This is a genomic window from Sediminibacter sp. Hel_I_10 (genome assembly GCF_000688335.1).
Lineage (GTDB): Bacteria > Bacteroidota > Bacteroidia > Flavobacteriales > Flavobacteriaceae > Psychroserpens.
In genome coordinates this window covers 1,384,117-1,499,459 of the sequence record NZ_JHZX01000001.1, presented here as the reverse complement: position 1 = coordinate 1,499,459, position 115,343 = coordinate 1,384,117, and the positions used below count along the sequence as shown (strand labels likewise).

Annotated in this window: 103 protein-coding genes, 1 pseudogene and 1 riboswitch (2 of these 105 only partly in view); of the genes and pseudogenes, 77 read left to right on the top strand and 27 right to left on the bottom strand. The window is 38.0% G+C overall.

From position 1 onward, the window contains the following. The 17 genes from gltB to argH all read left to right on the top strand — a co-directional run. Window positions 1-3,636, top strand: the 3' portion of a protein-coding gene (gltB, locus tag P176_RS0106740) for a glutamate synthase large subunit (RefSeq protein WP_026753986.1). Its footprint begins 870 nt before the window's first position; the window shows 3,636 of its 4,506 coding nt (coding positions 871-4,506); the start codon falls outside the window, past its left edge; the stop codon is at window positions 3,634-3,636. Window positions 3,637-3,669: 33 nt separating this feature from the next. Beyond that, entirely contained in the window at window positions 3,670-5,136 is a 1,467-nt protein-coding gene (locus P176_RS0106735) for a glutamate synthase subunit beta (protein ID WP_026753985.1), read from the top strand. Window positions 5,137-5,328: 192 nt separating this feature from the next. Beyond that, a complete protein-coding gene (locus P176_RS0106730) occupies window positions 5,329-5,895 on the top strand; it encodes a PAS domain-containing protein (protein ID WP_026753984.1) in 567 nt (188 codons plus the stop codon). Window positions 5,896-6,314: 419 nt separating this feature from the next. Continuing rightward, a complete protein-coding gene (gene ilvD, locus P176_RS0106725) occupies window positions 6,315-7,994 on the top strand; it encodes a dihydroxy-acid dehydratase (protein WP_026753983.1) in 1,680 nt (559 codons plus the stop codon). A gap of 93 nt (window positions 7,995-8,087) precedes the next feature. Next, a complete protein-coding gene (gene ilvB, locus P176_RS0106720) occupies window positions 8,088-9,824 on the top strand; it encodes a biosynthetic-type acetolactate synthase large subunit (protein ID WP_026753982.1) in 1,737 nt (578 codons plus the stop codon). A 50-nt stretch (window positions 9,825-9,874) separates the two neighbouring features. Then, window positions 9,875-10,411: an acetolactate synthase small subunit gene (gene ilvN / locus P176_RS0106715; RefSeq protein WP_026753981.1), complete on the top strand. Its 537-nt coding sequence runs from the start codon at window positions 9,875-9,877 to the stop codon at window positions 10,409-10,411. A 92-nt stretch (window positions 10,412-10,503) separates the two neighbouring features. Next, window positions 10,504-12,009, top strand: coding sequence for a ketol-acid reductoisomerase (ilvC, locus tag P176_RS0106710; RefSeq protein ID WP_026753980.1), 1,506 nt, complete (start codon window positions 10,504-10,506; stop codon window positions 12,007-12,009). 70 nt (window positions 12,010-12,079) lie between these two features. After that, window positions 12,080-13,345 carry a threonine ammonia-lyase IlvA gene (ilvA, locus tag P176_RS0106705; RefSeq protein ID WP_026753979.1) on the top strand — a complete coding sequence of 422 codons (1,266 nt, stop codon included), beginning with the start codon at window positions 12,080-12,082 and terminating at the stop codon, window positions 13,343-13,345. 445 nt (window positions 13,346-13,790) lie between these two features. Further along, window positions 13,791-14,414, top strand: coding sequence for a GNAT family N-acetyltransferase (locus P176_RS0106700; protein WP_026753978.1), 624 nt, complete (start codon window positions 13,791-13,793; stop codon window positions 14,412-14,414). After that, entirely contained in the window at window positions 14,411-15,595 is a 1,185-nt protein-coding gene (locus P176_RS0106695) for an argininosuccinate synthase (RefSeq protein WP_026753977.1), read from the top strand. Before P176_RS0106700 ends, P176_RS0106695 begins: the two co-directional genes overlap by 4 nt. Further along, window positions 15,592-16,569, top strand: a complete 978-nt coding sequence (gene argC / locus P176_RS0106690; protein ID WP_026753976.1) for an N-acetyl-gamma-glutamyl-phosphate reductase — start codon at window positions 15,592-15,594, stop codon at window positions 16,567-16,569. The genes P176_RS0106695 and argC overlap by 4 nt, the downstream gene beginning before the upstream one ends. Before the next feature lie 81 nt (window positions 16,570-16,650). Continuing rightward, entirely contained in the window at window positions 16,651-17,451 is an 801-nt protein-coding gene (gene proC, locus P176_RS0106685) for a pyrroline-5-carboxylate reductase (RefSeq protein ID WP_026753975.1), read from the top strand. 62 nt (window positions 17,452-17,513) lie between these two features. Continuing rightward, window positions 17,514-18,647: an aspartate aminotransferase family protein gene (locus tag P176_RS0106680; RefSeq protein ID WP_026753974.1), complete on the top strand. Its 1,134-nt coding sequence runs from the start codon at window positions 17,514-17,516 to the stop codon at window positions 18,645-18,647. A 36-nt stretch (window positions 18,648-18,683) separates the two neighbouring features. Then, window positions 18,684-19,628, top strand: coding sequence for an acetylornithine carbamoyltransferase (locus P176_RS0106675; protein WP_026753973.1), 945 nt, complete (start codon window positions 18,684-18,686; stop codon window positions 19,626-19,628). A gap of 25 nt (window positions 19,629-19,653) precedes the next feature. Beyond that, window positions 19,654-20,430 carry an acetylglutamate kinase gene (argB, locus tag P176_RS0106670; protein ID WP_026753972.1) on the top strand — a complete coding sequence of 259 codons (777 nt, stop codon included), beginning with the start codon at window positions 19,654-19,656 and terminating at the stop codon, window positions 20,428-20,430. Next, window positions 20,427-21,488 carry a M20 family metallo-hydrolase gene (locus tag P176_RS0106665; protein ID WP_026753971.1) on the top strand — a complete coding sequence of 354 codons (1,062 nt, stop codon included), beginning with the start codon at window positions 20,427-20,429 and terminating at the stop codon, window positions 21,486-21,488. Before argB ends, P176_RS0106665 begins: the two co-directional genes overlap by 4 nt. Before the next feature lie 67 nt (window positions 21,489-21,555). Continuing rightward, entirely contained in the window at window positions 21,556-22,833 is a 1,278-nt protein-coding gene (argH, locus tag P176_RS0106660; RefSeq protein WP_026753970.1) for an argininosuccinate lyase, read from the top strand. Between the two features lie 92 nt (window positions 22,834-22,925). Here the strand turns inward: argH and P176_RS0106655 are convergent, their stop codons facing one another. From P176_RS0106655 to P176_RS19085, 8 genes are all read right to left on the bottom strand, one after another. Further along, a complete protein-coding gene (locus P176_RS0106655) occupies window positions 22,926-24,218 on the bottom strand; it encodes a DUF3570 domain-containing protein (RefSeq protein WP_197022191.1) in 1,293 nt (430 codons plus the stop codon). Between the two features lie 80 nt (window positions 24,219-24,298). After that, window positions 24,299-24,511 (bottom strand): DUF4266 domain-containing protein, encoded by a 213-nt coding sequence (locus P176_RS0106650; protein WP_026753968.1) that lies wholly within the window; start codon window positions 24,509-24,511, stop codon window positions 24,299-24,301. Beyond that, window positions 24,508-25,509 carry an FAD:protein FMN transferase gene (locus P176_RS0106645; RefSeq protein ID WP_051605417.1) on the bottom strand — a complete coding sequence of 334 codons (1,002 nt, stop codon included), beginning with the start codon at window positions 25,507-25,509 and terminating at the stop codon, window positions 24,508-24,510. Before P176_RS0106645 ends, P176_RS0106650 begins: the two co-directional genes overlap by 4 nt. Next, window positions 25,493-25,933: a thioredoxin family protein gene (locus P176_RS0106640; RefSeq protein ID WP_026753966.1), complete on the bottom strand. Its 441-nt coding sequence runs from the start codon at window positions 25,931-25,933 to the stop codon at window positions 25,493-25,495. The genes P176_RS0106645 and P176_RS0106640 overlap by 17 nt, the downstream gene beginning before the upstream one ends. 150 nt (window positions 25,934-26,083) lie before the next feature. Continuing rightward, window positions 26,084-27,202 (bottom strand): 3-isopropylmalate dehydrogenase, encoded by a 1,119-nt coding sequence (gene leuB, locus P176_RS0106635; RefSeq protein WP_026753965.1) that lies wholly within the window; start codon window positions 27,200-27,202, stop codon window positions 26,084-26,086. Between the two features lie 82 nt (window positions 27,203-27,284). Next, window positions 27,285-27,872, bottom strand: coding sequence for a 3-isopropylmalate dehydratase small subunit (gene leuD / locus P176_RS0106630; protein ID WP_026753964.1), 588 nt, complete (start codon window positions 27,870-27,872; stop codon window positions 27,285-27,287). A gap of 15 nt (window positions 27,873-27,887) precedes the next feature. Then, window positions 27,888-29,270: a 3-isopropylmalate dehydratase large subunit gene (gene leuC, locus P176_RS0106625; RefSeq protein WP_026753963.1), complete on the bottom strand. Its 1,383-nt coding sequence runs from the start codon at window positions 29,268-29,270 to the stop codon at window positions 27,888-27,890. Window positions 29,271-29,303: 33 nt separating this feature from the next. Continuing rightward, window positions 29,304-30,479 carry a 2-isopropylmalate synthase gene (locus P176_RS19085; RefSeq protein ID WP_081820685.1) on the bottom strand — a complete coding sequence of 392 codons (1,176 nt, stop codon included), beginning with the start codon at window positions 30,477-30,479 and terminating at the stop codon, window positions 29,304-29,306. A 146-nt stretch (window positions 30,480-30,625) separates the two neighbouring features. Between P176_RS19085 and P176_RS0106615 the strand changes: the two genes are divergently transcribed. The 14 genes from P176_RS0106615 (at window position 30,626) to P176_RS0106550 (ending at window position 48,118) form a co-directional block, all read left to right on the top strand. Then, window positions 30,626-32,176 (top strand): hypothetical protein, encoded by a 1,551-nt coding sequence (locus tag P176_RS0106615; RefSeq protein ID WP_026753962.1) that lies wholly within the window; start codon window positions 30,626-30,628, stop codon window positions 32,174-32,176. Window positions 32,177-32,194: 18 nt separating this feature from the next. Beyond that, entirely contained in the window at window positions 32,195-34,114 is a 1,920-nt protein-coding gene (locus P176_RS0106610) for a hypothetical protein (protein ID WP_026753961.1), read from the top strand. Continuing rightward, a complete protein-coding gene (locus P176_RS20675) occupies window positions 34,098-34,265 on the top strand; it encodes a DUF5989 family protein (RefSeq protein ID WP_369793762.1) in 168 nt (55 codons plus the stop codon). Before P176_RS0106610 ends, P176_RS20675 begins: the two co-directional genes overlap by 17 nt. Continuing rightward, window positions 34,266-34,652 (top strand): SxtJ family membrane protein, encoded by a 387-nt coding sequence (locus P176_RS19980; RefSeq protein WP_026753960.1) that lies wholly within the window; start codon window positions 34,266-34,268, stop codon window positions 34,650-34,652. It begins immediately after the preceding gene. A 2-nt stretch (window positions 34,653-34,654) separates the two neighbouring features. Then, on the top strand, window positions 34,655-36,463 hold the full coding sequence (locus P176_RS19075) for a carbamoyltransferase (protein ID WP_037348767.1): 1,809 nt from the start codon (window positions 34,655-34,657) through the stop codon (window positions 36,461-36,463). Window positions 36,464-36,561: 98 nt separating this feature from the next. Then, a riboswitch (SAM riboswitch) is annotated at window positions 36,562-36,688 on the top strand. Window positions 36,689-36,806: 118 nt separating this feature from the next. Then, window positions 36,807-38,102: an O-acetylhomoserine aminocarboxypropyltransferase/cysteine synthase family protein gene (locus tag P176_RS0106590; protein WP_026753959.1), complete on the top strand. Its 1,296-nt coding sequence runs from the start codon at window positions 36,807-36,809 to the stop codon at window positions 38,100-38,102. Between the two features lie 85 nt (window positions 38,103-38,187). Next, complete coding sequence (locus tag P176_RS0106585; protein ID WP_026753958.1) at window positions 38,188-39,210, top strand: alpha/beta fold hydrolase; 1,023 nt, start codon at window positions 38,188-38,190, stop codon at window positions 39,208-39,210. Next, complete coding sequence (locus P176_RS0106580) at window positions 39,173-40,237, top strand: aspartate kinase (RefSeq protein WP_026753957.1); 1,065 nt, start codon at window positions 39,173-39,175, stop codon at window positions 40,235-40,237. The genes P176_RS0106585 and P176_RS0106580 overlap by 38 nt, the downstream gene beginning before the upstream one ends. A 15-nt stretch (window positions 40,238-40,252) precedes the next feature. Continuing rightward, the gene (locus P176_RS0106575; RefSeq protein ID WP_026753956.1) at window positions 40,253-41,416 is read left to right on the top strand and encodes a PLP-dependent aspartate aminotransferase family protein; all 1,164 of its coding nucleotides are present in this window, start codon (window positions 40,253-40,255) and stop codon (window positions 41,414-41,416) included. Beyond that, window positions 41,416-42,420: a homocysteine S-methyltransferase family protein gene (locus P176_RS0106570; protein ID WP_026753955.1), complete on the top strand. Its 1,005-nt coding sequence runs from the start codon at window positions 41,416-41,418 to the stop codon at window positions 42,418-42,420. Before P176_RS0106575 ends, P176_RS0106570 begins: the two co-directional genes overlap by 1 nt. Beyond that, window positions 42,417-45,134, top strand: a complete 2,718-nt coding sequence (gene metH, locus P176_RS0106565) for a methionine synthase (protein WP_026753954.1) — start codon at window positions 42,417-42,419, stop codon at window positions 45,132-45,134. The genes P176_RS0106570 and metH overlap by 4 nt, the downstream gene beginning before the upstream one ends. Before the next feature lie 146 nt (window positions 45,135-45,280). Next, a complete protein-coding gene (gene metF, locus P176_RS0106560; RefSeq protein ID WP_026753953.1) occupies window positions 45,281-46,237 on the top strand; it encodes a methylenetetrahydrofolate reductase [NAD(P)H] in 957 nt (318 codons plus the stop codon). A 34-nt stretch (window positions 46,238-46,271) separates the two neighbouring features. Continuing rightward, window positions 46,272-47,369 (top strand): acyloxyacyl hydrolase, encoded by a 1,098-nt coding sequence (locus P176_RS0106555; RefSeq protein ID WP_026753952.1) that lies wholly within the window; start codon window positions 46,272-46,274, stop codon window positions 47,367-47,369. Then, complete coding sequence (locus P176_RS0106550) at window positions 47,366-48,118, top strand: head GIN domain-containing protein (RefSeq protein WP_026753951.1); 753 nt, start codon at window positions 47,366-47,368, stop codon at window positions 48,116-48,118. The genes P176_RS0106555 and P176_RS0106550 overlap by 4 nt, the downstream gene beginning before the upstream one ends. A 13-nt stretch (window positions 48,119-48,131) precedes the next feature. Here the strand turns inward: P176_RS0106550 and gldA are convergent, their stop codons facing one another. Continuing rightward, window positions 48,132-49,058 carry a gliding motility-associated ABC transporter ATP-binding subunit GldA gene (gldA, locus tag P176_RS0106545; RefSeq protein ID WP_026753950.1) on the bottom strand — a complete coding sequence of 309 codons (927 nt, stop codon included), beginning with the start codon at window positions 49,056-49,058 and terminating at the stop codon, window positions 48,132-48,134. 357 nt (window positions 49,059-49,415) lie between these two features. Here gldA and P176_RS0106540 point away from each other — a divergent pair, with 357 nt between their 5' ends. From P176_RS0106540 to P176_RS0106520, 5 genes are all read left to right on the top strand, one after another. After that, on the top strand, window positions 49,416-50,243 hold the full coding sequence (locus P176_RS0106540; RefSeq protein WP_026753949.1) for a prephenate dehydratase: 828 nt from the start codon (window positions 49,416-49,418) through the stop codon (window positions 50,241-50,243). Then, a complete protein-coding gene (locus tag P176_RS0106535) occupies window positions 50,240-51,385 on the top strand; it encodes a pyridoxal phosphate-dependent aminotransferase (RefSeq protein ID WP_026753948.1) in 1,146 nt (381 codons plus the stop codon). The genes P176_RS0106540 and P176_RS0106535 overlap by 4 nt, the downstream gene beginning before the upstream one ends. A gap of 44 nt (window positions 51,386-51,429) precedes the next feature. Next, window positions 51,430-52,281: a prephenate dehydrogenase gene (locus P176_RS0106530; RefSeq protein ID WP_026753947.1), complete on the top strand. Its 852-nt coding sequence runs from the start codon at window positions 51,430-51,432 to the stop codon at window positions 52,279-52,281. Window positions 52,282-52,368: 87 nt separating this feature from the next. Next, window positions 52,369-53,451 carry a bifunctional 3-deoxy-7-phosphoheptulonate synthase/chorismate mutase type II gene (locus P176_RS0106525; RefSeq protein WP_026753946.1) on the top strand — a complete coding sequence of 361 codons (1,083 nt, stop codon included), beginning with the start codon at window positions 52,369-52,371 and terminating at the stop codon, window positions 53,449-53,451. A gap of 128 nt (window positions 53,452-53,579) precedes the next feature. Beyond that, window positions 53,580-54,227, top strand: a complete 648-nt coding sequence (locus P176_RS0106520; protein WP_026753945.1) for a carboxypeptidase-like regulatory domain-containing protein — start codon at window positions 53,580-53,582, stop codon at window positions 54,225-54,227. Here the strand turns inward: P176_RS0106520 and P176_RS20670 are convergent. Further along, window positions 54,224-54,612 (bottom strand): annotated as a pseudogene (locus P176_RS20670) (hypothetical protein). The gene P176_RS0106520 and the pseudogene P176_RS20670 overlap by 4 nt on opposite strands. A gap of 140 nt (window positions 54,613-54,752) precedes the next feature. Between P176_RS20670 and rsgA the strand changes: the two are divergent. From rsgA to P176_RS0106450, 13 genes are all read left to right on the top strand, one after another. Next, entirely contained in the window at window positions 54,753-55,703 is a 951-nt protein-coding gene (rsgA, locus tag P176_RS0106510) for a ribosome small subunit-dependent GTPase A (protein ID WP_026753944.1), read from the top strand. 87 nt (window positions 55,704-55,790) lie between these two features. Further along, a complete protein-coding gene (dtd, locus tag P176_RS0106505; protein WP_026753943.1) occupies window positions 55,791-56,243 on the top strand; it encodes a D-aminoacyl-tRNA deacylase in 453 nt (150 codons plus the stop codon). Window positions 56,244-56,392: 149 nt separating this feature from the next. Next, window positions 56,393-58,306: a DUF3857 domain-containing protein gene (locus P176_RS0106500; protein ID WP_026753942.1), complete on the top strand. Its 1,914-nt coding sequence runs from the start codon at window positions 56,393-56,395 to the stop codon at window positions 58,304-58,306. Window position 58,307: 1 nt separating this feature from the next. Continuing rightward, complete coding sequence (locus P176_RS0106495; RefSeq protein ID WP_026753941.1) at window positions 58,308-60,254, top strand: DUF3857 and transglutaminase domain-containing protein; 1,947 nt, start codon at window positions 58,308-58,310, stop codon at window positions 60,252-60,254. 3 nt (window positions 60,255-60,257) lie between these two features. Then, window positions 60,258-60,584: a nucleotide pyrophosphohydrolase gene (locus P176_RS0106490; protein WP_026753940.1), complete on the top strand. Its 327-nt coding sequence runs from the start codon at window positions 60,258-60,260 to the stop codon at window positions 60,582-60,584. Between the two features lie 38 nt (window positions 60,585-60,622). Then, on the top strand, window positions 60,623-61,849 hold the full coding sequence (locus P176_RS0106485; RefSeq protein WP_026753939.1) for a 3-phosphoshikimate 1-carboxyvinyltransferase: 1,227 nt from the start codon (window positions 60,623-60,625) through the stop codon (window positions 61,847-61,849). 73 nt (window positions 61,850-61,922) lie between these two features. Beyond that, window positions 61,923-62,972, top strand: coding sequence for a tRNA preQ1(34) S-adenosylmethionine ribosyltransferase-isomerase QueA (gene queA / locus P176_RS0106480; RefSeq protein WP_026753938.1), 1,050 nt, complete (start codon window positions 61,923-61,925; stop codon window positions 62,970-62,972). Window positions 62,973-63,099: 127 nt separating this feature from the next. Then, window positions 63,100-64,140, top strand: a complete 1,041-nt coding sequence (gene rlmN, locus P176_RS0106475) for a 23S rRNA (adenine(2503)-C(2))-methyltransferase RlmN (protein ID WP_026753937.1) — start codon at window positions 63,100-63,102, stop codon at window positions 64,138-64,140. 69 nt (window positions 64,141-64,209) lie between these two features. After that, entirely contained in the window at window positions 64,210-65,244 is a 1,035-nt protein-coding gene (locus P176_RS0106470) for a T9SS type A sorting domain-containing protein (RefSeq protein WP_026753936.1), read from the top strand. Between the two features lie 471 nt (window positions 65,245-65,715). After that, window positions 65,716-66,693 carry a polyprenyl synthetase family protein gene (locus tag P176_RS0106465; protein WP_026753935.1) on the top strand — a complete coding sequence of 326 codons (978 nt, stop codon included), beginning with the start codon at window positions 65,716-65,718 and terminating at the stop codon, window positions 66,691-66,693. A gap of 152 nt (window positions 66,694-66,845) precedes the next feature. After that, window positions 66,846-67,409, top strand: coding sequence for an RNA polymerase sigma factor (locus tag P176_RS0106460; protein ID WP_026753934.1), 564 nt, complete (start codon window positions 66,846-66,848; stop codon window positions 67,407-67,409). Next, complete coding sequence (locus P176_RS0106455) at window positions 67,396-68,169, top strand: hypothetical protein (RefSeq protein WP_026753933.1); 774 nt, start codon at window positions 67,396-67,398, stop codon at window positions 68,167-68,169. The genes P176_RS0106460 and P176_RS0106455 overlap by 14 nt, the downstream gene beginning before the upstream one ends. A gap of 69 nt (window positions 68,170-68,238) precedes the next feature. After that, window positions 68,239-69,321, top strand: coding sequence for a hypothetical protein (locus P176_RS0106450; protein WP_026753932.1), 1,083 nt, complete (start codon window positions 68,239-68,241; stop codon window positions 69,319-69,321). 58 nt (window positions 69,322-69,379) lie between these two features. Here the strand turns inward: P176_RS0106450 and P176_RS0106445 are convergent, their stop codons facing one another. Further along, window positions 69,380-70,663: an aryl-sulfate sulfotransferase gene (locus P176_RS0106445; protein WP_026753931.1), complete on the bottom strand. Its 1,284-nt coding sequence runs from the start codon at window positions 70,661-70,663 to the stop codon at window positions 69,380-69,382. Between the two features lie 267 nt (window positions 70,664-70,930). Between P176_RS0106445 and dnaG the strand changes: the two genes are divergently transcribed. Further along, window positions 70,931-72,895, top strand: a complete 1,965-nt coding sequence (gene dnaG, locus P176_RS0106440) for a DNA primase (RefSeq protein WP_026753930.1) — start codon at window positions 70,931-70,933, stop codon at window positions 72,893-72,895. Window positions 72,896-72,918: 23 nt separating this feature from the next. Here the strand turns inward: dnaG and P176_RS0106435 are convergent, their stop codons facing one another. Next, window positions 72,919-73,548, bottom strand: a complete 630-nt coding sequence (locus P176_RS0106435) for a response regulator transcription factor (RefSeq protein WP_026753929.1) — start codon at window positions 73,546-73,548, stop codon at window positions 72,919-72,921. 122 nt (window positions 73,549-73,670) lie between these two features. Next, window positions 73,671-74,459 (bottom strand): NAD(+) synthase, encoded by a 789-nt coding sequence (gene nadE / locus P176_RS0106430; RefSeq protein WP_026753928.1) that lies wholly within the window; start codon window positions 74,457-74,459, stop codon window positions 73,671-73,673. A gap of 102 nt (window positions 74,460-74,561) precedes the next feature. Here nadE and gldB point away from each other — a divergent pair, with 102 nt between their 5' ends. From gldB to P176_RS0106415, 3 genes are all read left to right on the top strand, one after another. After that, window positions 74,562-75,521, top strand: coding sequence for a gliding motility lipoprotein GldB (gldB, locus tag P176_RS0106425; RefSeq protein ID WP_026753927.1), 960 nt, complete (start codon window positions 74,562-74,564; stop codon window positions 75,519-75,521). Further along, entirely contained in the window at window positions 75,521-75,856 is a 336-nt protein-coding gene (gene gldC, locus P176_RS0106420) for a gliding motility protein GldC (protein ID WP_026753926.1), read from the top strand. Before gldB ends, gldC begins: the two co-directional genes overlap by 1 nt. A 198-nt stretch (window positions 75,857-76,054) precedes the next feature. Then, window positions 76,055-76,678: a DUF4230 domain-containing protein gene (locus P176_RS0106415; RefSeq protein WP_026753925.1), complete on the top strand. Its 624-nt coding sequence runs from the start codon at window positions 76,055-76,057 to the stop codon at window positions 76,676-76,678. Here the strand turns inward: P176_RS0106415 and P176_RS0106410 are convergent. Then, window positions 76,675-76,977 carry a rhodanese-like domain-containing protein gene (locus P176_RS0106410; RefSeq protein WP_026753924.1) on the bottom strand — a complete coding sequence of 101 codons (303 nt, stop codon included), beginning with the start codon at window positions 76,975-76,977 and terminating at the stop codon, window positions 76,675-76,677. The genes P176_RS0106415 and P176_RS0106410 overlap by 4 nt on opposite strands. 158 nt (window positions 76,978-77,135) lie before the next feature. On the opposite strand from P176_RS0106410, the gene P176_RS0106405 reads away from it, so the two are divergent. From P176_RS0106405 to P176_RS0106325, 17 genes are all read left to right on the top strand, one after another. Further along, window positions 77,136-77,705, top strand: coding sequence for a TetR/AcrR family transcriptional regulator (locus tag P176_RS0106405; protein ID WP_026753923.1), 570 nt, complete (start codon window positions 77,136-77,138; stop codon window positions 77,703-77,705). 158 nt (window positions 77,706-77,863) lie between these two features. Continuing rightward, entirely contained in the window at window positions 77,864-78,937 is a 1,074-nt protein-coding gene (locus P176_RS0106400; RefSeq protein WP_026753922.1) for a 2Fe-2S iron-sulfur cluster-binding protein, read from the top strand. A gap of 137 nt (window positions 78,938-79,074) precedes the next feature. Then, window positions 79,075-80,055, top strand: a complete 981-nt coding sequence (gene paaA / locus P176_RS0106395; RefSeq protein ID WP_026753921.1) for a 1,2-phenylacetyl-CoA epoxidase subunit PaaA — start codon at window positions 79,075-79,077, stop codon at window positions 80,053-80,055. A 72-nt stretch (window positions 80,056-80,127) separates the two neighbouring features. Beyond that, the gene (gene paaB / locus P176_RS0106390; protein ID WP_026753920.1) at window positions 80,128-80,415 is read left to right on the top strand and encodes a 1,2-phenylacetyl-CoA epoxidase subunit PaaB; all 288 of its coding nucleotides are present in this window, start codon (window positions 80,128-80,130) and stop codon (window positions 80,413-80,415) included. Window positions 80,416-80,527: 112 nt separating this feature from the next. Further along, the gene (gene paaC / locus P176_RS0106385) at window positions 80,528-81,280 is read left to right on the top strand and encodes a 1,2-phenylacetyl-CoA epoxidase subunit PaaC (RefSeq protein ID WP_197022153.1); all 753 of its coding nucleotides are present in this window, start codon (window positions 80,528-80,530) and stop codon (window positions 81,278-81,280) included. Between the two features lie 75 nt (window positions 81,281-81,355). Next, window positions 81,356-81,856, top strand: coding sequence for a 1,2-phenylacetyl-CoA epoxidase subunit PaaD (paaD, locus tag P176_RS0106380; protein WP_026753918.1), 501 nt, complete (start codon window positions 81,356-81,358; stop codon window positions 81,854-81,856). Between the two features lie 39 nt (window positions 81,857-81,895). Next, complete coding sequence (locus P176_RS0106375) at window positions 81,896-82,678, top strand: enoyl-CoA hydratase-related protein (protein ID WP_026753917.1); 783 nt, start codon at window positions 81,896-81,898, stop codon at window positions 82,676-82,678. Between the two features lie 50 nt (window positions 82,679-82,728). After that, window positions 82,729-83,895, top strand: coding sequence for a 3-hydroxyacyl-CoA dehydrogenase NAD-binding domain-containing protein (locus P176_RS0106370; RefSeq protein WP_026753916.1), 1,167 nt, complete (start codon window positions 82,729-82,731; stop codon window positions 83,893-83,895). After that, window positions 83,895-84,305 carry a PaaI family thioesterase gene (locus P176_RS0106365; RefSeq protein WP_026753915.1) on the top strand — a complete coding sequence of 137 codons (411 nt, stop codon included), beginning with the start codon at window positions 83,895-83,897 and terminating at the stop codon, window positions 84,303-84,305. The genes P176_RS0106370 and P176_RS0106365 overlap by 1 nt, the downstream gene beginning before the upstream one ends. 60 nt (window positions 84,306-84,365) lie before the next feature. Continuing rightward, window positions 84,366-85,226 carry a neutral zinc metallopeptidase gene (locus P176_RS0106360; RefSeq protein ID WP_026753914.1) on the top strand — a complete coding sequence of 287 codons (861 nt, stop codon included), beginning with the start codon at window positions 84,366-84,368 and terminating at the stop codon, window positions 85,224-85,226. Between the two features lie 42 nt (window positions 85,227-85,268). Further along, window positions 85,269-86,474, top strand: a complete 1,206-nt coding sequence (pcaF, locus tag P176_RS0106355) for a 3-oxoadipyl-CoA thiolase (RefSeq protein WP_026753913.1) — start codon at window positions 85,269-85,271, stop codon at window positions 86,472-86,474. Window positions 86,475-86,559: 85 nt separating this feature from the next. Continuing rightward, window positions 86,560-89,061, top strand: a complete 2,502-nt coding sequence (gene paaZ / locus P176_RS0106350; RefSeq protein ID WP_026753912.1) for a phenylacetic acid degradation bifunctional protein PaaZ — start codon at window positions 86,560-86,562, stop codon at window positions 89,059-89,061. Window positions 89,062-89,082: 21 nt separating this feature from the next. After that, window positions 89,083-89,835 (top strand): enoyl-CoA hydratase/isomerase family protein, encoded by a 753-nt coding sequence (locus tag P176_RS0106345; protein ID WP_026753911.1) that lies wholly within the window; start codon window positions 89,083-89,085, stop codon window positions 89,833-89,835. 3 nt (window positions 89,836-89,838) lie between these two features. Beyond that, the gene (locus tag P176_RS0106340) at window positions 89,839-90,435 is read left to right on the top strand and encodes a transferase hexapeptide repeat family protein (RefSeq protein WP_026753910.1); all 597 of its coding nucleotides are present in this window, start codon (window positions 89,839-89,841) and stop codon (window positions 90,433-90,435) included. A 3-nt stretch (window positions 90,436-90,438) separates the two neighbouring features. After that, entirely contained in the window at window positions 90,439-91,740 is a 1,302-nt protein-coding gene (locus tag P176_RS0106335) for a dihydrolipoamide acetyltransferase family protein (protein ID WP_026753909.1), read from the top strand. 82 nt (window positions 91,741-91,822) lie between these two features. Then, window positions 91,823-93,901 (top strand): thiamine pyrophosphate-dependent enzyme, encoded by a 2,079-nt coding sequence (locus tag P176_RS0106330; RefSeq protein ID WP_026753908.1) that lies wholly within the window; start codon window positions 91,823-91,825, stop codon window positions 93,899-93,901. 67 nt (window positions 93,902-93,968) lie between these two features. Continuing rightward, the gene (locus tag P176_RS0106325) at window positions 93,969-94,331 is read left to right on the top strand and encodes a hypothetical protein (RefSeq protein ID WP_026753907.1); all 363 of its coding nucleotides are present in this window, start codon (window positions 93,969-93,971) and stop codon (window positions 94,329-94,331) included. 57 nt (window positions 94,332-94,388) lie between these two features. Here P176_RS0106325 and P176_RS0106320 read toward each other — a convergent pair whose 3' ends face one another. The 4 genes from P176_RS0106320 to P176_RS20550 all read right to left on the bottom strand — a co-directional run bounded on the left by P176_RS0106320 (window position 94,389) and on the right by P176_RS20550 (window position 98,989). Continuing rightward, window positions 94,389-96,059, bottom strand: coding sequence for a SulP family inorganic anion transporter (locus P176_RS0106320; RefSeq protein ID WP_026753906.1), 1,671 nt, complete (start codon window positions 96,057-96,059; stop codon window positions 94,389-94,391). Window positions 96,060-96,217: 158 nt separating this feature from the next. Further along, on the bottom strand, window positions 96,218-96,796 hold the full coding sequence (locus P176_RS0106315) for a DUF4136 domain-containing protein (protein ID WP_026753905.1): 579 nt from the start codon (window positions 96,794-96,796) through the stop codon (window positions 96,218-96,220). A 16-nt stretch (window positions 96,797-96,812) separates the two neighbouring features. Further along, a complete protein-coding gene (locus P176_RS0106310) occupies window positions 96,813-98,807 on the bottom strand; it encodes a urocanate hydratase (protein ID WP_037348763.1) in 1,995 nt (664 codons plus the stop codon). A 5-nt stretch (window positions 98,808-98,812) separates the two neighbouring features. Beyond that, entirely contained in the window at window positions 98,813-98,989 is a 177-nt protein-coding gene (locus tag P176_RS20550) for a DUF5522 domain-containing protein (RefSeq protein ID WP_197022152.1), read from the bottom strand. Window positions 98,990-99,358: 369 nt separating this feature from the next. Here P176_RS20550 and P176_RS0106300 point away from each other — a divergent pair, with 369 nt between their 5' ends. Genes P176_RS0106300 through hemL form a run of 3 tightly spaced genes read left to right on the top strand, consistent with a single transcriptional unit; the run spans window position 99,359 to window position 102,376 of the window. Continuing rightward, on the top strand, window positions 99,359-100,267 hold the full coding sequence (locus P176_RS0106300; RefSeq protein ID WP_081820684.1) for a 1-aminocyclopropane-1-carboxylate deaminase/D-cysteine desulfhydrase: 909 nt from the start codon (window positions 99,359-99,361) through the stop codon (window positions 100,265-100,267). An 8-nt stretch (window positions 100,268-100,275) separates the two neighbouring features. After that, window positions 100,276-101,082 (top strand): glucosaminidase domain-containing protein, encoded by an 807-nt coding sequence (locus P176_RS0106295; protein WP_026753901.1) that lies wholly within the window; start codon window positions 100,276-100,278, stop codon window positions 101,080-101,082. A 4-nt stretch (window positions 101,083-101,086) separates the two neighbouring features. Then, entirely contained in the window at window positions 101,087-102,376 is a 1,290-nt protein-coding gene (hemL, locus tag P176_RS0106290; protein WP_026753900.1) for a glutamate-1-semialdehyde 2,1-aminomutase, read from the top strand. An 84-nt stretch (window positions 102,377-102,460) separates the two neighbouring features. Here the strand turns inward: hemL and P176_RS0106285 are convergent, their stop codons facing one another. The 3 genes from P176_RS0106285 to P176_RS0106275 form a co-directional block, all read right to left on the bottom strand. Next, on the bottom strand, window positions 102,461-102,790 hold the full coding sequence (locus P176_RS0106285; protein ID WP_026753899.1) for a hypothetical protein: 330 nt from the start codon (window positions 102,788-102,790) through the stop codon (window positions 102,461-102,463). A gap of 111 nt (window positions 102,791-102,901) precedes the next feature. Continuing rightward, window positions 102,902-103,351: a hypothetical protein gene (locus P176_RS0106280; RefSeq protein ID WP_026753898.1), complete on the bottom strand. Its 450-nt coding sequence runs from the start codon at window positions 103,349-103,351 to the stop codon at window positions 102,902-102,904. A gap of 98 nt (window positions 103,352-103,449) precedes the next feature. After that, window positions 103,450-104,982, bottom strand: coding sequence for a hypothetical protein (locus P176_RS0106275; RefSeq protein WP_037348761.1), 1,533 nt, complete (start codon window positions 104,980-104,982; stop codon window positions 103,450-103,452). A gap of 286 nt (window positions 104,983-105,268) precedes the next feature. Between P176_RS0106275 and P176_RS0106265 the strand changes: the two genes are divergently transcribed. Together P176_RS0106265 and P176_RS0106260 are read left to right on the top strand one after the other, a co-directional pair. Further along, window positions 105,269-105,736 carry a hypothetical protein gene (locus tag P176_RS0106265; RefSeq protein WP_026753896.1) on the top strand — a complete coding sequence of 156 codons (468 nt, stop codon included), beginning with the start codon at window positions 105,269-105,271 and terminating at the stop codon, window positions 105,734-105,736. Between the two features lie 82 nt (window positions 105,737-105,818). After that, window positions 105,819-106,301, top strand: a complete 483-nt coding sequence (locus P176_RS0106260; protein WP_026753895.1) for a hypothetical protein — start codon at window positions 105,819-105,821, stop codon at window positions 106,299-106,301. Between the two features lie 91 nt (window positions 106,302-106,392). On the opposite strand, the gene P176_RS0106255 is transcribed toward P176_RS0106260, so the two are convergent. From P176_RS0106255 to P176_RS0106235, 4 genes are all read right to left on the bottom strand, one after another. Then, window positions 106,393-108,873 carry a zinc-dependent metalloprotease gene (locus tag P176_RS0106255; protein WP_037348759.1) on the bottom strand — a complete coding sequence of 827 codons (2,481 nt, stop codon included), beginning with the start codon at window positions 108,871-108,873 and terminating at the stop codon, window positions 106,393-106,395. A gap of 213 nt (window positions 108,874-109,086) precedes the next feature. Further along, a complete protein-coding gene (gene lysS, locus P176_RS0106250; protein WP_026753893.1) occupies window positions 109,087-110,778 on the bottom strand; it encodes a lysine--tRNA ligase in 1,692 nt (563 codons plus the stop codon). A gap of 139 nt (window positions 110,779-110,917) precedes the next feature. After that, window positions 110,918-111,352 carry a DUF1573 domain-containing protein gene (locus P176_RS0106240; RefSeq protein ID WP_026753892.1) on the bottom strand — a complete coding sequence of 145 codons (435 nt, stop codon included), beginning with the start codon at window positions 111,350-111,352 and terminating at the stop codon, window positions 110,918-110,920. Window positions 111,353-111,465: 113 nt separating this feature from the next. Next, a complete protein-coding gene (locus P176_RS0106235; RefSeq protein ID WP_037348756.1) occupies window positions 111,466-112,530 on the bottom strand; it encodes a response regulator transcription factor in 1,065 nt (354 codons plus the stop codon). A gap of 121 nt (window positions 112,531-112,651) precedes the next feature. Here P176_RS0106235 and P176_RS20270 point away from each other — a divergent pair, with 121 nt between their 5' ends. Both P176_RS20270 and lipB read left to right on the top strand, forming a co-directional pair. Then, complete coding sequence (locus P176_RS20270) at window positions 112,652-112,810, top strand: YqaE/Pmp3 family membrane protein (protein WP_081820754.1); 159 nt, start codon at window positions 112,652-112,654, stop codon at window positions 112,808-112,810. A gap of 18 nt (window positions 112,811-112,828) precedes the next feature. After that, window positions 112,829-113,524, top strand: a complete 696-nt coding sequence (lipB, locus tag P176_RS0106225; RefSeq protein WP_026753890.1) for a lipoyl(octanoyl) transferase LipB — start codon at window positions 112,829-112,831, stop codon at window positions 113,522-113,524. Window positions 113,525-113,531: 7 nt separating this feature from the next. On the opposite strand, the gene P176_RS0106220 is transcribed toward lipB, so the two are convergent. Further along, complete coding sequence (locus tag P176_RS0106220) at window positions 113,532-114,581, bottom strand: nucleoid-associated protein (RefSeq protein ID WP_026753889.1); 1,050 nt, start codon at window positions 114,579-114,581, stop codon at window positions 113,532-113,534. 174 nt (window positions 114,582-114,755) lie between these two features. Then, window positions 114,756-115,343, bottom strand: partial view of a hypothetical protein gene (locus P176_RS0106215; RefSeq protein ID WP_026753888.1) — the 3' end only. The gene runs 1,848 nt beyond the window's last position; 588 of the gene's 2,436 nt are visible here — the last part of the coding sequence; its start codon lies off the right edge, out of view; the stop codon is at window positions 114,756-114,758.

The window sequence follows — 115,343 nt, the reverse complement described above, 5'->3', positions numbered from 1 at the left end:
TCTGCATCTATGGATATGGTGGTCGAATTATTATTAATGACCGGCCGTTCTTTGCCAGAAGTGATGATGATGCTTGTGCCAGAAGCTTGGGAGCGAAATCCGGACATGTCTGAGGAGAAACGCGCCTTTTATGAATATAACTCTTGTGTGATGGAGCCTTGGGATGGCCCAGCATCCATTCCTTTTACCGATGGGGATTATATAGGAGCTGTATTGGATAGAAATGGGTTACGTCCTTCAAGGTACTCCGTCACTAAAGATGGGTTTGTAATCATGTCTTCGGAAACGGGCGTTATAGATATAGATCCTAAAAACATTGAATGTCACGGCCGCCTCGAGCCAGGAAAAATGTTCTTGGTTGATATGAATCAAGGACGCATTATTGACGATGAAGAAGTTAAAGCAGCTATTGTTTCTAAACACCCTTATAAAAAATGGTTAGATGAAAACTTAGTACATCTCTCCAATATTGCTGCAAAAGAAGGCCCGATTGAGCATGACGAAGATCCTTTGGCAAAACGTCAAATAGTTTTTGGTTACACTCAAGAAGACCTTAATATATTGATCAACCCAATGGCTCAAAATGCCAAGGATCCTATTGGTTCTATGGGAAATGATACACCAATTGCGGTATTGTCAGATCAACCGCAACTGATTTACAATTATTTCAAACAGTTATTTGCTCAAGTCACTAACCCGCCTTTAGATGGTATTCGGGAGAAGTTGATTACCGATATCAGTCTTACTTTGGGAGAAGATTTCAATCTGTTCGATATCAATGAGGCACAATGCCGAAAGCTTAAAATTCAGAATCCTGTGATCTCTAAACATGATTTGGATAAAATTAAGAATTACAAGAGTAACCCACATTTTGTGGTCACTACGATCCCTATCTTGTATGAAGTGGACAAGGGTTTGAATGAGTTGGAGAACGCTTTGCTCAATCTTGTGAAACAAGCCTCTAAAGCTATTGATAACGGCGGAAATATTATCATTTTATCTGATCGAGGCGTAAACGAAAAAATGGCGCCAATACCGGCATTAATGGCTTGCTCTTACGTAAATCATGAACTGTATAAAATAGGCAAACGTGCCAAGGTCAGTTTGATAATCGAGTCGGCCGAACCTCGTGAAGTACATCATTTTGCACTACTTTTTGGATATGGAGCAAGTGCGATTAACCCATACATCGTCAACGAAATTGTTTACGATCAAGTTGCTGAAAATGAAATTCAGGGCGTTGATTACCTTACGGCAATTAAAAATTACAATAAGGCCATTGGAATGGGTATTCTGAAGGTTATGAACAAAATTGGAATCTCAACCTTAAACTCATACCGAGGCTCTCAATTATTTGAGTGTGTTGGGTTAAATACTACCGTAGTCAATGCGTATTTTCCAAATACAGTCACAAGGCTTCAAGGTATTGGTTTGCGAGAAATTGAAAAGGAGGTTTCAAAACGACATAGAAAAGCCTATAAAACCGATAGTGTTGAGGCAGATTTGAATTTGGATTATGGCGGACAATACAAATGGAGACGCCATGGCGAAAAGCATGCCTTTAACCCTTTGACCGTTGCCAAATTACAAGAAGCGGTGCGTGGCAACAAGCATAAAACCTATCAAGAGTATTCAGAGTTGGTTAATGAACAAACCAAGCAACTCATGACCATACGTGGGTTATTTGAGTTTACCAATTATGATCCTATTGCCATTGAAGAAGTGGAGCCTTGGACTAAAATTGTCAAGAGATTTAAAACAGGCGCGATGTCTTACGGCTCTATCAGTAAAGAGGCTCATGAAAACTTGGCCATAGCGATGAACCGTATTGGAGGTAAAAGTAATTCTGGTGAAGGCGGCGAAGATGAAGATCGCTTTTACAAGCATGCTAATGGAGATTGGAGAAATTCAGCAATTAAACAAGTTGCTTCGGGGCGTTTTGGTGTAACGTCTAATTATTTGACCAATGCTTCAGAAATTCAAATAAAAATGGCCCAAGGGGCCAAACCTGGAGAGGGCGGTCAATTGCCGGGCCCTAAAGTAAACCCTGATATTGCGAAGACAAGAAACTCCACACCATATGTGGGGCTCATTTCACCTCCTCCACATCACGATATTTATTCTATTGAAGATTTATCGCAACTCATCTATGATCTAAAATCGGCCAATAGAGACGCAAGAATTAATGTGAAGCTCGTTTCCGAAGTAGGTGTAGGCACCGTTGCGGCTGGAGTGGCTAAAGCTAAAGGAGATGTCATTCTTATTTCGGGTCATGATGGTGGTACTGGTGCCTCGCCGTTAACCTCATTGAAACACGCTGGTTTACCATGGGAGCTTGGACTTGCCGAGGCACAACAAACGCTAGTGATGAATGATCTTAGAAATCGTGTGGTGTTGGAGTGTGACGGACAAATGAAAACAGGGCGGGATGTCGCCATCGCCTGTTTGTTGGGAGCCGAGGAATTTGGTTTTGCAACCGCACCCCTAGTAGCTTCTGGGTGTATTATGATGCGCGTTTGTCATCTTAATACATGTCCTGTAGGCATTGCCACCCAAAACCCAGAACTGCGTAAAAAGTTTGAAGGTAAGCCAGAGCACGTGGTCAATTTCATGTATTTTATTGCTCAAGAGCTCCGCGAAATCATGGCACAACTCGGTTTTAGAACGGTAGATGAAATGGTGGGCCAAGTTCAAAAATTGAACCGAAATAAAACGATTCAACATTATAAGACCTTAGGTTTAGACCTCTCACCAATTTTACATCAAGTACCTGTTCCAAAAGGAACAAAATTATACAATACGCAGTCTCAGGATCATGATCTAGAGAAGGCTTTAGATTTTAAAATCATTCGTAGAGCACATCCTGCGCTGTTCAGAAAAGAGAAAACGGTATTAGAATCAAAAATCACCAATAGAGATCGTGCCTTCGGTGCCATACTAAGTAATGAGATTTCTAAAATCTATGGAGCGCAAGGATTACCAGATAATACCTTAAAAATAAATTTCACAGGATCTGCCGGTCAGAGTTTTGGGGCATTCGCAACCAAGGGCTTAACGTTTGCGATTAATGGAAATTCTAATGATTACTTCGGAAAAGGGCTATCTGGCGCCAAGCTTATTGTTCAGGTGCCAGAGGAGGCAACCATCGTTCCTGAGGATAATATCATTATTGGCAACGTAGCCTTATACGGCGCCACTTCAGGAGAAGCTTATATTAACGGAAAGGCTGGAGAACGTTTTTGTGTTCGAAATTCTGGTGCACATGCAGTTGTAGAAGGCATTGGCGATCATGGCTGTGAATACATGACCGGTGGTAGGGCCGTTATATTGGGTGAAGTTGGCCGAAATTTCGGAGCAGGAATGAGTGGTGGTATTGCTTACGTTTATAACCCGAAAGGGACTTTTGAAAAAAACTGCAATACTGAAGGCTTAAATATAGATCCGGTGGAAGTGCCAGAGGATGTTTCAGAATTAAAAGCCTTAATAGAAAATCATTATAATGCTACCTTAAGTCCGTTGGCGCAACGTTTGTTAGAGAATTGGCAGAAGGAATTGCCAAAATTTGTAAAGGTACTTCCAGAAGAATACAAGCAAGCGTTAATACGATTGGAAGAAGAAAAAAAAGTAATTGTTTAATGAAAAGAGATTTTCGTTTTCACGGAAAATAATATGGGAAAAACAACAGGATTTTTAGAATATGAGCGTGCTGATGAGCCTTACGTAGCGGTTGAGCAGCGTGTAAAAAACTATAAGGAATTTACAATTCCGCTAGAAGAGAGCAAATTAAAAGATCAGGGTGCACGGTGTATGGATTGCGGGATTCCGTTTTGCCATAGTGGTTGTCCCTTAGGAAATCTTATTCCAGAGTTTAATGATAAGGTGTACAAAGGGCGTTGGAAAGAGGCAGCGCAAATTTTACATGCTACTAATAATTTTCCAGAATTTACGGGACGATTATGCCCTGCACCTTGCGAAGAGGCTTGTGTTTTAGGGATTAATGAAGACCCTGTGTCTATTGAAAATATCGAAAAGAATATTGTTGAACGGGCATTTGAAGAAGGATGGATTACTGCACATCCGCCAAAAACGAGAACTGGAAAAAAGGTAGCCGTAATTGGCTCTGGTCCGGCAGGTCTTGCTGCAGCTCAACAATTAAATCGTGCTGGCCATCACATTACGGTGTTTGAACGTGATGCTAAAGTTGGCGGACTCTTAAGATATGGCATTCCTGACTTTAAGATGGAAAAGCATGTTATCGATAGACGATTGAAGGTGTTAGAAGCTGAGGGCATAACCTTTAAAACAAACGCTGAAGTAGGAAAAAGTATGAGCGTCGAAACTATAAAAGCAGATTTTGATGCGGTGGTGCTATGTGGTGGTGCTACAGTAAGACGACCTATCCCTGTTAAGGGAAGTCATCTCAAAGGCGTGCACCAAGCCATGGAGTTTTTAAAACTCAATAACCAGTACGTCGATGGGCTTATTGAATTTGATAAAGTGATTTCTGCTAAAGATAAAAAGGTCATTGTCATTGGTGGAGGTGACACTGGTTCAGACTGTATAGGGACGTCCAACCGTCATGGGGCCGAATCGGTTATCAATTTTGAAATTTTAAGCAAACCTACCGAAGGCAGACCAGCAAATCAGCCTTGGCCGTACTGGCCAATGCGCTTAAAAACGACATCATCCCATAAAGAAGGCGTAGAGCGATTTTTTAGTGTGTCTACCAAAGAATTTTTAGGGGATAAAAACGGACATCTTACAGGGTTAAAAACCGTTGAGGTAGAATGGATTTTTAGAGAGGGCGAGCGTCCTGAGTTAAAAGAACTTCCTAATACCGAAAAACATTGGGACTGTGATATGGTATTGTTGGCCCTCGGTTTTACAGGAGCCGAAAAAACCTTGGCCGAGCAATTTGGTTTAGAGATGGATTTTAGAACCAACATCAAGGCCACAACTAAAGATTATGCTACAAACGTTAAGGGCATCTTTACCGCGGGAGATATGCGACGCGGGCAATCTCTTATTGTATGGGCTATTTCCGAAGGCCGTGAAGCGGCTTATCATGTAGACAGCTATTTGATGGGAAGTTCTAACTTACCTCAGAAGGATGAAGGCGATTTGCCGAGAGTTTAGAATTTAGAATCTTCGAAAGAGATACTTATATGGTATTTATGGGGGTGTAAATCTCAAAAAACCTATGGCTTAAGCTAATTAGCAGCATTTCTTTTGCCATAGTTTTATGACAGATTATTCTGATTAATTTACAGACTAACTTATATTTGGGTGTTGTATTAGATAATGTATATCTAAATAAAAACAAAAACCATGAAGTATAATATGTCTAATATGATGTGTTTGGGTGTGTATTTGTCGGATTTATCTGAAGAGGAATACACTCAAGTTCAAACTAAAATGAAACCCTCTGAAGCTATTCCTATGCCTTTGCTAAGTTGGGATATCTTTAGTCATCATTTTTTCAAAATACGTGAGGATCTAAAAATAGAAAATGATATTAAAATTGTAAAAACATTTGCAAAACAAAATCATTGGAAAAATGAAATTGATGTTATTTTCAAAAATCAGGATTTTGAAGCATTAATTATTACAGATTCAGAACAAAATATCATTTGGGTAAATGATGGGTTTAGTAAAATGACAGGATATTCTAAAGCATTTGCAGTTAACAAAAAACCATACTTCTTGCAAGGCAATGATACTTCAGAACAAACAAAAAACCGCATAAGAAAAGGGCTTACAGGAATAAAACCTTTTAAAGAAGTATTAACAAATTACCGAAAAGACAAATCCCCTTATGAATGTGAAGTCAAAATTATTCCTTTATATAATGAAAAGGTGACTCATTTTTTAGCAATAGAAAAAAGCATAGGATAAATTAAGCAAAGCCTTGATGCTTTAACTTAGTTATCTTCGGAAATGAATAAAATAAACTTCAGAATTGAATATAATCTTTATAGCTATTTCTATAGATGATTTTTTAATGAAGGAGTAGATCTACTCCTTATTGAACAATAAAATTTTGGCTTCCCTTATAAACGCATAGAATCGGGTTTTGATATAATTTCTTCTTTTGAGTAGGGTCTTAATACATAGAAATTATTTTTAAGAGGACATTTCTAAAAAATGACACCCATTTGAACATCATATTAAATAAGTGTTAAGTTTTTGAATTTCAGTAAAATACCTATATCAAACTACGGTTGGGTTTAGCGCAGCATTTACATGTTGCCAACATGACCTATTATAAACAAGTACATTCGTTATAAATACATTAAAGTCTTTCAGAATTTATAATGAACGAACTCAATAAATACAGTAAAACCGTAACTCAAGATCCCACGCAACCGGCAGCTCAGGCCATGTTGCACGCCATTGGTTTAACCAAAGCAGATTTTTATAAGCCCATTGTTGGTATTGCTAGTACAGGCTATGAAGGAAATCCCTGTAACATGCACTTAAATGATCTAGCGAAACTGGTTAAAAAAGGCACAACCAATGAAGATATTGTTGGTTTGATTTTTAATACTATTGGAGTTAGTGATGGCATTTCTATGGGAACACCCGGCATGCGTTATTCACTGCCTTCAAGAGATATTATAGCCGATTCTATGGAAACCGTGGTTCAAGCCATGAGTTACGACGGATTAGTTACGGTAGTAGGATGTGATAAAAATATGCCTGGGGCATTGATGGCGATGATTCGTTTAAATCGTCCGTCCATTTTAGTTTACGGTGGCACCATAGACTCAGGTTGCCACGAAGGGAAAAAGCTAGATGTTGTTTCTGCTTTTGAAGCCTGGGGAAGCAAGGTGGCTGGAACCATGAGTGAAACAGAGTATCAAAATATAGTAGAGAAAGCCTGTCCGGGTGCAGGAGCCTGTGGGGGCATGTACACTGCTAATACCATGGCTTCGGCTATAGAAGCCTTGGGGATGACCTTGCCCTTTAACTCTTCTAATCCTGCGTTAAGCGATGCTAAGCAAGAAGAATCTGTTAGAGCCGGAGAAGCGCTACGATTATTATTGGAGAAAGACATCAAGCCTTCAGATATCATTACCAGAAAATCACTTGAAAATGCTGTAAGATTGGTTACCATACTGGGTGGCTCTACAAATGCTGTACTTCATTTTTTAGCAATTGCAAGAGCAGCACAAATAGATTTTACACTTAAAGATTTTCAGGATATTAGTGACAATACGCCGTTTTTAGCGGATTTGAAACCAAGTGGAAAATACCTTATGGAAGATGTGCATGCTGTTGGAGGGATTCCTGCAGTTCTTAAATATTTACTGAAAAAAGGATTGATTCATGGCGATTGTTTAACCGTAACCGGAAAGACACTTGCTGAAAATCTATTGGATGTTGCTGATTTAGCCGAAGGGCAAGATATCATCAAGTCTATTGAACAGCCCATTAAGGTTTCTGGACATCTTAGAATGCTCTACGGAAATTTAGCAACCGAAGGCAGTGTCGCTAAAATTACTGGAAAAGAAGGCTTGAAATTTCAAGGAAAAGCAAAAGTATTTGAAGGGGAATATGCAGCCAATGACGGTATTCGTGATGGTAAAGTAGAGAAAGGTGATGTCGTGGTTATTAGGTATGAAGGTCCTAAAGGAGGCCCGGGAATGCCTGAGATGTTAAAACCAACGGCGGCCATTATGGGTGCAGGCCTTGGTAAAGAGGTAGCCTTAATTACAGACGGCAGATTCTCAGGAGGAACGCATGGTTTTGTTGTAGGGCATATCACTCCAGAAGCACAAGAAGGGGGAAACATTGCACTAATTAAAGATGGTGATATCATCATTATTGATGCTGAAACCAATACGATTAAGGTAGATGTTTCAGAAGAAGAACTCAACCAAAGAAGAGCGCAGTGGAAAGCTCCAGAATTAAAATTTAAACGTGGTGTATTATATAAGTATGCTAAAACGGTGTCTTCCGCCTCAATGGGCTGTGTTACCGATGAGTTTTAATTGATTTCTAAAGAAGAAATATAGTAACTAAAACTGGCTACCGTTTTGGAGTTGGTGAAAAAATGAGATTCCCAAGTATTAGGGGTATAGCGTATGAAAGAAGCACAAACTATAAAACCAGAAACTAACAACACAAAGGTAACAGAGCGTATGTCTGGTAGCGAAGCCATTATTAGATGTCTTTTAGCAGAAGGGGTAGACATTATTTACGGATATCCTGGTGGTGCCATCATGCCTGTCTATGATGAGTTGTATAAGTACCAAGATCAAATCCATCACGTGTTGACGCGTCATGAACAAGGGGCTACCCATGCCGCACAAGGGTATGCTCGTATTTCAGGAAAAGTGGGTGTAGCCATTGCAACTTCGGGTCCTGGAGCTACCAATTTGATAACCGGTATTGCCGATGCGCAAATAGATAGTACACCTATGGTTTGCATTACAGGCCAAGTAGGCTCTCATTTATTGGGAAGTGATGCATTTCAAGAAACAGATATCGTAGGCATCTCTACACCTGTGACCAAATGGAACCATCAAATAACAAAAGCTTCAGAAATACCAGAAGTGTTGGCAAAGGCTTTTTATATCGCGAAAAGCGGAAGACCGGGTCCCGTTTTGGTAGACATTACTAAAGATGCTCAGTTTGAACAATTTGATTTTACATATGAAAAGTGTACAGGAATTAGAAGTTATAAGCCTGTGCCAAAAACTAATACAGCCGATCTAGAAGCTGCTGCCAAATTGATCAATAGTGCCAAAAAACCACTGATTGTTTGGGGACAAGGTGTGATTCTTGGCGAAGCAGAAGAAGAGTTTAAAGCAGTTATTGAAAAAGCAGGCATTCCATCGGCTTGGACCATATTAGGAGCGTCAGCCATCCCCACGTCACACCCTTTAAATGTTGGTATGGTGGGGATGCATGGTAATTATGCGCCAAATGTACTCACTAATGAATGTGATGTGCTTATTGCCATCGGGATGCGATTTGACGATAGGGTTACTGGTAATTTAGCATCTTACGCCAAACAAGCTAAAATCATTCATTTTGAAATAGATCCAGCCGAGGTGGATAAAAACGTAAAAACAGATATCGCGGTTCTCGGGAATTCAAAAGAGAGTCTTAAAGCCATTTTGCCTTTATTGAATACCAATTCCCACTCTGAATGGCATCAAAAATTCAAAGATTTGTATGCCATTGAGTTTGAAAAAGTAATTAAAGGCGATTTACATCCCACCAAAGAAGGGCTTACCATGGGAGAGGTCTTAAAAGAAATAAATATACAAACCAAAGGAGAGGCCGCCATTGTGAGTGATGTAGGTCAGCACCAAATGGTAGCATGCCGATACGCCAATTTTAATGTTACTAAAAGTAATATCACTTCTGGTGGATTGGGTACTATGGGCTTTGCACTGCCCGCTGCAATTGGTGCAAAAATGGCAGCTCCAGGTCGTGAAGTGATCGCCATTATTGGAGATGGTGGTTATCAAATGACCATACAAGAATTGGGCACTATATTTCAGCAGAAAACGCCTGTAAAAATTGTGGTTTTGAATAACGAATTCCTCGGAATGGTACGCCAATGGCAGCAGTTGTTTTTTGAAAGACGATATGCTTCTACTGAAATGGTCAATCCAGATTTTGTAGCCATTGCGAAAGGATATCATATTGAAGCAAATAAAGTGACCGATCGGAAGGATCTGAAATCGGCGATCAAAACAATGATCGATCACGATGGTCCTTACTTTTTAGAAGTGAGAGTAGAAAAAGAGGGTAATGTTTTTCCAATGATTCCAACTGGAGCAAGTGTCTCTGAAATGCGATTGGAATAAGTTAAAGCAAAGATCGATTACACATAGATTGAAGTAAAAGCAGAAAACAGATGAGTGAAGCACAAGAGCAATTATATACCGTTTCTATTTATACAGAAAACAACATTGGGTTATTAAACCGTATTTCAGCGATCTTTCAAAGACGTCACATCAATATCGAAAGTATAAATTCTTCGGTTTCAGAAATTGAACAGGTCTCCAAATGGACCATTGTTGTGAAACTTTCCGAAGAACGTATGAAAAAAATTATCGGACAGATAGAAAAACAGGTAGAGGTCATTAAAGCCTTTTACCATAACGAGGAGGATATTATTTATTTAGAATCCTGTATGTTCAAGATTAGATCAGGTTTGTTGTTTGATGAGCGTCAAATTCAAAATATCATAAAAGATAGTAGTGCTCGCATTGTAACGGTTAACAAAGAGTTTTTTGTTATTGAAAAATCTGGTAGAAAAGAGGAAATAGATCTTTTGTATAGGGAGATAAGCGCTTTCGGGATCATGCAATTTACCCGTTCGGGCCGTATTGCAGTAACCAAAGATGAAATGAAGATTTCGGCAATGCTTAAGGAGTCATTTTCAGCTTAATTTAGGTTCATAAAACAAATTCATAGAAGCGCAGACGAGGATTAAAATTTCCGAAGTTTCGCTTAATAAAATCATTCAGAAAAAATAAAATCATGTCAAATTATTTCAACAGTTTATCATTAAGAGCACAATTAGAGCAATTGGGCAAATGTCGTTTTATGGAAGCTTCAGAGTTTGAAGATGGAGTAGATGCTTTAAAAGGAAAGAAAATTGTGATTGTTGGTTGTGGCGCTCAAGGTTTAAATCAAGGTTTAAACATGAGAGACTCAGGACTTGACATCTCTTATGCATTGCGTCAAGCGGCTATCGATGAAAAACGTGATTCTTATAACAATGCGACCTCTAATGATTTTAAGGTGGGCACTTATGAAGAGTTGATCCCTACTGCCGATGTGGTATTAAATCTTACGCCAGATAAACAGCATTCTATGGTGGTAAAAGCCGTGATGCCATTAATGAAAAAAGGCGCTACATTGAGTTATTCGCACGGATTTAACATTGTTGAGGAAGGCACAAAAGTACGTGAGGATTTGACTGTGATCATGGTGGCTCCAAAATGCCCTGGAACAGAGGTGCGCGAAGAGTATAAACGTGGTTTTGGCGTGCCAACTTTAATTGCTGTACATCCAGAAAATGATCCTGAACAAAAAGGATGGGATCAGGCCAAGGCTTATGCTGCAGCAACTGGAGGGCATAGAGCGGGAGTTTTACAATCTTCTTTTATTGCAGAGGTCAAATCAGATTTAATGGGAGAGCAAACCATTTTGTGTGGCTTGTTACAAACAGGTGCTATCTTGTCTTTTGATAAAATGGTGGCAGAAGGTATTGCGCCAGATTATGCGGCGAAACTCATTCAATACGGTTGGGAAACCATTACCGAGGCGTTAAAACATGGCGGCATTACCAATATGATGGATCGATTATCTAACCCGGCAAAAATTAAGGCCTATCAACTTTCCGAAGAATTAAAAGACATCATGCGTCCACTTTTTGAAAAACACATGGACGATATTATATCTGGTCACTTTTCTAAAACCATGATGGAAGATTGGGCAAATGACGACGCCAACCTCTTGAAATGGCGGGCGGCAACTGGAGAAACTGCTTTTGAGAAAACAGGGTTAACGCCTAGTCATATATCAGAACAAGAGTACTTTGATCATGGTGTGCTCTTAGTGGCTTTTGTGAAATCTGGTGTAGAGTTGGCTTTTGAAACTATGGTTAGCGCAGGAATTATTGAAGATTCTGCGTATTATGAATCACTTCATGAATTGCCATTAATTGCAAATACCATTGCTAGAAAGAAACTTTTTGAAATGAATCGCGTCATTTCTGATACCGCAGAATACGGCTGTTATTTATTTGATCATGATTGCAAACCGTTGTTGGCAGATTTTATGCAAACCGTAGATACCTCTGTTATTGGTAAGCCGTTTACACAGGCTAACGGCGTTGATAATTTGGAGCTAATTGCTGTCAATGATGCCATTAGAAATCATCCTATTGAGTCCGTAGGTAAGCGTTTACGTGCAGCAATGACTGCAATGAAGGTGATTAAGCAAGAAGATTATACCACAAAAGCTTCTGTATTGGCTTAGGTCGCTATTTATAGGCCAAACCATTTTTAAAACCTTCTCATAGATTATAACATTTGCATAGATCCCGTCAATGGAATTAAAAACAACATACCATCCCACTTTAGCATCCATAGAGGCAGCCGCCATAAAATTAGAAGGCATTGCATCGGTCACACCATTGATGGCCAACATGCAGTACTCTAGACTTTACGAGAGCAACGTTCTTTTTAAAAGAGAAGATTTGCAGCAAGTGCGTTCTTATAAAATAAGAGGGGCTTACAATAAAATGTCTTCTTTATCTGCTTCGGAAATTGAAAATGGAATTGTATGCGCCAGTGCGGGCAACCACGCGCAAGGTGTTGCACTATCGTGCAAACTTTTGAAGATTAAAGGCACCATTTTTATGCCTGTACCAACACCCAATCAAAAGATAGAACAGGTGAAGTTCTTTGGCGAAGATTATATTGAAGTCGTCTTAGAGGGCGATACTTACGATGATGCGTATCACGCCGCCATGTTGCAATGCGAGGAGTTAAATAAGACGTTTATCAATCCGTTTAATGATGAAAAGGTCATTGAAGGGCAGGCTACAGTTGGTTTAGAAATTATAGATCAAGCCATTCAACACCCTATCCACTATGTTTTTGTACCAGTTGGTGGTGGTGGATTGTCTGCGGGATTATCCTCTGTATTTAAAGAGTTGTCTCCACAAACAAAGATTATTGGCGTTGAGCCAAAAGGCGCGCCTTCTATGTCTACCTCAATTAAAAATAAACGCAATACAGAGCTCAGACAGATCGAGAGTTTTGTAGACGGCGCTGCTGTGAAACGCGTTGGAGACATGAACTTTGAGATTTGTAGAGAAAATTTACATGATGTCATTACTGTTGATGAGGGGCATATCTGCCAAACCATTTTAGATTTATACAATAAGGAGGCCATTGTCGTAGAACCTGCAGGCGCCATGAGCATTGCAGCTTTAGAGCATTATTCCGAAGAAATTAAAGGCAAAAATGTGGTTTGTATCGTTAGTGGCAGTAATAATGATATTACCAGAACTGCCGAAATCAAAGAGCGCGCATTGATTTACGCGAATCTCAAGCATTATTTTATTATTAAATTCCCGCAAAGAGCAGGAGCACTAAGAGAATTTGTTGTAGAAATACTAGGCCCTAACGATGATATCACCCACTTTGAATATACCAAAAAAACCAATCGGGAAAACGGAGCGGCTGTAGTTGGTTTAGAACTTAAAGACGCAAAGGATTTGGAACCGCTCATCACCAAAATGAAATTGCGTAAATTTTATGGAGATTATCTTAATGATAAACCAGATCTGTTTCAGTTTTTAGTATAATTGAGAGCTTCGAAACACCAGAAAGAGATTGAGACTGTTGCATGATGTTCAGTTTTTTAATGATAAAACGGCATTTTATTAAACTTTCATTAAATCTGATTAGAAAACAGATCAAGTATCGATTTAATTTATAATTTAGTAATATGATATTCCAGAAAAATAGAAATAGGTTGTTATTCCCCAAACGCTCCAGGTCATGTGAGCTACGTCGCTAATACTTGAAAATTAAGTTTTTAGTATAACCTTTTTTTATTTTTTACTTTTTGAAATACCTTTTACAAATACCATCCTTAGAATATCATTTTAGAAAGCATCTAACTATCGCTTTTCTAAATTTTAGTACCCTGCGTCGCCCGTAAGGGTTATGCGTATTTATAGGAATTAGGTGTGTCCATTTCCAATTTCAAAAACAATCCAATACATAAAAATTTAAATTAATTCAACAATGGAAATTGTTATTGCCAATAAATCGCATAGCGTTTATGCAGAGCTCATTTGTAATACCATTGCAGAAGCCGCTCAAGTACGAGGTACTGGCATTGCTAAGCGTAAACCAGAATACATCATTACTAAGATGGAAAACGGTAATGCTGTGATTGCCCTAGACGGAGATAAATTTGCTGGCTTTTGCTATATCGAAGCTTGGAGTCATGGAAAATTTGTAGCCAATTCAGGTCTCATCGTTCATCCAGATTTTAGAAACATTGGTTTGGCCAAACAGATCAAGCAGAAAATATTTGATCATTCTAGGACAAAGTTTCCAGAAGCTAAGGTATTTAGTATTACCACAGGCTTAGCGGTTATGAAAATGAATAGTGATTTGGGCTATAAACCCGTCACGTTTTCAGAGCTTACAGATGATCAAACCTTTTGGAACGGTTGCCAAACCTGTAAAAATTACGATGTTTTACAGCGTACAGACCAAAAAATGTGCCTTTGTACAGGGATGTTATATGATCCTTTGAAACAAAAAGCACCCGGAAGTCAAGAGCATGTTTATGATAAAAAGGTTTGGACACGGTTAAAAAACATCAAACAATCCATGTTTTTAAAGAAAGACAAGAAATGAAAAAATTAGTTTTAGCCTATAGTGGCGGTTTAGATACATCCTACTGTGCAGTAAGTTTAAGTAAAGCAGGTTATGAGGTACACGCGGTAAGCGTCAATACTGGTGGTTTTACAGATGAAGATATTGAAAATATTGAAGCAAATGCCTATAAAATGGGCGTCTCCACTTATAAGAATATTGCCGCAGTGAGCTCCTATTATCAAAAGGTCGTAAAGTTTTTAATCTTCGGAAATGTGCTTAAAAACAACACCTATCCCTTATCTGTAAGTGCAGAACGTATCATACAGGCCATAGAAATTATTGAGTATGCCAAAAGTATCGATGCAGAATACATAGCCCATGGAAGCACGGGAGCAGGAAATGATCAAGTACGATTTGACATGATCTTTCAAACCTTGGCGCCACACATAAAAATAATAACACCTATTAGGGACCAAAAACTGGCCAGACAAGCAGAGATTGATTATTTGAAAGATAATGGTGTGGATATGTCCTGGGACAAAGCAAAGTATTCTGTCAATAAAGGGCTTTGGGGTACCAGTGTTGGAGGAGAGGAAACCCTAACTTCAGAAAAACCTTTGCCAGACACAGCCTATCCTTCACAATTAAAACATTCTGATCCAGAGAAGGTGGTTTTGCGTTTCCTTAAAGGAGAGTTGGTTGCTGTTAATGGCGTTGAAAACAATCCTGAAGTGAATATTGAGGTACTTAATGATCTGGCTTCTGCATACGCCATAGGGAGAGATATTCACGTGGGTGATACCATTGTAGGGATCAAGGGACGAGTTGGTTTTGAGGCCCCCGCTGCTTTAATTACTATTAAAGCGCATCATTTATTAGAGAAACATACGCTAACGAAATGGCAATTGCAACATAAGGAGTATTTGGCTAGTTTTTACGGGATGCATTTGCACGAAGGCCAATATTTGGATCCCGTAATGCGAAATATGGAAGCCTTTTTTCAAAGTAGCCAGGAGCAAGTTTCTGGTGAGGTCATTGTTACCCTCAAGCCGTATCACTTTTCTTTAGATGGTATCAGGTCTGATCATGATCTTATGAGCGCTAAGTTTGGAAGTTATGGAGAGATGAATACCGGTTGGACGGCCGATGAAGCCAAAGGATTTATTAAAATCTTCGGAAATCAAAATAAAATTTACCACCAAGTCAATCGAGAATCATGATAGAAGCAGGCATCATTGGGGGCGCAGGATACACCGCAGGAGAATTGATTAGGCTATTGCTAAATCATAACGAGGTACATATCGATTTTGTGTTTAGTACATCTAACGCCGGAAATAAAATTAGCAGCATTCACCAAGATCTGTTAGGGGCTTTCGATTTGGAGTTTACGAGTTCTATAAATACAGAGGTTGAGGTCCTTTTCTTGTGCTTGGGTCATGGAAATTCCACTAACTTTTTAGCGAGACATCAATTTTCGGCAAGAACGAGGATCATTGATTTGAGTAATGATTTTAGGTTACAAGCAGATTGCCATTTTCAAAATAAGAACTTTGTGTATGGTTTGCCCGAATTGCAAAAGGAGGTCATTTCAAACGCGACATATATCGCAAATCCAGGATGTTTTGCTACTGCAATTCAATTGGCATTACTGCCGTTGGCCTCATCTGGACTTTTAAAAAAGGATGTTCATGTTAATGCTGTAACAGGAGCTACTGGAGCAGGTACGGCACTTTCAGAAACAACACATTTTACATGGCGGGATAATAATTTTTCGCATTATAAACCTTTTACGCATCAGCATTTAGGTGAGATTCGGCAAACAGTGCAGCAATTGCAAAGTGATTTTGAAGGAGCGGTTCATTTTATGCCGAATCGAGGTAATTTTTCCAGAGGGATTTTTGCAACGGCCTACACGTCTTATAACGGCACTTTAAAAGATGCCAGATCACTTTATGATCAGTATTATGAGAATGCGGCTTTTACGCTCATTTCAGAAGAAGACATCCATTTAAAGCAAGTGGTCAATACAAACAATTGTATCCTGCATTTGCACAAGCATGAGGATACATTATTGGTTACAAGTATTATTGATAATTTGCTGAAAGGCGCATCTGGGCAAGCCGTTCAGAATATGAACTTGATGTTCGATTTTGAAGAGGCCGAAGGGCTTCGATTAAAGGCCAATTACTTTTAGAGCGATAAGCTTTAAGTTCAGAAGCAGGACAATTAGAACGATTCGTTTAATTAAATTATAGCCGTGGAGTCGGCCATTAAGATGAAAATAGCCATTATAGGTACCGGAAATTTAGGCAAGTCTATTGCAAAAGGCTTAATTACAAATAATGCCATAACGACGTTATATCTTACGAAACGACATTTGGAAAGCATTTCAGATTTAGACGGTTATAAAAATGTAAGCTTAACTACAGATAATACAGAAGCGGTTCAAAAATCAGACATTCTGATTTTTGCGATACAACCAGCTCATTTCGAAGTGATTTTGAATGAGATAAAGCCACATTTAACAGAGAAACATGTGTTAATCTCCGCCGTTACCGGATTTGGTATTTCTAAAATTGAAGCTGTTGTTGGTACCGATACTTCTATAATTAGAGCCATGCCAAATACAGCTATTGCGGTGGGGAAATCGATGACCTGTCTTTGTAGTAATCAACAAGGCGCAAAACGCATTAAGATCGCAGAGGCCATTTTTAATCGGTTAGGGCACAGTTTGGCCATTCCAGAATCTCAGATGCAAGCAGCAACAGTAGTTTGCGCAAGTGGGATTGCTTTTTGGATGCGTCTCATTCGCGCCACTACTCAAGCCGCTATTCAGTTGGGTTTTGATGCCAAAGAAGCTCAAGAATTGGCCATGTTTACCAGTGAAGGTGCAGCGAGTTTGTTAATCGCAAACGGCAAACATCCAGAGGAAGAAATTGATCGAGTTACAACACCAAAAGGTTGCACTATTGAAGGTTTAAATGAAATGGAGCATAAGGGCTTAAGTTCTTCGTTAATACAAGGGATGATTGCCTCTTACCATAAAATCAGTACTATTAAAAAAGAGCAGATGTAATATGTGTTTCTACTTAGCTGAAACGTTTAAGAGCAGAAGACAGAATTAAATAAAAAACAATAATGAGTCTATTTAATGTATATCCGTTATACGATGTAACGCCAACCAGAGCAAGGGATGTCTATGTATATGATGAAAAGGGCCTTGAGTATCTCGATTTGTATGGCGGTCATGCCGTGATTTCTATTGGCCATTCGCATCCAAAATACGTTGAAGCTATTTGTAAGCAAGTGGCAACCTTAGGCTTTTATAGCAATGCCATACAAAATCCATTACAAGAGCAATTGGCCGATCGGTTGGAGCATCTTTCAGGGTGTAAAGACTATCAATTATTTATGTGTAGTTCTGGTGCTGAAGCCAACGAAAACGCTCTAAAATTAGCTTCATTTCACAATCAAAAATCTAAAATTTCAGCATTTCATAATTCATTTCATGGTCGAACGTCTGCAGCTGTTGCGGCTACCGATAACCCTAAAATTGTGGCCCCATTAAATGCGCAGCAACACGTAGACTTTGTTGCTTTGGGAGACTTGACAGCAGTAGAGACCATTTTAAAAGCGAATGAAACTTGTGCGGTTATAGTGGAATGTATTCAAGGTGTTGGCGGATTGGATCAGAGCACTTCCGAATTTTATCAAGGGCTACAAGCACTATGTAAAACCTATAATACGGCTTTTATTGCAGATGAGGTACAATCGGGTTTTGGCCGAACTGGCGATTTTTTTGCATTTCAAAAACACGGCCTAGAGCCAGATATCATTTCTATTGCAAAGGGGATGGGTAACGGCTTTCCAGTTGGAGGTATTTTAATTCACCCATCAATCAAAGCTTCTTTTGGGTTATTGGGTACTACTTTTGGTGGAAATCATCTGGCCTGTGTTGCAGCATTATCGGTTTTAGAAGTCTTAGAAACAGAAGATTTGATGACAAATGCTGAGGAGATGTCTGCTTACTTTATTAATCAGGCAGAAGGTCTACCGCATTTAAAAAGTATCAAAGGTCGGGGGTTAATGCTCGGCCTCGAATTTGATTTTCCAGTTGCAGAATTGAGAAAGCGTTTAATTTATGAGCATATGATGTTTACGGGTAGTGCTAAAAATGCAAATTTAATACGCATTTTGCCACCTTTAACCATTCAGAAAAAACATATAGACGCCTTTTTTGCCGCCCTAAATAGGGAATTACAGAACTTATAATTTATTTAGAGTACTACAGTTATTTTTAAGCTTATAATGAAAAATTACACCAATATATCAGACCTATCAAACCTTCAAGATACTATTAAGGATGCCATTTTGTTGAAAATGAACCCTTTTGAACATATCGATTTAGGAAAACATAAAACCTTGGTCTTGCTCTTTTTTAACGCCAGTTTGCGTACCCGTTTAAGTACAGAAAAAGCAGCGAAAAATTTAGGAATGCAGACCATGACGCTCAATGTTAATGATGCCTGGCAGTTAGAATTTGAAGATGGAACCACCATGAACGCTAATACGTCTGAACACATTAAAGAAGCAGCAAGAGTGATATCTCAGTATGCAGATGTCATCGCTGTTCGGGCATTCCCTGGCTTAAAAGACAAGCGTAAAGACGAGTCTGAACAAGTGATCAACAGCTTTTTGAAATATGCAACGGTGCCAATCGTTAATATGGAAAGCGCCACGGCACATCCTTTACAAGCATTGGCAGACGCTATTACAATTTCGGAACTTACCGAAAAGGCAAAGCCCAAAGTGGTATTGTCTTGGGCGCCACACCCTAGAGCTTTACCACAGGCTGTAGCAAACTCCTTTGTTGAAATGATGCAGCTTTTAGAGGTTGATTTGAGCATTACCCATCCTGAGGGTTATGAGTTGAATCCAGACATTACCAAAACCACACCCATATATCATGATCAAGAAGAGGCCTTAAAAGATGCTGATTTTGTCTATGTTAAAAATTGGAGTAATTATGAGCATTATGGAGAAATCTTAAGTCAAGATACCAATTGGATGATGACTCAAAAAAAACTGGGACGCGCTAAATTTATGCACTGTCTGCCCGTAAGACGAAATGTTGTTGTGGAAGATGCGGTTTTAGATGGAAATCAATCGGTCGTGATGCATCAGGCTAATAATAGAACCTATGCCGCGCAAATTGTATTGAAGCAAATTTTAGAACAGATGAATTTGTCTTAAAACGATGTTCTTTAAAACTTAGAATATGAAAACGCTCAAAGTCATAAAAATTGGAGGTAACATCATCGATGATCATGAGGCGCTGCACCAATTTTTAATCGATTTTTCAAGTATTGAAGATCCCAAGATCTTAGTGCATGGCGGCGGAAAACTTGCTACAAAACTAGCCGAGCAATTGCATGTAGAGGTCAAAATGGTAGATGGGAGACGCATTACAGATCATGCTACTTTAGACATTATTACCATGGTCTATGCGGGAAAAATCAATAAAAATCTTGTTGCCAAATTACAGGCCAATCATTGCAATGCCGTTGGCTTTACTGGGGCAGACGGCAACACGATTGTTTCAAAAAAAAGACCAGTAACCCCAATTGATTACGGCTACGCTGGTGATGTTATTAAAGTAAACCGAGAGGTTTTGGAATTGTTACTAGACAATGGGGTTACGCCCGTATTTTCAGCCATCACCCATGATCAAAAAGGACAATTGTTAAATACCAATGCAGATACCATTGCATCAGAATTGGCTATTGCTTTTGCATCAACATACAACGTAGAGCTGTATTATTGTTTCGAAAAAAATGGAGTGCTGCGTGATGTTGACGATGAGTCCTCCGTGATAGCACACATTGATAGCAAAAGCTATCCCCAGCTCGTTTCCGAAGGCGTTATTTTTGAAGGAATGCTCCCCAAATTGAATAACTGTTTTTATGCCATAGAGCGTGATGTCAAAAAAGTGTGCATCGGGAAATCTCAAATGCTATTCAATGCAAACGCCAAACATACCACCATCACATCATGATAGAAAAGCTCACTCAAGATGCCATAGCATTGCTTAGAACACTCATTGAGACGCCATCATTTTCTTCGGAAGAAGATGGCACTGCAAGCCACATCGAAACTTGGTTTAAAAAGCAGACCATTCCATTCAACAGAACAACTAATAATATTTGGGCTACTAACAAGTACTTTGATGAGACTAAGCCAACCTTACTTTTAAATTCTCATCATGATACGGTAAAGCCAAATAATGGCTATACAAAAGATCCCTTTAAGGCTATTGTAGAAGCGGGAAAACTGTTTGGTTTAGGAAGCAATGATGCCGGAGGCTGCTTGGTCTCATTGTTGGCCACTTTTGCCTATTTTTATTCTAAAGAAAATTTAGCATATAATCTTGTGATTGTCGCCTCTGCTGAAGAAGAAAGCAGTGGTAAAAAGGGGTTAAATAGCATGCTGTCAATTCTGCCAGCTATTGATGTAGCTATCGTTGGCGAACCCACGTTAATGCATTTGGCCATTGCAGAAAAGGGGTTGGTTGTCTTTGATGCAGAAGTCAAGGGTACGGCAAGTCACGCGGCACACCCAAATGATGATAATGCTATTTATAACACCATTGCTGTTTTACAGTGGTTTCAGGATTATCGTTTTAAAAAGACTTCGGAAACTTTAGGTGAAGTAAAAATGACCGTCACCCAGATCAATGCGGGCAAACAACACAACGCGGTGCCCTCTGAAGTGAAATTAGTTGTGGATGTTAGAGTGAACGATAAGTATTCAAATCAAGAGATTGTTGACATTCTTCAAAAAGAGGCTCCCTGTGATGTGATCCTTCCGAGAAGTATCAAATTGAACTCGTCGTCTATCCCAAAAGAACACCCCTTGGTTTTAGCGGGATTAGCGCTGGGCAGGCAGACCTATGGCTCTCCAACACTATCAGATCAGGCGGTATTAACTTGCCCTTCCTTAAAATTGGGTCCAGGAGATAGCACCCGATCACATTCTGCCGATGAGTTTATTTATATCAGAGAGATTGAGGAAGGTATAGCACTTTATATAAAATTATTGGAAACACTATTGTAGAAAAGACATTCAGGTAAAGTCGAAAGATCAGCTTTGATTTGCTTCAATACAACTAAAAATAAGACGTATGAAATTGTGGGATAAAGGTATTTCCATCGATAAAAAAATAGAACAATTTACGGTAGGAAATGATCGAGAGATTGACATGTTCATTGCTAAATATGATTTACAAGCGTCCTTAGCTCATGCTAAAATGCTGCATAAGATTGAGATTTTATCTGCAGATGAATTGCAGCAACTTGAAAAAGGTTTAGAGGGATTGTCTCAAGAAATTGAAGATGGAACCTTTGTTATTGAGCCTCAATTTGAGGACGTACATTCTAAGATAGAATTTGAATTGACTAAGACCTTGGGCGATGTGGGTAAAAAAATTCATACGGCACGCTCTAGAAATGATCAAGTTTTGGTAGCGCTACAGTTGTTTTATAAAGCGCATCTTAACCAAATTTACAGTAAAACGGAGACCTTATTCAATACCTTATTGAAATTGGCAGAAACGCATAAAGACCATTTGCTGCCAGGTTATACGCATTTGCAAGTGGCCATGCCATCCTCGTTCGGACTTTGGTTTTCAGCTTATGCTGAAACATTAATTGATGACGTCTATGTTTTGAAAGCGGCAATACAAACCGTAGACCAAAACCCGCTGGGGTCAGCGGCAGGATATGGCAGTTCGTTTCCTATAGATAGGGCTTTTACAACAGAAGCTTTGGGCTTTGCAACATTAAAGTACAATGTGGTTTCAGCTCAAATGAGTCGCGGTAAAAGTGAGCGGATTATCGCCATGGCATTGGGCGGTTTATGTAATACCTTGTCTCGTTTTGCTATGGATGTCTGCTTGTACAATAGCCAAAACTTCGGTTTTATTTCTTTTCCCGATGAATTGACCACAGGGAGCAGCATCATGCCACATAAAAAGAATCCAGATGTCTTTGAACTTATTCGAGGTAAAGCAAATAAAGTACAAGCATTATATTCTGAAATGGTTCTCATTACCAATAATTTGCCTAGTGGCTATCATCGCGATTTTCAGCTATTAAAAGAGCCTATGATTAGTGCTATTGTAGATGTCTTGGCTATTTTAGATATTTTTGATTATGCCATTCAAAAGGCTAACGTAAAAGCGATCGATTTAAACGACGAAAAATACCAGTATCTTTTTACAGTAGATAATATCAATACGTTGGTTGAAGGCGGAATGTCTTTTAGGGAGGCCTACCAAAAGATAGGTAGCCAAGTTCAGGACGGAAGTTACCGGCCAGACACTTCAAAACAGCATTCTCACCTTGGTAGTATTGGTAATTTGTGCTTAGATAAAATTAAACAGAAGTTCCCAAAATCATAAACTCCCAATTAGTGACGAGCTGTCAATAATTGGGAGCAACATTTTTTATGCCGATTTAAATGGTGAAAAACGCAGAGAGTTAATCACACAGATTAATCCATCACAAACTTAAAGCCAGCGGTGATGATTCTAAAATTAAAGGTGGTGTCCCTATCGTATTGGTAAAATTTCAGATCAATACTCTTAAGACCGAAACTCCAGAGGTGTGCTTTTGCGAAGATATCGGTATAGGATACTCCAAAGCCATATTGATTTGCACTATACTCTGAAAGATCATAATCTGAAGTATAGAATGGGGCTGTAGACAGATTTTGATTGGCAGGGGCAAAATAATCTGCCGCTGTTTGATTGTAAAATCTGTAGGATGGATACACCGTAAATTTATCAGATAGTTTTACCGGCACTTCAATGCTTGCGGTATGGCTATTGATTCCCCAGTCATCAAAATAATACCTGTAGTACGTGCGAAGCGTTAATCGCTCATTAAGGTACCAATTTAAGCGTCCGCCAATGGCTACTTTAAAACGGGTGTCGGGAAGTTGTTCAACAGCATCAGCCAATTGAAAATTGTCAATAAAAGAATCTGCAACATCAGCAAAATAGACCCGTTGAAATGGTGTGGATAACAAGCCTTGCTGCTGTATTAAGTCTAAAGCCAAAGACCCCTGAACATTTTTATGAAGAATCTGAGAAAACCCTAACCCGAGAGAATAGGAGTTTCTTCCTTCACTCTCAAATTCGGAAAACATAGGATTATAATTGGTGTTTCCTGTAATTGTATTTTGATTGAACAATTGGCTGTTTAAGCCACTGCCACCCTCAGCAAAAGGTCTTAATTCTGTAGGATAAATTGCGTTCCAAGTGTCAACATAGATATTGGCATTGACGCTCACCTCTGTATTTTTCTCATTGAAAAGCTTAGTGTAACTCCCGCCAAAACCAAGTGAAAAATAATCGTATTCTGAAGAGACCGATACTTTTGCAGACCATATGTCATTTCTATCATCGGAGCTATGGCTGTAAGCCCCAGTTAAATTAGCCCAAAGATCACTTCCAGAAGCACCAGAACTGGCTACAAAGGGATCTGCAGGCCCACTGCCGTCAAAAGGGCCAATGTTGCTAGAGGATGCTGAAGTATAGGCTGATACTCCGGCATCTATGGTGAGTACATCATCATCATTCATTGGGATAGAGACTACAAAAGTTGCAGTAACATCTGTGAGTTCCTCAGTTCCTATGCCGCCACTTACGGCTGCATTATCACCATCTTGTGAATAATAGCTGGATAGAAAATCGATTTCGGTGGTTTCTAAAACCCGTTTCTTATAGACTTGGGTCGAGTCTTTGGTTTGTTCTTGAGACACCATTAATAAAGGTGACGTCATCACAAGCGCTAATGAAATTATTTTAAGTATGTTCATTCTGTGGTTATGGCATCGTATGATTAATAATTGGATAGAGTTGGTTAATTACAACCACATCCACCGCCTGTTTTTCCGCCATTGGCGCCAACAGCCGCCTCGCGATACGAATGTGCGGTGCTAATGTTGCGATCTGCTTTCTTATCTGAAAGCGCCATATCTGGATCATTGAGGTTTATTTTCTCATATTCTTTTACAACGACGCAAGAACTGAGTGACGCTAGCATAAAAGCAATGGCGACAAATCTTTTGATCATAATTTCTGAATTTTAATATTATCTGATGTAAACACTTGACCTTTTTCGTCAATAATGATACACTCTATTTTAGGAAACTGATTAATTCTACTCAACCCTACGTCTTTGCCCATAACAAAAACCGAAGTTGCTAGTGCATCTGCAAGTTCTGCTTTTGGTGCAAAAACGGTAACACTAATAATGCCACTAGAGGGCATTCCTGAGCGCGGATCAATAATATGGGTATAGCGTTTGCCATTAAATTCTACAAACTTCTCATAATTACCAGAGGTTACAACCGCACCGTCAGTGATTGGTAAAAGCCCGTATGATTTGGACTTATCCATCGGATTTGTGATTGCCACTTTCCATTCTTCACCGTTAGGTTGTTTTCCCCAGGTATTCATATCTCCAGAAGCATTGATAATTCCCGAAGGTACACCTTTAGATATCAGGAACGCTTTGGTTTTATCTGCAGCATACCCTTTTCCAATAGCTCCAAAACCAATTTTCATTCCTTCTAATTTAAGAAATACCGTACTAAGTTCTTTGTTTAAAAGGATATTTTTATAACCCACTTTGTCAACCGAGGCCTTAATATCTTTAGCCTCTGGCATGGTGGTCATTGATCCGTCAAATTTCCAGATTTTATCCATGGAGGCATAGCTAATATCAAAGGCGCCATCGGTTAATCTTGAAATTCCGATAGCTCGTTCAATCAGTTCGAATAATTCTGCATCTACTTTTACAGGTTTGATGCCAGCATTTCTATTGATTTCAGAAGTTTGAGAATTAGGATCCCAAGATGAAATTAGCTTTTCAATGCGCGTAATTTCGGCAACTGCAGTATCTATATAAGCTTGTCCTTTTTCTTCATTATCTGCCACAACCGTAATATCAAAACGACTCCCCATTAACTTGAGGGTACGTTTATAAGGATGCTGACTAAAGCAACTTATGGATAGGCAAAAGCCTAAAATAAGTAAAGTGTAGTGTTTAAAATTATTTGATGAAAGCATTCAAATCTTTGATATAAGCGTCGGGTGTGGTTTTCTTGTATCCTGTTTCTCCTAAAACGTTTCCATTATGATCCAAAACAACAACAAATGGAAATATCCCATTGGTATTGTAAGTTTCAGCCAATTTTGCATTAGCTGCCATTTGTTCTTTCGATAGGGAATTTGAATTTTTTCTAGGGAAATCAGCTTGAAGCATGACATAGTGCTCTTTGGCGTAAGTTTTAAACGTGTCTGTACTCCAAATAGACCTGTCTAGCTTCATACACGGGGCACACCAATCTGAACCTTGAAAAACCAAGATGATCGGTTTGTTGTCTTTTGAGGCCAATGTTTTCGCTTTATTAAAATCAGTTTGCCATTCTTGAGCGCTTATAGCGCCTACATTAATGACTAGAATCATTAATGCTAAAATTACTTTTTTCATGAGGTTCTTATATTACATCCAAGTAACGCAATTACAATGCCGCTTAGTGCTTTTGTAATCCTAAATTAAACATAAATGATGGATTTGAATATAAAAAAGAAAATAAGATTTAGGGATGGTAATCCCTAAATCTTATTTCTAAAGACGTATTTAAATAATGGTAGATTGACCCAAGTGAATGTTGCTAAAATTCATATTGGTGTCATGAGGATTATTAATAAAATCCTCTATAAAATCACCAACTTTAGCGGTGCTAATATGATTGTACTTGGTATTAAGATCTGGCGTGGTGATATTGAGTTTTAACGATTTTTCAACACCCTCACGAATGAGGTCTGCTTCTTCAAAAAGTTCAAAATGATCCAATAGCATAGCTGCCGATAAAATAGAAGCAATGGGGTTGGCAATACCAAGGTTTTTAGCCTGAGGATATGAGCCATGGATGGGCTCAAACATAGCATATTTATTGCCAACTGAAGCAGATGCCAATAACCCAATAGATCCACCAATAACGCTGGCTTCATCACTAATAATGTCACCAAACATGTTCTCTGTAAGGATCACATCAAACTGTTTTGGATTTAAGATCATTTGCATTGCGGCATTGTCCACAAAAAGAAAATCCAAGGACACATCTGGATAGTCTGAGGCAATTTCTGTAACGACTCTTCGCCATAAGCGGGAGCTTTCCAAAACGTTGGCTTTATCTACTAAAGTCACCTTGTTTTTACGAGTTTGAGCTGCTTTAAATGCCAAATGGGCAATGCGCTCAATTTCCATTCGGGAATACTCGCAGAGATCAGAAGCTGTATTGCCATCTTCACTTAATGACTTTTCTCCAAAATAAATACCACCAGTTAATTCGCGATAAATGCTAATATCTGTACCCTTAATGATCTGTCGTTTTAAAGGTGACTTATCCAAAAGGTTGTCGTAAGCTTTAACAGGACGAATGTTGGCAAATAGCCCTAGCTCTTTTCGCAGTTTTAACAGCCCCTGTTCAGGTCTTATCTTGGCAGACGGGTTGTTGTCAAATCTAGGATCTCCAATAGCGCCAAATAAAATAGCATCTGTGCTCTTGCAAAGATCTAATGTTTTTTTAGGTAACGGATCGTTAAATTCATCAATAGCAACGGCACCTACCGAAGCATATTTAAATTGAAATGAATGATCAAACTCTTGAGCAATGGCCTTCAAAACCTTCACGGCTTGTGACGTGACTTCTGGCCCAATGCCATCTCCCGGTAATACAGCAATTTTTAATTTCATCGTGTTCGTGCAAAAGCAGGGTTATCCTGATCGTTATAGTAATGTTATGTATTGCCCGGTTTTACGGGCCCTTTTTTATATTTTAGTTGACCGAAGCTTCAAAAGCCTCGATCGTATTTTTCTGACTTAATAAATAATCAATATCATCATATCCATTGATCATGCATGTTTTTTTGTAAGGATCAATATCAAAATGTTCGGTTGCGTTTTTGCCTTCTATGGAAATCGTCTGCGCTTCCAAATTGACATGCAATTGGGTAGTTGGATCTGCTATGATGGTTTTCATGAGGATTTCTAAAAAACCTTCGGAAACTTGAATTGGAAGCAAGCCATTGTTTAGCGCATTTCCTTTAAAAATATCTGCAAAAAAACTGGAAACAATAACGCTAAAACCATAATCTGTTAAGGCCCAAGCGGCGTGTTCACGACTGGAGCCACATCCAAAATTATCACCAGCAACCAATATGCTGCCAGAGTATTTAGGATTATTGAGTGCAAAATCTTTGTTGATGGTTCCATCTTTTTGAAATCGCCAATCCCGGAAAGCATTTTCACCAAAACCCTGTCTATCTGTTGCCTTTAAAAAGCGAGCAGGAATGATCTGGTCGGTATCAACGTTCTCAATGTTAAGAGGGATAGCTGTCGATGTTAAGGTTATAAATTTTCTCATTTTAGAATCCCGATTTTAATTAAGTTGCGCGCTAATATCTACAATTTTACCTTCTATAGCAGTTGCTGCTGCCATGAGCGGACTGGCTAAAATGGTACGCGCACCTTGGCCTTGTCTTCCTTCAAAATTTCTATTGCTAGTAGAAACGCAATATTCGCCTTGCGGAATTTTATCATCATTCATTGCTAAACATGCACTGCAACCAGGTTGGCGTAACTCAAAGCCGGCAGCATCAAAAATAGCCTTTAAGCCTTCGTCCATGATTTGTGATTCTACCTGTTTGCTTCCAGGAACTAACCAAGCTGTGACATTATCTGCTTTTTGCTTGCCTTTAATATATTGCGCTGCGACTCTAAAATCTTCAATCCTAGAATTGGTGCAACTCCCAATAAATACAAAGTTGATGGGTTTCCCAATAAGGGACTCTCCTTTTTTAAAGTTCATGTAAGCCAAAGACTTTTCGAAAGAAGCATCGCTCGTTTCCGGTATATAATCTGAAATTTTAATTCCCATACCAGGATTGGTTCCGTAGGTAACCATTGGCGCAATATCTTGGGCGTCAAAATGAAATTCTTTATCAAAAATCGCATCCTCATCTGTAGGCAAGGTTTTCCAATAAGCAACTTTCTTATCGAAAGCTTCTCCTTGAGGTGCGAATTTTCGTCCTTCTACATAATCAAATGTAGTTTGGTCTGGAGCAATCATGCCACCTCTCGCGCCCATTTCAATGCTCATATTACACACGGTCATTCTGCCTTCCATAGTCATGTTTTCAAAGACCTCACCAGCATATTCGCAGAAATAGCCTGTGCCTGCATTGGTTCCTATTTTAGAGATGATATATAAAATAACGTCTTTTGGTAACACACCGTTTTTTAATTGGCCATTAACCGTAACACGTAAACTTTTTGGTTTTGATAATAAAAGACACTGGCTGGCAAATACTTGTGCTACTTGGCTGGTGCCAATACCAAAAGCAATAGTGCCAAAAGCCCCATGGGTTGAGGTATGGCTATCTCCACAAACTATGGTCATGCCCGGTTGAGTAATCCCTAATTCTGGTGCCATGACGTGCACTATGCCGTTATATTTATGCCCAAGTTCATAGAGCGTAATGTTATTCTTTTTACAATTTTCAGAAAGTTGTTCGAGCTGTTTTCTCGAGAGATCATCCTTAATTGGTAAATGTTGATTGGTGGTTGGCGTGTTGTGATCTGCCGTAGCCACAATTTGATCTGGCCTAAATACAGGGATGTTTCTGTCTTCAAGCTCTTTAAAAGCTTGAGGACTCGTTACTTCATGAATCAAATGCTTATCTATATATAATATTTGGGGCCCTTTCTCAATGGCGCTTACCACGTGTGCATCCCAAACTTTATCAAATAATGTCTTACCCATAGTTGTCACTTTTCCGAAGAAAATAAATTTTAATTATGCCGAAATGATCTCACGATACACTTGGCTGGTCTCAATAATCTGGTGAATGTCGTTATCGTTAATTTCTTTTTTGCGATCTGCAAAGGTTAGGAAATTCGCATAGACATTATCCAATTGAAGTTTGGTTAATTCATAACCTACATTTTTGGCTCTGTAGGCCAAAGCAGCTCGTCCACTTCTAGCGGTTAACACAATGGCAGAATCGGTAACGCCCACTTCCTTAGGATCAATGATTTCATAAGTGCCCTTATTTTTTATCATTCCATCTTGATGAATGCCTGAGCTATGCGCAAAAGCATTAGCTCCTACAATGGCCTTGTTTGGTTGAGTGTAAATACCCATGCTCTCACTAACCAATTGGCTAATGCTGTATAGTTTTTTGGTATCGATGCTCGTGTCTAAATTGAGGTACGGATGTTGTTTTAAAATCATCACCACCTCTTCTAATGCTGTGTTACCAGCACGCTCACCTATGCCATTAATGGTACATTCTATTTGACGAGCACCATTGATTACACCTTCTATAGAGTTGGCGGTTGCTAAGCCCAAGTCATTATGGCAATGGCAAGATAGAATGGCTTTTTCTATGCCTTTGACATTCTCTTTAAGATACTTCATTTTAGCGCCATATTCACTTGGTAGGCAATATCCCGTGGTATCTGGAATATTGAGCACTGTTGCACCAGCTTTAATGGCGGCCTCGCAAACACGCGCTAAATACTCATTATCGGTTCTGCCTGCATCTTCAGCATAAAACTCTACATCCTCAACATAAGACTTTGCCATTTTTACAGCGTCAAAGGCACGCTGTAAAATAGCGTCTTGATTAGAATTGAATTTGTATTTAATATGAGATGCTGAGGTGCCAATACCCGTGTGTATTCTGGGGTGCTTTGCGTATTTTAAGGCTTCGGCAGCAACTTTGATATCATTTTCAACAGCGCGAGTTAACCCACAAACCGTAGCTTGTTTTACCAGCTTTGAGATTTCTTCTACAGATTTAAAATCACCCGGGCTCGATACCGGAAAACCAGCCTCAATGACGTTAACGCCCAGTAAATCCAGTTGTTTGGCAATAACTAATTTTTGATCAGTGTTGAGTTTACATCCTGGCACTTGCTCGCCATCTCTTAGGGTCGTGTCGAAAATTTGTACGTTATTGTCAGACATTTATTGAATTTTATTTCTCTGTTGACTAACGAATTTATACTTTGAATATTTATATTTTTACTTATTTCAATCTAGTTTACGACGTTCAACCCATTTGTAACATCATAAAATATTGATTTTTAATTAAATAACAATAATTTCGATTGATGACTAAAGACCATAAAGACAATCTTTTTTCTCTAATAAAGTCCTTGACTAAGTCCGAAAAGCGTCAGTTCAAGCTCTATGTTGGTCGTTTGGATGTCAATCAAGATTCTAAATTCTTAAACCTTTTTAATTTTTTAGATAAGGCATCATCTTATGATGAGGGAGCAATTTTAAAAACGGCTATTGTTAAAAAACAGCAATTGGCAAATGTCAAGGCACACTTATATAAGCAAATCTTGATAAGTTTAAAGCTTAACCCTTCGCATCAAAATATTAGATCCCAAATACGAGAGCAATTGGATTTTGCATCTATTTTGTATCATAAAGGACTCTATAAACAGAGTTTGAAAATCTTAGACAAATCAAAGGAAGTCGCGATTCAAAATGAAGAGAAAAATCTGGCTTACGAAATCGTTGAACTAGAAAAAATTATCGAGTCGCAATACATTACCAGAAGTATTAGCACTAGGGCTGATGAGTTGGCCATACAAGCCAAAGAGTTAAGCTCTTTAAATGTTATTGCAAGTAAATTATCTAATTTATCGCTACAGCTCTACAGCTTTATTTTAAAAACGGGCTATGTAAAAAATGAGACCGAAAGTAAATTGGTGACCGATTATTTTGTGGAGCATTTGCCAAAATACAACATACAGGATTTAGGGTTTCGTGAAAAGTTATGGCTTTATAATGCAAATTTATGGTATGCGTTTTTGATGCAGGATTTTTTAAATTGTTTTAAATACGCATCCAAATGGGTAAAGTTGTTTCGCGAATACCCAAACATGATTCAATTGAATCCGGTATTTTTTCTTAAGGGCCATAATTACTTATTAGAGGCTTTGTTTTACATTCAAAACAAGTCAAAATTTCAAGATGCGCTCATTCAATTTCAAATTACCACTGCAGAAAAGCGTTTTCCTAAGGACGAAAACGTTCAGGCATTAACCTTTTTGTACCTTAATTTAAACTCAATCAACCTTTATTTTATTGATGGTAGCTTTGAGGACGGATTAAAAATTATTCCGAAGATTGAGTCAGAGTTGAACCATTATCTTAACCGTTTGGACATACATCATAGAATGATTTTCTATTATAAGTTCGCCAGTATGCATTTTGGGGCAGGCAATAACAAAGACTGTATATTTTACCTAAATAAAATTATTAGCAACAAGTCTTTGTTGATGCGAGAAGATTTACAATGTTTTGCGCGTGTGCTCAATCTTGTGGCTCATTATGAGGCAGGTTTAGATTACCATATTGAAACGCTCTTAAGAAGCACTTATAAATTCCTTTTAAAAATCAACGACTTGTACGAAGTTCAAAAAGAAATGATCAAATTTATTAGAGGGCTTCAAGATATTTACCCTCAGGATATCAAATCTGCTTTCATCAAGCTTCATCAAAAATTAAAAGTTTACGAAGACCATCCTTATGAGCGTCGTGCATTTTTGTATTTGGATATTATTTCTTGGCTAGAAAGTAAAATCGAAAACAAACCTGTTGGACAGATTATTAGAGATAAATATCAATTAAAAGTAGCAGGTTTATAGTATAGATTATCAATAAAGATGACAAAAAAATCAAGTTCCTTAAAATTATCAAAACGCAAAAAACGCCTGTTTAAAGTTGGGGCTGTATTTATGGCTTTTTTGTTTTTGTTTATTATGGAACTTTTACTTCGTGCAGTGGGTTACGGAAAAGATTATCCTTTGTTTATTGAAGACTTGCAAGATGAGAGTAAGTTGATAATGAATCCTGAGATCGGGCAAAAGTATTTTTTTAATCCTGAAAATGCCACAAAAGGCTTACCAAGACCGTTTGATAAAATTAAGAAGGAAGGAGCTTTTAGGGTTGTCATTATGGGGGCTTCTACTGCGGTTGGATATCCTTATAAATATCATGGCGGCTTTCAGCATTGGTTAGAATATGCGCTTAATAGAAGTTATCCCAACCAAAACATCGAAATAATAAATACCGCATTAACTGCGGTTAATTCTTATACATTGCTTGATGTTACAGAGGACATTGTGGCTCAAGAACCAGACCTTGTACTCATTTATGCCGGCCATAATGAGTATTATGGAGCGCTGGGAGTTGGCTCAACAAGTTCCCTAGGAAATAGTCCTTGGATTGTAAGGTTAATGCTCAGTTTGAGAGAAGTACGTTTGGTGCAATTAATAACCAACGGTATTTTGTCTCTTAAGGGCGACGAAGATAAACAGACGACTTTAAATAAGAATCTCATGGAAAAAATGGTTGAGGATCAAAAAATCCCATTAGATTCAGATTTATATCAAGCAGGAATTAATCAATTTGAAAATAACCTTGAGGATCTTTTGAGCATTCTGAAAGAGCATGATGTTCCCACTTATTTGAGCACTGTTGTTAGTAATGAAAAAGATATCAAACCTTTTATTAGCGATTCAATTCCATCGGAAACATCAGCAAATTATTACTACAGACAGGGTACTGCTAATTTCTATGACAAAAACTATGTTGATGCAAAATCTGATTTTGTAATGGCCAAAGAGCTAGATCTGTTGCGATTTCGTGCACCAGAGGCTATGAATGCAGCCATTAAGACATTTGCCAATGAGTTTTCGAATGTGATTTTGATTGATAGTAAAAGTAATTTTGAAAATAAGACTGAGCATCAAATTATTGGAGACCATTTGTTATTAGAGCATGTACACCCTAATACGAAAGGTTATGCTATAATAGCACATTCCTTTTACGAGGCCATCGTAGCTTCAAATATGTTAACAGGCCTAGATAAAAAATTCACACTAAAGGATTTAGAGTTTGAGATGCCCGTTACCGCTCTAGATTCTTTAGAAGGCCATTATGAGGTCTTGATGCTCAAAGACGGATGGCCATATTTTGAGCCTTTCCCAAAAATGGATGTTCAAAAAATGTCCGTTCCAGAACAAATCGCAGGTCAATTGGCTGTTAATAAAATGAATTGGCAAAAAGCCACACTTAATCTTTACGAGTATTACAATAAAAACGGAGACTCTTTAAATGCATTGAAAGTGCTAGAATCGGTAACATTGACCTATCCTAATGAATCTGTTAATTTTTTAAATGCTGGGCGATTAGCTGCTCAACTAAATATGATGAACAAAGCACTTTATCTGTTTGACCGTGCAGCTAAAATTGATGGCTCTAACCAAACATTAGGTGCAATTAGTAAGAATTTAATTGAGTCAAACCACTACAGCGAAGCATTATCATATTTGATCTTAATGAAATCTCAAGAAGATGAAGGCGGTTTTGCTCATCAAGTATTTAAAGTAGTGACTAATATTTTGAGATTAAAAAATGATCAATCGGCGCTATTGGAAAATTCTGATTTGAAAATAGAACTTGCGAAAAATTACTTGCTTATTGGTAAACGCAAGGAAGCATTGTTATCTTTAAAATCTGTTTTGGAAAACGACCCGAACCATGTTTTAGCGAGTCAAATGATTAATGATATGCAGAAATAGTATGGAGATATTAAAAGAGTTTTGGGGTTTTCTAAGAACCAGAAAAAAATATTGGCTCATTCCTTTAATTACCATGCTTTTACTTATTAGCATTTTAATTGTCATTACTGCTGGTTCTGCTTTAGCACCGTTCATTTACTCTTTGTTTTAAATGAAGATCTGGCAACATATTACAAAACAACAATGCGCTGAAACAGCAGTTGTTTTAGCAGTGGTTTTAATTTTTATAGGTTATAACCTTGATGATTGGAGGTATGTGCTTTCAGCAGGCATCATTTTGGTGCTAAGTCTAGTGATGCCTATCGTCTTTTATCCGCTTGCTAAATTATGGTTTGCACTTGGTGTGTTGCTCAGTATGGTGTCCACTAAAATTTTACTCACCGTTTTATTTTTTCTGATTTTAACTCCAATGGCACTTTTCCGAAAATGGATTGGTAAGGACTCCTTGATGTTGAAACGTTTTAAGAAAGAAACTGATTCTGTGCTTATCACTCGAGATCATACGTTTTCAACAGAAGATTTGAAACATCCTTATTAGTCATGAGAAACGCAGTATTAGGTATTTCCGCTTTTTTTCATGATAGTGCCGCAGTACTTTTGATTGATGGAAACATTGTGGCAGCCGCCCAAGAGGAACGATTTACGCGAATTAAAAATGACGCCTCCTTTCCTGTAAATGCTATAAAATTTGTTTTGAAACAAGGTGGTATTGATGACAATCAACTTACGGCTGTGGCTTACTACGAAAAGCCATTTGTAAAGTTTGAACGTCTTTTAGAGACATATCATGCTTTTGCGCCAAAAGGACTGACGAGTTTTTTAAGAGCGATGCCACTTTGGTTAAGGGATAAGCTTTTTCTTCGGAAAACCATAAAGTCTAAATTAGAAGATTTAGGGCAGGAGAATATTGAGATCTATTTTCCAGAGCATCATTTATCCCATGCAGCTAGCGCTTTTTATCCTTCCCCTTTTTTAGACGCCACTATAGTAACTATTGACGGTGTAGGAGAATGGGCTACCATGACTATCGGTATAGGAAAAGGGAAAACTATTGAAGTTTTAAGAGAACAGCATTTTCCGCACTCTATTGGTTTGTTATATTCAGCATTCACTTATTTTTTAGGCTTTGAGGTCAATAAAGGCGAGTATAAATTGATGGGCTTGGCTGCTTACGGGACTCCTGAATCAGAAGAAACAAAGGGATTTATTGATGAAATTCAAGAGAAATTGGTAGATATCAGGGAGGATGGTTCAATACTTTTGAACATGAACTACTTTAAGTTTGCCACCCATCTTCAAATGACTGATAATGATAAGTGGCAGTCACTATTTCATTTAAAGAAAAGAGAACCAAATGAGCCTTTGTTGCAAATCCACGCCAACTTAGCTTTTGCCATTCAAAAAATCACAGAGATCATTGTTTGCAAAATTGTGAAAACGGCGGTAGCTTTAACAGGGGTTCCCAACTTGGTGATGGCTGGAGGTGTCGCTTTAAATAGTGTGATTAATGGAAAGATCTTAGAATTAAAAGAGGTCGATAAGCTTTGGATTCAGCCAGCTGCGGGTGATTCTGGTGGGGCCTTGGGTGCGGCTTTTTCTGTTTGGCATATTTCTAAAAATATGGATCGCATCATAAAAAATCCAGATGCCATGCGAGGTGCTTATTTAGGACCAGATTTTACTCAAAGTGAAATATGGTCATCTTCATTAAATTTTAAAAAAGCTACCAATAAATATTATGATTCGGTAGATGAATTATTAAAAAACACGGTCGAACATCTGGCTAATGGTAAAGTTGTAGGGTGGTTTCAAGGTCGAATGGAATTTGGTCCAAGAGCTCTCGGCAACAGAAGTATAATTGCAGATGCACGCATTCCCGATATGCAAAAGCGACTGAATGCTAAAATTAAGTTTAGAGAGAGCTTTCGGCCATTTGCACCGAGCGTTTTGGAAGACGACGTCGCAGACTATTTTGAATTAGAAACAAGTTCTCCCTACATGTTATTAGTGAAGCCTATAAAATCTTCTCTAAAAAAAGAAGTGAAAAATAATACGGGTTTAGATTTTTTAGATCGATTAAGTGAACCAAGAAGTGATATTTCATCGGTAACCCATGTTGATTATTCTGCTCGTATACAAACGGTAAGCGCGCAATCTAATCCATTGTATTATAAGCTTCTTAAGGCATTCAAAGAAAAGACAGGTTGCGGTTTAATTATCAATACGAGCTTTAATATCAAGGACGAACCAATAGTTTGTTCTCCTAAAGATGCATTCCGTTGTTTTGAGGCTACAGACATGGATGTACTGGTGATTGGAAATTACATTTTTGAAAAGTCTGATTTTTAATTTCTTAAAAAGAAATCCGTAAAAAGATCCCGATAAATTTGGAATTCTAAATTTTCATTTGCAATATTTGTATTCACAAAGTTCAAACACTTACTGAAATGTTATCAAGAAAGGCGGAGGGATTAGACCCGTTGAAGCCTTAGCAACCCTTTGAATTTATCAATGAAGGTGCTAAATTCTACTAACGATTTCGATTCATTTATCGAACGTTAAGATAGATAACCTAAGCGTAATTACCCATCTGTAATTGCCATCTTCTTTATAACATTTTTCTATTAAGTATGCTTCAGGAGAAGCTTATTGTCTTTTGTTTTAATCTTTATTAACTCAAAAACTTAGAAAAATGAGTACACAAAAATTTGCAACCAAAGCGTTGCACGCAGGTCATGACGTTAGTCAAAATGGAGGAACAAGGGCCGTTCCTATTTATCAATCTACAGCATACGTTTTCGATGATTCTGATGATGCCGCAGGACGATTTAATCTATCGGTTCCGGGATTCATCTACACCCGTCTCAACAACCCAACAAATGACGTATTAGAGCAAAGACTCACTGCCTTAGAAGGTGGTTTGGCAGCGGTAGTTACCGCCTCTGGTGCATCGGCAATTGCCACAACCTTATTGACCTTATTACGAGCTGGAGACCACATCGTGGCTTCTAATAGTTTGTATGGTGGTACCTATAACTTGTTGAGTGTAACACTGCCAAGACATGGGGTCACCACAACATTTGTCGATCCTTCTGATCCTGCAAATTTTGCTAAGGCAGCTCAAGAAAACACGAGAGCTATTTTTATAGAATCTCTTGGAAATCCAAAATTAGACGTTTTGGATATTGAGGGAATTGCTAAAGAAGCCAAAGCACATAAAGTGCCCTTAATTGTAGATAATACAGTGGCAACACCATCGTTATTGAACCCTATCGAGTATGGGGCCAACATCGTCATCCATTCTTTAACCAAATACATTAATGGAAACGGAACCTCGCTTGGGGGAGTTATTATTGATGCAGGCACCTTTGATTGGACCAATGGTAAATTCCCAGAGTTTACAGAGCCTTCACCAGGATACCATGGGCTTGTATATAGCGAAGCTCTAGAAGCTGCAGCATTTATTGCAAAAGTGCGTATCGAAGGGCTACGGGATTATGGCAGTGCCTTGAGTCCGTTTAACGCCTTTCAAATCATTCAAGGTTTAGAGACCTTAGAGGTACGTATCAAAAAACATAGCGAAAATGCACTAGAATTGGCGACATGGCTACAAGATCAAAAAGAAGTGACTTGGGTCAATTATCCAGGATTAGAAAGCAGTAAATACAAGAAGTTGGCAGATAAGTACTTGCCAAAAGGTCAAAGTGGTATCGTCACTTTTGGTGTTAAAGGCGGGTATGAGTCTGCTAAGAAGTTGGTAGATAGTACCAAAGTGTTTTCCCTTTTAGCCAATATTGGTGATACAAAATCATTGATCATACACCCAGCAAGTACCACCCATCAACAGTTGAGCGATGAGGCGCAAGAGAGCACCGGCGTGACCAAGGATTTAATAAGACTTTCCGTAGGCATAGAAAATATTGAGGATCTTAAACACGATTTAAAAGAGGCTTTTGCCACCATAGATAGCAAAGCCCTAGTATCATAGATCTCTCGATTAATAGCGAGAAGTTGTCACGGCGCTCATTTTTATCAGTGAGTGCTGTGACTTTACTTCAAAATGCAAACGAACCATGAAGCAATTAGAATATATTACCATTAAAAATTTTAAGACCAAAACTGGTTTTGAAACGCCCATACATTTATCTTATGAAATCTTCGGAAAACCGCTACATACGGCACCGATTGTACTTGTGATTCATGCCTTGACCGGAAATTCTAATATCTGCGGAAATGAGGGCTGGTGGAAAGATTTAATAGGAAACGACAAATGCATCGATACAGAGCATTATACGGTTTTGGCATTTAATATTCCTGGCAACGGCTATGAAGATGATGCTTCAAGACTGATTGAAAATTATAAGGCATTTTCCGCAATTGACATTGCTGAAATTTTCGCTTTTGGGATGGATTATCTCAATATTAAATCCCTATTTGCAGCCATTGGAGGTTCTGTTGGTGGCGGAATTGCTTGGGAGTTGGCAGCTTTACGTCCAAATCTTATTGAACATTTGATTCCCGTAGCAACCGATTGGAAGTCTACAGACTGGGTCATTGCCAATTGTCATATCCAAGATGCAATATTAAATCATTCTCAAAAGCCATTATATGATGCCAGACTTCATGCCATGACCTTGTATCGCACACCAGAATCTTTTAAACAGAAATTTCAAAGAACCGAAAGAGAAACGGGGCTTTTCAACGTAGAAAGTTGGTTAAGTCATCATGGTCAAGTACTCGAGCATCGTTTTCAGCTTGCTGCCTATAAGTTCATGAACCAGATTTTAAGAACTATTGATATTACTAGAAATAGAGGTAGCTTTTTAGAAGTGGCCTCAAACATTTCATCCCATATTCACTTTGTCACTATAAATTCGGATGTTTTCTTTAAACCAGAAGAAAATTGGAATGCTTATGTAGAGCTAAAATCAGAAAAGGACAATGTCTCTATTTCCGAAATCAAATCAGTTCATGGTCATGATGCCTTTTTAATAGAGTTCAACCAATTATCAGCCTTTTTAAAACCCATTTTCAATACCCTAAAAACCGACACGAGAAGTGAAGACCATACATATAGTTCTATTCGGAATTGGTAACGTCGGCAGCACGCTTATTAATCAAATTAACGCTGCCAAAGAACGATTGAAACAATATAAAGATATCGAATTGCACCTTCCCGTCATTGCAAATTCTAAGCTTGTCTTTACCTCTGAGAATGGGGTCGATTCAAATTGGCAAAGTAACTTTGAACAATTTTCGGTTCCTTTTAAGATAGAAGATGTTATTCGCTACGTTAAAGAGAAAAATTTCAAGAACCTAATTGCAGTTGATGCTACGGCAAGCGCTCAATTTGTTGAGAATTATATTCCCTTAATCGAAAACGGCTTTCACTTGGTTTCTGCCAATAAAATGGCAAATACCTTACCGCTAGAAGAATATCAGGCATTACGGTCTGCTTTAAAAAAGTATCAAAAAACATATTTGTATGAAACCAATGTTGGTGCAGGTTTACCTGTAATCGAAACCATTCAAAGTTTATATGCTTCTGGAGAAAAAATACATAAGATTCGTGGTGTGTTTTCTGGATCGTTAAGTTATATTTTCAATGCATTTTCTTCGGAAGAGGATGCGTTTTCTTCCATTTTAAATAAGGCCTCAGATTTAGGATTGACCGAGCCAGATGCTAGAGAGGATTTATCAGGAAAGGATGTGGCTCGAAAACTGCTTATTTTAGCTAGAGAGTTAGAATTTCAATCCAATTTTGAAGATGTCAAAATACAATCCTTAATTCCAAAACAACTCAATGGAAAAACCACAGCAGTACAGTTTCAAAGTAGAGTTCGTGAATTGGATGGGTATTTCCAAAATCTTAAAGATGAGCAGTCAAAAGATACCGTGCTAAGGTATGTTGGAGAGTTAAACACAGAGACTAAGGAACTTGAGGTCAAGTTGATTTCCGAAGCAAAAACATCATCCATTGGTCAATTGAAGGGCTCTGATGCTATTTTTGAGATCTTTACAGAGTCTTATGGTGCGCATCCAATAGTCATTCAAGGTGCTGGCGCAGGAAACCAGGTCACTGCAAGGGGGTTATTGTCTGATATTGTTAAAATATGTTGCTAATTATAAAACCAAACTATGAGTCATCATTTTGAAACAGACGCGATAAGACAACAAATGGAACGATCTCCTTATTTGGAGCATTCTGTACCGTTGTACCTCACGTCTAGTTTCGTTTTTGAGGATGCTGAAGATATGCGCGCCTCATTTGCAGAAGAAAAAGAACGAAATCTATACGGTAGATATTCCAATCCCAATACATCAGAATTTATACAAAAAATTGTGACTATGGAAGGTGCAGAAGAGGGGTACGCTTTTGCCACAGGAATGTCTGCAATTTTCTCCACATTTGCAGCGCTGTTAAATGCTGGAGATCATGTAGTGTCTTGTAATTCTGTATTTGGTTCTACACACGGATTGTTTGCTAATTATTTTCCGAAATGGAATATTGAAACAAGTTATTTTAAGGTCAATCAAGTTGATAAAATTGAGAGTTTAATTCAGCCTAACACCAAAATTTTATATGCAGAGTCACCAACAAATCCCGCCGTAGATATTTTGGATCTGGAGTTGTTGGGTAAAATTGCTAAAAAACATAATTTGCTCTTTATAGTTGATAATTGTTTTGCTACGCCCTATCTTCAAAATCCTATTAAATTTGGAGCTGATTTGGTAATTCATTCCGCTACAAAATTAATGGATGGCCAAGGTAGAGTGCTAGGTGGCGTTACGGTTGGTAAAGCCGATTTGATTCGACAGATTTATCTGTTTTCCAGAATTACAGGGCCTGCCATGTCGCCATTTAATGCATGGGTATTGTCCAAAAGTTTAGAAACCTTATCTGTGAGAGTAGATAGACATTGTGAAAATGCCTTGAAGGTCGCTGAGTTTTTAGAACAGCATGACAGCGTTAACTTCGTGAAATACCCGTTTTTAAAGTCGCACCCACAATATGAGATGGCTAAAAAACAAATGAAACTGGGTGGTAACATTGTGGCTTTTGAAGTTAAAGGCGGTATAGATGCTGGAAGAAAATTTTTAGACAGTATCAAACTATGCTCCTTATCTGCAAATTTGGGAGATACAAGAACCATTGTAACGCATCCTGCTTCTACAACCCACAGTAAGTTATTAGAATCAGAACGTATGGAAACGGGGATTTCTGATGGGATGGTTAGAATTTCTGTTGGATTGGAAAACGTCAACGACATAATCAAAGATTTAAAACAGGCACTACACTAATGGCCAATATTATAGAAGAAATACAGAAACGAATTTTAGTGCTCGATGGCGCCATGGGTACCATGTTGCAGCGCTATAATTTTTCTGAAGAAGATTTTAGAGGAGACCGCTTTAAGGAGTATCCTACCTCTTTAAAAGGCAATAATGACTTATTGTCTTTAACTCAGCCGCAGGCTATTGCAGATGTGCATCGTAAATATTTTGAGGCTGGAGCAGATATTGTAGAGACCAATACCTTTTCTGGGACCACCATTGCTATGGCAGATTATAACATGGAAGATTTGGTTTATGAGCTTAATTTTGAATCGGCTAAAATTGCAAAGCAGGTTGCAGATCAATTTACAAAAGCAAATCCCGACAAGCCGAGATTTGTAGCAGGCAGTATAGGTCCCACTAACAAGACGGCCAGCATGTCTCCAGATGTGAATCGTCCAGAATACCGTGCCATTACCTTTGAAGAATTACGCCAAGCTTATAAATTACAAGTTGAAGCACTTATTGACGGTGGTGTTGACGTGTTGCTTGTAGAGACTATTTTTGATACGCTTAACGCTAAAGCCGCTCTTTTTGCAATCGAAGAAGTGAAAGAGCAGCGTAACATCGATGTCCCAATCATGGTTTCTGGTACCATAACCGATGCGTCAGGCCGCACCTTGTCTGGTCAAACCGTTGAGGCCTTTTTAGCCTCAATTTCACATATTCCTTTGTTGAGCGTTGGTTTTAACTGTGCTTTAGGAGCAGAGCAATTGCAGCCTTACTTAAGGCGCCTAGCTTTTGAAACTGGATTTTACACGTCTGCCCATCCTAATGCAGGGTTGCCAAATGCGTTTGGAGAATACGATCAATCTGCAAAAGAAATGGAAGTTCTCGTTGAGAATTACTTAAAAGAGGGTTTGATCAATATCATTGGAGGTTGCTGCGGTACCACTCCAGAGCACATAAAGGCCATTGCAAATGTGGCACAAAACTATAAACCAAGACAATCCCAAGTTTACGCAACATGATTGAAAGTGACTGTAAAAAATACCTCATCTTATCTGGATTAGAGCCTTTAGTGGTAACACCAGAAAGTAATTTTATAAACGTTGGCGAACGCACTAATGTTACAGGTTCAAGAAAGTTTTTGAGACTTATTAAAGAGGAGCAATTTGATGAAGCCTTATCGGTGGCAAGAGATCAAGTAGAAGGTGGCGCTCAAATTCTAGATGTCAATATGGATGAAGGCATGTTGGATGGGAAGTATGCCATGGTCAAATTTTTGAACCTCATTGCCTCTGAGCCAGATATTGCAAGAATTCCATTAATGATAGACAGCTCAAAGTGGGAAATCATTGAAGCAGGATTGCAAGTTGCCCAAGGAAAATGTGTTGTAAATTCCATCAGTTTAAAAGAAGGTGAAACCGAATTTAAGCGTCAGGCAAAATTGGTAAAACGCTATGGTGCAGCGGTTATTGTAATGGCCTTTGATGAGGTTGGACAAGCCGATACCTATCAAAGACGTATTGATATTTGTAAGCGCTCCTATTATATTTTGGTCAATGATGTTCAGTTTCCACCACAAGATATTATTTTCGATCCCAATATCTTTCCTATTGCCACGGGTATGGATGAGCACCGTCTTAATGCACTCGATTTTTTTAAGGCAACACAATGGATTCGTGAGAACTTACCTTATGCCAACGTTTCTGGAGGCGTAAGCAATGTGTCCTTTTCGTTTAGGGGCAATACGGTGGTGAGAGAGGCAATCAATTCTGCATTTTTATATCACGCCATCAAACATGGGATGACAATGGGTATTGTAAACCCAACCATGTTGGAAATTTATGATGAAATACCAAAAGATCTTTTACAGCACGTTGAAGATGTGCTTTTTGATAGAAGTGATGATGCTACTGAAAAATTATTAGACTTTGCTGAGTCTCTTGTAGGGACGAGCAATAATCCCTCACAAAGCAATCAAGAGCGCATTGCCTCTGCAAACGCGTGGCGAAAAGACCCGTTACAACAAAGAATTACCCATGCGTTAGTGAAAGGCATTGATGAGTTTATTATTGAAGATGTTGAAGAGGCACGGTTACAGGCAAACAAACCTATTGAAGTCATCGAGGGGAATTTAATGATTGGGATGAACGTTGTGGGTGATTTGTTTGGAAGCGGAAAAATGTTTTTGCCCCAAGTAGTAAAATCTGCCAGGGTCATGAAGAGAGCGGTAGCTTACTTGCAGCCCTTTATTGAGGCCGAAAAAGATGGTAAGCAAGAATTTTCTGGAAAAATACTCATGGCTACTGTAAAGGGAGATGTACATGATATTGGTAAAAATATTGTGAGTGTAGTTCTAGGTTGTAACAACTACGAAATTATTGATTTAGGTGTCATGGTGCCACCTGAAAAAATAGTAGAAACAGCCATAAGAGAAAATGTAGATATTATTGGTTTAAGTGGATTGATCACACCGTCTTTAGATGAAATGGTCTACCTCTCCAAATCTCTAGAGAGAGAACAAGTCAATATTCCATTGATTATTGGCGGAGCTACAACATCACGCGCGCATACTTCGGTTAAGATTGCGCCCAATTATAGCCATACAGTGGTTCATATTAATGACGCCTCTAGAGCTGTTACGGTAGTTGGTGAGCTTTTGAATAAGGATAATAAGATTTATAAGGCTCAAATACGGGAAGATTATGATAAGTTTAGAGCGCAATTTTTAAAACGAGGCAAACAGAAAGATTACATAAGCATAGAAGAGGCCCGTAAGTCTAAATTTAAAATAGATTGGACCACTACGGAAATCGTCAAACCAGCAGCATTAGGGATTCAAGTTATTGAAGATTTTGATCTCAAGACCTTGGAAGATTTTATTGATTGGAGTCCATTCTTTAGAAGTTGGGATCTTCATGGAAGATATCCTGATATTTTAACAGATGAGGTTGTTGGGGAACAAGCAACAGATTTATTTAAAGATGCGAAAGTCTTATTGAAACGTATTTTTGATGAAAAATTACTGACGGCAAAAGCTGTTTTTGGACTGTTTCCTGCAAATACGGTTAATGACGATGATATTGAAGTTACAGTTGCACCGCATTCTAGTGTTACCGATCAAAAGACTTATAAGTTTTTAACGCTACGCCAACAGCTTCAAAAACGTAAGAATGTACCAAATATGGCCTTAGCCGATTTTATAGCACCAAAAGACAAGAACCTACAAGATTACATGGGGGCTTTTTGCGTCACGACAGGATTTGGAACTCAAGAACTTGCGCAACAGTTTGAGGCCGATCATGATGACTATAACTCGATTATGATTAAGGCCTTGGCCGATCGTTTAGCAGAAGCTTTTGCTGAATATTTGCACAAGCAAGTAAGAACTAAGCATTGGGGTTATGCTAAAAATGAAACCTTGTCAAATGCCGATTTAATCAAGGAAAGCTATAAGGGAATTCGTCCGGCGCCAGGATATCCTGCATGTCCAGATCACTTAGAAAAAACGACGATTTGGAAACTTTTAAACGTAGAAGAGCGTATTGGTGTGAAACTTACAGAAAGTTTGGCCATGTGGCCAGCCGCAAGCGTAAGCGGTTGTTATTTTGCACATCCTGAAGCAAAATATTTTGGATTGGGAAAAATCACCGAAGACCAACTAAAAGATTACGCAAAACGAAGAGGTGTCTCTAATGAAGAGGCCGAGAAATGGTTGAGCCCTAATTTGGCCAATTAATTTAAAAAAGAATCAGTATCACGTGGCTTTATTGAGCTTTGTAGGTGATAGCGTAAGGGCTCCCTGCTATAAGAAGTTTATCGGCCTAGCTTTAGAAAGCGCCATTAGATACTAAAAAATAATTTCCACCAGTGTGGGACATCTATATGAAAGTAACAGAACACATAAAAAACGGAAACGGAAAGACGCAATTTTCGTTCGAGATTTTACCGCCTTTAAAAGGCCAGCATATCCAGTCTATTTTTGATAATATTGATCCTTTGATGGAATTTAATCCACCTTTTATTGATGTGACCTACCATCGGGAGGAATATGTTTATAAACAATTAGATAATGGTTTGCTTAAAAAGCAAGTGGTGAAGAAGCGCCCGGGAACGGTTGGAATTTGTGCGGCCATTCAAAACAAATATGATGTAGATGCCATCCCTCACATTTTGTGTGGCGGCTTTTCTAAAGAGGACACTGAGAATTTCTTGATTGATCTTGATTTTTTGGGCATTGATAACGTTATGGCATTAAGAGGTGATGCTGTTAAAACTGAAACCTATTTTAAAGCAGAAAAAGATGGTCATACCTATGCCAATGAATTGGTTGGGCAAATCCATGACTTGAATCACGGTGTTTATTTAGATGAAGAGTTGCAAAACTGTTGTGAAACTAATTTTTGCATTGGGGTTGGAGCTTATCCTGAAAAACACATGGAGGCACCAAATTTAGAAAGCGACCTACATTTTTTGAAGAAAAAAATAAAAAATGGTGCAGAGTATATTGTCACCCAGATGTTTTTTGACAATGCCAAGTATTTTGAATTTGTAAAAAAATGCAGAGCTGCCGGTATTGAGGTGCCTATTATTCCGGGATTAAAGCCTATTGCCACTAAAAAACAATTGAATATGCTACCGCACCGTTTTCACGTTGATCTGCCAGAAGATTTAATTATTGCGGTAGTAAAATGTAAGGACAACAAACAGGTGAGAGAAGTGGGCGTAGAGTGGTGTATTGAGCAATCCAAAGAACTGCAGAAGGCGGGAATTCCTGTATTGCATTATTATTCTATGGGTAAAAGTGACAATATTAAATCGGTTGCATCGCAGCTATTTTGAATATTCTTCTATTTTTGTGGTCTAAACTCATTTGATGAAGCATGTTGTTGCGTTTTGCATTGGCTTATTGAGCCTTGCTTCGTTTTCTCAAGAAGAGGATCCTAATTTGTTCAGCATTGATGCCAGTTATTTCTACGGCACCATCTTAGAGCATAATCCAGATATTTCTCATTTGATTACCGATCACCCTACAGGTTTTATGTTGAGCTATAACAAGAAAACTTACGGATTTAAAGATTGGGAGAGTCGGTTTAATTATCCAGATTGGGGCTTTTCATTTATTCATCAGGATATGAAAAACCCTTATCTTGGCGAAAACAGTGGTCTTTACGCCCATTTTAATTTTTACTTTTTTAAGCGCAACTTGAATTTCAGAATAGGTCAAGGGATCGCTTACGCCACAAGTCCTTACGATAAGGAAGAAAACTTTATCAATAATGCTTATGGTAGCCATTTGTTAAGTTCCACGTATATCATGTTTAATTATAAGAAAGAAAACATCTATAAGGGCTTTGGTCTTCATGGCGGCATTTCAATCATACATTATAGCAATGCTAATTTTAAGGCACCTAATAGCTCAACCAATAGTTTTGTGTTTAATGTAGGAGCCAATTACTTGATAGATTACGATAAAGAACCTGATTATATCGCGTCTTCCGAAGACAAAAAATTTACCGAGCCCATCAAGTATAATTTTGTGTTTAGGGGAGGTGTTAATGAGAGCGACGTGATTGATACGGGGCAATATCCATTTTATAATTTTTCATTTTATGCAGATAAACGCATTAATCGAAAAAGCGCGCTCCAAGCGGGAACCGATGTGTTTTTTGCGACTTTCTTAAAGGAACTGATTTATTATTATTCTGTAGCCTTCCCAGAACTGGATGTGAGTGGTGATGAGGATTGGAAACGCGTAGGTGTTTTTGTGGGGCATGAATTGTTTATCAATAAATTATCCTTTATCACGCAATTGGGGTATTATGTGTATTATCCTTATGATTTTGAAGGTCGAGTGTACAATCGTATTGGTTTAAAACGCTATTTTGGAGATGATTTTTTTGGAGCGATAACGCTTAAATCTCATGGAGCAAAGGCAGAAGGGGTTGAATTTGGTATAGGAGTAAGGTTATGAAAAAGTTATTTTGTTCTGTCTTGTTTTTGGTCTTGTTGTCATGCAATGGAGAGCATGTACCCGATTGTTTTCAAAACGCTGGAGATGTCATTGAAAAAGATTTTGAAGTTGCTCCATTTACTGAGATTACGGTCTTTGAGCGGATGCAACTATTTGTAACCGATGCGCCAACCCAGAAGGTGACCGTTCAAACCGGGGAGTTTTTGATGAATGATGTAGAGGTTTTGGTAGAAGACGGCCGTCTTAAATTATATAATAATAATGCTTGTAATCTTACAAGAGATTACGGTCTTACAAAAGTATATGTTAGCGCTCCAAATCTTACTGAAATAAGAAACAGCTCTGGTCTTATGATGCAAAGTCAAGGTGTGTTAAGCTATCCCTCGCTTCGATTGATTTCCGAAGATGCTAGTGGGGAAGATGAGTTTCATACCGACGGTGATTTTAATGTTGAAATTGATTGTGATCAATTTCAAGTTGTAGTCAACAACCTGTCAACTACCTTTATTAAAGGTCAGGCCAACTCTGTTTTTTTAGGGTTCTTTTCTGGTGATGCCCGTTTTGAGGGCAGAGATTTTATAGCACAAAATGTAGATATCTTTCATAGAAGCAGCAATGATATGATCATCAATGCCCAACAAAGTTTAACTGGAGAAATTAGAAGTACAGGTGATGTGATTCTAGTGAATACTCCGCCAATTGTTGAGGTCGAGGCATTTTATACGGGGCAATTAATTTTCGAAGACTAAACTCTTACCCTGGTTATTCGGTAGCTTCTTTTTGGGTTTGATTAGTTGTGCTTGTCAATTCCCTAAATAAACTTTCTAAACTTGCATTCTTTTGGTTGAGTTGTAAGATCTTGAGCTGGTTGTCGTGAGCAAAATCAAACACGTGCGAGCGCATGTCAGACGTTGTTGCAAAGGTGATTTCATAAACGAAGTCGTGGGTGTTTTTGACGGTTGTAGCATTCGGTAATTTCAGTAAAAATGTATCTTCTACACGGTAATCAAATTCTACAATAACGGTTTGCACTTTATCGTCACGAAGATCTTTGAGCTTCTTATCGGCTACAATCTGTCCTTTATTAATGATGATCACTCGGTCACAAATAGCTTCTACCTCTTGCATAATATGCGTAGACAGAAATACCGTCTTGTCTTTACCAACTGTTTTGATCAAATGCCGAATATCTACCAATTGATTTGGATCTAATCCCGTTGTGGGTTCATCTAAAATAAGAACATCAGGATTGTGTAAAAGCGCATTGGCGAGTCCCACACGCTGTCTATATCCTTTAGAGAGTTGGCCAATTTTTTTATGCGCTTCTGGTTGTAAGCCTGTAAGTACAATAACCTCATCTACACGCGCTTTCGACGTATTGAAGATCCCTCTATTAAAGTTGAGATACTCTCTTACGTACATGTCTAAATAAAGTGGGTTGTGTTCTGGCAAATATCCCACACTCAACTGCACCTCTTTTTTTTGAGAGATAACATTACAGCCGTTAACCAAAGCCTTGCCTTCTGAAGCGTTGATGTACGTAGTCAAAATTTTCATGAGTGTTGACTTGCCAGCGCCATTAGGGCCCAAAAAACCAACGATTTCCCCTTTTTTGACAGAAAAAGAGACGCCGTCAAGAGCGCGTTGCTCACCGTAATGCTTAGATATGTTTTCTACTTCAATAGACATGCTTCATTGCTTTGTTCAAAAATAGCAATAAATCAAACCGATACTTTCTAGAAGCGGTAATTCTTTAAAAAAAGGCGTTCACAATTTTGATTTGAAGAAAATATGGTTACATTAGCAATTCGATTATAGTTATGAATTTGAATAGCGCACTATATTACAATTGGTTTTATTTCTTTTTTAGCAAAAGGAACGAGACCCTCTGTGTATAGTTTGCAAAACGTATATAATAGAAGTCTCGATATCCATCGGGACTTTTTTTTTGTATTTTTTTAATGCCAACTAAGACCTTAGCATAAATTTATGGAGTCAACCTTAAAAGTGCCAGAAGATAACAGTGCAAAACAAAGCAAGATGCATTTGTCAACCGCAGTCGCCATACAGGGGATCAAGGGATCTTTTCATCATATAGTGTCGCAACACTATTTTGACGCCGATGTTAAAATCATAGAATGTTTGTCTTTTGATAGCACCATAGAGGCTCTTTTGAAAAAGCAGTGCGATGTTGCCATTATTGCTTTAGAGAATTCTATTGCAGGCTCCATTATCCCAAACTATGCATTGATCAATGATCATAATTTGCAAATTGTTGGCGAGTATTATTTAGATATCCAACATCATTTAATGGCGTTGCCTCATCAGAAGATTACAGATATAACGGAGGTCTATTCACATCCCATGGCCTTGTTGCAGTGTAAAGCGTTTTTTAAAAACCATCCGCACATCAAGCTTATTGAAGATAAAGATACAGCAGAAGTGGCACAACGTATCCAAAGTCAAAAATTAACGCAGGTAGCGGCAATTGCATCACGTTTGGCTTCGGAAATTTTCGAACTAGAAATCTTAGCAGAAAGCATTCAAACCATCAAAACCAACGAAACCCGTTTTGTGGTTGTGAAACGTCAAGATGCCGAGGTGTCCCAAAATGACATTAATAAAGCCTCTTTAAAGTTTGAACTGGATCATAAACGCGGAAGTTTAGCCGCAATCTTAAACGTATTAAGTGATTGTAAGTTGAATTTAACTAAAATACAATCCCTACCAAAAATAGAGACTCCTTGGAAATATGCGTTCTTTGTTGATGTTACTTTTGACAATATTGCAGATTTCGAAAAGGCAAAATCAATTGTAACCCTAATGGCCACTGATTTTAAGATATTGGGAGCCTATAAAAGCGCAAGTTTATGATACAGGTTGCAGACCGTTTACAAAATGTAGAAGAATATTATTTCTCAAAAAAATTGAGAGAGGTCGCGATGCTGAAAGGTCAAGGTCGTCCAATTATCAACTTAGGAATTGGAAGTCCAGATTTACAGCCACCAGATCGAGTGCTTAACGCTATGGTTGAGGCCTTTGAGAACCCTGCAGTACACAAATATCAAAGTTACCAAGGCATACCAGAACTGCGTGAAGCTATGGCGCAGTTTTATAGAGATAATTTTAATGTGCACTTAAGTCCCTTGACAAATGTACTGCCCTTAATGGGAAGCAAGGAAGGGATTTTGCATATTTCTATGGCATTTTTAAATCCGGGTGATGAAGCCTTGATTCCCAATCCGGGGTATCCTACCTATGCTTCTGTGACCAAATTGGTTGGTGCAAAACCGGTGTATTATGATTTGACAGATGCTAATGCTTGGCAGCCCGATTTGTTGGCTCTTGAGAAAATGGATTTAAAAAAGGTCAAGGTCATGTGGATCAATTATCCGCACATGCCAACAGGAGCGGTAGCTACTACCAAATTGTTTGACGATTTGATTGCCTTTGCCAAGCGTAATGATATTTTGTTGGTCAATGACAATCCATATAGCTTTATTCTCAATCCTAACCCACGTAGCATCTTAAAATATGGTGGTGCAAAAGACGTTTGTCTTGAGTTAAATTCCTTAAGTAAGACCTTCAATATGGCAGGTTGGCGCGTAGGGATGGTTCTAGGAAAGCATGAGTTTATTGATGCGGTATTAAAGGTAAAGAGCAATATGGATTCTGGCATGTTTTATGGCATTCAAAAGGGAGCTATTGAGGCCTTACAATGCTCAAAAATTTGGTTTGCTAGCCTTAATAACGTGTATGAGGAACGCCGAAAAATTGTATGGAAAATAGCAGAAACGCTCAATTGTACTTACGATGAAAAGGCAACAGGCTTATTTGTATGGGCAAAACTGCCAGAGTATGTACAAGCTGAAGAGTACATTGATTTGATTTTAAAAGAACGCTCGGTATTTATAACTCCAGGGACTGTTTTTGGCAGTAATGGTAAAGGATATATTAGAATTTCCCTTTGCGCCAATACCGAAGATCTAGAAGAAGCTTTAGTACGATTGAAATAAAAGAGATTTAAACGGGAGACTATAGTTTTCCGAAGAAAATAAAGATGAAAAATATCTACGTAATAGGAATTGGATTAATTGGCGGCAGTTTGGCCTTAGATATTAAGGCGAACAATAACAGTGCTCAAGTTTATGGCATTGATACCAATGATGCGCATTTAAAAGAGGCTTTAGAGCTTAACATCATTGATAAAACGGCTACTTATGAAGATTTAAAAAATGCCGATTTCGTTATTTTATCTGTACCTGTAGATGTTGCGATAGTGGAGTTGCCAAAAATCTTGGATGCCATACATGATGATACGTTAATCATTGACGTGGGTTCTACAAAATTGCCAATATGCAATGCCATTAAGGACCATGAAAGAAGGCGCAATTTTCTTGCGGCACACCCCATTGCAGGAACCGAATTTTCAGGACCAAAGGCAGCTATCAATAATTTGTTTCAGAATAAAACGAACATCATTTGCGAGGTTGAAAAAACGGCATTCAAGTTACAGGAAAAAGCGTTGAAACTTTTTTCAGAATTAGGGATGCGTATTCGGTACATGAACCCTGAAGCACATGATAAGCATATAGCCTACGTTTCTCATTTGTCTCATATAAGTGCATTTATGTTAGGAAAAACGGTCATTGAAAAAGAAAAAAATGAGCGAGACATCTTTGACATGGCAGGCAGTGGTTTTGAGAGTACCGTGAGATTGGCAAAAAGTTCTCCAGCAATGTGGACTCCGATTTTTAAACAAAATCGTGAAAACGTGATTGAAACCTTAGATGAATATATCACAAACTTAAAACGGTTTAAAGGGTATATGGAGGCCGATGATTTTGATCAAATCTACAATGAGATGGAAAACACCAACCATATCAAAGATATTTTAAAGGGAATTCAATAATTAAGTAAATAGAAAAGTGAAATAAATTCTTGAACTAAATGTGGCTATTGCATTCCGTTTTTGAATAAGAAATTAAAAAAAGAGCTTATGGAAAATAAGAAAGAATTGAGAACATGGTTAGATGATTTTGGATTAGACCATCCTCTAGTTATCGCCGGGCCTTGTAGTGCAGAGACAGAAGCACAGGTTTTAAAAATTGCACACCAATTGAAGGATAGCGATGCTACCGTTTTAAGGGCAGGAATTTGGAAACCAAGAACGCGCCCAGGAAACTTTGAGGGTGTTGGTGCACTTGGTTTAAAATGGTTGCAGAAGGCCAAAGAAGAAACGGGAATGATGACCACCACAGAGGTTGCTAATGCAAATCATGTGGACTTGGCACTCAAACATGATATTGATATTTTATGGATCGGTGCGCGCACCACCGTAAGTCCTTTTATAGTTCAAGACATTGCAGATGCTTTAAAAGGGACTGATAAAACTGTCTTGATTAAAAATCCGGTAAATCCAGATTTAGCACTTTGGCTTGGGGCCGTAGAACGTTTTTATACTGCTGATGTTAAAAATTTAGGGGTGATTCATAGAGGATTCTCTACTTATGAAAAAACCAGATACCGTAACAATCCAGAATGGCAGATCGCTGTAGATTTACAAAATCGATTTCCAGATTTACCTTTAATTTTAGACCCCTCGCACATTGCAGGACGCAGGGACATTATTTTTGATCTTTGCCAAACAGCCTTAGATTTAAATTATGATGGGCTAATGGTAGAAACGCACTATGATCCAGATAATGCTTGGAGTGATGCTGCGCAACAGATCACACCAGAGACCTTGATTCAGTTCACAAAGGATTTAAAGATTAGAAAGGAAACGGCTGAAAGTGCAGAGTTTAATAACAAATTGAATACCATGCGTACACAAATTGATGTGATAGACCATCAATTGATAGATATGTTGGGTAAGCGTATGACTGTTGCAGAAAGTATTGGAGCACTTAAAAAATCTAAAAATGTTGCGGTATTACAAACAAAACGATGGAATGAAATCTTGGGTAAAATGATTTTACAAGGAGAAGAAAAGAATCTGAGTGAAGAATTTATCTTAAGAGTCTTCAAGGCCATCCACCAAGAATCTATAAATCATCAAGAGAAGGTGATCAATAAATAATTATAAGAGCCTCATTGATTTGAGGCTTTTTTTATAGTTTACTCAATGAGAATACCTGTTGGCTCATTTCTGGTTTTAAATAAAGGTTCTTTCGCTTAGGTTTGATTCATAATCAACACCTAGAAAATATGAAACCGTTTTTAATTTTAGTCTTATTAATTTCCACATCATTAAGTTTTGCACAACATGAGTTTTTGGGGCAAGTAAATAGTAGTGAAGGATCTTTGCCTTACACCAATATTGCAGTCAAACATTCTAATAAGGGAACTGTTTCTGACGAAGATGGTCAGTTTAGAATCAAATTGAAATCTACAGACACCTTGCTTGTGTCTCATCTAGGTTATGGCACAAAAGAAGTTGCTATAAACAATCTTAGAAATTTAGAAATTGTTTTAGACGACTTTGAGACCTTGACTGAAGTGGTTATCAATGGATATAGCTCAAAATCCAAATCCTGTCAATTATTATGTTACAGAACAGGTTGTGGTGTTTCTTCTGAAACAATTAATTATGATGTAGAAGTAGCCTTGATTGACGTCGTACTTTTTCCGAATCCATCAAAAACTGGTGTGTTTCGTGTAACAATGCCAAATGAGTTTTCAGAATTACAGGTTATAGTGGCAAGTTTATCAGGTCAAGTGATTTCCAAAAACAATTTTGAATTGTTGGAGCCTTCTTTTTTAGTCGACTTATCTGCTCAGCCAGCCGGAATATACTTAATTAGTATATTTCAAGATGGTCATAGGCTCGCTTCGAAAAAGGCGATTGTTATTTAAGGTTTAGAACGTTTAAAAATATAGCGTGTGATAAAAAGACCTTGGCCATCGTCTGTTCCACTATCATTTTTTACAGCACTAGTTGCAAAAGCTAGTTCCCAATCTTTTCAGATAAGGTGTTGATTTTTGATGGAATTACGGCCTCATTGACCACAATGTTTTGAAGCCTAATGCCTCCTAGGTTATAGAAATTGAGAAGTTTAGTTTCTTAAAAATCTTTAACCCTAATTTCATTGCGATTTGCTTTGTTTCGGGTGTTGTCATCTTCTGTTTGTTCTGAAGTGAATTCTTTGTAATCCCGCGTTTCATTAGAGGAGATCAATCTAGAACGTCCAAGTCCATTTGGAACTATAGATGCTACACTAGTGATGACCTTTTGCCCCACTTAGGCATTCATGATAAATGTAGAGGCTAACAAAAATGCCAAAAGTAAAACTGTTTTCATAGGTTTTACTTTTGATTTATACTTAAAGATCGCTGTTTCATTGTAAAAAAAAGTTGTTAATTTGCCTGAAATCAATGTGAATGACAGGAACCATATATAAATCTACAGGCAGTTGGTACACCGTAAAGACAGATCTTGGTGCTACTTACCAATGCCGAATCAAAGGGAAATTTCGTCTTAAAGGCATTAAGAGTACCAATCCTATCGCGGTAGGAGATCATGTAGATTTTGAATTGGAGACTACTAATGATGAGGTTACTGGCGTGATACACAATATCCATGATCGTCATAATTACATTGTTCGCAAATCGGTTAACCTATCTAAGCAAACCCATATTATTGCGTCCAATATCGATCAGGTTTTTCTGTTGGTTACCATAGATAATCCTCCAACGCTTACCACATTTATTGATCGTTTTTTGGTTACGGCTCAGGCTTATGGCATAAAAACAGTGTTATTATTCAATAAGGTCGATACCTATGATGATGAGACACTTAATGAAGTTCGGTACTTGGCTCATGTGTATAGAAAGATTGGTTATGAATGTATTGGTATTTCCGCAGAGACAGGGAAAAATGTAGATAAGGTCAAGAATTTAATGATCAACAAGGTCAGTATGTTTGCTGGTCATTCTGGGGTTGGGAAGTCAACATTGGTCAATGCCATTGAACCGAGTTTGGATCTTAAAACCAAGAAAATTTCTGAGCAGCACAGCCAAGGTCAGCATACCACTACCTTTGCCGAAATGTTCGATTTGAGCTTTGATGCTAAAATTATTGATACTCCTGGCATCAAAGGGTTTGGGGTTGTAGATATGGATAAGGAGGAAGTAGGTGATTACTTCCCAGAATTTTTTGAGCTGAAACAAGACTGTAAGTTTAATAATTGCTTACACATTGAAGAGCCCAAATGCGCTGTAAAAGAAGCTTTAGACAAAGATGACATCGCTTTTTCTAGATATAAAAGCTATTTACAGATTATTGAAGGAGACGACGAGCACTACCGAACCGATATTTGGGACGAACAATAAGAAAATTTTTTTAGAGGCATACGTTGAGCCCACATCAAATCTCTATTTTTGATGCTATTAAGGTTGAATTTATAAATACACATACAATTGAAAGCGGTTCTTCAGCGAGTTTCAAAAGCATCGGTTACTATCGAGGGTAAGCAAGTAGCAGAAATAGCATCAGGTCTATTAATACTGTTGGGTATTGTTGCTGATGACCAAGACGAAGACATTAAATGGCTTTCTAATAAAATTGTCAATTGCCGTATTTTTCCAGATGAGCAAGACGTCATGAATCATTCCATTAAACAAAACAATGGCGATGTAATTGTCGTGAGTCAGTTTACCCTTCATGCAAACACCAGGAAAGGTCACCGCCCAAGTTATAATTTAGCGGCCAAGCCAGAGGTTGCCATTCCGCTTTATGAAGCTTTCGTGAAGCAATTGGAATTAGATATGGGTAAAGTGATACAAACTGGAGAGTTTGGAGCCGATATGAAAGTGTCGTTGATAAATGATGGTCCGGTGACTATTATTATTGATACGAAGAGAAGGGATTAGTGTTTGTAAAAAACTATAATTCAGAACGCTATAAATCGGTTTAATGTTAAAAATATTCTTCTTATCAAATTATTGAATTTTTTAGGGAGATTTTGTGCTTTCAATAATATTGCTATTTTTGAAAGATAAACCTACTAAATTCCTACATCATGCAAGCAAAGTTACTCCTAACACTTTGTTTAATCTTTGCTTCACATATTGCTGTGTCTCAAGATGAACAGCGGCTTTCCGCAGAAACGATACCCTTTGAACTACTTATTGGATCAAATGCTGTTATGAGGCTTGATGAATTAAAGATTCATATAGAATCACGAGTTAAAATGACCATAGAGGGCACTAGAATTATTACTGTTCTCAATGAGCATGGAGATGATGCCGTGGGAGCCGCAGTGGGCTATGATAATTTCAGAAAAATAAGAAAAATTGAGGCTGAAATTTTTGATAGTAAGGGCAATGAGATTGAAAAAATAAAGAAAAGAGATTTTTTGGATCATAGCGCCGTATCGGGCGGGACCCTTTATTCAGATTCTAGAGTGCTGTACATGGATTACACGCCACGCTCATATCCCTATACGGTAAAGTTTACTTATGAGATTGAAACGCCAAATACGGCCGCTATTTATGCTTGGAGACCTGTTAAAGGATACAATATTGCTTTAGAGGAAAGTCGATACATAGTTATAGATGAGGCACAGTTGGGATTGCGCTTTAAAGAGAAGAACTTTGAAGAATTTGAAGTTGAAAGCAACAATGAGGAGACCTCTCTTTCCTATAGCTTAAAAAACCTTCCCGCGTTCAAATTTGAAGAAATGAGCCCAAGCCTTTCGCATTTTACTCCTCAGGTGCTCACAGCCGTTGAAAATTTTCATTTTAATGGCGTTAATGGTCATGCCAAAGATTGGAGGGAGTTTGGAGATTGGGTAAACGATGCGCTCCTTCAGGGCAGAGACCAAGTTACAGAGCAAACAAAGGCTGAAATATTACGCTTAACGGCAGGTGTTGAAGACCCCATAGAAAAAGCAAAGATTGTTTATCAATTTGTACAAGATAATACTAGATACATAAGTGTGCAGGTAGGTATTGGAGGTGTGCAGCCCATATCAGCCTTAGAAGTAGATCAAGTAAAGTATGGAGACTGTAAGGGTTTGACCAATTACACGCAAGCACTACTTAAAATTGCCGATATAGAATCTTACTACACGATTGTTGAGTCTGGAAAAAAAATAGAAGATTTTGAGGATGATTTTGCAACTTTGGCTCAAGGGAATCACATTATCCTAGGTATTCCTAAAGAAGAAGATATGATTTGGCTGGATTGTACAAGTCAAATTCACCCCTTTGGTTTTATAGGAGATTTTACGGATAACCGCAAGGTGCTTATGGTGAAGCCCGAAGAGAGTAGGATTTTAAAAACCACCATCTATCAAGATGTGGAAAACAGTCAACACACCAAAGCCATAGTTTCACTAAGTCCAGAAGGGCATATTAAGGCTAAAGTAAATATTGAAACAAAGGGTATTCAATACGATAACCGATTTTATGTGGAACGGTACTCTGATAAAGATCAAGTGGTACATTACAAGAATTACTGGGGATATTTAAATAACTTAGATATTGTTTCAAACCAATTCAATAATGACCAAGAAGCGGTGGCCTTTAAGGAGAGCATTGAGTTAAATGCTTCAAAATATGCATCAGTAAGTGGAGATCGCTTGATTTTTAGCCCAAATATTTTTGACAGAAACACTTCTATTCCAGAACGCTATAGAAGTAGAAAAACAGCTTTAGTTATAGAACGAGGTTATTTGGACGAGGACGAATTTGAAATCGAAATTCCTACCGATTTTGAAGTAGAAGCCATGCCAGATGAATTAACCATCAACTCAAAGTTTGGTGAATACACCATTGAAAATGAACTTCAAAATAACAAAATTGTATACAGAAGAAAATTGGTGATTAAGGAAGGGAACTATTTAAAGTCAGACTATAAATTATATAGAGACTTTAAAAAAGAAGTAGCAAAGCAAGACGCATCTATCATCGTTTTAAAAAAAACCAAATAGCATGAAAAGTTTGTATCTACTCCTGTTTTTATCAATTTTTTGGTTGAATAGTGTTCATGCTCAGGAGATTGAATTCGGAGAGGTCTCTTTAAAAGAGCTTGAAGAACAAAGTTATGCTCCAGACCAATCTGCCAATGCTGTAATGCTCTATAAGCGTCAAAAAACCTACTTTAATCTTAGAAATGGGGTTAGTTCTCTAGTGACCACTGTACATGAACGCATTAAAATATATGATAAGGAAGGGTTTAATTATGCGACCGAGCAGATCAATCTTTATGTTAATGGAAGTTCTAACGAGACAGTAAGTAAGATCAAGGCTTACACCTACAATTTGGAAGACGGTGAAATTTTGGAGACGAAATTGGACAAAGATCAAATTTTTGAAAACAAAATCAATTATAGTTATAAGCAGGTGAAATTCACGATGCCCAATGTGAAGGAGGGCTCTGTAATTGAGTTTAAATACGAGATTAGATCACCTTATATTTGGAATATAAACCCATTACAGTTTCAATATGATATACCTGTCAAAAGATTGGAAGCTGAAATTAGAACACCAAAGGGATTTAAGTTTCGAGCGGCTCAGAAAGGATATATCGCTTTTTATCCAGAGAACTCTATTGAGATGGACCATCGTTTGGGGTGGGAGGTCAACATAAAGAAATACATGTTGAACAATGTACCCTCTATGAAGGACGAATCCTATGTTGATGATATTAATAATTATAGGGCTGGCGTGATGTTCGAGCTCATTTCAGTTGAACTACCACAATTTTTTAAAAACTATGCACATTCATGGAAGGATGTTGCCTCTACCATAGGAAGTTCAGATGACTATAAGAAACAATTAGACAAGACCAATTCATTTGATGATGAGGTAGAATTGTTGTTGAAAGACACATCTTCTAATCCAAAAGATAAGATGAGAATCATCTTTAATTATGTGAAATCAAACATCAAATGGAATGAGATCGACGGTAAGAACTTTTATAATGGTATTAGAAAGACCTTAAAGGAGAAAACAGGTAATGTTGCCGACTTAAATCTCTTATTGGTAGCTATGTTGCGCTATGCAGGTATCGATGCCAATCCTTTAGTGATAAGTACTAAAGACAATCTCATTCCTTTTTTTCCAACTATAGAGAGACTTAATTATGTAATTGCGCATGCGCAAATTGGTGATGATCAATTTTTCATGGATGCCACAGATGAGTTTAGCGATATCAATATTCTTCCTATAAAAGATTATAATTGGGAAGGCATTTATATTAACAATAACAAACAGGTTTGGAAAAAAATTGATATTCAGCACCCAGAGCAATCTAATAGTTTTCATATGGCTCAATTTGATCTAAATGAAGCAGGAGAAATAAAAGGCTCAATTAGATCGAGATATAAGAATCACGCAGCATATGAGTATAGAAACAAATTTAAAGAAGCAGATTTAGACACTTATATTTCTAACGCTGAAAGCGAGTATCACGATATAGAGATTACAGATTTTGAGAGTCAAAATACAGATACCCATGAAGGTTTTGTGCTCGAATCTTTTAATTTTGAGGCAGACCATCTCGTTGAAAGAACTTCAGGCAAAATGTATTTCAGACCCTTCTTGCTTTTTGCAATGGAGTCAAATCCTTTTAAGGAAGACATTAGAGCATATCCAATTGATTTTGGAGTAGCCAAAAGTGAAAAATTTAGCATAAAAATATCTATTCCAGAGTCATATAAAGTAGAGACGTTACCAGACAATGCAGTGGTTCAATTGCCAGATGGCTTAGGGGAATTTAAGTTTATGACCCAATCTAAAGGGAATATCATTGAATTAATGGTGAACTATGAAATCACAAAACCGATGATTGCAGCAACAAAATATGATTTTTTGAAACAATTTTTCGATTATATGGTTAACAAACAGGCAGAACAAGTAATTTTGTCAAAAGCCTAAATTATGCAGATACAAAACGCTCAAAAAGACGTCGATGATTGGATTAAAGCCCATGGGGTTCGCTATTTTAACGAGCTTACCAATATGGCACAACTTACCGAAGAGGTGGGAGAGGTCGCTAGAATTATAGCACGCCGTTATGGAGAACAGAGCGAAAAAGAAAGCGATAAGAACAAAGACCTTGGCGAGGAACTCGCAGATGTCATGTTCGTGGTGCTATGTTTGGCCAATCAAACCGGTATTGATCTTCAGGAGGCTTTCGATAAAAAATTAGATTTGAAGACCAAGCGCGATCATGATAGACATCACAATAACCAAAAGTTAAAGTAGATTATAAATCTCTCGCTTACCAGAACTTTTATCAACATATGACCGTCAAGCTTAAAAAATCATCCATTTCATCGTACTCAAAACTTACCATTACCGGTTCAAAAAGTGAGTCTAATCGGCTTTTGTTGCTACAAGCGCAATTTCCAGAATTGCATATTGAGAACTGCTCCAATTCAGACGATTCTGAAGTCATGCAAAAGGCACTTAACTCTAAAGGCGCGCTTATCGATATTCACCATGCTGGTACTGCCATGCGTTTTTTAACCGCCTATTTTGCATCAAAAGATGGCAGTGAGGTGGTTTTAACAGGTTCTGCAAGAATGAAAGAGCGGCCTATAGAAATTTTAGTAGATGCCTTGGTAGAATTAGGGGCCGAAATTTCATATTTAGAAACACAGGGATGCCCTCCATTAAAAATCAAAGGAAAAGCGTTTACAAAGCATAAGGTGGCTTTAAACGCAAATGTGAGTAGCCAGTATATTTCTGCACTTTTACTCATAGCGCCAAGTTTACCAAACGGATTAGAATTGACCTTGGCGGGTAAAATCACCTCTATTCCTTATATAGAGATGACGTTGAGTTTGCTCAATGATATCGGCGTCACAACGGCCTTTGAATCACAAACCATAACGATAGCACCGCAAAACTCAAAGATAGCGCCGCAAACGCTCACCGTGGAGTCCGATTGGTCCTCTGCCTCTTATTTTTATAGCATTATCGCTATGAGTGCTGTGGGTGCCGAGATCCAGTTGTCTGCCTATAAACAGACCTCATTACAAGGTGATGCTGTGCTTTCAAAACTCTACCGGCAGTTTGGTGTTGAAACTCAGTTTAACGACGGAAATATGAATATCAAGAAAATTTCCGAAGCCATAAAAGAAACCATAAGTATCGATTTAAATAAGGCGCCAGACATCGCGCAAACTATTGCGGTGACTTGTCTTGGACTTGGAAAATCCTGTACGCTTACGGGTTTGCACACCCTAAAGATCAAAGAAACTGATCGTTTGGAAGCCCTAAAAATTGAGATCGAAAAATTAGGAGGCCTTGTGACAACGTCAGAAGATCGTTTGCATTTGGAAAGCACAAAAAGTCTTAAAAATAACGTTAGTATTGATACCTATAACGACCATAGAATGGCAATGGCTTTTGCGCCTTTGGCTCTAAAAACAGACATTACCATTGCCGACGCCCATGTCGTTTCGAAGTCTTATCCCACCTTTTGGGAAGACCTAAAAACACTCGGATTTAAAATATCCCAATAAAATAAGCCTATTTACTTGACAACGCCTACTTTGAGATTGTATATTTGCAAACTCAAAATATAATAAAGAACAGATGAAATTATCACACTTCAATTTTAAACTTCCAGAAGAATTATTGGCCGAGCGACCATCAGATATCAGAGATGAGTCCCGTTTGATGGTTTTGAACAGAAAAGATCAAACCATAGAGCATAAACTCTTCAAGGATATTATTGATTATTTTGATGAAGGAGATGTGATGATCTTGAATAACACCAAGGTGTTTCCTGCAAGACTTTTTGGTAATAAAGAAAAAACCGGAGCAAGAATTGAGGTATTCTTGTTAAGAGAACTTAATGAAGAGCAGCGTCTTTGGGATGTATTGGTGGATCCGGCACGTAAAATAAGAATAGGTAATAAATTATACTTTGGCGAAGATGAAACTTTGGTGGCCGAAGTTATTGATAACACCACCTCTAGAGGTCGTACCTTACGTTTCTTATACGATGGATCTTACACCGAGTTTCGTCGTAAATTGACGGAGCTAGGAGAGACCCCTTTACCAAAATATATCAAAAGAGAAGTCGAGCCTGAAGATGAGGAACGTTACCAAACCATATTTGCTAAAAACGAAGGAGCTGTAGCAGCGCCAACAGCAGGGTTGCATTTTTCAAAACACTTATTAAAGCGTTTAGAAATAAAAGGTGTTCATTTGCCAGAGGTCACTTTGCACGTTGGGTTAGGCACTTTTAATCCAGTTGAGGTAGAAGATTTGTCTAAGCATAAAATGGATAGTGAAGAAATCATTATCAATAAGCAGGCTACCGATATTATCAATAGAGGTATAAAAGAAAAAAGACGTGTTTGTGCGGTAGGAACTACAGCGATGAGAACTATTGAAAGTTCAGTATCCTCTAGTGGAACGCTTAATGAATTTTCTGGATGGACCAATAAGTTTATCTTCCCTCCATATGAATTTAGCATTGCCAATTCAATGATCACTAATTTTCATACACCAAAATCAACTTTACTTATGATGACTTCAGCTTTTGCAGGTCATGATTTTGTAAAGAGAGCTTATGAAGAGGCGGTGAAAGAAAAATACCGCTTCTATACCTATGGTGACGCCATGTTGATTATATAAGTTTATAAAGTTTCAAAATAGATATTCAAAAAAGCCTTGTCAAATATGACAGGGCTTTATTGTTCCTTGAGAATTGAAACAGACTAAAGTCTTAAATAAGAAAACCTTTAATTACTTTTGCAATTCTATGGAAGTGAAAAAGAAAGACATACGGGCATTGACAAAGGAACAACTTCGGGAGTTTTTTACGACGGTTGGAGAAAAGCCATTTCGCGGCAATCAAGTTTATGAATGGCTGTGGAAAAAGGGAGCCCATAGTTTCGAGGACATGACCAATGTGTCTAAAGAAACCAGACAAATGTTGCAAGATAACTTTGTGATCAACCATATTAAGGTAGATCAAATGCAGCGTAGCTCAGATGGTACGGTTAAAAATGCAGTGAAGCTTCACGATGGACTTACGGTAGAATCTGTCTTGATTCCCACCAAAACCAGAACTACGGCGTGCGTTTCTAGTCAAGTAGGATGCAGTTTAGATTGTAGATTTTGTGCGACCTCCAGATTAAAGCGAATGCGCAATCTTAATCCAGATGAAATTTATGATCAAGTCGTTGCTATAGATAATGAGAGCCGACTTTATTTTGATAGGCCTTTGAGCAATATTGTATTTATGGGTATGGGAGAGCCGCTCATGAATTATAACAATGTTTTAAAATCTATAGAAAAAATTACTTCGGAAGAAGGATTGGGCATGTCTCCCAAACGCATTACGGTCTCAACCTCTGGTGTGCCTAAGATGATTAAGAAAATGGCTGATGACGAGGTGAAATTCAACTTAGCGGTGTCTCTGCACTCTGCTATAGATGACATAAGGACATCTATCATGCCCTTTAATGCTACTTTTCCTCTAAAAGATTTAAGGGAAGCTCTAGAGTATTGGTATTCAAAAACCAGAAATAGAATTACCTATGAATATATTGTTTGGGATGGCATTAATGACACACAAACCGATGCAGAGGCTTTAGTGGCATTTTGTAAGTTTGCACCAAGCAAGGTGAATCTTATTGAATACAACCCCATAGATGATGGCGAGTTTCAGCAAGCCCATTCTAAAGCTATTGATATGTACGTGGCTATTTTAGAAGTCAATCATATTACCGTAACGGTGAGAAGATCTAGAGGCAAGGACATCGATGCAGCTTGCGGTCAGTTAGCAAACAAAAGTTAAAACATATTTTTTATTCTTCTATTAATATATAAAATATTATTTTCACGCTTGAACTTAAAATTTTATATTATGAAAAAAAAATTACTTTTCTCATTATTGGCTCTGCCATTATTAACTTTTTCCCAATCCATTAGATCAGAGAGCTTCAACGGATTAACAATTGGAAATATTACTGGACAATCTACTTGGGTAACACTTCCAGATAATGGTGAAGCAGGCACAACTACTACAAATCAGACTGAGGCTGCTTTACAAATTGTCTCAACTGGTGATAACAGCTCTAACGGTTTTGAACTTACAGGTCCAAACGGCAATGATGGTGGTTCATTTGCTTGGAATGATGGGTTCGCCACTGCCTGGGCTGCAAGAACATCTGGGAATGATATCCTAGAGGTAGAATTTTCGGTAAATCCGGGTGGATTAGGCTCAGAAAGTAAAAATAATTTTGGGATTTATGTATATGACGCTACCTACACTAAGGTACTCGCTGGAATTACGATAAATCAATCTACAAATGAAATCTCACTTGTAACATATAGCTTTCCTGCAGGGCAAATGAGTGCTGGTAATTTTAGATATTCACTTGCAGCTGGCGATGGTCTTATTGTTCCGAGTGATGTTTTTTCGACTTACGGATTTAGTTATAATTCGGCTACCGGAGAGGTTCTGATTGATGGACCAGGAATTGTTGATGGACCTATAAGTGTGGACACAAATGTCGCTGTTGATACGCCTGCAGAAGTTGATTTCTTTGCGTTTTCAGGAAGTACCGCAGCAGAACCAAATTCGACATCATCATCAATGATATTTGACAATTTTATGGTTAAGGCATCCGATTCAAATACATTGTTAAATGTAAATAGTCTGGATAATAAAATTGCTTCTTTTTTCTTAAGTCCTAATCCTGCAACTAATTTCATTCAATTAACATCAAATGCTGATATTGAAGCTGTATCAATTACCAATTCGATAGGCCAAACAGTTTTAGAGATAAATAATGTATCAAATAACACATTAGATATTTCAGAATTAAACAGTGGGCTTTATTTAATAACTGTGAAGTCCGGTGCTTCCTCTCAAACAAAAAGATTTATAAAACAGTAGGTTTTTTAACTAATTGATTAACAAATAAGTGATTAACCGCATTATTTAATATAATGCGGTTTTTTTTATTTTATAAAAATTATAAAGCAACTAAATCGTTCGCTTTATTGATCAATCTCTTGAAGGTAATTTTAATTATTTATTTCTAAATATCATTTAATAGTCTTTTTTTTTTTAAAGTAATTCTTGTTCGCTCTTGATGAAGCTATGAATAAACTTTTGCCATCTCATTGGCTATCGTAGTTAGTCCTCATTTAAAGTCTACAGATGATGGGCAATAAGTTATAAAGCTCAAGCCAAAGGGAAAAGTTTAGAAAGTGAATTTTCATTTATATAAGTTTAATAGATTTTTTTTAAAAAAACTGGCTTGTATGAAAAGCAAATTCATTTTAACTTTTATATAAGAAGAGCGTCATTCCCTATGGGCATTATTAGTAAATTTGCAGAGTTATCACACATTTTTAGATTCTATTGAAAATCACCGAGCAAATAAAACAACCTATCGCCTACGAGATGGAACTCTTCGAGCAAAAGTTTTTGCTTGCCATGTCCAGTAAGGTCGCCCTGCTCAATAGAATCACTACTTATATTGTAAATCGTAAGGGCAAACAAATGCGGCCCATGTTTGTGTTTCTGGTCGCTAAAATGATAGATAACGGCCAAGTAAGTGAACGCACCTATAGAGGCGCCGCTGTTATAGAGTTGATTCACACCGCCACATTGGTTCATGATGATGTGGTAGATGATAGTAACCGAAGGCGTGGTTTCTTTTCTATCAATGCGCTTTGGAAAAATAAAATCGCGGTACTTATTGGAGATTATTTGTTGTCTAAAGGGCTGTTATTATCAATTGACAATAATGATTTTGATTTGCTCAAAATCATTTCTGTAGCTGTACGTGAGATGAGTGAAGGCGAATTACTTCAAATAGAAAAAGCCAGACAGCTTGATATCACCGAAGCGGTGTATTACGACATCATTAGGCAAAAAACGGCCACGCTTATAGCGGCTTGCTGTAGTTTAGGTGCAGCATCTGTAAAACCAAACTCACCAGATGTAGACACCATGCGTAAGTTTGGAGAGCTCATCGGGATGGCCTTTCAAATCAAGGATGATCTGTTTGATTATGGTTCAGAGGCCATAGGGAAACCTACGGGGATTGATATTAAGGAGCAGAAAATGACCTTACCGCTTATTTATGTACTTAATACCTGTACTAAAAAAGAAAAATCCTGGTTGATCAACTCTGTAAAAAACCATAATAAAGACAAAAAGAGAGTCAAAGAGGTTATCGCATTTGTAAAATCTAATCATGGTCTGGATTATGCGGTCAACAAGATGAAGAGCTTTCAGGCAGAAGCCTTAAAACTACTGGATGGGTATCCCGAATCCCAATTTAAAAATTCCTTAGTGCTTATGGTCAACTACGTTATTGAGCGAAAAAAATAAAAATTCTCATTGCTTGTAATCTATTGATTATATTGGTATTAGATTGTTTTTAGAACATTTTACACTAAATTATCCATTATTTTTTAATGACTCAGGCAACCGTTTCTTAATGTTTTGCGTCTATACTAATAGAACACCTTATCAATTGAATTTTGAAAGTTATTCAGTTACATAATAACAATACGGCACTTATTAAAAAAGCAGCCAAAGGAAAGCGAGAAGCGCAGCATATTTTATATGAAACGCACGCTCCTAAGATGCTTAGCGTATGCAGGTATTATATTAGGGATATGCAAAATGCTGAGTCCGTTATGCTGAAAGGTTTTTTTAAAGCCTTTAAACATTTGAAGGATTTTGAAAATAAGGGTTCGTTTGAAGGATGGTTAAGGCGCATCATGGTGAGAGAATCCATTTCATTTTTGAGGCAGGAGAAAAAGGTTGAGTTTTCGGTAGAAGATGAGCCAATTATTCATCAAGAGTACAATAATATTGACTCAAAGATAGAAGTGGCTCAAATTCAAGAGATCATAGACCGGCTGCCAGAAGGCTATAAAATGGTTTTTGTGATGTACGCCATAGAAGGGTACAAGCACCATGAAATTGCAGCGTTGCTAAATATCTCTGAAGGTACCTCTAAGTCTCAGCTATTTAAGGCGAGACAACTATTACAAAAACAGATTACAGAATTAAATAAAAATAGTTATGGCTCCAATTAAATTTGAAGAACAGCTTAAAAAGAAGATGGAGGAGCGTAGCATCAAACCTTCAGAAGGTTCATGGGAGCAACTCTCAGAACAAATGGATGCGAACCATAGCCAGAAGACCAAATCGAGATTTATGTATCTGGGGATAGCGGCTTCTCTTGTGGGTGTGCTTTTGGTAAGTACTCTATTCTTCAAGAATCATGAAGAACACAGCATCGCTCCAACAATTGTTGATACTGAAAGCCATCAAAATCCCATCAATGATGAGAACTCTGGTGGGATCAAGAATGTACAGGACCTTAATGTTTCCGAAGCTATTGAAAAGATTGTAGATGTAGACAACCAGCCTAAAGTTCAAAGCGAAAGCACACAGAAGGCATTAAATAAGAATAAAACCACTATTGACAATGCTCAAATAGCAAGTGCTTCTTCAGAGAAACTCAAAGAAGATAAGAAGAATGCTGCTGTGTTACTGGCCAGTACATTAACTGCAGAACAAGCGAAAGTGCTAGAGGTGGTTGCTGAAATAAAGAAGCTTCAGGATGAAGGTGACGTAGTTTCAGACAAAGAAATTGAAGACCTTTTAAAGAAGGCAGAACGAGAAATTTTAAAGCAAAGACTATATAATGAGACCACGAGAACGGTAGATGCCAATGCATTACTTCAAGACGTTGAAGATGAGTTGGACCAATCGTTTAGGTCAAAGGTCTTTGATGCCTTAAGATCTAGTTACGATACAGTAAAAACTGCAGTTGCTGAACGTAATGATTAACTCCTGAGAAGGAAACCTCTCATTCTAAAAGATGAGAATAACTGTAACATCAATTAAAAATCGAACATTATGAACACTATTACAAAGTATGTAGTGCAGGTAGCTTTATGCTTAATTTTCACTACGCTAAATGCGCAAGAACAACAAGTTGATAGTACATCAATGACCAAAACCGAAAATAGGATCAAGGTCTTGGAAGACTTAAAGACTACCATCGAAACTGAGGAGCGTGAGTTTCTAAAAGCTGAGGTTGAGGCTATTAATCAGCGTTTGGAGAATGGAGAAATCAACAAAGAAAAGGCAGAGCAGCTCAAAACAGAGGCCGCTCAAAAACGAGCGTTGAATATTGAAGATCGTTTGGCAATTATTAATAATAAAATTGCTTTACTAGAACGTAACGACGAGGATTATCGTTTTGATAACGATACGTACACCTTTGGTTTGTCTATAGGAGGCGGTGACAGTGAGCATAGCTTTCTTAATTTCAAGAGTAAGAACAAACCCAAGAAATATGACAAGCGTACCTACAGTGACTTGGTTTTTGCTATTGGTTTTAATAATGCCTTAATTGATGGCGAGTCTTTGGGAGATACTTATAGTGTCTTAGGTTCTGGTTTTGTAGAATTAGGTTTGTCTTGGAATACACGGATTTTTGAAAACTCTAACGCGTTGCGCCTTAAATATGGTTTCTCATTTCAATGGAATAAATTTACGCCTAAAGACGACCAATATTTTGTTCAAGACGGAAACATGACAACGTTAGAACCATTTCCTTCTGATTTGATTGAGTCAGAATTTAGAATTACCAACTTGGTCATTCCTGTATTTTTTGAATTTGGTCCATCAAAAAAGATCGAAAAGGAAGATTATTTTAGATATAACACACATAATCAATTTAAAATGGGCATAGGCGCCTATGGTGGCGTGAGAATAGGAGCGCAACAAAAACTGAGATATAAAGAGGATGGTGACCGCGTGAAACAGAAAATAAGACGTAATTATAACGCCTCAGATTTTGTTTATGGTTTGAGTGCCTACGTCGGGGTTGATAATATGAGTCTGTATGCTAAATATGATCTCAATACCGTATTTAAAGATCAGGTCATTGATCAAAACAATATTTCTATGGGGATTCGTTTTGATTTTGATTAAGCAATAATAAGAAACATTATAAAAAAAGAGCCTAGAGATTGATGTCTAGGCTCTTTTTTTATAGTCCTAAATCAATAATAGCTTGTTCGTCTTGAGTATACCCATAACCTCTCCAGATATTACCAATCAAACCATTATATTTCCAAGCTATTTCACCAGCATCAGTCACCTCCCAAAAACCGTAATCTCCTTCGGTGATAAGCGTGTTGCCGTTTTTAAGGCGTACGGCTCCAGAAATTCTTCCGTGAAATAAATCAGGATCTGTAAAGCTCCAAACAATATCAGGTTCATTATCAGCATTTGGAATTAGACTAAAAGTGTCTGGAATGTCTAACTCATAAACTGTAGATTGACTAACGTCAATACCATTGTTAAAGATCAATAGATTTCCAGCACCTATTTCATTTTCTTCTAGAATATTAGGAAAGTGATTGTTATGAAATAGACGGCTACCAACGCTATTATGATAAGCTTCGGGATTACCAAAGCGATAAATTAAGTCTCCGCCTTTATTGTAATTACCGCCGGTGTCTAAAGAAGCCTCTGTTGTTGTCGTACTGTGGTCAATGACCCAGACCTCACTGTAGAAATTCACGCTGAGATATACAATATCTTTTATAGGGTCATAATCAAGTCCGTTAGCGTGCATAAAGTCACCATTTTCAAAAGTGTTATAGTTAACATCTATAAGTTCCGGATGATCACCAATAACACCAAATTGAGATGCAGCACTATCAAAATCTTGGATAATGTGCTCGAAACTCCTCCATTGCCATTCTACTAGATTTGTATTAGGATTGACTTCTAAAAGGACTTCAGGAAAAATATCGATTTCAGTATTTACGCCGTTTGCTTGGGCTTCTTCTGCCGTGATGCGTTCCCAAACAATAAAGAGCACATTGCCGTTTGGCAATAACTCTACATCGTGGTGTGAGAGTTGATTATCATCTGAGTTGATGTATTCCCATTCTATGTTGCCCTGGTCATCCATAATCCTAATCTTGCCGCCATAACCTCCAAAAGAAAATGTTGGATTATCAGATTTAAAAATTCCCAATAATTTTCCATTTTCTAAAAGTTCAAGGTCATTGCCAAGATTGGTTCCAAAGTCATACTCTTTAACTCTATTGCCAGCTTTATCAATAAAAAAAGAAGTATTGCCGCCGTTCTCCACTACAAGTACAAAACCATTTTCTAAAAGGGCATCATCATATACCTCCACATTTTCTGTAAGCACAGGGCTGTCATCCTCTTCCTCTATTGGCACATCATTATCATTGTTGTTACAAGCTAAAAATGATAAAAAACAAAGCAATATTGAGCCAAGTGTTATTTGTTTCATAACGTTTTTTTGAAAAGTTACTATTTTTTTGTCGTTGAAAAATGTAAAACTATGAGATAAATATAAAACTCGGGTATAATCATGTAAGAAAATACTAAAACTATTTTTTTGATTATGACGATTTTAAAGCTGTAAGAGTTTATATGAAGAAACTACTATAAGCAATCATGTAAAATCTATATCAAGCTTTTAGAGCGGATAAGAAGTCACGACGTTCTTATAATGCTTAATTTTGTCTAATTTTGAAATCTTTAAATCTTCTAATTTTTGATATCGAAATCCAGTATAGAACAAGTATTTGAAACCGCTCGTGTAGAGGAGGTTATAGGTGATTTTGTTCAGCTGAAAAAGTCTGGTAGCAACTTCAAGGGATTAAGCCCTTTTAGTGATGAACGTTCACCAAGTTTTATGGTCTCCCCGGTAAAGCAGATCTGGAAGGATTTTTCTAGCGGAAAAGGAGGGAATGCCGTTACATTTTTGATGGAACATGAGCATTTCACCTATCCTGAAGCCATAAAATATCTTGCTAAAAAATACAATATTGAGATTGAGGAAACCGAGCGTACCGATGAGCAAAAGGAACAAGCCAATGAGCGCGAGAGCATGTATTTGGTCAATGAATTTGCGCAAACGTATTTTCAGCGCGTTATGCTTAAAACAGATCAAGGGCAGGCTATTGGTTTAAGCTACTTTAAAGAGCGTGGCTTTACTTACGAGACCATCAAAGATTTTAACTTGGGCTATTGTCTTGATGATTGGCAGGCGTTTACAGACGAAGCTATAAAAAAAGGATATCAACTCGAGTTTTTAGAAAAAACAGGCTTGACCATCGTAAAGCCCGATAAAAAATTCGACAGGTTCAAAGGCCGGGTCATGTTTCCCATTCATAGTATGAGTGGCAGGGTTCTTGGCTTTGGCGGACGTATTTTAACCGCAGATAAAAAATCGGCCAAGTACCTTAACTCCCCAGAAAGCGAAGTCTACCATAAGAGCAAGGTGTTATACGGTATTTATCACGCCAAACAGTCTATTGCTAAAGAGGATGGTTGTTATTTGGTAGAAGGTTACACCGATGTGATCCAATTTCATCAAACTGGGATCAAGAATGTGGTGGCATCTTCGGGAACAGCGCTAACCCCTGAGCAAATTCGTTTAATTAATAGGCTTACCAACAATATCACGGTGCTTTTTGATGGGGATGCGGCAGGAATTAGAGCGTCTCTTAGGGGGGTTGATTTAATTTTGGAGCAAGGGATGAACGTTAAGGTTTGCTCGTTTCCACAGGGAGAGGATCCCGATAGTTTTGCTAAGCAAAACACATTAGAGGAGTTGACCGAGTATTTAGAAGATAATGCTAAGGATTTCATTCAGTTTAAGGCGTCCTTGCTTATGAAAGATGCCAATAAAGACCCTATAAAAAAAGCCGACACCATACGGGATATTGTCAACAGTATCGCAAAGATCCCAGATCAAATTAAAAGAGAGATCTACATTCGAGAGTGCTCCAGAATAATGGACATTAGCGAAAACGTTTTGTTTAGCACCTTAGCCCAAATCAATAAGAAAGAAGAGCAAGAGGCCAATAAAACCTATCAAAAGGAAAAAAAAGATCAAGCTTTTAATGTTGTTAAATCTGAAATGCCAACCAAGAAGATTGATCTGCAATATGAGCTGGAGCGAAAAATTATAGAAATTTTATTGCTCTATGGAACAGAAACAGAGGATTTTGAAGATTTAGTGCTTAAAGAAACAGAAGACGGTGACCTCAAATTAGAGCCCGTGACGCATCATGCAAAAGTGTTTGAAAAAATCTATTTAGATCTTCAAGAAGATGAGATGCAGTTTACTAATCCAAATTTTAAAACCCTGTATTATAGTATCATAGAAACCTTGAATCAAACTCCTGAATTTTCGACTAAAAATTTCGTTAATGAGTTAGAGCAGGAATTGGCAAGTGATGTGACCAGTATTTTAATGAATGATGAACGGTATCAACTTCACGATTGGGAACGTAATAATATCATTCCTAAAGAAAAAAAGCATTCCATTTCACAATTGGTAACGCAAACCATTCTCACATTACGCTGCTATCTTATTGATAAAAAAGTGGCGGAATATCAAATGGAGACCAAAAATGAAAATGCCAATTCAAAAACGATTTTAGAAGACGTCAAGGATTATTTGGGATTAAAAATGCTTTTGTCTAGAAAGCTGGGTAAAGTTGTTGGTTGATTATTAAAAATTAAGGAAGATCTTTAAGTTAAGTCAATCTGTTTTCCTTGGTTCACCAAATCAATCAAATTATTCACGTTTAGTTTTTTATACAATCGTGCTTTATAAGTACTCACAGTCTTTTCATTAATGTCCAGTTCTTTTGCGATTTCCTTGTTCTTTTTCCCAGAGGATAGCAATTTTAGCACTTCAACCTCTCTAGCAGATAATCGTTTATAGATTCTGCTCTTAGACATCCTGGCATCGTTATATTTTAAGTGTTTAGACATTTTTTCACTTAAATAAACCTCCCCTTTATTAGCGGCAACAATGCCTTTTTCTATAAAGTCTAAATTTTCAGATTTCGAAATGTATCCTGATGCGCCCGCCTTGATGGTGCTAATGGCATAAATCTCTTCAGGATGGTAACTGTACATAATAATATTAATGTGGCTGTATTCCTTTTTAATGGCTCTAAGCGCGGTAATGCCATTGAGTTCGGGAAGCTCTATTTCAGAAATAATAACATTTACAGGATTGTTTCTAACAAAATCAAAAATGTCAACGCCATTACTCAGTGTTCCTACAACTTGGATAGTCTCGTGGTTTCTAAAGAAGAGTTCGAAACCTGTTGTTACTATGGGATGATTGTCCACAACTAATACTTTGATCATAATTGGTTGATTATTGATTAAATTAAAGAACTCATAAAAAGCTCAAGAGTGTGGAGATTTGATACGTAAATTTAATGAAAAAACTCTTAATCTGCATTGCGACCCCTAAAAAATCTCAATGTTTATTTTAAATCCTCAGGGATTTCACAGACAGGTATGGGGATCATTTTATGTAAATTAGAGCGATTGTAATTAAGAAAAATTGAAAATGCTTCACGCTCACGACCTTTAAAATCATCTACAGTTTTGCCTTCTGCCTTCATTGTCATCGCCCATTCCAATTCGGGATAAGACGCGCCAATTTGATCTTCATCACTTCTGGCATCTCCAAAAAGACCATCGCTAGGGGCAGCAACCATAATAGATTGTGGTACTTTTAAATACTCACCTAGTAAATACACTTCAGATTTCATAAGGTCTGCAATAGGGCTAAGATCCACACCGCCATCACCATATTTGGTATAAAACCCAACACCAAAATCTTCGACTTTATTCCCAGTACCCGCCACTAATAAGCCTAATAAACCAGCATGGTAATAAAGTGTTGTCATGCGTAATCTAGCCCGAGTGTTGGCCAAAGCCATATCTACAACGGTAGCTTTACCTTCTAGTGAGACCTCTGTTTTAAATTCTTCAAAAACGGGAGTGAGGTCTACTCTTGCTTCTTTTACATTATCAAAACGCTTTTTAAGTTGCAAAATATGTTCATTGGCACGGCTTACGTGGCTTTCAGCCTGGTGTATGGGCATTTCTATACACAACACATCTAAGCCTGTTTTTGCGCAAAGTGTAGAGGTTACTGCAGAATCGATACCTCCAGAGATCCCAATTACAAAGCCATTGACTTTGGCCTTAAGGGCATAATCCTTTAACCAAGCCACGATATGATCAACTACCTTTTCCGTTTTCATTTTCTTTAATGTTTTAGGCAAAGAATACTACCTTTGCGAAACAAAAATAACTGAATATCGTTAGTTATAAAAATTATAGCCTTAACTCTTGCTTCCATTCTTATGAGAAATATATATGTGTGTTGCTTGATCGCCTTCACGTTTCTAAATTGTCAGGAAGACTCTACTGTAGAAGCTGAAATCGCTAAAGTTGATGTCGATTTTGTTGTTGAGCGTTTTGATTTGGTCTTTTCTAAAGCCCAACCTCAAGATCTTGGGCAACTCAAAGCAACCTTCCCGTTTTTATTTGCTAAACGAATTCCAGACTCTGTTTGGATCAATCGAATGAACGATACGTTGCAGCAGCAATTGTTTCAGGCAGTAGATAAGCAGTTTGGTGATTTTAAAGATGCCAGACAAGAATTGTCGAGATTATTTCAGCATTTAAAATATTATGACAAGTCTTTCTCAATGCCACGAGTGGTGACTTTAACAAATGATGTAGATTATCGGTATCCGGTTATCGTTACAGATAGTCTTGCATTGTTAGCTCTAGATAATTATTTGGGCAGTGACCATGAATTTTATGGCAATATTCCAGAATATATCACAGCAAACATGACCAAAGATCAGTTGGTTGTGGATTTAGCAGACGAATATGGCAAGCGAGTTATATTTCCGAATGAAAAAAAGAATTTTTTAGAGGAAATGGTATTCTTTGGCAAGGCACTGTATTTTAAAGATAAGGTCATCCCATTCAAATCAGATTTTGAAAAAATGGGCTATACCCAATCACAGTTAGAATTCGCAAAAGTGAATGAAAACATGATTTGGACACATTTTGTGCAAAACGAAATGTTATTTAGTAATGACAATTCCTTAGTGTCCCGATTTATTGCTGAAGCGCCGTTTTCAAAATTTTATATGGATATTGATAATCAAACCCCAGGGCGCCTTGGTCAATATGTGGGTTGGCAAATTGTGCGGGCCTATATGAATAATAACGATGTGGGACTTATAGAACTGATGGAAACTGATCCCATGGAAATTTTTAATAAATCCAATTACAAACCTTCAAAATAATGGCAAATACGTATACTTCAAAAATAGAGCTTAATGTAGATCTAGATGAAAACCGAGTTCCAGAAAAACTCAAATGGAGTGCTCAAGATGGTGGTATTAATAATGCAGAGGCTAAAGCCATGATGCTTTCGGTATGGGATGCCAAGGCAAAAGAAACCTTAAGAATTGATCTTTGGACCAAAGATATGCCGGTAGACGAGATGAAACAGTTCTTCCATCAAACCCTCGTTGAAATGAGCAATACCTTTCAGCGTGCCACTCAAGATGAGAAAATGACGGCTACCATGAAAGATTTTTGCGATTATTTTGCTGAAAAGTTAGAACTCAAGAAGTAAGCAACTCAAAATATACTTTGGGAGCAACGGTGATCTTGTAAAAGACGATGGCTTAAAGCTAATGGTTTGGTAACATTTCGGTTACATGCCATAATCTAAAGTTTGTTAATTTTGAAATGCTGTTAATATCGAAAAAAAACATTAGTACGGGCTTCGCATGTAGAAGACAACTAATGTTTTTTTTATGTAAATTAGTGTATGCGAAAAATTTTATTAGGAGTGGCGTTAACGCTGGTAGTGCTCTTTACTTTTAAGTATTGTGGCGATAAGAATAATGAGGAAATTACGATTCAGGAAAACTCTGCACTCATAAGAGAACAAATTCGTAACGTCGGTAAATTGATTGTTACCGAAGGTCATTTTAGTGAAGTATTTACCTACAAAAATACGAAAGCTGTTTTTGGTAATTTAATAAACACAGAGAAAAAAGCACTGGTAGTAGTTAATGCAGACGTCACAGTGGCTTATGATTTGAGTAAAATTGAATACATTATTAATGAAGATACCAAAACGCTTCAAATATTGAGTATTCCTGAAGCAGAAATAAAAATCAATCCAGATTTTGAGTATTATGACGTTCAGGCAGATTACCTAAACCCTTTTCAGGCCAAAGATTATAACAATATCAAAAACACGGTTAAAAAGCAATTTCGAAAAAAAATTGAGGCTTCTGAGCTAAAAACCAATGCTGAAAACCGACTGATAAGCGAACTCTCAAAATTTTATATACTGACCAATTCTTTAGGATGGACCTTAACCTATAACGGTGCTACTGTTAAAGCGGCAGATCAATTAGAGAACTTACAGCCCCTTAAAGATTAGATTTTTTGTAATCCTGACCATCCGCCTCCGTTGATGGCATCCACATGTTGTAATCTTAAAAAGTTTGTAGCTTTTGCAGACCGAACACCGCTGCGGCAGCAGGTGACGATTGGTTTTTTTAAAGCTTTGACCTCTTCAACCCTAAGGTGAAGTTCATCTAGAGGGATATGTTTGGCATGATCAACATGGCCTTTATCCCATTCCGCTTTAGTGCGAACATCTAAAATCACAGCTTCCTTTTTTAAATACTCAGCAACTTGGCGTTTTTTATTTCCGAAGATAAATTCTAAAAGTCCCATCTTTTCTTTTTGTTTAAATTTACGAATTGATAGGTCAAGGAGGTGTGCATTCCAGAGTTTTTATAGAAAGATATCATGATTTAGAAGGCATTCTCATTGACTTAAGTTAATGTTGACGATTACTGATGTATGGCTTCACTATCACAAAAATGACGCATTTGAAACGAGAAACAAGAAAAGAGGAAATTATTATTACAGCTGCTAAACTTTTTAAAGATAAAGGCTATAGCGCTGTGACCATGCGTGATTTAGCAACTGCTATGGGGATTAAGGCAGCAAGTCTTTACAATCACATCAATTCTAAACAGGATATTCTAAAAACAATCATCATTTCAATTGCAGAAGAGTTTACCAAGGGTATGGAGCGCATTAGTGGGTCTAAGCTATCTAACTTAGAAAAATTGAACCAGATTGTATCTCTGCACGTCAATATTGCCGCCAATAATACCGACGGGATGGCTGCACTTAATAACGATTGGATGCATTTAGAAGACCAATTGGATTATTACCTAAAGCTTAGAAATGACTACGAGGCCAATGTGATGCAAATTATACATCAGGGTATTTTAAACTCTGAAATTAAAGATGGTAATCCCGAGATCATTATGTTCTCAATGTTAACAACGTTGAGATCGCTATATCTTTGGCTTCCAAAGCGGGAACTACTAGCTCCTGATGAGCTTGCCAAAAATTTAAGTCAAGTGCTTATAGAGGGTTTTAACAAATAGTTAAGAACAATATTTTGTATATTTGTCATCCAAACTAACAAGTGTTAGTTTGTTTTTGATGAGCTAGAAGTCGATTTATTTCAAACGATTTCGAAATGTAAGGACATTGATATAAAACTAAAAAATGAGTAGGAGCAAATCGCTTTTACGTTTAGGATATGGCACAATTTCACAAGATAAAAATTAAGACAATTTACAAGGAGACCGATGACTGTTCGGTTATTGAGTTTGATGTGCCAGAGGAACTAAATGAAGATTTTGTCTATAGTCAAGGTCAGCATTTGACCTTAAAAGCAGATATCAATGGCGAAGACGTCCGTCGTTCTTATTCGTTGTGTTCTAGCCCACTAGATCAACAGTGGAAAGTAGCTGTCAAGCAAATTCTTGGCGGTAAGTTTTCCACCTACGTCAACGAGCAATTAAAATCGGGTGATGAGATGGAAGTTATGGCGCCTAGTGGTGCATTTGGTGTTTCCGTAAAACCTAAAGAGGCTAAGAATTATTTGTTCTTTGCAGCAGGAAGCGGCATTACACCGGTATTATCAATGGTAAAGACGCATCTAAAGTCTGAGCCTAACGCTACTTGTAAACTGTTTTATGTAAATAAAACGGCAAAATCCATTATCTTTAAGGAGGAGCTTGAGCAATTGCGCAATATGTTCTTCGGAAGATTTGAAATCTATTACTTTCTTACTAAAGAACGTCGCGATATCGATCTCTTTAATGGGCGGTTTGATGATGATAAGATGAAAGTGCTCATCAACACGTTTATTGATGTTCCAGATACCAACGAAGTATTTTTATGCGGCCCGGAGCAAATGGTAAATTACGTGAGTAATTATTTAATTGAAGCTGGTTTGCCAAAAGAGTACATTCATTTTGAATTGTTTGTAAAAGGACTTTCCGAGGAAGATCTCAAGCGTACTGAGCGTTTGGCCCAGCAAAATGTAGAGGGTGTTGAAATTACTATCGTAGATGGAGGCAAAGAGTTTTCCTTTACGATGACCAAAGCCTTTGATAATATTCTAGATGCTGCGCTTGATGCGGGGGCAGACTTGCCTTTTGCATGTAAAGGAGGCGTTTGCAGTACCTGTAAATGCCAAGTGAAAGAAGGTGAGGTTGAGATGAAAATAAATTACGCCTTAGAAGAAAAAGAGGTTGCCCAAAATTATGTTTTGAGTTGCCAAGCAGTTCCTACCACAGAGAGAGTGGTGGTAGATTTTGATGTTTAAATCAAGAAGGGTTTTGAGAACAAGTGATCAACACACCTTCCGAAGCTATAAAAAGAGTAGAAAATAAAGTTCAATCAGCTATTGTAAAATAATGCCACCTTTTTTGGTAGCATGACAAAAGCATAAAGTAAAGAGCTATGAGTGAAGAACAATTAAAAAATAGAGATGCTGAACGGGTACGAAGCCTTGAAAAGCAATTCGACGAGCGCATCGAGCGGGACGAGAAAATCGAACCGAAAGACTGGATGCCAGAAAAATACCGTAAAACGCATATAAGACAAATGTCTCAACACGCACATTCTGAAATTGTAGGGATGTTGCCAGAGGGCAATTGGATTTCTAGAGCACCATCTTTAAGGCGAAAAGTAGCTTTATTGGCTAAGGTCCAGGATGAAGCCGGTCATGGCTTGTATCTGTATTCTGCCACAGAGACTTTAGGTATTTCTAGAGAAGAATTGTACGAACAGTTACACACAGGTAAAGCGAAATACTCCAGCATATTCAATTATCCAACCTTAACATGGGCCGATATGGGTGCTGTTGGCTGGTTAGTAGATGGTGCAGCTATTATCAATCAAGTGCCTTTGTGCAGTACCTCTTATGGTCCTTACGCTAGGGCTATGATTCGTGTATGCAAAGAGGAAAGTTTTCATCAGCGTCAAGGCTATGAAATTATGTTGAAGCTGTGTAACGGGTCTTCAGAACAAAAAGAAATGGCGCAAGATGCTTTAAATCGCTGGTGGTGGCCAAGTTTAATGATGTTAGGGCCAACAGATGCAGAATCTGTGCACACTGAGCAATCCATGAAATGGAAATTAAAGCGTAAATCTAATGATGAGTTGCGTCAACAGTTTATTGACCAAACGGTTCCGCAGGCTGATATTTTGGGATTAACAATACCAGATCCAGATTTAAAATGGAACGAAGAGCGTAAAAGCTATGATTTTGGAGAAATCAACTGGGATGAATTTTGGCAAGTGGTTAAAGGTCACGGTCCAATGAATAAAGAACGTATGAAGGCTCGAGTTGGTGCTTGGGAAGAAGGAGAATGGGTGCGAGATGCAGCCATGGCCCATGCAGAGAAAAAGCAAAACAGAAAAGAAAAAGAAGCAGTGTAATAAGAAATTTGAAGCTGTTATTACTGTTATGCGCAGTAATTGTAGGCTTTTAATAGCAATGAATTTATAACTATGTCAAAGAAAAACTGGCCCCTTTGGGAAATTTTCGTGAGAAGTAAAAACGGATTAGAGCATCGCCACTTCGGTAGTCTCCATGCTGCTGATGCAGAGATGGCACTAGAGAATGCACGCGATGTGTACACAAGACGTAACGAAGGTGTGAGCATCTGGGTTGTAGAATCTAAAAATATTACGGCTTCAAATCCAGATCATAATGGCGAGTTGTTTGAGCCAGCTCAAGATAAGGTGTATAGACATCCTACCTTTTACGATTTGCCAGATGATGTAAAGCATATGTAAAACCTAAGATTTAATCTGAAATAGGATGGAAACAGGTGTCAATCTTAATACATGTGATATGGGATAGAACGACACGATTTCAGCTTTAACATTGAGTTCAAATTAAGAAATTATGAATAGTAATCTATATAAGTACATTTTAGGTATTGCAGATAATAGTCTCATATTGGGCCAGCGCTTAGGAGAGCTTTGTGGGCATGGTCCTAGTTTAGAGACAGATATTGCCTGTACTAATATATCCCTAGACCTTTTTGGGCAAGTAAGAAGCTACTTCCAATATGCCGCAAAAATTGCAAATGATGGTCGCACCGAAGATGATATTGCGATGCTGCGGAAAGAGCGTGATTATCTCAGCGTATTGTTGGTAGAACAGCCCAATACGCATTTTGGATACACCATTGGGCGTCAATTTTTATTTGATGTCTATCACTTGATGTTCCTTAAAGAATTAGAAAAAAGTAAAGATTTAACGCTATCTGCAATAGCCAAAAAATCGATTAAGGAAGTCACTTATCACGAACGTTTTTCTTCAGACTGGGTAAAACGTTTAGGAGATGGCACCGAGCAAAGCAATCAAAAGATGCAAGCAGCTATTGATGATTTATGGGCGTATACCGATGAGCTTTTTCATCAAACTGATGCTGATCTTGCCATGGTTTCTGAAGGGATTGCCGTAGATGTCAAATCACTTAAAGAAACCTATTACCAGAAAGTTTCCGAAGTTTTACAATTAGCAAATCTGAATATTCCTGAATCCAAATATTTTCAAAAAGGAGGTAAAAAGGGAATTCATACAGAGCACATGGGATACTTATTAAGTGAGTTGCAATACATGCAGAGAGCTTACCCTAACATGGAGTGGTAGCACATTACCGCGAAAGCGATTTCTTTTAGAAGTACAGAGAAAAAGATTTCAAGCAATATTCGGAAACAGCAAATCATGACAACAATAGAACAGCACATAGACGAAAGTTTAATTGAGATATTAGAACAAGTTTCTGATCCTGAAATTCCTGTGCTTTCCATAATGGATATGGGAGTTGTGCGTTCTGCAATTATAAAAAACGGCGTTGTTGAGGTAAAGATAACACCAACTTATAGTGGCTGTCCGGCAATGGATGTTATTGGCGATGATATTAAAACTGCACTTAATACGGCCGGGTATGAATCTGAAATTGAACTGATATTACATCCGGCTTGGACTACAGATTGGATTACACCAAGAGGTAGAAAGGCATTGGAAGATTATGGCATAGCGGCTCCCTTAGGTGCGGAAGCAGATAAGGATGTGTTGCTCAACGGGAAGCGAATTGTTAAATGCACCAATTGTGGTTCCACTAATACCCGAATGGTGAGCCAATTTGGTTCTACAGCTTGTAAGGCTCAATTTCAATGTGAAGATTGCCAAGAACCATTCGATTACTTCAAATGTTTAAAATGAACCATTTCTCAATTTCGAGAGATTTATCCAAAAATGACAATGAGCAAAAGCATACTACTCAAAATAGAAAATAGAGTTGCCTATATTACATTAAATCGTCCAGAAGTGTTTAACAGCTTTAATCGCGAGATGGCTTTTTTACTTCAAGATACTTTAGATGAATGCGAAAAAAATATCGCAGTAAGAGCTATAGTGCTTACTGGTGATGGAAAAGCTTTTTGCGCTGGTCAAGATTTAAAGGAAGTTACAGATCCCGAATTAAATCCAGGCTTCAAGAAAATTCTAGAAGAGCATTACAATCCAATCATTACCCGATTAAGAGCAATTAAAAAGCCGGTTATTGCAGCTGTTAATGGCGTTGCAGCAGGAGCTGGCGCTAATATTGCATTAGCTTGTGATATTGTGGTCGCTCACGAGAAAGTAAGTTTTATTCAAGCATTTAGTTTGATTGGTTTAGTTCCTGATAGTGCAGGGACTTTCTTTTTGCCTAGACTTATAGGTTTTCAAAAAGCATTGGCATTGGCGATGTTGGGCGATAAAATTTCAGCAACAGAAGCTGAAAAAATGGGAATGATTTACAAATGTGTTGCTCTGGAAGATTTTGATCAAACCATAGATGATTTAGCCCTCAAATTGGCCCATATGCCTACCAAAGCATTGGGATTGATTAAGGAATTATACAATAAGTCGATGACTAATGATTTAGATGAGCAATTGGCTTTGGAGTCTAAATTGCAAATTGAAGCTGCTCAAAGCGAGGATTACGCCGAAGGTGTAGCCGCATTTATAGAGAAAAGAAAACCGAATTTTAAAGGAAGATAATTTAATAGTGAGATGCTGCATTACGGCAGAATTCAAAATAGAAGAGACACATGAACATAGGAATAATAGGTTCAGGAACAATGGGAAGTGGTATTGCTCAAATAGCGGCCACAGCTGGTTGTCAGGTTAAACTATATGATACAAATCAACAGGCTTTAGACAAATCAAAAAAAGCTTTAGATAAAATTTTAGCGCGCTTAATTGAAAAAGGGCGAATCGTTTCCGAGGAAAAGGAGCGTATAGAAGCTAATATCGATTATGTAAATCATTTGAAGGATCTCGCAGATTCTGATTTAACGATTGAAGCCATTGTCGAAAATCTAGAAATCAAACAAGCTGTTTTTGAAGAATTAGAAAGCTACGTCTCCCAAGATTGTATCATCGCGTCTAACACGTCGAGTTTGTCTATCGCATCTATTGCGGCTTCACTCAAAAAACCAGAACGCTGCATTGGGATACACTTTTTTAATCCGGCACCTTTGATGAAGCTGGTAGAGGTTATTCCAGCGATTCAGACTTCGAATTCTGTTTTGGAATCGGTAGTAAAAATCATTTCAGACTGGAAAAAAACAGTGGCTATTGCTAAAGATACACCAGGATTTATAGTAAACAGGGTAGCGCGTCCTTTTTATGGGGAAGCCTTAAGGATCTATGAAGAAGGCGTTGCAGATTTTGCAACTATTGACCGTAGCTTAAAATCTGTAGGAGGTTTTAGAATGGGCCCCTTTGAATTAATGGATTTTATTGGGAACGATATCAATTATACGGTGACCGAAACCGTTTTTACGGCATTCTATTTTGACCCTAGATACCGTCCGTCATTTACTCAAAAGCGTTTTGCTGAAGCTGGTTATCTTGGTAGAAAATCAGGAAAAGGCTATTACAATTACGATGAGAATGGCCTTATGCTGGTTCCTGAAACCTCGAAATCACCTAACGAAAAATTAGAACAACAACTCTTTGATCGTGTATTAGTGATGTTGATCAATGAGGCCGCAGATGCCTTATTTTTAAATATTGCGTCGGCAGAAGATATTGATACCGCCATGACCAAAGGGGTTAACTATCCTAAAGGACTGCTCTCTTGGGCAGATGAAAGGGGTATTAATTGGTGTGTTGAAAAGATGGATGACCTTTACAATGAGTACCATGAAGAGAGATACCGTTGCAGTCCTTTACTGAGAAAAATGAAAACAGAAAGTAAAACTTTTTTCTGATGGAAGGCGAAAAAATCCCGTACAAAATGCTTAATCAGGACGCTTTTAGCACATGGTTAGGTATAGAAATCATTGATTGCGAAGTTGGTCGCTGTAAAGTTGGTTTGACCGTTCGTAAGGAAATGCTTAACAGTATGAACAAGGCACATGGTGGTATCAGTTATTCGTTAGCAGATACAGCTTTTGGTTTTGCAGCAAATACCCATGGTAAATATGCAGTTTCTATAGAATCTAGCATTAACCATATCGAAGCTTTAAACGAAGGGGATTATTTAGTAGCAGAGTCCGTTATTGAGAGTGTAAAAAACAGACTAGGTTTTAATATTGTAGAAGTGAAGAGAAATGATGAGCTCGTAGCACTATTTAAAGGCGTCGTGTATAGAACTAGTAAAACTTGGCAAAAGGATTAATAAATAGTATAGAAGCAGATTAAATTAGCTGTCAACATAAATCAATAAAACACTATAATTATGAAATGGCAAGGCAGAAGAAAAAGCGACAATTTAGATGATCGCAGAGGCATGAGCTCAAAGGGTAAGGTTGTTGCCGGCGGTGGCTTAATAGCGGTTGTCGTTATTTTGTTGCAGCTCTTTGGTGGCGAAACAGGACAGCAGCTTGCTCCAATTATTGAACAAGTAGGAGGTAGTCAATCTACCCAACAAGTCGAGCAACAGGAGTTGACCAGTGAAGAACAACAAATGGGTGATTTCATGGAAACGATTTTGGCAGATACCGAAGATATTTGGAGTGAGATTTTTAGAGAAAATAATTTGGGGAGCTATAGAAAGCCAACCATGGTTCTGTTTACAGATGCGGTGAGTACAGGGTGCGGTAATGCAAGTTCTGCTTCTGGGCCATTCTATTGCCCAGCAGATCAAAAGCTCTATATGGATTTAGCCTTTTTTGAAGAACTTAAAACGCGGTTTGGTGCTCAGGGTGGTGATTTTGCAATCGCTTATGTGACCGCACATGAAATTGGTCATCACATTCAAACCCTATTGGGTACTTCAAAAAAAGTGAGACAACTACAGAGCCAAACCAACCAGACAGGAGCAAATGAGTTGTCGGTAGCTCAAGAACTTCAAGCAGATTTCTACGCAGGGGTATGGGCCAATCACAATAAGGAATATTTGGAACCAGGAGATATAGAAGAGGCTTTGAGTGCTGCAAATGCAGTGGGCGATGATGCCATTCAAAAAAGAACTCAAGGAAGTGTTAATTCTGATAGTTTTACCCACGGCACATCAGAGCAACGAATGGAGTGGTTTATGAAAGGTTATAATACTGGCGATGTAAGACATGGCGATACCTTTTCAGTATTGTTGAATTAAGTCAAAAGGAAATTACTAGAGTATAAAAATTATAAAATTTAAATGGAAGCATACATAATAGACGGCATTAGAACACCTATAGGAAATTATAAAGGCAGCTTGTCTCCTGTGAGAACAGATGATTTAGCGGCACTTGTAATTGAAGAAATCGTAAAGCGAAATCCAAATATCCCTAAGGAGGCATATGACGACGTCATTTTAGGATGCGCCAACCAAGCAGGGGAAGATAATCGAAACGTCGCAAGAATGGCTTCGCTATTGGCTGGGTTACCACATACAGTACCAGGTGAGACGGTCAATCGCTTATGCAGCTCTGGCTTATCGGCCATTATTCATGCCAATAGAGCTATTAAGGCAGGAGACGGAGATGTCTTCATTTCAGGCGGTGTAGAACATATGACCAGAGGACCCTATGTGGTCTCTAAAACTTCAAGTGCTTTTGGTAACGACTCCAAAATGTACGATAGCAGTTTTGGCTGGCGTTTTATCAATCCTAAAATGGATAAAATGTATGGTACTGACGGTATGGGTAATACTGCAGAAAACCTTGTAGAGAAATACAATATCTCTAGAGAAGATCAAGATCAGTTTGCTTATTGGAGTCAGATGAAAGCCACCAAAGCCCAAGAAAATGGCCGTTTAGCAAAAGAAATCGTAACGGTTGAAATTCCGCAGCGAAAAAAAGATCCCATTCAATTTTCAAAAGATGAATTTATAAAACCTAATACGTCACTTGAAGTATTGGGGAAATTAAGAGCAGCCTTCAAAAAGGAAGGGGGTAGTGTTACTGCAGGTAATTCGTCAGGATTAAATGATGGCGCTGCAGCCACCATTATCGCTTCCGAAGCCGCTGTTAAAAAATATAACCTGAAGCCTTTAGCTCGTATTGTGAGCTCGGCCGTGGTTGGTGTAGAGCCTCGAGTTATGGGAATTGGTCCGGTTGAAGCTTCAAATAAGGCCTTAAAGAAAGCGGGATTAACAATGGAAGATATGGACGTCATCGAACTTAATGAGGCCTTTGCTGCACAAGCATTAGCTTGTACAAGAGCATGGGGAATTGCAGATGATGATCCACGATTAAATCCAAACGGTGGTTCTATCGCTATTGGTCATCCACTTGGGGTTACAGGAACGCGTTTAGCGTATTCTGCAGCCATTGAACTAAAAGAACAAGATAAACGTTATGCATTAATCACCATGTGTATTGGTGTTGGTCAGGGTTATGCCTGTGTTATTGAAAGGGTTTAGTGTCTGCTTAACAGCTGCAAGGTATATAGGCCATGAGATAAAGAATTAAAAACTGTAAACAAACCTGCTTTTGCAGGCATTGATTATGAATAAAATACAACATTACGTCCAAGGACAATGGACTTCAGGAAAAGAAGAAGGACAGCCCATTCTTGATGCCGTAACTGGTGAAGCTTTTACCAGCATTGCTACTGAAGGCCTCGATATTCCTGGAATTTTAAACTACGGAAGAACAAAAGGAGGTGAGAAACTTCGTAAAATGACCTTTCAAGAGCGTGGTAACATGCTCAAAAGTTTGGCACTGTATCTTACCAAACGTAAAGAGCAGTTTTATGAACTAAGTTATAGAACAGGAGCAACTCGTGTAGACGGATGGATTGACATTGAAGGTGGCTTTGGTAATTTATTTGCAAATGCATCCTTGAGAAAACTATTTCCTAATCAGCCATACCACGTAGAGGGAGAGCCTATAGATTTATCTCGTGGAGGCCGGTTTATGGCACATCACATCATGGTGCCTAAGCGCGGTGTTGCCGTACATATTAATGCATTTAATTTTCCAGTTTGGGGGATGTTAGAAAAATGTGCGGTCAACTGGATGGCAGGTGTTCCTGCCGTGGTGTTACCTGCACCTTCTTCATCTTATTTAGCAGAGGCTGTTGCTAAAGAAATTATTGCGTCTGGTATACTGCCAGAAGGGGCGCTTCAAATTATCAACGGTACGGTTAAAAGTATTCTAGATACCGTCGAGTCACAAGATGTAGTGACTTTTACGGGGTCTGCAAAAACCGGAAGATTGCTTAAGGCGCATCCTAGATTAATTCAAGAATCGGTGCCATTTACTATGGAAGCCGACTCCCTAAACGCATCTATTTTAGGAGAAGATGCCGTTCCAGGCACTCCAGAATTCGATTTATTTATAAAGGAAGTAAGAAACGAGATGACCGTCAAGGCCGGACAAAAATGTACAGCGATTAGACGTATCATCGTTCCAGAGAACTTGGTAGAAGACGTTCAAATTTCCCTCGGAAAAGCACTTGATAAAATCACTATTGGAGACCCAAGATTAAAAGAAGTAAGAATGGGGGCCTTGGTGAGCCATCAACAGGTGCAAGCGGTTAGAGACTCGGTGAAGGATTTGGCCAAAGAAGCACAAATTGTTTATGGAAACTTAGATAAGATTGATACTGTAGGCGCAGATACTAGTAAAGGTGCGTTTATGAGTCCTGTGGTTTTAAGATCAGATCATCCTTTTCAAAACAACGTGATTCATGAGCGTGAAGCTTTTGGACCTGTTAGTACCATCATGCCTTATAAGGATTTAGATGAGGCCATCCAATTGGCGCAAATGGGGAAAGGCTCTTTAGTATCTTCCATAGCGACCAATAACGACAAGATTGCTAAAGATTATGTGATCAATGCAGCAAGCCATCATGGTAGAATTTTGGTACTTAATCGAGAAAGTGCTAAAGAAAGTACGGGTCATGGTTCACCATTACCGTATTTGGTTCACGGTGGTCCAGGACGTGCCGGTGGCGGAGAAGAAATGGGAGGTATGCGCGGCATCAAGCATTATTTACAGCGTACAGCCATTCAAGGATCGCCATCTACATTGACAGAAATTACCGGTATTTATCAACAAAATGCCAAATATAAAGAGGCAGACCAGCATCCTTTTAAATATCATTGGGAAGATATTGAACCAGGGATGTCTCTAAAAACCCACAACCGTACATTTACAGATACAGATATTATTAATTTCGCTAACCTCACCTGGGATCATTTTTATGCCCATACAGACATTACTTCTTTAGATGGAAGTATTTTTGAGAAGCGAACCGCTCACGGTTATTTTATTATATCTGCTGCTGCAGGATTATTTGTTTACCCAAACAAAGGGCCTGTAGCCGCTAATTATGGCTTAGAAGATTGTAGGTTCTTGCGTCCGTTGTACCATAATGACACCGTTTATGTGAGATTGACCTGTAAGCAGAAAGTAGATCGTGATGTGGCATCTGCAGAACATCCTAGTGGCATTGTAAAATGGTACGTTGAGGTGTTTGATGCCGAAGATGATGAGAAAGTAGCGTTTGCTACAATTTTGACTATGGTTCAGAAAAAGCAAGAAATATTTACTGAAATCACTTCGGAAAATTTAGAGGATTTATTATCTCAGTTAAAACCAGAAACCAAACCAAAATGGGGGATCATGACGCCTCAGCACATGATTGAGCATTTAGAATATACTTACAAAATAGCCTCTGGGGAAATTCAGGATTTCGAAATTGCAACTCCTGAAAAAATTCTAGAGAAAGTACATGCTAGTCTTTATAACTATGAAAAATTCCCGAAGAATACTATGTTTCCATCTTTGGAAAAAAATAAGTTAGAACCATTAAAACATCCAGATCTAGAAACAGCAATAGAGAAGTTTAAGGAACAACGAGAAAAATATATTGCTTATTTTAAAGAACATCCAGATGCCACCTTAAATAATATGGTATTTGGTGAGATGAATCGTTACGAATGGTACCTCTTAGAGCGCAAACATTTGAACCATCATTTTGAGCAGTTTAGAATATTATAAATAACAAGAAAATTAAAAGACATGACTGATCCATATGTAAAATTAGAGATTACCAATAATGTAGGATACATCGAGTTTTTTCATCCAGCGCATAATTCTTTACCGGGAGATGTATTGGCCAAACTCGCCCAAACCATTACCGAAGCAGGAGCTAATGATGCTATAAAAGTTATTGTTCTTAAAAGTGGTGGAGACAGAACGTTCTGCGCTGGTGCAAGTTTTAAGGAGTTAATTCATATTGATGATGCCGCTACCGGAAAAGTATTCTTTTCAGGATTTGCAAATGTGATCAATGCGATGCGTAAATGTCCAAAATTTATAATTGGTAGAATTCAGGGTAAAACCGTTGGAGGCGGAGTTGGTCTAGCAGCATCAACAGATTTTTGTTTGGCCACCAAATATGCGGCAATCAAATTGAGCGAGCTTAATATTGGTATCGGGCCCTTTGTTGTTGGTCCGGCCATAGAACGTAAAATAGGATTAAGTGCTATGTCTCAAATAGCCATTGATGCAAATGCCTTTTATCCGCCAGAATGGGCCGAGCAAAAAGGGCTTTTTGCCAATGTTTATGATACTACCGAAGATTTGGATGAAGCGGTTAAAGATACAGCAGAACACCTTTGCACTTACAACCCAGAGGCCATGACCGAAATGAAAAAAGTATTTTGGAACGGGACCGACCATTGGGATGATTTATTGGCAGAACGTGCAGAAACGAGTGGCCGATTAGTGCTTAGTGACTTTACAAAAGAAACTTTAAAACGATTTAAATAGCCCATGATTTACAGTTTTAAGGGATACATTCCAGTTGTTGATCGTACAAGCTTTGTTCACCCTCTAGCCGCAGTAACAGGCAATGTCATTATTGGCAAAAATTGTTATATCGGGCCAGGAGCTGCCATTCGTGGAGATTGGGGACAGATCATTTTAGAAGATGGGGTAAATGTCCAAGAAAACTGCACGGTACACATGTTTCCCGGTAAATCTATCACCTTAAAAGAAAGTGCCCATGTAGGTCACGGCGCCATCATACATGGCGCCAATCTTGGTAAAAATTGCTTAATAGGAATGAATAGCGTCATTATGGATGATGCTGAAATTGGCGATGAAAGTATCGTGGGCGCCATGGCATTTGTAAAAGCAGAAACTAAGATTCCGAAGCGAAGTTTGGTTGTTGGCAATCCTGCAAAGGTCATTAAAGCTGTGTCTGATGATATGATCGCATGGAAAACCAAAGGAACGCAACTCTACCAACAATTACCGGCAGATTGCCATGAGAGTTTAAAAGAAGTAACGCCTTTAAGAGCCGTTCCAGAGAATATGAAAATTCAAGAAGATGTTTATAAGACACTTCGAGATTTTATGAAGAAATAACTTATGTCGAAATTTGAATTAAAGATGCCCAAAATGGGCGAAAGCATTACTGAAGGAACCATCATCAACTGGCTGATTGGCGAGGGTGATCGTTTTGAAGAAGGGGATATCATTTTAGAAGTGGCCACAGATAAGGTCGATAATGAAGTGCCGGCCCCAGTATCAGGAACCTTAAAAGAAACGCTTTTTGAAGCCAAGGATGTGGTGCCTGTTGGTGAAGTGATTGCCATGTTAGATGTTTCCGAAGACCATAAAACGTCAGAAAAAAAACAGGTTACAAAAAGTGCTGTTGAGACTTCTAAAGTCAATAAAAAAGAACTTAAACCAACCAAAGCGGCATCATCTTCGAATGCCACTTCATTTTCAATTTCAAACTCAAATACATTTTTCTCACCGCTCATTCAATCTATCGCCAAAGAGCAGCACATCAGTTTTGAAGAGCTGGCTAGAATTCCGGCAACAGGAAAAGACGGGCGCCTAAGAAAAAGTGATGTATTTCAGTATATTGAAAATGATAGGCCTTATAAATTTGCACAGCCTACAGCTGAAAAAGATCCAACCGCTTTCCGAATTCCGCAGTTAACATTCGACAAAGGGAAAGGCAAGGTGATTGAGATGGACCGTATGCGTCAAATGATTGCCGATCATATGGTATTCTCAAAACATACAGCGCCTCATGTTACGGCTTATGTGGAAGCAGATATGACCAATATGGTCAATTGGAGAAATGCTAATAAAAAAGCATTTCAAGAAAAATACGGACAGCGTTTAACCTTCACGCCTTTGTTTGTAGAGGCTGTTGCAAAAGCTGTAAAGGATTTTCCCAATATCAATGCTTCTGTAGATGGCAATACCATTATTGTTAAAGAAGACATCAATATTGGTATGGCAACGGCATTACCAAGTGGTAACTTAATTGTTCCAGTGGTTAAAAATGCAGACACTAAAAATTTAAAACAACTTGCTGAAAATGTAAACGATTTGGCGGGTAAAGCCAGAGAGAATAAATTATCAGGAGAAGATATTAAGGGCAGTACCTTCACCATTTCTAATGTGGGTACCTTCGGAAGCGTTATGGGAACCCCCATCATTAATCAACCTGAGGTGGCAATTCTAGCTTTAGGAATAATAAAGAAACGTGCAGAGGTTATTGAAACCGAAGCAGGAGATGAAATTGCCATACGCAGCATGATGTATTTATCACTGTCTTTTGACCATCGTGTGGTAGATGGATATCTCGGCGGAAGTTTTGTGCGTCGTGTTGCCGATTATTTCGAAGCATTTGATGTGGATAGAAAGATATAGTTAAAGATTGTCATTCTAAGTTTACTGGTTGATCCGTTTAGGGATTGGAGTTTGCTTAAAGGTAATGACAAAAAGAAAAAACATGAATCAAGATATTTTAAAAAAAGCATTTTTAAATCTTTGTACAGCCAAAGCTATGGCCAAACTGTACGAAGATAATTTCAAGGAAGTTTCAAAATATGTGCATGCGACCTCTCGGGGCCATGAAGCCATACAAACGGCAATAGGATTGCAATTACTTCCACAGGATTACGCATTTCCATACTATAGAGATGATGCCATGCTGTTGGCGTTTGGGGTAACACCTTATGATTTGATGCTTCAATTACTTGCCAAAAAAGACGATCCTTTTTCGGCAGGAAGAACCTATTATTCCCACCCAAGTTTACGGGATGACGATAAGCCTAAGATTCCCCATCAATCTTCAGCAACAGGAATGCAGGCCATCCCCGCCACGGGGACTGCAATGGGAATGCAATACAAAGAACTACAGCATATAAAAGATGATGCCGCAGCACAGTCTCCTTTTAGTAATTCTAGAGATCTAAAGCCCATCACGGTTTGTTCTTTAGGAGATGCTTCCGTCACGGAAGGGGAGATTGCAGAAGCCTTACAAATGGCAGCCTTAAAGCAATTGCCCATTTTGTATTTGGTACAAGATAATGATTGGGATATTTCTGCAAATGCCTCAGAAACGAGAGCGCAAAATGCGTTCGATTACGCAAAGGGATTTGTAGGATTAGAAGCGATATCTATAGACGGCGCAAATTTTACTGAAAGTTATACGGCATTAGAAAAGGTCATCGAAACCATGAGGAAAGAGCGCAGACCATTTTTGGTACACGCTAAAGTCCCATTGCTCAACCATCATACTTCAGGAGTTCGAATGGAATGGTACCGAGATGATCTGGAAGAGGCCAAATCAAGAGATCCTTACCCAGTTTTAGAGCAACAGCTGGTCGATAGTGGCATAAGTACAGAAGATATCAAAGCGATAGAGGCGACAGCACAAAAAGCTGTAGATGCCGGATTTGAAAAGGCAAGAGATGCAGAAGACCCAAAAGCAGAGGATTTATTTACTCACGATTTTGCACCTACCCCAATTACTGAGGAAAAAGGTGAACGTTCACCACAAGGCGCAGAGAAAGTAGTAATGGTAGACTGTGCCTTGTTTGCCGTTGAGGAATTAATGAATAAGCACGACGAGTGTTTGCTTTACGGTCAAGATGTAGGCGCCAGATTAGGCGGTGTTTTTAGAGAAGCGGCAACCTTAGCTCAAAAATTTGGCGATGATAGGGTGTTTAATACACCAATCATGGAGGCCTTTATTGTGGGCTCTACCGTTGGGATGAGTGCTGTTGGATTAAAACCTATTGTTGAGGTGCAATTTGCCGATTATATCTGGCCCGGTCTCAACCAATTGTTTACGGAGGTGAGCAGAAGTTGTTACTTATCTAACGGAAAATGGCCAGTGAGCATGATCTTAAGAGTGCCGATTGGTGCTTATGGTAGCGGCGGACCTTATCATTCGTCTTCCGTAGAAAGTGTTATAACCAATATTCGAGGTATTAAAATAGCCTATCCAAGTAACGGTGCAGATTTAAAGGGCTTGATGAAAGCGGCTTATTACGATCCAAATCCTGTGGTTATTTTAGAGCATAAGGGACTTTATTGGAGCAAAGTGCCTGGGACCAAAGGCGCAACCTCAATAGAGCCTTCCGAAGATTATGTGCTGCCTTTTGGTAAAGCATGGGTGTTGCAAGAAATATGGAAACAAGAGACTTTGGAGACCTTAACAGTGGTTACATACGGGATGGGTGTGCATTGGGCCATGAATGCCTCAGAAGCATTAGGGATGAAAGATCAAATTGAAGTCATTGATCTTCGTACCTTATTTCCTTTAGATGAAGAGACCATCATGGCATCGGTTAAGAAAACAGGTAAGTGTTTAGTGGTTACAGAAGAGCCTTCTAACAATAGTTTTGCGCGAGCATTGTCTGGTAAAATTCAAGAGGATTGTTTTAAATTTCTAGATGCGCCAGTAATGACTATTGGGAGCGAAAATATGCCAGCAATTCCATTAAATTCAACTTTAGAAGAGACCATGATTCCTTCTACGGAAAAAGTAAAGGCGAAAATAGAACAGCTTTTAAATTACTAATTGTCAAGAATGGGATGATGATTTCTTAATTTTTGTATATTTATCGTTTAATCCATTATACAACACCATGAAAAAACAACTCCTTTTTTTAAGTTTTGCCGCTTGCCTTTTTATAGGAAGTCAATCAAGCTTTGCCCAGGCTAGTGTAAATGCTACAGCAATATCGAATCCTGCTCAAAATAGTCCTCAAGCTAGAGCGACTAAAGTTTTGGAATCTTTTATGCGAAGTACAGATGTAACCTCTAGTGTAAAGGAGCGTGTTTATGATCTGTTCAATAAAAACGCAAAAAAGTTTGAAGGGATTAACAACATTCAAGATGAGAAGTTAAGACAAATCAAGGAAGAGAAGATGGCTGTTTATATTGATAAACAATTAAAAACCATCTTAACTGAAAACCAATTTCAGGCATATCTTAAGAGTAAGAGCTAGTTATAGCGATTATCCATAAAAAAAAAAGCGATCTTCAATATTGAAGATCGCTTTTTTTTATACGTTGTATTCTGAAAGTGGTTTCGTAAAGCTTTCAGGATCTGCAGCCAAATGATATCTTGGGTCGTCCACATCTTCAATGATCACTTCTTTAAATTTAGGACTTGCCTTGTACATCAGCTGCTTACAGTCTTCACTAAGGTGTTTTAACTTAATTACTTTTCCTTCCGCTTCATATTTATGCACCAAGTTAAAAATGGCTTCTATAGCAGAATGATCACTTACGCGTGACTCAACAAAATCAATTTCAACATAGTCTGGATCGCTTTTTACGTCAAATTTTGCATTGAAATTTTGAATAGAACCAAAGAATAGCGGTCCCCAAATTTCATAGATTTTCGTACCGTCTTCTCTTGTGCGCTTGCGAGCTCTAATCATTACCGCATTTTTCCATGCAAATACAAGTGCCGAGATAATGACACCAATAAACACCGCAATGGCAAGATCATAGATTACGGTTACTGCAGATACAATGACAAGAACAACGGCATCAGCCAAAGGTATTTTTCTAATAATTCTAAAACTCGACCATGCAAATGTTTCAATAACCATCATAAACATAACGCCAACTAAAGCAGCAATAGGGACTTGCTCGATGTACTGTGCCGTAAATAGAATAAAGGTCAATAAGGTCAAGGCCATCATCACTCCAGACAAACGTCCTCTACCACCTGCATTGATATTAATTACAGTTTGACCAATCATACCGCATCCACCAGTTCCTCCAAATAAACCGCTTAAAATGTTTCCGGCACCTTGTGCAACACATTCTTTATTTCCGTTTCCTCTCGTTTCTGTAAGTTCATCTACTAAATTCATAGTCATTAAAGACTCAATAAGCCCAACAGACGCGGCTAAAAATGCATAAGGAAGGATGAATTTTAAAGTATCGAAATTAAAAGGCAAATTTTGCCACAGTTCCACATTAGGAGTAGGGAATTCCCCTTTTAAGCCTTCGCCACCACCTTCAATGATATAAGAGCCAACGGTGCTCACATCCAATCCGCCAAAAACAACAACACCAGTGGTTACCAGAATAGCAGTTAAAGCTGCAGGTATTTTTTTGGTCAATTTAGGAAGTAACCAAATAATGAGCATGGTAAGTCCAACAAGACCTAGCATCGAATATAATTCTGATCCGGTCATTGGGATATCATTATACTTTTCTAAACCATCTGTGCTTATTTCTAATTCTTTATGAGAGAACATACGCACCTGCGCCATGAAAATTACAATTGCCAAACCGTTTACGAAACCCATCATTACGGAATGTGGAATCAAACGCACAAAGCGTCCTAGTTTTAAAACACCAGCGCCTATTTGAATAATTCCCATTAAAACAACGGCCGCTAATAAATAAAAGTAGCCCATGTTGTCAACGGGATTGTCAAACAGCATTCCTTTGGAATGGCCTTCAGCAATAAGACTAACAAAAATAACGGCTACGGCACCCGCAGCTCCAGAGATCAAACCAGGTCTGCCTCCAAAAATGGCGGTTATCAACCCCACAATAAATGCGCCTGATAATGCCACCAAAGGATCAATTTGTGCTACAAACGCAAAGGCAACAACCTCAGGGATCATTGCTAATGATACCGTAATACCAGCAAGAATGTCATTCTTGGGATTTTGTGTAAAATGCTTAACTACTTTTTGCCCTAATCTCATAATACCTGTCATTAAAAGTCGGCAAAGATAGGGCTTATATGTTTATTAGAAAATTAGGCGACTTATAGTCGAAAAAAAAGCATATTCTTTAGAAGGAATATGCTTTAATAGTTAAACTGTTATTTTTAAGTAAGTTGAAGCGCTATTTTCTGTGATATTTACATTTGCTGTGGCGGGTAGCTTTCTAGCATTTTCCCTACAAACTCCTTGATTTTAGCCTCTTTCTTCTCCATTTTAGTGGGTAAGTTGCCCATACCAGAGCCTTGCCATACCAACTCTTTCTTTTCAGCATCAATGAGGTCTATAAATAAGGTGCCTTCATTGCTTGTCGATACTGACGGTTGATTCCATCCCATGCCCCAGCCTGGTCCAAAACCCCCATAACCCCAACCGCCGAAGCCGCCCCAGCCCCAGCCACCGAAGCCACCCCAGCCCCAATTGTTTTGATAGACATCAACACGGGTTTGTGCTTTGGTAAAAATACTAACGAGCATATCTGGATTATCAGATTTGGTGTAGCCTTTCGCTAATAATTCTGCTTCGATAGCACGTAGGATTCTGCGTTTATCAAGATCGCTAATTTCAGCTTTATCAATGCCTGTTTTATAAAAGGCAAATGTTTTGTATTGGTCAAATGCTACTTTTTTATCATAATCAGTAGCAACTCTTACAGAGCTGCAAGAGGTAATGACCATCATGATCATTAACAGCGGGAATAGTTTTAAAATCTTTTTCATTGCTTTTTTATTTGAGTTATAACGAGTCCAGTAATTTCTCATCTACCATATTTGGAAGTGTCACCCTTAAGTTAGGTTCATTTTCCATGGCGCGTTTAATTGCAAACACAGCACCTTCATTTCTAGCCCAACTTCGTCTTGAGATGCCATTATTGACATCCCAAAATAGCATGGATTTTAGGCGACGTTCTGCGTCAGTACTACCATCAAGAACCATACCAAAACCGCCATTGATAACTTCACCCCAACCAACACCGCCACCGTTATGAATGCTCACCCAAGTGGCGCCTCTAAAACTATCACCAATCACATTTTGAATAGCCATATCTGCTGTAAAGCGTGAGCCATCGTAGATGTTGCTGGTTTCTCTGTAAGGAGAATCTGTTCCAGAAACATCATGATGATCCCTGCCCAGAATCACTACTTCAATATCGCCATTTTTTATGGCATTATTAAAAGCTTCTGCAATTTTAACGCGACCTTCTGCATCGGCATATAAAATACGGGCTTGAGAGCCAACGACTAAACGATTGTCTTGTGCACCTTTAATCCATTGGATGTTATCAGACATTTGTTGCTGTATTTCAGGAGGTGCGTCTTTCATTAAGGCTTCTAAAACAGAAGACGCTATGGCATCGGTTTTCTCTAAATCTTCAGGATTTCCAGAGGCACAAACCCATCTAAATGGACCAAAGCCATAATCAAAGCACATAGGCCCCATAATGTCTTGAACATAGCTAGAATATTTAAAATCAATCCCATTAGGAGCCATAATATCTGCTCCAGCTCTGGAAGCCTCAAGAAGAAAGGCGTTGCCATAGTCAAAAAAATAGGTGCCTTTAGAGGTGTGCGTGTTTACTGCTTCAGCATGCCTTCTAAGACTGTTTTGAACTTTTTCCTTAAACTGCTCTGGGTCTTGAGACATTAGCTCATTGGCTTCCTCAAAAGATAAGCCAACGGGGTAATAGCCACCAGCCCAGGGATTATGAAGTGAAGTTTGATCACTTCCTAAGTCAATATGGATTTTGGCATCATCAAATTTCTCCCAAACATCAACGACGTTGCCCAAATAGGCGATAGATACTGTTTCTTTTTCTGTTTTTGCTTTCTTAACTCTTTCGACTAAGGCATCTAAATCGGTTACTTTTTCATCAATCCAACCTTGATCTAAGCGTACTTGCGTAATTTTAGGGTTGACTTCTGCGCAAACCGTAATACACCCAGCAATAGTTCCAGCTTTGGGTTGTGCCCCAGACATGCCGCCTAATCCAGAGGTAACAAAGAGATTGCCTTGAGGTGGTTTCTCTATTTTTCTAAACGCATTCAAAACGGTGATCGTAGTGCCGTGAACTATACCTTGTGGCCCGATATACATATAGCTTCCGGCCGTCATCTGCCCATATTGCGTCACTCCTAAAGCATTAAATTTCTCCCAATCATCAGGTTGAGAGTAATTGGGAATCATCATCCCGTTGGTGACAACGGCTCTAGGTGCATCTTTATGACTGGGGAATAAACCCATGGGATGACCTGAGTACATCGCAAGGGTTTGTTCATCTGTCATTTCAGATAGATATTTCATCGTTAATCGATACTGGGCCCAATTTTGAAATACAGCTCCGTTTCCCCCATAAGTAATCAATTCATGAGGATGCTGCGCCACTGCAGGATCTAAATTATTTTGAATCATCAGCATAATGGCTGCTGCTTGATGAGATTTGCTGGGGTATGCATCTATAGGACGCGCAAACATGTCATAATCTGGCCTTAACCTGTACATGTAAATTCTGCCATAATCATCCAATTCTTTTTTGAATTCTGGCAATAAATCGGCGTGATATTCTTTATCAAAATAGCGTAATGCATTTTGAAGGGCGAGCTTTCGTTCTTCCGAAGAAAGTATGGCTTTACGTTTGGGCGCGTGGTTGATAGAAGGGTCATATGGTTTAAGTGCTGGTAATGTGGTTGGGATACCTTCCTTTATTTGATCTGCGAATGAAAGCGTTGTCATGGGAGTTATTCTTTTTTTGTAGTGTTCTTGCTCTGTTTGTATTTATCGAAACCGTATGGGCAGTGTCTACATCCACTTTCGCAACAGTAGCCTCTTTTAAGATGGTATTGCTCTGTAAAACACCGGTAACCTTCAGGTGTTAAGTAATAATCACCATCTTCTAATGGGATAATTTTCTTCATAGTTCACAAAGATAATGTAAATTGGAAAGATTTTTGAACAACGAAATGTATGGTATTTATTTCAAAATTGGCCTTGCCGAAAGGATATGTTGGTTTAACGATATTTCCTTTTATTATACTGAAATATGAGCACTTGAAAACGGATGCAGTTTTAATGAACCACGAACGGATTCATCTGAAACAGCAATTGGAACTTTTGATACTGCCCTTTTTTATATGGTACTTTTTGGAATTTATCGTAAGACTCGTGCAGTTCAGAAAATGGAACACTGCTTATAGAAATATCTCCTTTGAGCGTGAAGCTTACAAAAACGAGCAGAATTTGAAATATTTACCATCGAGGTCGCTCTTATCTTTTCTAAAGTATTTATGATGTTATTGAATTTTACAAGTGAGAATCAATTTGTGGCGAAGTTTAAGGATGGTATAGAGGTATTCATAAAGCGTGAAGATCTTATTCATCCTGTTATTTCTGGAAATAAATACCGCAAGTTAAAATACAATTTAATTGAGGCGAGACGTCAAGATCAGCATCAATTGCTAACCTATGGTGGTGCTTTCTCTAATCATATTGCCGCAGTAGCAGCGGCAGGGACGCAGTTTAATTTCAAAACCATTGGCATTATACGCGGTGAGGAATTAGAACATAAAATAGCTACAAACCCAACCTTAAGCTTCGCCCAAAATTCTGGAATGCAACTAAAGTTTGTGACCAGAGACGATTTCCGAAGAAAAAATGATGCCGATTTTAGAGCAGGGCTTCAACAGGAGTTTGGTGATTTTTACAATATTCCAGAAGGTGGTACAAATACTTTGGCTGTAAAGGGCTGCACGGAGATTTTAACTGAAGGGGACGATAGCTTTGACGTGGTTTGTTGTTCTGTAGGCACTGGTGGTACAATTTCTGGACTTATAAATGCTCTGCTGCCACACCAAAGCGTGCTAGGTTTTCCTGCATTAAAAGGTGATTTTTTAAGTGAGGAAATTTGTAAATTTGCAAAATCAAATCAATGGGTATTAAACACCGATTATCATTTTGGTGGTTACGGAAAAGTAACGCCAGATTTAATTGAGTTTATGAACGGGTTCAAAGCCCAGCATCACCTTCAATTAGACCCTATTTATACGGGTAAGATGCTATTTGGTATTTATGATTTGATTGATAAAGGCTATTTTAAAAGGTCTACAAAAATCCTTGCCATACATACAGGCGGTCTGCAGGGTATTGAGGGGATGAATCTCAAGCTAAAACAACAAAACAAGCCTTTAATCGTTTAAAAACGTGTATGAGAAAAATTTTAATACTTTTTATTTTAGTAATCATGGTGGCGAGTTGTGGTTCAAAACGAAAAATTGTAACCAAAAAGCGCAATAGTAAAACCAGAACCGAACGTGTAGTGAAAGCACCAACTACTACTGATCCTCCAGCGGAACCAGTTGGGGTTCCTGACGAGGTTGTTGTCACAAAGAAGGTATATGCAAGTGCTGTTGAAGAATACATTGACGTTTACAGCAGTATCGCCATGGAAGAAATGCGCAAATATAAAATTCCTGCCAGTATTACTTTGGCGCAAGGCATTTTAGAATCAGGTTCAGGACAGGGCCGCCTTTCAGTAGAGGCCAACAACCACTTCGGCATTAAGTGTCATGGATGGACGGGTGATAAAATTTATCATGATGACGATCGTTCACAAGAATGTTTCAGAAAATACAACTACGCTAAAACCTCTTTTGAGGACCATTCAGAGTTTTTGACTTCACGTGGTAGATATGCCAAATTGTTTGAGCTAAGGCAAGATGATTATAAAGGTTGGGCTAGAGGGCTTCGCTCAGCGGGCTACGCCACCGATAGAAAATATCCCGATAAATTGATAGGGCTTATAGAACGTTATAAACTCTACGAATTTGATGACGTGGTATTGGAGAACAAGCGTGAGATTATAACCACTTCTAATGTAACTCATGAAGTGGTAAAGGGAGACACCTTGTATTCTTTGTCTAAAAAATATAATACCTCTGTTGATGAGATTAAGGCGCTCAATAATTTATCGGGCAACAACATTAGCTTAGGACAAATTTTGATTATAAAATAAATATATGTTATACCAACGCAGTAGTGCACTATTTAAAGAAGCAGAAACGGTAATTCCTGGAGGGGTGAACTCACCAGTAAGAGCTTTTAAAGCGGTTGGCGGGACGCCTATTTTTGCTAAATCGGCTAAAGGCGCCTATGTTATAGATGAAGATAATAGACGTTACATTGATTATATTAGTTCTTGGGGACCAATGATATTGGGCCATGCTTATGAGCCTGTAGTAAATGCCGTTATACAAAAAGCTAAAGATGGGACCTCTTTTGGGATGCCTACAGAAATTGAAACTAAAATTGCACAACTTGCAGTAAAAATGGTGCCTAATATTGATAAAATACGTTTTGTCAATTCAGGAACAGAAGCATGTATGAGCGCAGTTCGATTAGCGCGGGGATATACCAGTAAGGATAAGATCATCAAATTTGCTGGGTGTTATCATGGTCATAGCGACTCGTTTTTGATAGAAGCGGGAAGTGGAGCCGTTACTTTTGGTAGCCCAAATAGCCCAGGTGTCACTAAAGGAACTGCAAAAGATACCTTGATGGCTATCTATAATGATATCGAAAGCGTTAAGCGTTTGGCGGAAGCGAATAAAGATGGGATTGCATGTGTTATTATAGAGCCTGTTGCAGGTAATATGGGCTGCATACCACCTACGAATGAATTTTTAAAAGACTTGAGAGCCTTATGTGATCAGCACCAAATTCTTTTGGTGTTTGATGAGGTAATGACGGGTTTTAGGTTAGCTAAAGGTGGTGTTCAGGAGCTTTACAATATCAATGCTGATATCGTTTGCTTCGGAAAAGTAATTGGTGGAGGTCTACCAGTTGGGGCTTTTGCTGCTCGCAATGAGATTATGGAGCATCTAGCGCCTTTGGGAAGTGTATATCAAGCAGGAACCTTAAGCGGAAATCCATTGGCTATGGCTGCAGGTTTAGCGATGCTTAAAACCATTGATAACGACGCTTCTTTGTTTAAGAGGTTGGCAGATAAAACGGAATACTTGCATAAAGGTTGTGCGGAAGCCTTAGAGGAGCACGAAATTGTCCATACCATAAATCGTGAGGGCTCTATGATGTCTATTCATTTTAGCGAAGACCCTGTTTTAGATTTTAAATCTGCTGCAAAGGGAAATAACGATGTGTTTAAAAAATTCTTTCACGGCATGCTTGCCGAAGGTGTTTATTTGCCACCAAGCGCGTTTGAAAGTTGGTTTCTAAACGACGCACTGTCTTACGAAGATTTAGATGAAACCATCGCTGCGGTTTGGAAAGTATCCAAAACGTTGAAATAATTTAGATACACCAATGCTTATCAAATAAAAAAATCCGGATGAATGATCATCTGGATTTTTTTATTGTTCGAATTAGAGAATTTTTTAAGATGCTCTATAAAGATTAAGATACTTTACAAATTGTTCCTCGTTAAGGATCTCTTTGAGGCGCTCGTCTAAAATGCCATTGATTTTTTTCAATTGCTCTTTATGAGCTTCGAGATTGTCCTCAATTTTTAAATAGGTTTCGTTATAAGTCTTATACGCTTGGAAAATATCTTCCATTTTGCTGTCATCAATTTTGATGACTTTTCGAAGTTCTTTAGTTTTCTCATTAGCGGCTTTCCCGACTTCAATACTGGTTTGAGCCATAATGTTTTGTGAACTAAACGCTAATGCTAAAGTAAACAAGCAAAGTGTAATGTATTTTTTCATTTCAATTAATTTATTTTTTTTCAGATGACTAAAATAGCAAATTTTACATTAAAAAGGGCATTGACTTTAAAATCAATGCCCTTTTTGATAAAAACTCAACCAATAAAACATTTATTCTCTGTGGCCGCTTCTATCGGCATGTTTGCCTTTTCTGCCATTTCTCTTCTCCTTTAGGCTAGATTCCCACTTGGCATATTGTTGATCATTTAAAACAGACTTCATTTTTTGCTTCATTGCGATTTGATGATCTAGTTTCTCGTTGATCATTTTAATGCGGGCTTCCTTTGATGGTTTTTCACTGTCTTTATTCTCTCGTAAAGCTCTATGAGACTCCATGTTTTGCTTTCTTTGAGTAGCCTCTTCTAAAAGAACCGTTTTTACTTTGGCTTGTTGAGCTTCGGTTAGATCTAGATGTAAGGTCATCTTTTTTGTTTTAATGGTAGCCATTTCTTCAGCAGAAAGGTCTTGCATCAGTCTTCCATCTCGGTCGCCTCGGTTTTTGTCCTGAGCTATTGCTTGTAAACTAATAAAGGCAATAGCAATTAAAATTACTTTTTTCATCTTGTGTGTGTTTTAGATTAAGAGTATTCGTTTTCTAATTGATGCCTTTTGGACATTAGATCTTAAAATAGGTTTAAAGACGAAGATGATTTTAACGGCTAATTAACAGATTTGGCTTGATCAATGAGCTCTAAAGTAACAGTGTAAAGAGGTCTAGAGGTCATTTTGCTTTTTAGCCAAGCAAAAAAGCTCATCACAAAAATATCTTCTTGTTTATTTTCTACCCAAGTAAATGATGTTTCAACTTTGTCATTAAAAACTTTAGAAGTAACGGTCTTGGGATGTTTGTAGTAGTGCTCTATCAAATGAAGGTATGTGATGACCCGTTCTTGGTTAATGTCTTTTAAATATGTAATGTAAGCTCTTTTAAAGCTTTTCAATCTAGAATCTACAAGGTCCAATTCATCAAGTTCTATATAGAGAATGATCTCAACCAAATTCTTTTTTATGGTCCATTCCTTACCTGCTTTTTCGCTATAGTAGTTATCTGTATGATAAAAACTTGAAGAAATACGCTTTGCATTTTTAAGATCTTCTTTTTGTAAATAAAACATAACCAAACTAAGATTGATATCCAATACGGTTTCTACATCGTTATGTTGATCTTGTAAAACTGACTCCAATAGCATAATGGCTTGGTCTTGTTCTGAAGTGTAATTAAGGTTTAATGCTTTAAGTAGCGTGTATTTAAGAATAAAAGACTTCTTGTACTTATGACGTTGTTGAGAACATAAGCTTTTCATGAGCTCTAAATACTCTTGGGATGCTGTAAATTTTTTATTTCTAAAAAGTGTATTTGCGATGATGTAAATCACTTGAATGTGATAAAATAACTGTTTGTCTTTCGTTTTATGAGATTTGAGTTTTTCATAAGTATCCAATAAAAAGGACTCTATTTTTAAGTAATCGTTGGTTACAAATGCCGATAGACTTACAATAGTTGTTAATTGATACAGGGATTTGAAAGATAAAGACTCAGATATCTCAATGTGATGTTCCTGAAGCGTGTTGTTTAAAATCGTTTCGAAATCTAAAATTTCACCTTTGTAAACGATATTGTTAAGTGCATGCCTGATTTTTGCATACACCATATTGAGTTCTTCTTCAATAAAATAGTGTTTTTGATTGCTTCGAAATTTATCAATTAATGTCTCAAGATGTACCGTAGGGTGTAAATAAGCGTATTGAATTTTTGTGTGATAGATTTCATTTAGAATAGGGTAGAGTTGATGCTCTTGCGCCAAAAGTTCAGCTTTATCAAGAATTGGATAGGCGATTTTCGGATTTTTATAGGCAAGAAAATGTCTAGCGGCCAAGATATATTTGATGAGTTGCAAGTCTACAGAGTTTTCATCTGTAAGCTTTTGATTAGCAACAAAGTCTATGAGCGATTGGTATAAACGTTTTCGTAATGCGTGATAAGCCGGTTTGTTGTCTTTCTTATAAAGTATGTGACAGATTGATTTTGAGTCCTGCTCATCTTCTGATAAAAGCTTAAAGAGTTGGATGTTCTTAGTGTCACTTCGTTTATTCTTTGTCTCCAAAAATTGAATAAAATGCTGTTGTTCTTCAGAAGAAAACGTTGCGATGATAGCGTTTAAATTTGTCAATATATCGTCATTAATATTCATATAAAGTTAGTGATAATATCAGTCATGTATAATTTATTGCAAAATATATCATCAGTTTCTATATTAAATTAGATATGTATTGATCTCTAACTAGCGCACTTTTGTTGTAACATCAACAACAAGCGTATGAAATCTATCATCAAAATCTTAGTGTTATCAATTGGTTTAACTATAGGTGGGCTATGTTCTAATTCCCTCAAGCTTGAAACTGTGAAAAATTATAAACAGATTGTTGCCTTTCTAGCTAAAAACACAATGGGTCAAACCTTAGTCTTAAGCAATTGATATGAAAATCAATCAGGTGAATACCGCCTTCATTACCACTGTGGTTGTCTCTGTAGTGGTATTTGTATACTTAGTTTTTTTAGGATATGATGAGATCAGGACATTTAAAGATGTGATCAAGATTATTGCATCGATTCTATTTCCGATACCGATCTTGTTTTTTGTGCGCTTTCTTTTAATAACAGATTTTGTGCCTCTCAATACCGATGAAAATAAGCTCAACAATCAAAAACCCGCCACATTGCTGCTCATTTTAAGTATGGTGCTTGGGCTTGCGGGTATGCAGATGATTCAGTGGCTCACGGGCCAGCATATAGAAGATCATCTCATAGTTGCTCACCTCATAAACTCGACCACTATTAGCAGTTACGTACTCAACTATATCCTGTACAGTAACTCAAAGGTCAATGGGATTTTGAGCGGTGTCTTATTATCCTTGGCCGTGCATGTCTTTTTTCTAGCCGGTTAACTAATTTTTACAATGAAGCGAATGCCAATTTCAAAAACGATAACCACACAATAATAACTTAACTAATTTAAATAAAACGATTATGAATTCAATTATTGAACCTCCAAAGCCAAAATCCAACGCTAGCAAAAGGGAATTATTATTTACGTTTCAATCGATGATTGTTACAGGACTATTAGCCCTTACTACGGTTGCTTTTTTTATGTATTATGATTTAACGATAGTCAAAGGTATTAAAGTGATATTTGCACCTTTTTTATCTGTAGTACCATTGCTATTTGTGCTATCCATTTTAAGAGATCTAAGGCAAGGTTTTATGGAAGGAAACTATACCAAAGACCAAATCTTGAAATTTAGCCTGATTACTCTTGGTATTACGATTGCATTTACGGGAATTACCTTTTTACTCTCTAAAATACAAGCGCTGGAAATTCTATTGGCAGCAATTATGGCAATTTTAAGTGTGGTGTTCTTTTTAAGAAGTAAGATAAAGGACGTCCTTGGCATGAGCATCATTACCGGTATTGCAGAAGGGATTATTGTTTATATGATTTTTATCTTCTAGATGGATAAAGAGAGCATATAAATTGAATCATCAATAAAAAAAGCCTCAGATCTCTCTGAGGCTTTTATATATAACTACAAGGAGTTATTATTTATCCATTAGGATTTAAAATAGCATCTACGCGCTCTAAAGCATCTGCAATATGAATTCGGCTCATATCATCAGCGCCTCTTGCATTTCTCAATGCACTGCGCAACGATTTTAGTTCTGCCCTTACAACAGCTCTAATATCTGACTGGCTTGTGTTCACTGCGGTCGCTTTTACGTAAGGACTACGTGATCTGCCGCTTTGATTTTCAGCAGTCATCATTTCAGCTAATCTGTCAATATAGGCACGCTGCAGATTTCTACGATACGTATCAATCTTTTTGCCGCTGCTTAGCTCGCTCCAAATTCCATTTCGTAAATCGCTCATCATATCAGTAAGCGCATAAGCTTCGTCTCCATTATAAGTTTGAGTTTCAATGAGACGTTGCATTTTTCCTAGACTTATAATATTCTTTAAGGTACGCTCTTGCATGGCACGAACGCGCTCTACAGAACCAGAGAATTCAATACGGTTAAAGATATCAGTATCTAGTAACCATTCTGGAGTTTCAAATAAATTATCTTGAATAAAGGCCATGGCTTCTTTTTGCTTAGCCTTAGGAACAGGTATGTATACTGCACCTTCTTGATCTGAGGTTTTGTAATACTCATAAACGCCTCCAATATTATTAGACACGTGGCCCATATAGCGGTTAAATTGAGAAATAACGTGACCGTACATTTCTTCGAGGTCGTCGTAATCTTCACCTTTCTCTGTGGTCCAGGTAATTAGATTTGGTACAATGCGTTTTAGATTCTTGATACCATATTCGCTGGCTAGCATGGCATCATCTCCTAAGTCTTCAGTTTGTGAACTTGGATCTACAACGTCACCAGCTTGTTGGTGTCCAAATCGGTACATTGGGTCACCGGCATGAGCCATAATCCACTCATTCAAAATTGGCTTTTCTTCTTCTGCAGTTTTGTCTAAGATTGGGCGATATCCCCATTCTATGGCATACTTATCATAAGTTCCAATATTTGGCATTAATGCAACACCCTCATCTCCTGGCTGTGCAACATAGTTGAAACGTGCATAATCCATAATAGATGGTGCTGTTCCATATTTTTGGGTAAATTCTGCATCTCTAAGTTTTTCTACAGGGTAAGCCACACTACTTCCCATGTTGTGAGGTAGGCCTAAAGTATGACCCACTTCGTGAGCGGATACAAAACGAATTAAACGCCCCATGACATCGTCGCGAAATTGCGGACTCTGAGCTTCTGGATTGATGGCTGCAGTTTGTACAAAAAACCATCCACGCAATAAAGACATCACATTATGGTACCAATTGATATCACTTTCTAAAATCTCACCAGTTCTAGGGTCGCTTACGTGCGGACCATTAGCATTGGGGATTGGAGACGCTAAATATCGTACTACAGAATAACGTACGTCCTCAGGTGTCCACTCTGGGTCTTCCGATTCACTTGGTGGGTTTTTAGCGATAATAGCTTCTTTAAATCCGGCAGCTTCAAAAGCAACTTGCCAATCTTCGATACCCTGCTTGATGTATTTTCTCCATTTGTATGGGGTAGCACGATCTATATAGTATACAATTTGTTTTTTCGGAACAACGAGTTCCCCACTTTTGAATTTCTCGATATCTTCATCTCTAACTTCTAATCTCCAGCGATCTAGAAATTCTAAAGTCTTACTCTTTTGGTCTTCTAAACCGTAATCTGTTTGACTGCTTGTAAACCATCCCACGCGCTCATCGAAATAACGACGCTTCATTTTGTCATCTGGAAGTAAGATCATAGAGTTGTTGATTTCTACAGAAATCGTCCCAGTACTAGAATTAGAAGGTGGCTCTCCAGCGGCATAAGTTTTAACGTGTCTAGCTTCAATGTTTTTAGGGTAGCTCTTAATAGTCTCAATGAAAGACTTATCACTTTCAAGTCTGGAGATCTTAAAAGGCTTTCTTTGGTAATCGGGGATTCCAAGAGACTTCACGTCTTGATCAAATAAAGGCGTAGCATCAATAACAACACTCGTTGAGTCTTTGCTAAATGCTTCTATAGGAAACGTATAGAGTACAGGCTCAAAATTAGAATTTGTTACTGCTTCATTTACAGGTAAAGAATCTGCAGCAACCACATTATAAGAGACCACACGCAATACTACTTTTTTATCTTTTTTCTGCCAGCGCAATACTTGTTCATTCAGTTTTCCGCCACCAAATCCCAAGCCACTGGCTGTTTTTGAGATGCGTGTTACCATGAGCATCTCTTTGTCAAATAGAGAGTCTGGGATTTCGTAGTAATATTTATCATCCAAACTATGAACAGTAAAAAGACCAGAATCGCTTTTAGCGTCTTTGGTAATTACCTTGTCATAAGGTTTGGGGTCATTTTTGCCAGGTTTTTTACCTGCATTTTCGGCTGTAGCAGCAGATTTGCTTGCTTTTTTTGCTGTGTTACATGACACTGTAAAACATAGAGAAACTACAAAGAGTAGTTTGAAAGGAAGTTGTCTCAAAATGATTGAATTTACATTAGTCTTTCAAAATAAGGAAAGTCTCTTTCTATTGAAACGTATTGCTTCTTTTTAAGATGAATTTAACGTAATCAATGCTTTTCTCAAAACATATTTTTAGTCGTTATAACATCCGACTTGAATTGGTTCTAATCAGAAAATGTAAATCGTATGTTAACTATTGAAAATGGTTTTTGTTGACATACAAATGAATTTGCATTAAGTTAATTCTACAAATAAGCCGTCCTCATTTTTTTCGACTTTAGCTACTTTTTTTGCGGTGAGTCCTTTAATGGTCTTGTCCCATTTCTTATTGCTTAAACCAGACTGTGATTTCAAGTCGTTAAGGTCTATTGGAGATGCTGATTTCAGAATTAGAAAAACCGACTTTTCTTCTTCGTTCATCTCCACTTGTTTCTTCTCAGGTCGCATTTGAGGGAAAAACAGGACCTCTTGTATGGATTGATTGTTGGTTAAAAACATAATAAGACGATCCATACCAATACCCATACCAGATGTAGGTGGCATGCCGTATTCTAAAGCACGTAAAAAGTCGTGATCTATAAATTCAGTAGCTTCGTCATCACCTTTGGCTGATAGTTTTAGTTGATGTTCAAAACGTTCACGTTGATCAATAGGATCATTTAACTCAGAATAAGCATTTGCAATCTCTTTTCCGCAGACCATCAATTCAAAACGTTCTGTTAGTTCAGGATTGTCGCGGTGTTCTTTGCATAACGGACTCATTTCTTTTGGATAATCGGTGATGAATGTAGGTTGTATGTAATTGCCTTCACATTTTTCGCCAAAGATTTCGTCAATCAATTTTCCTTTGCCCATCGTTTCATCAACGCCAACACCCATATCTCGGGCGGCTTGACGAATCTCAGATTCGCTCTTACCGGTAATATCAAACCCTGTGAAGTGTTTGATAGAATCTGCCATTGTTACGCGAGCATACGGCGCTTTAAAATCAATTTGATGCTTGCCAAAAGTAGCCTCGGTAGTTCCATTAACGGCAATTGCACAGTGCTCAAGGAGCTGTTCGCAAAAATCCATCATCCAATTATAATCTTTGTAGGACACATAGATTTCCATAGCTGTAAATTCTGGGTTATGAGTACGGTCCATCCCTTCATTTCTGAAGTTTTTAGAAAACTCATAAACACCTTCAAAACCGCCAACAATAAGGCGTTTTAAATACAGCTCGTTAGCAATTCTCATATAAAGAGGAATGTCTAAACTGTTGTGATGGGTTACAAAAGGCCTTGCGGCTGCACCACCAGGAATAGGTTGTAGAATAGGCGTTTCTACTTCAAAATATCCAGCGTCATTGAAAAAATTACGCATGGCATTGAAGAGCTTGGTTCGTTTAACAAATACTTCCTTTACATGTGGGTTAACTACCAAATCTACATAGCGCTGTCTATAGCGTTGTTCAGCATCTGTAAAGGCATCATGAATTTTACCTTCACTGTCTTCACGTGGTTGTGGTAATGGTTTCAAGGCTTTACTTAATAAGGTAAACTCCTTGACCATCACTGTTTTTTCGCCAACTTGAGTTGTAAAAAGCTCGCCAGTAATCCCAATAAAGTCACCAATGTCTAAAAGTTTTTTATAGACATTATTGTATTTGCTTTTATCATCACCTGTACAAATTTCGTCACGGTTAAAGTATACTTGAATTCGGCCAGTGCTATCCTGTAATTCAGCAAAACTTGCATTTCCTTGAATTCTACGTGACATCAACCTCCCGGCAATGGTTACTGTAGCGCCTTCTTTGAAATTTGCTTTCAGCTGTTTTGAAGTATGATCCACAGGAAATAAATCTGCAGGATACGGGTTGATTCCTAATTCTCTTAGTTTTGCGAGTTTATCGCGTCTCACCAATTCTAGTTCTGAAAGCTGCATAGTCGTTGTTTTTTACAGATTGCAAAATTACATTTTTTGAGACACTTTTAGAACAAGTTTATGGACTTCTATGCAAAAGACCTTTGCCTTTTGGCAAATACCAAAAAACAAAGGTCTGAGAGCAGTTTTTGAAAAGAGATCAACTATCGGTTTTTAAAACATTTCCTTTAATTTTTAAGATCTTCTTCGTTTCCGAAGCATTAGACATGATAGTAATTGTTTTGGTAAAAGCCCCAATGCGATTGGTGGCATAGGTAATGGTGATTTCTGATGTTTCTCCAGGAAGTATTGGCATCTTATTATAACTAGCAACGGTACAACCACAAGATGTTTTTATAGTAGAAATCACTATGGGTGCTTCGCCTGTATTCTTAAATTTAAAACTGCGTTCACCATCGGCATGTTGTTGAATGGTCCCATAATCTAAAGTTTCGTTCTCAAAGGAAAAGATACCAGCAATCTCTTCTGTTTTGTTTTGACTCGTCGTGTCTAGTGTCATGAACATGCAGATGAGCAGAGCGAGTGCATTGGTCAATAAAAATGGTGTTCTGTTTTTGTTTGTCATAAATGTCATAATAAATGTGTTTTTGGTTATACCAGACAAACATCGAGATAAACAGAAAGAAAAGGAGCTGTTAAAGGTTGGAAAAAGGGACTAGTACCGGGTCTAATTTTATGAAAAGCACATCATAACAGCGATTTAGCCTCTTCTCTTGAAGAAACATTAAGCTTTCTGAAAATATTATTGACATGTGTTTTAACCGTACTTACACTCACAAATAGTATCTCAGCAATCGCTTTATTGTTTTTTCCTTGGCGAATAAGATCCAAAATTTTCTGTTCTTGGGACGTGAGTTGCTCCATGCGATCTGTTTTACGTTTCGATTTTAGGCGATGTTTAGAATAGATGAGCCAAATATTTAAAAACAGAGAAAGGATGGCTGCAGCAGCAATAATGTAAACCCATATTGGCTGTGATGCTGTAGTCTTTTTTGAAGTGGACGCTGTAATAAAGCGATCTGCCTTTAGTTCTGCTTCATATTGCTTTGCATAAGTAGATTTAGGATACTGTCTTTTTAGTCGCTCTAAGAGTTCATCATAGTAGTTGTTTGTATTCAGATCTTGTAAATAGTACGTATGAAATGGAAGCCCTCGGTCAGAGAGGAAGGCATAGATATAGAGTTCGGCCAATGGCTCGTCAAGTGTTTCACCAAAATCATGAAGTATTTTAAACCATTTTTTATTGTTGAGTTTTCGGTTGGCCTTACTTCTATAGGTTCCATATTCAAAGCTCATGTCCTCTTTAAGAGAATCGATTTTTATAAAAGCTGAGGTCTTTGGGTTGGTAGATCTAACATCGCAGAATATCTGATCTTCGAAACCTAAAGGAAAGACAATGGAGTCATTTTCTTTGGCAATGAATAGAATCGATTTACTGTCTTCGCAATGTCCGTCAAAATGATTGGTGTTTTTACCGCTCAGGCTGCAATTGTCTACATGAAGCTTATATATTTTGTTAGTTGCATCAAGCTGACTCCCGTTAAACTCGAAATATCCCGTGGCATCTGTGGATACTTTAGTGATGATCTGTTCTTCATTAATGCCCTTAAGAGTCCTGTAATCTTCAATGACCGAAAGATAAACAGCATTCTGCCAGCGCTCATTATCAATGTGACCTGTAAAGTGATGTTGTGCATGTAGCAGCTTTCCGAAGCACACTAAAAGAATCAAAAAGATAATCTGCTTGTTCATAACACTAAACTACTATTTTTTTTTACTATCGGAAATGAGCCGAATCGAAATTTGTGCTGTAACATTACTTTCATACAAACGACCAATCGTTAGATCATCAATCAAAATAAATCAAAGTATTATGAGCTTTTGGAGAGTTTTGCTCGCTATTGTGTGTCCACCACTAGCGGTTATAGGGAAAGGCTGTGGGTCTATCTTAATTGTGTTTTTGCTTTGGCTCTGCGGCTGGGTGCCGGGCGTAATTGCTGCTTTAGTGATTTTGAACAATCCCGAACGATAAAATTGTATTTTTGCAGTCATGAATAAGACGGTAAAAATAGAGGATTTAGGCACCAAGGATTTTAAGGCCACCTGGGATTATCAAGAACAACTCTTTAAGGGGATTTTAGATACCAAAATCAAGAATAGGAGAGAGGAGGCTGGTTTAGAAACCGATAATTATTTTCTTTTTGTAGAGCATCCACATGTGTATACCTTAGGGAAAAGCGGGGATGTGGCCAACCTATTGCTAACAGAGCAACAGCTTACTGAAAAAGGAGCTTCTTTTTACAAAATTAACCGAGGTGGTGATATTACCTATCACGGTCCTGGGCAGATTGTGGGATATCCCATCTTAGATTTGGATAATTTCTTTACAGATATTCACAAATATCTTCGTCTGTTGGAAGAAGTGATTATTCTTACGCTTAAAGAATACGGATTAAATGCCGAACGCAGTCCCGGTGAGACGGGGGTTTGGTTAGATGTTGGCACGCCCTTTGCCCGAAAAATTTGCGCTATGGGCGTACGTGCTAGCCGATGGGTGACCATGCATGGCTTTGCTTTAAACGTCAATGCCGATTTAGGGTACTTTGACAATATTGTGCCCTGCGGAATTAAAGGCAAAGCAGTAACCTCATTAAATGTGGAGCTCAGCGTTGATCACATTAATGAAACTGAAATAAAACAAAAATTACTCAAGCATTTTATGATGCTTTTTGAAGCAAAATCTTAAAGTAGAGTTACCCTTCCTCATTAAAAAAGACTTTGTAAAAATGCATTTTCTTCTCATCATCGTAGCCACGCTCTAAGTATTCGGCAGATGCATCAGGTGCATCGACATCCAGCTTAATTTGGATATTGGTGTCTAATTTGATTTCGGTCTTGATTTTCTGCTTTTGCTTTTTCAAAACAATTTCAGAGACATCAAATTGGTTTCTAATCACGATGTTGTGATCGCTTTCATAACCTTTTTTAAAATCCTCAAAGAGCTGTATTTGATCTTCATTATCCATAACCTCCTCTTTGAAAGTTTCGATATTGGCAATTTCATTTTCTTTGAAAAAATCTACGGTTTTAGCCAAAAAGTGACTTTGTTGTTGTCCGCCAAATTGAGGCTGCATCACTTCTTTTGAAAAGTCTCGGCACATTTCAATATAATTTTTAGTGTGCTCGTTGGAATCGTCAGGATACTTTACGTTGAGAAAACTTTTAATCCAATACTGTGCGTCATAGTTATTGTTGTCCACACTTAGTACAATTTTGCCCTCACCATCAGCAGCATTAAGGATCAAGCAGCCTTTATCTACTTTTTTGGTGCCAATACCACGTTGTGCAATAATATCATAGCTATTGTTCTCAAGATAAGTTTGAAAGAAATGGGTTTTACTTTCAATCTTAAAAATACCAATGGCATCTGTCTGGTAATCCTCATATTGTATATCATGCACCATACAAATAATCACGTCTCCTGTTTTAATTTGAGAGGAATTGGACTGCTCAAAGAGATGCGTTACAATATGCTTCGAAATATTGACGAAATCAGAGTCGTCTGCCAGCAATTGCGTGGCGTAAGTGTTTATTTCGTTAAGTTCTATGTTTGAGTGGTGATTAAAACGATAGGTTTCAGCCAAACTGGTAAATGGTCTTAAAAGATAGGGTACGAGAATATCGTAGCTTTCTTCGTCAAAGTCTATAGGCTGTTCTGAAAAAGCATTCTTTGTACTGTTGAATTTATTGCCAACTTTATGTAAGATGCATTTTGAAATGGAAGCTTTATTACGTTTTATCATATGGGTCTTGGTCAAATTTCCGAAGCACAATACTACAAAATACAGATCGAATTATGTTAATAAGTATTGGTAATGCATTGCGCTATTTGATTGAGAGTGGTTTTTAAGTTTAACTACTTTAATTGTTAGAATATGAGACTAGTACGCTTGTTGAAAGAGAATTCTCTTTTATTCTTAATTTAAGGTATAGATAATCATGCTATTGTTACTCCCTTTGGTAATAAGCTCAAGGCTAGAATCTTTATCAACATTAAACATGTCGATCTTAGAATTTCCATAAACGGGGAAATTGCTAATAGGCTTAGCTTGGCTATCAAAAAGGTACACTTTTTTAGATTGTAAATCGGTAACGCTCACATAGATCTTATCTCTAATATAAAATATAGAGGGCTCTGTATAATTGCCGAAATCTAACGAGATGGTATTTGACTTGATCGTAAGCTTGTTGTCTGATAGTGCCACAAAAGTTTTGCTTGTTGTGGTTATTTTATGGTTGTCTTTTAAATTCAGGTTTTCATGTTTCACCGTACCATTTTGGTTGACTTTCAGGAGTTCTCCATTAGCATTGGTAGTTGTAAAATGATTATCATAAAGATAGATCTCATTATCTGAGAACACAATAGCTTCTTTAACATCAATGCGTCTATCACCCACACGATCTAGGATTTCTAAATGATCTCCTTTTGCAAAAACAATATAATCCTTAGTGCCTACTCTAAAATGTTTTGGTTGGGTGGATATGGTGCTGTTATCAGCGTCATA

Coding starts and splice junctions, on each gene's coding strand:
- P176_RS0106295 (WP_026753901.1), top strand. CDS start 100,276: ATGAGAAAAATTTTAATACTTTTTATTTTAGTAATCATGGTGGCGAGT.
- P176_RS20550 (WP_197022152.1), bottom strand. CDS start 98,989: ATGAAGAAAATTATCCCATTAGAAGATGGTGATTATTACTTAACACCT.
- P176_RS0106650 (WP_026753968.1), bottom strand. CDS start 24,511: ATGATCAAAAGATTTGTCGCCATTGCTTTTATGCTAGCGTCACTCAGT.
- P176_RS0106220 (WP_026753889.1), bottom strand. CDS start 114,581: ATGATAAAACGTAATAAAGCTTCCATTTCAAAATGCATCTTACATAAA.
- rlmN (WP_026753937.1), top strand. CDS start 63,100: ATGGAAGTGAAAAAGAAAGACATACGGGCATTGACAAAGGAACAACTT.
- nadE (WP_026753928.1), bottom strand. CDS start 74,459: ATGAAAACGGAAAAGGTAGTTGATCATATCGTGGCTTGGTTAAAGGAT.
- P176_RS0106410 (WP_026753924.1), bottom strand. CDS start 76,977: ATGGGACTTTTAGAATTTATCTTCGGAAATAAAAAACGCCAAGTTGCT.
- P176_RS0106500 (WP_026753942.1), top strand. CDS start 56,393: ATGCAAGCAAAGTTACTCCTAACACTTTGTTTAATCTTTGCTTCACAT.
- P176_RS0106590 (WP_026753959.1), top strand. CDS start 36,807: ATGAGTACACAAAAATTTGCAACCAAAGCGTTGCACGCAGGTCATGAC.
- P176_RS0106320 (WP_026753906.1), bottom strand. CDS start 96,059: ATGAGATTAGGGCAAAAAGTAGTTAAGCATTTTACACAAAATCCCAAG.
- P176_RS0106665 (WP_026753971.1), top strand. CDS start 20,427: ATGATAGAAAAGCTCACTCAAGATGCCATAGCATTGCTTAGAACACTC.
- P176_RS0106275 (WP_037348761.1), bottom strand. CDS start 104,982: ATGAATATTAATGACGATATATTGACAAATTTAAACGCTATCATCGCA.
- P176_RS0106535 (WP_026753948.1), top strand. CDS start 50,240: ATGATACAGGTTGCAGACCGTTTACAAAATGTAGAAGAATATTATTTC.
- P176_RS0106435 (WP_026753929.1), bottom strand. CDS start 73,548: ATGATCAAAGTATTAGTTGTGGACAATCATCCCATAGTAACAACAGGT.
- P176_RS19980 (WP_026753960.1), top strand. CDS start 34,266: ATGAAGATCTGGCAACATATTACAAAACAACAATGCGCTGAAACAGCA.
- ilvD (WP_026753983.1), top strand. CDS start 6,315: ATGAACGAACTCAATAAATACAGTAAAACCGTAACTCAAGATCCCACG.
- P176_RS0106530 (WP_026753947.1), top strand. CDS start 51,430: ATGAAAAATATCTACGTAATAGGAATTGGATTAATTGGCGGCAGTTTG.
- paaD (WP_026753918.1), top strand. CDS start 81,356: ATGACAACAATAGAACAGCACATAGACGAAAGTTTAATTGAGATATTA.
- ilvA (WP_026753979.1), top strand. CDS start 12,080: ATGGAATTAAAAACAACATACCATCCCACTTTAGCATCCATAGAGGCA.
- pcaF (WP_026753913.1), top strand. CDS start 85,269: ATGGAAGCATACATAATAGACGGCATTAGAACACCTATAGGAAATTAT.
- P176_RS0106555 (WP_026753952.1), top strand. CDS start 46,272: ATGAAGCATGTTGTTGCGTTTTGCATTGGCTTATTGAGCCTTGCTTCG.
- P176_RS0106370 (WP_026753916.1), top strand. CDS start 82,729: ATGAACATAGGAATAATAGGTTCAGGAACAATGGGAAGTGGTATTGCT.
- gldC (WP_026753926.1), top strand. CDS start 75,521: ATGGCAAATACGTATACTTCAAAAATAGAGCTTAATGTAGATCTAGAT.
- ilvB (WP_026753982.1), top strand. CDS start 8,088: ATGAAAGAAGCACAAACTATAAAACCAGAAACTAACAACACAAAGGTA.
- P176_RS0106675 (WP_026753973.1), top strand. CDS start 18,684: ATGAAAAATTACACCAATATATCAGACCTATCAAACCTTCAAGATACT.
- P176_RS0106615 (WP_026753962.1), top strand. CDS start 30,626: ATGACTAAAGACCATAAAGACAATCTTTTTTCTCTAATAAAGTCCTTG.
- P176_RS0106695 (WP_026753977.1), top strand. CDS start 14,411: ATGAAAAAATTAGTTTTAGCCTATAGTGGCGGTTTAGATACATCCTAC.
- P176_RS0106310 (WP_037348763.1), bottom strand. CDS start 98,807: ATGACAACGCTTTCATTCGCAGATCAAATAAAGGAAGGTATCCCAACC.
- P176_RS0106400 (WP_026753922.1), top strand. CDS start 77,864: ATGGCACAATTTCACAAGATAAAAATTAAGACAATTTACAAGGAGACC.
- paaA (WP_026753921.1), top strand. CDS start 79,075: ATGAGTGAAGAACAATTAAAAAATAGAGATGCTGAACGGGTACGAAGC.
- P176_RS0106280 (WP_026753898.1), bottom strand. CDS start 103,351: ATGAAAAAAGTAATTTTAATTGCTATTGCCTTTATTAGTTTACAAGCA.
- P176_RS0106585 (WP_026753958.1), top strand. CDS start 38,188: ATGAAGCAATTAGAATATATTACCATTAAAAATTTTAAGACCAAAACT.
- P176_RS0106315 (WP_026753905.1), bottom strand. CDS start 96,796: ATGAAAAAGATTTTAAAACTATTCCCGCTGTTAATGATCATGATGGTC.
- P176_RS19085 (WP_081820685.1), bottom strand. CDS start 30,479: ATGTCTGACAATAACGTACAAATTTTCGACACGACCCTAAGAGATGGC.
- P176_RS0106655 (WP_197022191.1), bottom strand. CDS start 24,218: ATGACGTCACCTTTATTAATGGTGTCTCAAGAACAAACCAAAGACTCG.
- hemL (WP_026753900.1), top strand. CDS start 101,087: ATGTTATACCAACGCAGTAGTGCACTATTTAAAGAAGCAGAAACGGTA.
- argB (WP_026753972.1), top strand. CDS start 19,654: ATGAAAACGCTCAAAGTCATAAAAATTGGAGGTAACATCATCGATGAT.
- ilvN (WP_026753981.1), top strand. CDS start 9,875: ATGAGTGAAGCACAAGAGCAATTATATACCGTTTCTATTTATACAGAA.
- gldA (WP_026753950.1), bottom strand. CDS start 49,058: ATGTCTATTGAAGTAGAAAACATATCTAAGCATTACGGTGAGCAACGC.
- argC (WP_026753976.1), top strand. CDS start 15,592: ATGATAGAAGCAGGCATCATTGGGGGCGCAGGATACACCGCAGGAGAA.
- P176_RS0106340 (WP_026753910.1), top strand. CDS start 89,839: ATGATTTACAGTTTTAAGGGATACATTCCAGTTGTTGATCGTACAAGC.
- lysS (WP_026753893.1), bottom strand. CDS start 110,778: ATGCAGCTTTCAGAACTAGAATTGGTGAGACGCGATAAACTCGCAAAA.
- P176_RS0106240 (WP_026753892.1), bottom strand. CDS start 111,352: ATGACATTTATGACAAACAAAAACAGAACACCATTTTTATTGACCAAT.
- P176_RS0106730 (WP_026753984.1), top strand. CDS start 5,329: ATGAAGTATAATATGTCTAATATGATGTGTTTGGGTGTGTATTTGTCG.
- P176_RS0106450 (WP_026753932.1), top strand. CDS start 68,239: ATGAACACTATTACAAAGTATGTAGTGCAGGTAGCTTTATGCTTAATT.
- P176_RS0106470 (WP_026753936.1), top strand. CDS start 64,210: ATGAAAAAAAAATTACTTTTCTCATTATTGGCTCTGCCATTATTAACT.
- P176_RS0106455 (WP_026753933.1), top strand. CDS start 67,396: ATGGCTCCAATTAAATTTGAAGAACAGCTTAAAAAGAAGATGGAGGAG.
- P176_RS0106485 (WP_026753939.1), top strand. CDS start 60,623: ATGACCGTCAAGCTTAAAAAATCATCCATTTCATCGTACTCAAAACTT.
- leuD (WP_026753964.1), bottom strand. CDS start 27,872: ATGAGAAAATTTATAACCTTAACATCGACAGCTATCCCTCTTAACATT.
- gldB (WP_026753927.1), top strand. CDS start 74,562: ATGAGAAATATATATGTGTGTTGCTTGATCGCCTTCACGTTTCTAAAT.
- P176_RS0106525 (WP_026753946.1), top strand. CDS start 52,369: ATGGAAAATAAGAAAGAATTGAGAACATGGTTAGATGATTTTGGATTA.
- P176_RS0106285 (WP_026753899.1), bottom strand. CDS start 102,790: ATGAAAAAATACATTACACTTTGCTTGTTTACTTTAGCATTAGCGTTT.
- P176_RS0106640 (WP_026753966.1), bottom strand. CDS start 25,933: ATGAAAAAAGTAATTTTAGCATTAATGATTCTAGTCATTAATGTAGGC.
- P176_RS0106365 (WP_026753915.1), top strand. CDS start 83,895: ATGGAAGGCGAAAAAATCCCGTACAAAATGCTTAATCAGGACGCTTTT.
- queA (WP_026753938.1), top strand. CDS start 61,923: ATGAAATTATCACACTTCAATTTTAAACTTCCAGAAGAATTATTGGCC.
- metF (WP_026753953.1), top strand. CDS start 45,281: ATGAAAGTAACAGAACACATAAAAAACGGAAACGGAAAGACGCAATTT.
- P176_RS0106680 (WP_026753974.1), top strand. CDS start 17,514: ATGAGTCTATTTAATGTATATCCGTTATACGATGTAACGCCAACCAGA.
- rsgA (WP_026753944.1), top strand. CDS start 54,753: ATGACAGGAACCATATATAAATCTACAGGCAGTTGGTACACCGTAAAG.
- proC (WP_026753975.1), top strand. CDS start 16,651: ATGAAAATAGCCATTATAGGTACCGGAAATTTAGGCAAGTCTATTGCA.
- leuB (WP_026753965.1), bottom strand. CDS start 27,202: ATGAAATTAAAAATTGCTGTATTACCGGGAGATGGCATTGGGCCAGAA.
- P176_RS0106335 (WP_026753909.1), top strand. CDS start 90,439: ATGTCGAAATTTGAATTAAAGATGCCCAAAATGGGCGAAAGCATTACT.
- paaZ (WP_026753912.1), top strand. CDS start 86,560: ATGAATAAAATACAACATTACGTCCAAGGACAATGGACTTCAGGAAAA.
- P176_RS0106375 (WP_026753917.1), top strand. CDS start 81,896: ATGAGCAAAAGCATACTACTCAAAATAGAAAATAGAGTTGCCTATATT.
- P176_RS20675 (WP_369793762.1), top strand. CDS start 34,098: ATGATATGCAGAAATAGTATGGAGATATTAAAAGAGTTTTGGGGTTTT.
- P176_RS0106445 (WP_026753931.1), bottom strand. CDS start 70,663: ATGAAACAAATAACACTTGGCTCAATATTGCTTTGTTTTTTATCATTT.
- P176_RS0106265 (WP_026753896.1), top strand. CDS start 105,269: ATGAAAATCAATCAGGTGAATACCGCCTTCATTACCACTGTGGTTGTC.
- leuC (WP_026753963.1), bottom strand. CDS start 29,270: ATGGGTAAGACATTATTTGATAAAGTTTGGGATGCACACGTGGTAAGC.
- P176_RS0106610 (WP_026753961.1), top strand. CDS start 32,195: ATGACAAAAAAATCAAGTTCCTTAAAATTATCAAAACGCAAAAAACGC.
- P176_RS0106735 (WP_026753985.1), top strand. CDS start 3,670: ATGGGAAAAACAACAGGATTTTTAGAATATGAGCGTGCTGATGAGCCT.
- P176_RS0106570 (WP_026753955.1), top strand. CDS start 41,416: ATGGCCAATATTATAGAAGAAATACAGAAACGAATTTTAGTGCTCGAT.
- paaB (WP_026753920.1), top strand. CDS start 80,128: ATGTCAAAGAAAAACTGGCCCCTTTGGGAAATTTTCGTGAGAAGTAAA.
- P176_RS0106700 (WP_026753978.1), top strand. CDS start 13,791: ATGGAAATTGTTATTGCCAATAAATCGCATAGCGTTTATGCAGAGCTC.
- P176_RS0106360 (WP_026753914.1), top strand. CDS start 84,366: ATGAAATGGCAAGGCAGAAGAAAAAGCGACAATTTAGATGATCGCAGA.
- P176_RS0106345 (WP_026753911.1), top strand. CDS start 89,083: ATGACTGATCCATATGTAAAATTAGAGATTACCAATAATGTAGGATAC.
- P176_RS0106330 (WP_026753908.1), top strand. CDS start 91,823: ATGAATCAAGATATTTTAAAAAAAGCATTTTTAAATCTTTGTACAGCC.
- lipB (WP_026753890.1), top strand. CDS start 112,829: ATGAATAAGACGGTAAAAATAGAGGATTTAGGCACCAAGGATTTTAAG.
- ilvC (WP_026753980.1), top strand. CDS start 10,504: ATGTCAAATTATTTCAACAGTTTATCATTAAGAGCACAATTAGAGCAA.
- P176_RS0106325 (WP_026753907.1), top strand. CDS start 93,969: ATGAAAAAACAACTCCTTTTTTTAAGTTTTGCCGCTTGCCTTTTTATA.
- P176_RS0106490 (WP_026753940.1), top strand. CDS start 60,258: ATGCAGATACAAAACGCTCAAAAAGACGTCGATGATTGGATTAAAGCC.
- metH (WP_026753954.1), top strand. CDS start 42,417: ATGATTGAAAGTGACTGTAAAAAATACCTCATCTTATCTGGATTAGAG.
- P176_RS0106300 (WP_081820684.1), top strand. CDS start 99,359: ATGATGTTATTGAATTTTACAAGTGAGAATCAATTTGTGGCGAAGTTT.
- P176_RS19075 (WP_037348767.1), top strand. CDS start 34,655: ATGAGAAACGCAGTATTAGGTATTTCCGCTTTTTTTCATGATAGTGCC.
- argH (WP_026753970.1), top strand. CDS start 21,556: ATGAAATTGTGGGATAAAGGTATTTCCATCGATAAAAAAATAGAACAA.
- P176_RS20270 (WP_081820754.1), top strand. CDS start 112,652: ATGAGCTTTTGGAGAGTTTTGCTCGCTATTGTGTGTCCACCACTAGCG.
- P176_RS0106495 (WP_026753941.1), top strand. CDS start 58,308: ATGAAAAGTTTGTATCTACTCCTGTTTTTATCAATTTTTTGGTTGAAT.
- paaC (WP_197022153.1), top strand. CDS start 80,528: ATGAATAGTAATCTATATAAGTACATTTTAGGTATTGCAGATAATAGT.
- P176_RS0106550 (WP_026753951.1), top strand. CDS start 47,366: ATGAAAAAGTTATTTTGTTCTGTCTTGTTTTTGGTCTTGTTGTCATGC.
- P176_RS0106645 (WP_051605417.1), bottom strand. CDS start 25,509: ATGCTTTCATCAAATAATTTTAAACACTACACTTTACTTATTTTAGGC.
- P176_RS0106520 (WP_026753945.1), top strand. CDS start 53,580: ATGAAACCGTTTTTAATTTTAGTCTTATTAATTTCCACATCATTAAGT.
- P176_RS0106235 (WP_037348756.1), bottom strand. CDS start 112,530: ATGAACAAGCAGATTATCTTTTTGATTCTTTTAGTGTGCTTCGGAAAG.
- P176_RS0106260 (WP_026753895.1), top strand. CDS start 105,819: ATGAATTCAATTATTGAACCTCCAAAGCCAAAATCCAACGCTAGCAAA.
- P176_RS0106575 (WP_026753956.1), top strand. CDS start 40,253: ATGAGTCATCATTTTGAAACAGACGCGATAAGACAACAAATGGAACGA.
- P176_RS0106415 (WP_026753925.1), top strand. CDS start 76,055: ATGCGAAAAATTTTATTAGGAGTGGCGTTAACGCTGGTAGTGCTCTTT.